The sequence below is a fragment of the Streptomyces sp. NBC_00385 genome (assembly GCF_035917155.1).
In the GTDB taxonomy this organism is placed as follows: Bacteria; Actinomycetota; Actinomycetes; order Streptomycetales; family Streptomycetaceae; genus Streptomyces; species Streptomyces poriferorum.
This window is the reverse complement of the sequence record NZ_CP107951.1, coordinates 744,357-858,085: the sequence shown is the minus strand read 5'-3', so window position 1 is coordinate 858,085 and position 113,729 is coordinate 744,357. Positions and strand designations below refer to the sequence as shown.

Sequence of the window (113,729 nt, the reverse complement as noted above, 5' to 3'; positions counted from 1 at the left end):
GCTCCAGGTCCGCCACCGCACGGTGGGCCGCGTTCGGCTGGGCGTTCCACGTCGCACTGGTGCGCCGCATCTGCCAGGAACGGCGGCGGATCTCCGGATCGGCCATGTACAGGTCGTACGTGACGAGCTTCTCGGCCTCCGGGTCCTTGCGCCAGAGCCCGTTGGGTCCGCGGTAGTCGGGGATGCCGGAGTCCGTGGAGATGCCGGCGCCGCTGAGGATCGCCACGAGTGTCATGCGGGGAGCGTACGCAGGGCCCATCCCACCCGGCGAGGCCATTTCGCGTGCGGCCACCGGTGGCCGCGCCGGGCTCAGCCGACAGGCGTGCCGTCCTCCAGTTCCGCGGTGCCCGCGCCGGACTCCAGCACGTCCAGCGCCGCCCGTACCCGGCCATGGAGCGCGCCGAGCAGGTACTTCCCGAGCTCGGCGGGCTCGACGAGCTTCCACGACAGGAGCTCTTCCTCCTGGACCCGGACCGCCTTCAGCTGCTCCTCGTCCAGCACCCCGCCGTCGTACACGTAGGCCACGATCGGCGGCCGCCCTGTGCCGCGCGTCCAGTCCACCGCGAGCAGCCGGCCCGGCTCCAGGTCGAGGCCGATCTCCTCGGCCGACTCGCGTCGGGCCCCCTGCCGCGGGGTCTCGCCGTCCGCCGATTCGATCGTGCCGCCGGGCAGCGCCCAGCTCTCCCGGTAGTTCGGTTCGACGAGCAGCACCCGGCCCCGCGCGTCACGGAAGAGGCAGGCCGCACCGGCCAGGACCTTCGGGAGACCGGCGATGTACGCGGCGTAATCAGTGGTGGTCACGTCGGCAGCGTAGCGGCCGGGTCCAGGGCACGGACACCCATGGGCAGGGAGGGGGTGGGGCGGATAGGGTCGGGTCGGCGCGACTGCCTGTTCGAAAGCAAAGGGAATCAAGGTGACGGACGGAGCAGTGATGGAGACCGCACGCGTGCTCGTCGCGGCGGACAAGTTCAAGGGCTCGCTCACGGCCGTACAGGTCGCGGAGCGGGTGACGGCCGGGCTGCGGCGCGTCGCCCCCGAGGTGCGGGTCGAGACCCTGCCCGTGGCGGACGGCGGCGACGGCACGGTGGCGGCCGCGGTGGCCGCCGGATTCGAGCGCCGCGAGGCGCGGGTGACCGGGCCGCTGGGCGACCCCGTGACCGCCGCCTACGCGGTGCGCGAAACCACCGCTGTGGTCGAGATGGCCGAGGCCTCGGGCCTCCAGCACCTGCCGGCGGGAGTGTTCGCCCCGCTCACGGCCACCACGTACGGCTCCGGTGAGCTGCTGCTCGCCGCCCTCGAAGCGGGCGCCCGGACCATCGTGTTCGGCGTCGGTGGCAGCGCGACCACGGACGGCGGGGCGGGCATGCTGGCCGCACTCGGCGCCCGGTTCCTGGACGCGGACGGCAAGCCCGTCGGCCCCGGGGGCGGCGGCCTCGCCGGTCTCGCCACGGCCGACCTGTCCGGGCTCGACCCGCGGCTCGGCGAGGTCGACCTGATCCTCGCCAGCGACGTCGACAACCCGCTCACCGGGCCCAAGGGCGCGCCCGAGGTGTACGGCCGCCAGAAGGGCGCGACCGAGGACGACATCGCGGTGCTCGACGCGGCGCTCGCCCACTACGCCTCCGTCCTCGGGCCGGAGCAGGCAGAGCAGCCGGGTGCGGGTGCGGCGGGCGGTATCGGCTACGGGGCGCTCGTCGCCCTCGGTGCGCGGTTCCGGCCCGGGATCGAGGTGATGCTCGACGTCCTCGGCTTCGCCCCCGCGCTGGCCCGGGCGACGCTGGTCATCACCGGCGAGGGCTCACTCGACGAACAGACGCTGCACGGCAAGGCCCCGGCCGGCGTCGCCGCGGCAGCCCGCGCGGCCGGCATCGAGGTCGTCGCGGTCTGCGGACGCCTGGCACTCGCACCGGAGGCCCTGGGCGGCGCGGGCATCCGTCGCGCGTACGCGCTCACGGAGCTGGAACCGGACCCCGCGGTCTGCATGGCCGAGGCGGGGCCGCTCCTGGAGCGGGTGGCGGAGTCCATCGCGCGGGACTTCCTGCGCTGAGGCGCCGGGGCGGGGCCCTCCGGGGGCTCCGCCCCCGGTTACGGGAAGGGGCGGGGAGGGGACGAGGCCCGCCGCAGGCCCCCCAGGCGCGGCGGCCTCACAGCGCCGCCGTACCCGTGCCCAGCCCCAGTCGCACCGCGTCCAGCGCCAGCATCAGTTCCACCAGTTCGCGCGGCTGCGACAACGACCGTGACGTCAGCTCCTCCAGCCGCCGCAACCGGTTCAGCACCGTGTTCCGGTGGCAGCACAGCCGTACCGCCGTGCGCCCGGCCGATCCTCCGCACTCCACCCATGCGTCCAGCGTCGACACCAGCAGCGCCCGGTCCGTCGGATCACGTGCCAGCAGCGCCCCGAACACGTCCGTGGCCAGATAGCTCGCCAGAGCCGGCTGCCCCGCCACCAAGGCCTCGGGGACCCTGCCGTCCAGGCACACGACCGCCTCCCCGCCCTCCCCGCACGTCAGCAGCGCCGCATCGGCCAGCCGGCGGGCCGTGCCCAGCGCGGACAGGCCGTCCACCACCGGACTGACCCCACCTGGGCCGGGGCCCGTGCCGGACAACAGCACGGCGACGGCGGCCGGATCCGCCTCGCCCAGCGCCACCACCGCGATCTCCCGGTCCGGCCGCGACCGCCACAGAAGCCGCATCCCGAGCGCGTCGGCCGGACGGTTCCAGGCGCACCCGCGCTCCGCGACCACCGCCACCGCGTACCGGCCCTGCTCCGGCAGCCCCAGTACCGCACCGGCGAGCGCCGCGAGGTCCTGCCCGGTCTCGTCGTCCAGCAGCGCGTCGAGCAGCGCCCACCCCCGCTCGTCCCCGCGCTGCCGCATGCCCGCTCCGTTCTCCGCACGCCCCGGGGGGCCGATTCCCTGCTCGGGGCCCGGCCCGCTCCGCCGGACCGCCGTCGTGAGGATGACACCGGTCCGGGCCGGGGGCGACAGCACACACCCCGCCTCTGTGCGCGTGCACAACCGGCTGCCTTCCGCACGGGGCACCCGCAGCGTTTCGGCCGGTGACCGTGGACGCACGGCCCGCCCACTGCTGGTCTGTGGCCCCACACAGACACAGGGCAGGGCAGGGCAGGCACAGGCGGACACCGCCGGCCACGACCGGACCGGGACCCCTGCGCACCACGAATCGACACATCGATTCCAAGACAAGGCGGAAGGAGGAGGACGCATGGCAACGCTCGAGATCCGCGCACTGTCCGTGGGCTACGGCCCGGTACGGTCCCTGCGCGACGTCTCCCTCGATGTGCCGGCCGGCGCGATCACCGCCGTACTCGGCGGCAACGGGGCCGGGAAGACCACGCTGCTGCGGGCCATCTCGCGGACCCTCGGCTTCCACCGCGGGACGGGTACGGGAACCGTCCGCTTCGACGGTCGCCCCCTGGACGGGCTGCGGCCCGCCCAGGTGGTGGCCGCCGGAGTGGTCCAGGTACCCGAAGGACGACAGGTGTTCGCCCGCATGACGGTGGCCGACAACCTGAGGGCGGGCGCCCTCGGAGCCCGCGGCGGGCGCAAGGCGTCGGCGGGCGCGCTGACCCGCGTACACGAGCTGTTCCCGGTACTGGCCCAGCGGGCGCACCAGCGCGCCGGGCTGCTGTCGGGCGGCGAACAGCAGATGCTGGCGATGGGGCGGGCCCTGATGGCCCGGCCCCGGCTGCTGCTGCTCGACGAACCCTCGCTCGGACTCGCTCCGTTGATGGCGCAGCGCATCGCCGAGACGGTGCAGGAGATCAACGCCTCGGGCACCTCCGTCCTGCTCGTCGAGCAGAACGCGGCGATCGCCCTGCGGCTCGCCTCCACGGCCTACGTCCTGGAGGTCGGCGAGGTCACCCTGGAAGGGCCGGCCGACGAACTTGCCGCGTCCGACGAGGTACGCCGCCGCTACCTGGGTGTCGTCGACGAGACGGCCGCCGAGGACGCCGACCGGGCCTCCGGGTCCGTACGCAGCCTGAGCAGGTGGTCCGCGTGACCACCACTCGGGAAGCGGCCCCCGTCACCACCGCGCCGGCCGCACTCGCCGTCCGTGACGTCACCGTCCGCTTCGCCGGACTCACCGCACTCGACGGCGTCTCCTTCACCGTGGAACCGGGCAGCGTGCACGCCGTCATCGGCCCCAACGGCGCAGGGAAGTCGACCACCTTCAACGTGCTGTCCGGGGTGTACCGGGCGACATCCGGCAGCGTCCACCTCGGCACGACGGAACTCACCGGACTCGCCCCGCACAAGATCGCCCAACTGGGCGTCGCCCGTACCTTCCAGAACCTGGCGCTGCCCCCGCACGCCACCGTCACCGACAGCCTGCTCCTCGGCCGCCACCGGCTCACCCGCGCCGGGTTCGTCGCCAGCGGACTGCGTCTGCCGTCCGCCGCGCGCGAGGCCCGCCGCCACCTGGAACGAGTCCGCGAGATCGCCGAGTTCATCGGCCTGGAGAAGGAGTTGGACCGGCCGGCCGGGGCGCTCCCGTACGGACAGCAGAAGCTCGTCGAGCTCGGCCGCGCGCTGTGCATGGAGCCGCAGGTCCTCCTCCTGGACGAACCCGTCGCAGGGATGACCGCCGACGAACGGCGCCGCACCGCGGCGGTCGTGGCCGGGGTCCGCGACAGCCTCGGCATCTCGATCGTGCTCGTCGAACACGACATGGGTGTGGTGATGCGGCTCGCGGACGCCGTGACCGTACTCGACTTCGGACGCAGGATCGCGGACGGCACCCCCGCCGAGGTCCAGAACGATCCGGCCGTCGTCCAGGCCTACTTGGGGGCACAGGAATGACCACCTTCATCGAACTCCTCCTCGGCGGCCTCTCCATCGGCTCGGTCTACGCACTGATCGCGCTCGGCTTCGTCGTCATCTTCAAAGCCACCGAGGTCGTCAACTTCGCCCACGCCTCCCTGCTGCTCGCGGGCGGCTACGTGACCGCGGTCCTCCACGACGACATCGGTTTCTGGCCCGCGCTCGCCGTCGGCATCGCGGGCGCCGCCGTCGTCGGAGCGGCGATCGAGTTCCTCGTGATGCGCCGCTACCGGGGCAGCGACCACAGCGTCCTCGCCATCGTCACCATCGGCGTCGACATCCTCCTCACCACTGAACTCACCCGGCGCATGGGCACGGACGTGCTGGCGCTCGGCGACCCGTGGGGCGACGGCGTCGTCACCATCGGCGGCGTCACCCTCGCCGAGACCCGGATCGCCGCGTTCCTCGCCGCCGCTCTGCTCATCACCGCGTTCCTCCTCGCCTTCCGCTTCACCTCCTGGGGCGTGTCGATGCGGGCCGCCGCCGAGAACCCGCAGACCGCGGCCCTGATGGGGATCAAGCTCGGCCGGGTCTCGCTCGCCGCCTGGGCGGTGGCCGGAGCACTCGCCGCGGTGGCCGCGCTCTTCCTCACCGTCTTCCCCACCCCCGGACTGGAACGGGCCACCTCACTGGCCGCACTCAAGGCCTTCCCCGCGGCGATCCTCGGCGGACTCGACTCGACCACCGGGGCCCTCGCCGGAGGCCTCATCGTCGGCGTCACCGAATCACTCGCCACCGGCTACCAGAGCGACCTCTCCTTCCTGGGCCGCGGCATCGGCGACCTCGCCCCCTATCTGGTGATGGTGATCGTGCTGCTCCTGCGGCCCGCGGGACTCTTCGGTACGAAGGAGCTCGCCCGTGTCTGAGACCACGACCACCGAGACCGCCGCGGCCACCCGCCTCACCACCCCGGGGGCCGACCTCGCCGCCCGGCTGCGCCACCCGCGTACCTACCTCTGGGCCATCGGCTCGGTGCTGCTCCTCGCGTTCCCGTTCTACCTGGACCGCTTCTGGCTGCAGGCCGGACTCTTCGCCATGGCCGCGGCCATCGGCGCCATCGGGCTCAACCTCCTCACCGGCGCCACCGGCCAGCTCTCCATGGGACACGCCTTCTTCCTCGCGGTGGGCGCCTACGGCTACTGCGTCCTGGCGGGGGAGAGCAGTACGGAGAACGGGCACGAGCTCTCCGGGCTCGGCCTGCCCAGCTGGCTCGCCGCCGTGCTCGCGGTCCTCCTCGCGGGAGCCGCCGGGGGACTGTTCAGCCCCATCGCGAGCCGGCTGCGCGGCGCCTATCTCGGCATCGCCACGCTGGCCCTGATCTTCATCGGTCAGCATGTGCTGTTCAACGCCGGCTCCCTCACCGGCGGCTTCAACGGCCGCGCCGTCCCGCCTCTTTCGCTCTTCGGCTTCGGCTTCGACGACACCGAGGTCATCGTCGCCGGGGTGCCGTTCCAGTCCTCCGAGAAGCTCTGGTACGCGGCGCTGGTCGCCCTGCTCCTCAGCGGCCTCTTCGCCCGGGGAGTGCTGCGCGGCCGGCCGGGCCGGGCGCTCAACGCCATCCGGGACCACCGCATCGCGGCAGGTGTGATGGGCGTCCCGGTGGCCCGCTACCGGGCGGGCGTGTTCGTCCTGTCCTCGATGTACGCCGGACTGGCGGGCGTCCTGCTCGCGCTGGTCTTCCAGCGGACCGTGCCCGAGTACTTCGGCATGGTCCTGTCCCTCGAATACCTCGCCATGATCGTCATCGGCGGGCTCGGCACCGTGGCGGGAGCGGTCGTCGGGGCCGCGTTCGTCTCGCTGCTGCCGCAACTGCTCACCCACTACAGCGATTCCCTGCCCCTGGTCTCCGCCCCCGGTACGGGCGGTCTGGCTCCGGGCGAGGCATCGCGCTATCTGTACGGCGCCGCGGTGGTCGCGGCTGTTCTGTTCCTGCCCGGCGGCCTGACACGTCTGATGAAGAATTCAGGGGAGAAGAAATGAAACTGCGTGTGCTCGGGGCCGTGTGCGCGGCCCTCACCCTCACCCTCGTGGGCTGCAGCGAGAAGGCCAAGTCCTCCGACGAGGGAACCCAGGACAAGGCCGGTGTGAAGACCGGCCAGGGCGTCACCGACAAGGTGATCTCGCTGGGCGCGCTCACCGACATGACCGGGGTCTACGCCTCGCTCGGCAAGAGCGTCACCCAGGCCCAGCAGCTCTGGGTCAAGCAGACCAACGCCGCGGGCGGAATCTGCGAGCGCAAGGTCGAACTGACCGTGCGCGACCACGGATACGACCCGCAGAAGGCCATCGCCGGCTACACGGAACTGGCGCCCAAGGTGCTGGGCTTCGTCCAGTTCATCGGCTCCCCGTTCGTGGCCGCGGTCGAGCAGCGCATCGACGGGCAGGACAAGGGTCTCGTCCTGCCGCAGGCCTGGTCGGCGAACCTGCTGGGCAGCAAGTACATCCGTGTCATCGGCGCCACGTACGACGTCGAGACGATCAACCTGATCGACTACCTGCTCGCCGAGAAGCGCATCGCCAAGGGCGACAAGATCGGTCATGTCTACTTCGAGGGCGACTACGGCGAGAACGCCCTGGCCGGCTCGAAGTACGCGGCGAAGGAGGCGGGCCTCACCGTCGTCGAGCAGAAGATCAAGCCCACCGACAACGACATGACCGCCCAGGTCGCCGCGCTCAAGCAGGCCGGCGTCAAGGCCGTCATCGTCAGCGCCGGCCCGCGTCAGGCGGCCTCGCTGGTCGGTGTCGCCGCCGCCACCGGCTTCAAGGTCCCGGTCGTCGGCAACAACTCGGCGTTCGCCCCGCAGCTGCTGAAGACCCAGGCCGGTCCCGCCCTGGCGGCCGACTACTACGTCGCCGCCTCCACCCTCCCGATCGGCGACCCGGGCGCCGGCCCGGCGAAGCTCGCCAAGGAGTACGGCGCCGAGTACCCGAAGGACGGCCTCGACAACGGCGTCATCGCGGGATACAACGCGGCGAGCCTGTTCGGTGAGGCGCTGAAGAAGGCCTGCGCCTCGAAGGACCTCACCCGTGACGGCATCGACAAGGCCCTGCTCACCATCACGGACTTCGGCAGCGACTTCGGGATGCCGCACGACTTCTCCGACCCGGCGGCTCCCTCCACCCGGGAGAGCGTGATCATGAAGCCGGACGCCAAGACGCCCGGCGGTCTCAAGGTCGTCAGGCCCGCGGAGGCGGCTGCGGCGGCGAAGTCGTACACGCTGAAGTAGACGGGCGGCAGTACAGGAGCCCCGGGGCGGCACGCGTGACGCGTGCCGCCCCGGGGCATGTCCGGGTCAGCTGGTGTACGCCTCCAGTTCGGAGAGCTGCGCGGCCGGCCAGCCGGTGTTGCCGGTGAACGTCAGCCGCAGATAACGGGCGGACGTACCGGGCAGGGTGACGGTCGCCCGGTTCCCGCTCGACGGATCGAAGGTGTAACCCGCCGAGGACTTGAGCGAGCCGAACGTGTTGTTGTCGGTGCCCCCCGACACGCTCAGGGTCTGCGTACGGGTGGACCAGGCGGCCGCCGGGGGCAGCTTCAGGACCAGCCGCTTGACCGCCTTGGCCGCACCCAGGTCCACGGTGATGGTCTGCGGGAAGGCGTGGTTGCTGCTCTCCCAGTAGCTGTTGGCGTCGCCGTCCACGGCCCGGGACGCGCTGTACACGTCGGCGTGGCCGGAGTCGGTGACCGTGCGGCCCTGGGCGAGGTTCCCCGTCTCGGCGGGCGGATCGGTCGGGTCGGTCGGCGGGTCGGTGGGCGGGTCCGTCGGGCCGCTGCCGCCGCCCGGCACCCCGCCGTTGGTCCACACCGGGGTGGGCCAGGTGCCGGTGCAGGCCGGCGGATCGGCGTACCAGCCGGAGTTCCCGGTGCCCCGGGTGATCTGGAAGCCGCTGCCGACACAGTTGTGGATCGGGTTGGACTGCGCGATGTGCGTGGCCACGACGTTGTTGAAGGTGGCGGTGCCCGGCGACTGGATCTGCAGCGCGTAGGTGCCGGCGCCGTCGATCCTGATGTTGTCGAAGTGCAGCCCGTTCGTCGCACCCTCGATGAGGTGGATCGCGGCGTAGGAGCTGTCCAGCACCTCGGTGTCGGAGATGTTGACCGTGGCGTTGATCGGTTCGTTGAGCCCGCTGAACCAGATCGCGCCCACGCCGAACTGCCAGTTGTAGTCGTTGTTCCCGGTACGGATCAGGGTGTTGCGCGCTGCCGTGGTCGTACCGGATACGGCCGTGCCCTGACCGGAGTTGACGCCCGGGTAGCGGTTGGCGATGTGCAGCCCGCCGCCGTTGGTGATGGTGTCCGACATGACGTTGTCGGAGATGGTGATGTCCTTGCCGCCGTACGTGACGATGTTGTTGGCGAGGATCGGCAGGATCACGGTGTTGAACGTGAACTTGTTCTTCACGTTCGGGACGTTCTCCGCCCACATGGCCAGACCGTCGTCACCGGTGTTGCGGACGAAGGTGTTGGTGACCGTGGAGTTCGTGACGCCGTAGTGGAAGTTCACACCGTCCGCGGTCTGGTCCAGGATGCGGCTGTTCTTGATGGTGAAGTTGTCCATCGGGCCGTCCATCCAGGCGCCGCACTTGGTGTGCTGCATCCAGACGTTGTCGACGGTCGAGTCGGACAGCGCACCGCCGATGGCGTTGACCTGGTCGTTGTCCTCGCGCTCCCGGATGTCGCCGATGATGGCGAAGTCCCTGAGCGTGACGTTGCGGCTGCCGCCCTGCGCGGCGTACTTGCCGTAGACGCCGACGGCCTTGCTGCGGTTCGACGGGTCACGGCCGGTCAGCACCGAGTACCAGGGACCGGCGCCGCGCAGCGTCACCTGGTCCACCACGATGTGGTCGCGGACCTGGAAGGTGCCCTGCGGGATGTACACCTCCTTGCCCTGCGCCTTGCCCGCGTCGACGGCCGCCTGGATCTTGGCGGTCGAGTCGGCGGACCCGGTCGGGTCGGCGCCGAAGTCGGCGACGACGTCGAGGGCGCCCGAGGGCTTGGCGGTGGGCGCGGCCACCTGCTCGAAGTCCGCCAGGTCGATGGTGAACGACGGTGAGGCGGCGGTGGAGGACACCTGCAGCCGGACCTTCGTGCCGGCCGAGAGGGTCGACCCGAACATGGTTCTGGCCTCGTCGTAGAAGTGGTGCGGGTTGGTGTCTCCCGGGTTGTTGTTGAACGGGTAGCCGCCGTAGTACCAGCCGTACTTCGAGGTGACCGGCACCGCCTTGGGCGAGGCGCCGTTCACCCTCACGTCGATCGAGGCGTCCCGGCCCGATCCAGCGGCGTTGTCCGGCAGCGAGTACCGGAAGGACATGGCGTTCGCGGGTGCGGTGAGCGTGAACTCCACGTACTCACCCACCGCGTCCAGCGTCACGGCCTGCCGGCCCGAGGCCTCCGAGGGCAGCGTGCCGTACAGGCGGTTCGGGCCGATCAGGGTGCCGTTGGTGGCGGCGTACTCGGCTTCCTGCTCCTTGAACGGAACGGTCGCCCCGCGACCGGGAACCGCCAGCGGGGAGGGGGCCGGGACTCCCGCCGCGGCGGCCGGTGGAGCGCTGGACAGAACCACGGCGGCGGCGGTGCCGAACGCGGCGATGGCCAGCGCGAGAGAGGCGGATATGGATCGTCTGACCAACTGGCGTCGGGGTGGTGGGGTCACGTCTCAGTCGTCCTTGCGGCTCGTGGGGGCTCTTCGGACGCCCACAGGCTAGGAGCAGTGACGCAAGGAAGTCCACGCTGCTGCGCAAGATTCTGCCTTCGACGCTCAAATTCACGACGGATCGCTGTGAGAATCTGGTGTTCTGGGCGGGTTGGTCGGCCCGACCGGGTCTGCGGGCGGAGGTGTGGCGCTCGGTGTCCGGAAGCGGCGGGGGCGGAGAAGGTGTGCCCTGGCAGGAAAAGTCGGGATCTTGCGCCGGTCGGTTACCGCGGATGTCGCCGCGACCCATTGACAGTGCGGCGGCGTGCTGGCTTCATGCTTGGGAGCGCTCCCACATCTTCTTGTTCTTCGGTCGAAAGGCGAAAACGAATGAAGTCGTTCAGGCGCGGGCGAAAGGGAACCCTGGTGGCCGCGGGGCTGGCCGCCGTCACTCTGTTCGCTTTATCGGGTACGGCTGACGCACAGCCGGCGCGGGTTGCCGGCGGGGTGGCCGCACAGGCCGGGGCGGGGGCTCAAGCGGAACCCCGGGCAGAATCCCGTACACAGGCCGCGACCGGCGCGGACTGGCTGCATACCGACGGCAATCGGATCGTTGACGAGAACGGTCACGAGGTATGGCTGACCGGCGTCAACTGGTTCGGGTTCAATGCCACCGAGCGGGTCTTCCACGGCCTCTGGTCGGCCAATCTGGACACGCTCACACGGCAGATGGCGGAACGCGGCATCAATATCGTCCGGGTGCCGATCTCCACCCAACTGCTCCTCGAATGGAAGAACGGACAGGCGACCGTACCGAGCGCGGTCAATTCCTGGGCGAACCCTGAACTGAAGGACAAGACGAGCCTCCAGGTATTCGACGCCTTTCTCGATGTGGCGGAGAAGTACGGCATCAAGGTCATGCTCGACGTCCACAGTGCCGAGGCGGACAATGCCGGGCACATCCACCCCGTCTGGTGGAAGGGTTCGATCACCACCGAGCAGTTCTACACGGCATGGGAATGGGTGACCGACCGTTACAAGTCCGACGACACACTGGTGGCGATGGACATCAAGAACGAGCCGCACGGCAAGCAGGGCGACAGCCCCCGGGCGAAATGGGACGGCTCCACCGACCAGGACAATTTCAAGTACGCGTGCGAGACGGCGGGAAAGCGGATTCTCGCCGTCAACCCGCACGTCCTGATCCTGTGCGAGGGAATCGAGGTCTACCCGCGGGACGGAACGGACTGGACCTCCACCGACGCGGCGGACTACGACTACAACTGGTGGGGCGGCAACCTGCGCGGCGCGGCGGAACACCCCGTGGACCTCGGCGCCCAGCAGGACCAGCTCGTCTACTCCCCGCACGACTACGGGCCGCTCGTCTTCGCCCAGCCCTGGTTCCAGGGCGAGTGGAGCCGTACGACGCTGGAGCGGGACGTCTGGGACCCGAACTGGCTCTACCTCCACAAGAGCGGCACGGCGCCCCTGCTGATCGGCGAGTGGGGCGGGTTCCTGGACGGCGGGCCCAACCAGAAGTGGATGACCGCCCTGCGTGACGTCATCGTCGAGAACCGGATCAGCCAGACCTTCTGGTGCCTCAACCCGAATTCCGGCGACACCGGCGGTTTGCTCGGCTACGACTGGGCGACCTGGGACGAGGCGAAGTACGCCCTGCTGAAGCCGGCTCTGTGGCAGGAGGACGGCGCCTTCGTGAGCCTGGACCACCAGACCCCGCTCGGCGGCGAGGACAGCACCACCGGCATCAGCCTCACGGACCTGTACGGCTCCGGCTGAGTCGCCGGGCTCCGCGACACCGTGGCAGGCACGCACGAGGGCCCGGATGCTGGGGAGCATCCGGGCCCTCGTGCGTGCTGTGCTGTGCTGTGCGGCCTACGGCAGCTGGGCCGCTCGTGCCTCGCGCCGGTTGTCCCGGAAGCTGTTCACCCGGCGGGCGGTCGCGAAGAGCGGGATGACCGCACCGAGGACCACCTGGAGCGCGCAGCCGGTCTGCAGGAGCAGCTGACCACCGGGGGCGTCGAACGCCCACGCGGCCAGGAGCCCCATCGCGGCCACGATCCAGCCGAGCATCGCCACCGCGAGAACGCCCCGCGGCTTCGGGTACTCGACCCGGCTGACCATGAGCCACGCCACTCCGACGATCGCGAGCAGCGTCGGCACGAACGGCAGCTCCAGGAGCACGATCGAGATGACCGTCAGCGCTCCGAAGGGGCTCGGCATGCCCTGGAACATGCCGTCCTTCAGAGTCACGCAGGAGAATCTCGCAAGCCTGAGCACCACCGCCAGCAGCACCACGATCGCCGCGAGGGCCGAGACCCGCTGGTGTGCGTCGTCCGCGACCATGCCGTACACGAGGACGAAGTACGCCGGGGCGAGCCCGAAGCTGACCAGGTCCGAGAGGTTGTCCAGCTCGGCACCCATCGGCGAGGAGCGCAGCTTGCGCGCCACGAGCCCGTCGAACAGGTCGAAGATCGCCGCCATGAGCATGAGGATCACGGCGGTGGCCGCGGAGTGCCGCGCCATGCCGCTCTCGTCGCTGCCCGTGAGGTGCGGAATGAGGATCCCCGTGGTGGTGAAGTACACCGCCATGAATCCACACGTGGCGTTACCGAGAGTGAGGGTGTCCGCTATCGACAGCCGCATCGAGAGCGGCATGTCCTCGGCGTCGTCCTCCGCCTCGGCCTCCGGCACCCAGCCGGCCTGTGTGTCCGGATCAATCACGGTCAATTCGAGTCACCCCCGCGGTGGTGGCCTGGCCGACCTCGACCGCGACATCGATACCTTCCGGAAGGTAGATGTCGACCCGGGAGCCGAACCGGATCAGGCCGATGCGCTCGCCCTGCTCCACCTTCGTGCCCTGCGGGATGTAGGGGACGATGCGGCGGGCGACCGCACCCGCGATCTGCACCATCTCGATGTCACCGAGCTCGGTGTCGAAGTGCCAGACAACGCGCTCGTTGTTCTCGCTCTCCTTGTTGAACGCCGGGACGAATCCACCGGGGATGTGCTCGACCGATGTCACCGTGCCGGCCAGTGGCGCGCGGTTGACGTGCACGTTCAGCGGGCTCATGAAGATCGCGACGCGGGTGCGTCCGTCCTTCCACGGCATGATGCTCTGCACCACGCCGTCGGCCGGTGAGATGACGCGCCCCTGGGTGATCTCGCGCTCGGGGTCGCGGAAGAACCACAGCATGCCCGCCGCGAGCGCGGTGGTGGGCACGGCCACGGCCGCCCAGCGCCCGGACCTGCGGGCCCGGGTGAGGCTGAGTGCGGCGGTGGCGACGGTCGGCAGGAGCCACGGCGAAGCTCCGCGTGCAAGGCGGACCCCGCCGCGTGGTGCAGAGGTATGGCTGTCGGGCATGGATGACCTTCGTAGCGGATGATGCCGCGCTGGCAACGGGGGACGGCGGCTTTTCCGGCGATGTTATCGGTTGCTGACCGCAACTGGGCAAGCCAGCAGCCGAGTCGGACGTCTGGAAGGCACCGGATGAGGATGACAGGGTGTGATCTTCTTCGCGGCTAAATCACCTCGAATGGGACAATCAACCCTGGAAACGGTACTCCTCGAGGAGTCGGCGCCCGATGATCATTTTCTGGATCTCGGCGGTACCTTCACCGATCAGCAGCATCGGGGCCTCACGGTAGAGGCGCTCGATCTCGTACTCCTTGGAGAAGCCGTAACCGCCGTGGATACGGAAGGCGTCCTCGACGACTTCCTTGCAGTACTCGGAGGCGAGGTACTTCGCCATCCCTGCCTCCAGGTCGTTCCGCTCCCCGGAGTCCTTTTTGCGCGCTGCATTTACCATCATCGCATGCGCGGCCTCGACCTTGGTGGCCATTTCGGCCAGCTTGAACTGGATCGCCTGGTGCTGGGCGATCGGCTTTCCGAAGGTGTGGCGCTGCTGCGCGTAGGAAACACCCAGTTCGAATGCACGCTGTGCGACGCCACAGCCACGCGCAGCCACATTGACGCGGCCGACCTCCACGCCGTCCATCATTTGGTAAAACCCTCGGCCGGTGGTGCCGCCCAGCACGCGATTGGCCGGAATGCGTAGTCCGTCCATGATGAGTTCGGTGGTGTCGACGCCCTTGTAGCCCATCTTGTCGATCTTTCCCGGGATGGTGAGACCGGGCCGGACCTCGCCGAATCCGGGCTCCTTCTCCACCAGGAAGGTCGTCATCGACTTGTGCGGCGGCGTGCCCTCGGGGTGGCCTTCGTCACTCCGGCACAGGACCGCCACGAGCGTGGACGTGCCGCCGTTCGTCAGCCACATCTTCTGACCGTTGAGGACGTACTCGTCGCCGTCCTTGACGCCCTTGGAGCTGATGGCCGAGACGTCCGAGCCCAGCGCCGGCTCGGACATCGAGAAGGCGCCACGGACCTCGCCCAGCGCCATCCGGGGCAGGAAGGTGTCCTTCTGTTCCTGCGTGCCGTGCTGCTTGAGCATGTACGCCACGATGAAGTGCGTGTTGATGATTCCCGACACGCTCATCCAGCCGCGGGCGATTTCCTCCACGCACAGCGCGTATGTGAGAAGCGACTCACCCAGACCCCCGTACTCCTCGGGAATCATCAGCCCGAACAGACCGAGTTCCTTCAGGCCCTCGACGATCTCGGTCGGGTACTCGTCGCGGTGCTCCAGCCGGGTCGCGACCGGAATGATCTCCTTGTCGACGAAATCCCGGACCGTGGAGAGGATTTCCTGCTGGACGTCGTTGAGACCGGCCGTCTGGGCGAGTCGCGTCATGGCTACTTCTCCACGTTCTTCGGCGAAGGCTGCTTCGGCTCGGGGCGGCCGGGCTGTTCGCCGCCCCGCTCCTTGATGTACGTCTCGGTGGGGACCATGACCTTGCGGCGGAACACGCAGACGAGCGTGCCGTCCTGCTTGTAGCCCTTGGTCTCCACGTAAACGATTCCGCGGTCGCTCTTGGACCGTGACGGGGTCTTGTCCAGGACGGTGGTCTCGCCGTAGATCGTGTCGCCGTGGAAGGTCGGTGCCACGTGCTTCAGCGACTCGACCTCGAGGTTGGCGATCGCCTTTCCGGAGACGTCCGGAACCGACATGCCCAGCAACAGCGAGTAGATGTAGTTGCCGACGACAACGTTCTTGCCGAAGTCGGTCGTCTTCTCCGCGTAGTTGCTGTCCATGTGCAGCGGATGGTGATTCATGGTCAGCAGACAGAAGAGGTGGTCGTCGTATTCGGTGACGGTCTTTCCGGGCCAGTGCTTGTGGACGGCACCGACCTCGAATTCCTCGTACGTGCGTCCGAACTGCATGATCAGGCCTCCGGCGCTTCGAACTTGGAGGTGCGCTGCATGCCGGCCGCGCGGCCCTTGCCCGCGATGACCAGGGCCATCTTGCGGCTCGCCTCGTCGATCATCTCGTCGCCGAGCATCGCGGAGCCCTTCTTGCCGCCCTCCTCGGAGGTGCACCAGTCATAGGCGTCGAGGATCAGCTCGGCATGGTCGTAGTCCTCCTGGGAGGGCGAGAACACCTCGTTGGCGGCGTCGACCTGACCGGGGTGCAGCACCCACTTGCCGTCGAAGCCGAGCGCGGCGGCACGGCCGGCGACCTCGCGGTAGGCGTCCACGTCGCGGATCTGGAGGAACGGGCCGTCGATCGCCTGGAGGTCGTGCGTACGGGCCGCCATCAGGATGCGCATCAGGATGTAGTGGTACGCGTCCGCGCCGTAGCCGGGCGGCTGCTGACCCACGACCAGGGTCTTCATGTTGATCGACGCCATGAAGTCGGCCGGGCCGAAGATCAGGGTCTCCAGGCGCGGCGAGGCCGCGGCGATGTCGTCGATGTTGACGAGGCCCTTGGCGTTCTCGATCTGCGCCTCGATGCCGATCTTCCCGACCTCGAAGCCCATCGTCTTCTCGATCTGGGTGAGCAGCAGGTCCAGCGCGACGACCTGCTGGGCGTCCTGGACCTTCGGCAGCATGATGCAGTCGAGGTTCGGGCCCGCGCCCTCGACGACCGTGATGACGTCGCGGTACGTCCAGTGCGTCGTCCAGTCGTTGACCCGCACGACCCGGGTCTTGCCCGTCCAGTCGCCGTTGTTCAGCGCGTCGACGATGTGGTGACGGGCGCCCTCCTTGGCGAGCGGCGCACACGCGTCCTCGAGGTCGAGGAAGACCTGGTCAGCCGGGAGGCCCTGGGCCTTCTCCAGGAACCGCGGGTTCGAGCCGGGCACTGCCAGACAGGAGCGGCGCGGACGCAGACGGTTCACGGGAGACGAGGAGTGCGCGGCGGAGCCGCCCGAAATCGGGGTGGTGGCGGGCGACGGGCTGGGCGTGGTCATGCGGGGACCTCCAGAGGGTCGAGCTTGTTCGCTTTCCGGATCTCGTCGACGATACGGCCGATGATCTCCGTGATACCGAAGTCCTTCGGGGTGAATACGGCGGCGACACCGGCCTTGATCAGGGCCTCGGCGTCGGCGGGGGGAATGATCCCGCCCGCGATCACCGGGATGTCGCCCGCTCCGGTGCGGCGCAGCCGGTTCAGTACGTCCGGCACCAGCTCGGCGTGCGAGCCGGACAGGATCGACAGACCGACGCAGTGCACGTCCTCGGCGACGGCGGCCGAGACGATCTGTTCGGGCGTGAGGCGGATGCCCTGGTAGACGACCTCGAAACCGGCGTCACGGGCGCGCACCGCGATCTGTTCCGCGCCGTTGGAATGTCCGTCGAGGCCCGGCTTGCCGACGAGCAGCCGCAGCCGGCCCGCTCCCAGGTCCCCAGCGGTCCGGGCGACCTTCTCGCGTACGAGAGCCAGCGGGGTGCCCGCCTCCGCCGTCACCGCGACCGGGGCGGAGGACACCCCGGTCGGTGCGCGGAACTCGCCGAAGACGTCGCGCAGGGCCCAGGACCACTCGCCGGTGGTGACGCCCGCGCGGGCGCACTCGACGGTCGCCTCCATCATGTTCTCGGTTCCCGCCGCGGCCTTCTTCAGCGCGGCCAGCGCCTCGGTGGCACGCGGCTCGTCCCGGTTGTCGCGCCACTCGTGGAGCGCGGCTACGACCTTGGCCTCGTTGGCCGGGTCGACCGTCATGATCGCCCCGTCGAGGTCGGCGGTGAGCGGGTTGGGCTCGGTCGTCCCGTAGATGTTGACGCCGACGATCTTCTCCTCGCCGCCCTCGATCCGGGCGCGCCGGGCGGCGTGCGAGGAGACCAGCTCGGACTTGAGGTAGCCGGACTCGACGGCCGCCATGGCGCCGCCCATCTGCTCGATCCGGTCCATCTCGGCGAGCGAGTCCGTGACCAGCTCGTCCACCTTGGCCTCGATGACGTGCGAACCGGCGAAGATGTCCTCGTACTCCAGGAGATCGCTCTCGTGGGCGAGTACCTGCTGGATCCGCAGCGACCACTGCTGGTCCCAGGGCCGGGGGAGCCCCAGCGCCTCGTTCCAGGCGGGCAGCTGGACGGCGCGGGCGCGGGCGTCCTTGGAGAGGGTGACGGCCAGCATCTCCAGCACGATGCGCTGGACGTTGTTCTCCGGCTGCGCCTCGGTCAGACCGAGCGAGTTGACCTGGACGCCGTAGCGGAAGCGGCGCTGCTTGGCATTCGTGATGCCGTAGCGCTCGCGGGTGACGCGGTCCCAGATGCGGCCGAAGGCGCGCATCTTGCACATCTCCTCGATGAAGCGGACGCCCGCGTTCACGAAGAAGGAGATCCGGGCGACCACATCGCCGAACTTCTCCTCGGGCACCTGTCCGGAGGCACGGACCGCGTCGAGCACGGCGATCGCCGTCGACATCGCGTACGCGATCTCCTGGACCGGGGTGGCCCCGGCCTCCTGCAGGTGATAGCTGCAGATGTTGATCGGGTTCCACTTCGGGATGCGGTTGACCGTGTACGTGATCATGTCGGTGGTCAGCCGCAGCGACGGCCCCGGCGGGAAGACGTGCGTCCCGCGCGAGAGGTACTCCTTGACGATGTCGTTCTGCGTGGTGCCCTGGAGCTTCCCGGGATCGGCGCCCTGTTCCTCGGCGACGACCTGGTAGAGCGCCAGCAGCCACATGGCGGTGGCGTTGATCGTCATCGAGGTGTTCATCTGCTCCAGGGGGATGTCCTGGAACAGCCGGCGCATGTCGCCGAGGTGCGAGACGGGCACGCCGACCCGGCCGACCTCGCCGCGGGCGAGGATGTGGTCGGGGTCGTAACCGGTCTGCGTCGGCAGGTCGAAGGCGACCGACAGGCCGGTCTGGCCCTTGGCGAGGTTGCGCCGGTAGAGCTCGTTGGACGCCTCGGCGGTCGAGTGACCGGCGTACGTCCGCATGAGCCAGGGACGGTCCTTCTGACGGCCGCTCATGTCAGATGTTCCGGAATCGGTTGATGGCGTCGATGTGCTGCTCGCGCAGTTCCCCGTTGCGCACGCCCAGGCCCTCGGTGGGCGCCAGCGCCAGGACGCCGACCTTGCCCTGGTGGAGGTTGCGGTGCACGTCGTACGCGGCCTGGCCGGTGTCCTCCAGGGAGTAGACCTTCGACAGCGTCGGGTGGATCTTCCCCTTGGCGACCAGGCGGTTGGCCTCCCAGGCCTCGCGGTAGTTGGCGAAGTGCGAGCCCACGATCTTCTTGAGCGACATCCACAGGTAGCGGTTGTCGTACTCGTGGTTGTAGCCCGAGGTCGAGGCACAGGTGACGATCGTGCCGCCCTTGCGGGTCACGTACACACTCGCGCCGAAGGTCTCGCGGCCCGGGTGCTCGAAGACGATGTCCACGTCCTCGCCGCCGGTCAGTTCACGGATGCGCTTGCCGAAGCGCTTCCACTCGCGCGGGTCCTGGTTGTGCTCGTCCTTCCAGAACCTGTAACCCTCGGCGTTGCGGTCGATGATCGCCTCGGCGCCCATCTTCCGGCAGATCTCCGCCTTCTGGTCGCTGGAGACGACACAGATCGGGTTGGCGCCGCCGGCCAGGGCGAACTGCGTGGCGTAGGAGCCGAGTCCGCCGCTCGCGCCCCAGATGAGGACGTTGTCGCCCTGCTTCATGCCCGCGCCGTTACGGGAGACGAGCTGGCGGTACGCGGTGGAGTTGACCAGTCCGGGTGCCGCCGCCTCCTCCCAGCTGAGGTGGTCCGGCTTAGGCATCAGCTGGTTGGACTTGACAAGTGCGATCTCCGCCAGGCCGCCGAAGTTGGTCTCGAAGCCCCAGATGCGCTGCTCGGGGTCGAGCATCGTGTCGTTGTGGCCGTCCGAGGACTCCAGCTCGACCGAGAGGCAGTGCGCGACGACCTCGTCGCCGGGCTTCCAGGCATTGACGCCGGGGCCGGTGCGCAGGACGACGCCCGCCAGGTCGGAGCCGATGACGTGGTACGGCAGGTCGTGGCGCTTGCTGAGGTCGCTGAGCCTGCCGTACCGCTCCAGGAAGCCGAAGGTCGAGACGGGCTCGAAGATCGACGTCCACACGGAGTTGTAGTTGACCGAGCTGGCCATGACCGCCACCAGGGCCTCGCCCGGACCGAGCTCGGGCACCGGCACGTCCTCGACGTGGAGGGACTTGCGCGGGTCCTTGTCGCGGCTGGCGACGCCGGAGAACATCTCGGCCTCGTCCTTGTGCACGGTCACCGCGCGGTACGACTCGGGAATGGACAGGGCCGCGAAGTCTGCGGCGCTGCTGTCCTGCGATTGGATCGCGTCCAGGATTTCCTTCACGGTGTGCCTCCGGTGGTGCGGCGTTTGAGGGAACGCTTGAGGGTCCTGCGGAGCAGGGGGAGCGGTGTTGCGTGGAGGTGTGCCGTCGGTTCGGCGGGTGGTGCTTCGGCTGCTTGCTCGGTGGAGCAGAAGGGGTTGCCTGTGACGCAGGCGTCCGGGCGCGCAGGCACGTGGCTTGCGGGGACAGCCGGCGTACGTGAGGTCTCAGCACGCCGGCCGCCCGGACGACTTCAACGTATGGCACTCCGTGACAGCTGGCAAGGCACTCGGTGCCAGCAATTTCCCTCAATTGTCATCCGGGTGCCACGCATGAGCAACACGACGGGCGATTTGCCGCCATGTGCCCCACCGTGGGTGGTCAGGAGGCGGGGCGGTAGACGTACGGCGTGGTCGTGCCCAGTGCCGTGAACCCGAGGCGCTGGAGGATCGGGCGGCTGTCCTCGGTCGCGTCGACCTGGAGGTACCGGTAGCCGCGCTCGGCGGCGATCCGGGCCCGGAAGGCGATCAGCGCCCGGTAGACACCCTTGCCGCGCCATGCCTCGACCGTGCCGCCTCCCCACAGCCCGGCGAAGCCCGTGCCCGGGTACAGCTCCATCCGGGCCGAGCTCACCGGCTCGTCGCCCGCCATGGCCAGCACCCCCACGAAGTGGTCCGGGTCCTCCTCCAGCCGGGCCAGCACCTGAAGGCGCAGCCGGGACCAGTCCGTGCCGAACGCCTGCTCATGGGCCCGGGCCATCAGGTCCACATCGGCCTCGTCACGCACCGTGCGCAGCTGGACGCCGTCCGGGAGCCGGACGGTCATGGGCTGGTCCGCCACCGGCGCGACGAGGAGGGTCTCCGGCTCCTCGGGCACGAATCCGGCCGCCAGCAGCCGCGCCCCCAGGTCGGCCGGCCGGTCGTGGGAGTACAGCTTCCACTCGAACTCCCCGTACCCGTGCGCGGTGCAGTGGGCGACCTGCGCCGCGATTGCCGCGTCCGCCCGTGCGGCGTCCAGATCGGGCGAGGACCAGACGACCGCGTTCCAGTCGGTGTCCGTGCCCACTTGGCGTACGAAGCCGTCGCCGTGCTCGACGCGGACACCGGGGCCGTCCGGCCTGGCCCCTTCGCGCCTCTCGCGGTCGAAGACGGCCAGCAGCTCTTCACGGTGTGCGCTCGGTTGATCGTTCATCCGCACACCACAGCACCGGGGCACCGCCCCGGCAACCGGGTTTCGGCGCGCTCCGCTCAGCGCTCCTTGAGGGCCTGCTGGATCGTGCGCATCACTTCGTCCAGCGGCGCGTCCGTCCGTGCCACGGCCACCAGCACCTCGCCCTCGGTGCTCACCGACGCGGCCGGAGGCTTCGCCGGCTCGGTGCCGGCGGTCCGGCCCGCGCCGATCCCCGTCCCGAACGTGTCGCGGACGATGGCGAACGCCTGGTCCAGCTGCGTCTCCACATCACCCTGGCCGTCCGCGCGCAGCCAGCGGCGCAGCACGTGGTTGTGCGCGGTGACCACGGCGGACGCCGCGACCTCCGCGAGCAGCGGATCGTCGTTGCCCGCGAGGTGGTCGCGCTCGTCGAAGTGGCCCAGCAGATAGCGCGTGAACAGCCGCTCGTAGCGGGCCACCGAGGCGATCTCGGCCTGCCGCAGGGTGGGCACCTCGCGGGTCAGTTTGTACCGGGCCACGGAGACCGCGGGCTTCGCCGCGTACATCCGCATGACTTCCTTGATGCCGCGGCAGACCGTGTCGAGCGGGTGCTCGTGCGCGGGGGCGGCGTTCAGGACCGCCTCGGCCCGGACGAGGGTGTCGTCGTGATCCGGGAAGATGGCCTCTTCCTTGGACCGGAAGTGCCGGAAGAAGGTCCGCCGGGCGACGCCCGCGGCGCCCGCGATCTCGTCGACGGTCGTCGCCTCGTACCCCTTCGTGGCGAAGAGCTCCATCGCCGCCGCGGCCAGTTCACGGCGCATTTTGAGCCGTTGGGCGGCGGCGCGGGTGCCTGCGGCACTTTCCGGGACGTCGGGCGCGGCGGACACACGGGGGGACCTGGCGGGCTGGGACATGGTGTGAACGTACTGCATCGGTGCAGGAGAGCGCGCCTGTGGGGGCGGGCCGCCCGATGGTCCGAGCAGCCCGCCCCACCCGGCTCCCGGTCCGGAGGGCCCTGCGACGGGCCCTGCGGACCGGGGCTTGTCAGCGGCGGGCATATTCGCGGAAACCGCGCCCCGTCTTGCGGCCGAGGCAGCCCGCGGCCACCAGATGCTCCAGCAGTGGCGCCGGCGCGAGGCCCGGGTCGCGGAACTCGCTGTGCAGCACCTTCTCGATCGCGAGCGAGACGTCGAGCCCGACCACGTCCAGGAGCTCGAAGGGGCCCATCGGGTAGCCGCCGCCCAGCTTCATCGCGGCGTCGATGTCGTCGAGGGTCGCGTAGTGCTCCTCGACCATCTTGATCGCGTTGTTGAGGTACGGGAACAGCAGCGCGTTCACGATGAACCCGGCCCGGTCCCCGCAGTCCACCGGGTGCTTGCGCACCTTTCCGCAGACCTCACGGACCGTGGCGTGCACCTCGTCCGCGGTGAGCACCGTCCGGACGACCTCGACCAGCTTCATCGCGGGCGCCGGGTTGAAGAAGTGCATCCCGATGACGTCCTCGGGACGCGAGGTGGCCCGGGCGATCGAGACGACGGGCAGTGAGGAGGTGGTGGTCGCGAGCACCGCGCCCGGCCGGCACACCTTGTCCAGCGTGGCGAACAGCTGCTGCTTGACCAGCAGGTCCTCGGCCACGGCCTCGACTGCCAGGTCGACCCCGGAGAAGGAGTCCAGCGACCCCGCCGCGGTGATCCGGGCGAGCGTCTCGTCCCGCGCCCCGGCCGTCAGCCGCCCCTTGGTGACCGACCGCTCCAGCGACTTGGCGATCCGGACCTTGGCGACGTCCGCCTTCTCCTGGCTGCGCGCGGCGAGCACCACGTCGTACCCGGCCTTCGCGAAGACCTCCGCGATCCCCGAAGCCATCGTCCCGGACCCTGCGACGCCGACCGTACGCACCGTACGGCCCGCGCCCGCCCCGGCGTCCTGCGCCGGGGTCAGCGCGTCCGGCACGACGGTCTGGCTGCCCGGCTCCGCGTACGTGTAGAAGCCGCGGCCCGACTTGCGGCCGGTCAGCCCCGCCGCACTCAGCTGGCCCAGGACGGGTGCCGGGGCGTGCAGCCGGTCGTGCGAGGCGGAGTACATGGCCTCCAGGACGGTACGGGCGGTGTCGATGCCGATCAGGTCCAGCAGCGCGAGCGGGCCCATCGGCAGACCGCAGCCCAGCCTCATCGCCGCGTCGATGTCCTCGCGGGAGGCGTAGTTCGCCTCGTACATCGCGGCGGCCTGGTTGAGGTAGCCGAACAGCAGACCGTCGGCGACGAACCCCGGCCGGTCACCGACCGCGACCGGCTCCTTGCCCAGTTCCCGGGCGAGCGCGGTGACGGCTTCCACGGCCGTCGGCGCGGTCAGCACCGAGGAGACCACCTCGACCAGCTTCATCGCCGGCGCCGGATTGAAGAAGTGCAGGCCGAGGACCCGCTCCGGGTGCTGCGACTCCGCGGCGAGACGGGTCACCGACAGGGCGTTGGTGCCGGTGGCGAGGATGGTGGTGGGGGAGACGATCGCGTCGAGCTCGCGGAAGACCTGCTGCTTGATCTCGTACGTCTCCGGCACGACCTCGATGACCAGATCCGCCTCGGCCGCGGCCTGGAGGTCGGAGAAGGTACGGAACCGGGCGAGGGCGTCGCGCCGCTCCTCCTCCGTCATCCGCTCGCGCTGCACGGCGCGGGCGGTGGAGGCTTCCAGGGAGGCGACGGCCCGGCGGGCGGTCGCGTCGTCGATGTCGATGCCGATGACCTCGCGGCCGGCGCCGGCCAGGACCTCGGCGATGCCGGTGCCCATGGTGCCGAGGCCGACGACGGCAATGGTGCTGAACGGGGTGTCCATCACGGGACTCCAGGGATGAGTGACGACTGAGGGACGCACGCGGCGCGCGGCCGATGAGAGGGCCGAAGGGCCCGACCGGCGTGAGGCGTGCGGGAATTGCCTGTCGTGGTGCTCAGGTCCCGGGCGCGAACCGCACGCCGGGACCGGTAAAGGGCGACGGACTCTGTCCCGGAGTCACGTCTCACAAGCTGCCGAACCGACAAACACTCCGGGTGGCTGCGTCACCAGGCCACCGGAGCCGGCGGGGGAGTGTCCCGCTCACATGAGGTTAACCGGCGAGTAACGAGCGCGCCAGTCCTCGGTTGTTGTGGCCCCCCTCACATCCACGGCCGCCGTCGGCACGCTGCGTGTCCACCGATACGCTTACGGTCATGGATGAGGAGTACCGGTCACTGACGCACCGGCTGGCGGACGAGGCGGGGGAGTCGGCGGCCTACCGCAAACTGCTCGCCACCGATGACGACGAGGAACTGGCGCGGGTGCTCATCGAGCGCGAACGCCCGCTCTGGGCGCGCGAGATCGCCGCGTACCGGCTCGGCTGCGGCGGGGACCGCCGTGCTTTCGAGACTCTGGTCCTGCTGCTCAACCATCGCGACCCGGAACGCTGCGTCGGCGCCGCCCATGCCCTGGCCCGCCTCGGTGACCCCCGCACGCCGCGCGCGGCCGCCGCCCTCGCCACCAACTCCCTGCGCACGGCCTATGCCCTGTACCCGGTCCGCCTGCTCGCCGAGCTGAGGGCCCCGGAGTCCGTGCCCGCTCTCATGAGCACCCTGTCCCGGCTGCTGGGGCCGGACGAACCGCACTGGCGGGTGGCGCTCGCCTGCGTCGAGGGCCTCGGGCAGCTCGGCGACGTACAGGCGCGCCCGGTCCTGGAGGCCGCCCTGCCGCACCCGCGTCTCGCGGACGCGGCCGAGGACGCGCTCAGCCGGCTGCCGGCGGGCTGAGGGGGCGTACGTAGCGCACCTCGGGCACCGCGACACCGTCCACGTCGAAGGGCTCCTCGGCGCCGTCGGGGCGAAAGCCCGCACGTTCGTAGAAGCGGCGGGCCGGCGCGTTCTCCTTCAGCACCCAGAGCGCGACATCGGGGTGGCCGGCCGTGGCGGCGCGCGTCAGTACCTCCGCCATCAGGGCCCGGCCCACACCGGTCCCCGTCTGTTCCGGCAGGACGTAGATCGCGTACACCTCGCCGCGGGCGAGCCGCCTGCCGTCCTCGCGGTACGGCCCGTACGCCGCCCAGCCGACGACGCCGAGGCCCGCCCGCTCGGCGACCACGTCGACGACGGGGCCGGCCTCCGTGAAGAAGCCGCGGCGGCGCTCCGCGTCCGCGGCGATGTCCATCGCGTCCAGATGCGCCTGCGGCATCAGGCCGGCGTACGCGCTCTGCCAGCCACGCACCCGGACCCTCGCGACGGCTTCGCAGTCGTCGATGGTCATGTCCCGGATCAGGGTGACGGGGGCGTGCGCGGGCACGGGCCGAGTGGTCATCCGCCCATCCTCGCGCACGCCTCCGAACTGCGGCAACGTCCTTTCTCAGCCCCGGAAGCCGAGCAGTCCGTGCAGCGTTCCGCCGCTCGCGTCCGTACGGGAGGCCGGGCGCGCGGACTTGGCGGTCGCCGGCTCGGGGTCGGGCGTCTTCGCGCAGACCGCGTCCACGTCGCCGCCCTTCCCGCGCGGCACGGTGCCCTTGGCCAGATAGTCCGCCAGATACCGGTCCAGGCAGGCGTTCCCGCTCAGGGTGACGCCGTGGTTGCCGCCGCCCTCCTCGACGACCAGGCTGGAACCCTTGAGCTTGCGGTGCAGGGTGACCCCGCCCTCGTACGGGGTGGCCGCGTCGTCCGTCGCCTGGAAGAGCAGCGCCGGGGGCAGCGCGCGGTTGGAGACCCGCACCGGGTTCAGCGGCTCCACCGGCCAGTCCGCGCACGGGGCGTTGTACCAGGTGTTGCCCCAGGTCATGAACGGGGCCTTGGCGTGGACCCGCCGGCTGTCGCTGCGCCAGACGTTCCAGTCCTTCGGCCACTGCGCGTCCCGGCACTGCACGGCCGAGTAGACCGAGTACCCGTTGTCGCCCTCCGCGTCGACCGCGGCGAAGCGCTCGTACGCCTTCACCAGGGCCTGCTCGTCCTTGTCGTGGACGTAGGCGGCGAACGCCTCGGCCAGATCGGGCCAGTAGCCGTTGTAGTAGCCGCCCGGCAGGTAGGTGTCGTCCAGCTCGCCGGCACCGACCTTCCTGCCCGCGGGGTGCTTCCTCACCGCGTCCCGCATCCGGTACCAGGCCGCCTCGACCCTCGCCGGGTCGCTGCCGAGCCCGTACGTGGCGTCGTACTTGGCCACCCAGGCGGCGAAGGCCTTGTGGCGGGTGTCGAACGCGTAGTCCTGGCTGATGTTGTCGTCGTACCAGACCCCGTCCGGGTCCACGTTCGAGTCGAGGACCAGGCGCCGGACGCGCTCCGGGAACAGCTTGGCGTACACCGAGCCCAGGTAGGTGCCGTACGAGTAGCCGAAGTAGTTGAGCTGCCGGGAGCCGGTCGCGCGCCGGATCACGTCGAGGTCCTTGGCCGCGCTGACCGTGTCCATGAACGGGAGCAGGTCCGGGTACTTCTTCCCGCAGGCGGCCGCGAAGTCGCGGGCGCGGTTGCGGTTGGTCCGCTCGTCCTGGACGGAGTGCGGCACCGGGTCGGGCCGTACCGGGTCGAAGTACTTCGGTACGCAGTCCAGGGCCGGGCGGCTCCTGCCGACTCCGCGCGGGTCGAACCCGATCACGTCGTACTGGGCGGCCACCGCCTTCGGCAGCGAGGCGGCGACGAAACCGGCCATGGACAGACCGCTGCCGCCCGGGCCGCCGGGGTTGACCAGCAGCGGCCCCTGGAAGGTCTTCGCCGTGTGCGGGACCCGGGTCAGGGCGAGGGTCACCTGACGGCCCGACGGCTGGTCATGGTCGAGCGGGGAGCGCACGGTCGCGCACTGGAGTGTCGGGGACGACTGGGTGCCGCAGCCGGTCCACTCGATCGAGGCTGCGCCCCGCGCTTCGCCGACGGCGCTCGCCGGTGCCGGCGCGGCGGTCACCAGACCGGCGACCGTCGCCCCGACGGCGAACAGAATTCCTGAACGGTTCGTCATATGGCCTCCCGTGGTGGGGGAACACGGCTGCGGGTGGCGCAGCCCCCGCCGCATGCTCCCCGTATTCGGGGCCGGAAGGACCTGTTCCGGTGAGAGATGACCCGTTTGCCCCCGTGGGCGCGGCCCCGGTCAGAGCAGGGTCAGCTGGGTGGGCTCGGAGGCGGGCGGCGGGGTCCGCTGCTCGTCGGGCTCGCGGAGGCCGCGCGGCGTTCCGTGGTGGGAGGGGCCGATGCCGTACTCCGTCGCCAGTTCGTGCACGTACCGGGTGATGCGGCGCTGGTACCACGTGGGTGCGTACGCGCCGTCCGCGTACAGCCGCTCGTACCGGCGCACCAGGTGTGGATGGTGGTGGCCGAGCCACTCCATGAACCACTCCCGGGCGCCCGGACGCAGATGGAGGACGAGCGGGGTCACCGACGTTGCGCCGGCGGCGGCGATCGCGCGGACCGTCGCCCGCAGCTGGTCCGGCCGGTCGCCGAGGTACGGGATGACGGGCGCCATCAGAACCCCGCAGCCGATGCCGTGCTCGCTGAGGGTGCGGACGACGTCGAGACGTCGTTCGGGGGAGGGGGTGCCGGGCTCCACGGTCCGCCACAGCTCGGGGTCGGTGAAGCCGACCGAGACCGAGACGCCGACCTCGGTGACCTCGGCGGCCTGCCGCAGCAGCTCCAGGTCGCGCAGGATCAGCGTGCCCTTGGTGAGGATCGAGAAGGGGTTCGCGTGGTCGCGCAGGGCCGTGAGGATGCCGGGCATCAGGGCGTAGCGGCCCTCGGCCCGCTGGTAGCAGTCGACGTTGGTGCCCATCGCGATGTGCGCGCCGTGCCAGCGGGGTGAGGCCAGCTCGCGGCGTACCAGCTCCGGGGCGTTGATCTTGACCACGATCTGCGAGTCGAAGCCAAGCCCGGTGTCGAGGTCCAGATAGCTGTGGGTCTTGCGGGCGAAGCAGTAGACGCAGGCGTGAGTGCAGCCCCGGTAGGGATTGACGGTCCATTCGAACGGCATCCGGGATGCGCCGGGCACCCGGTTCACGATCGAGCGGGCCCGTATTTCGTGGAAGGTGATGCCCCGGAATTCCGGAGTGTCGAACGTGCGGGTCGTCACCGCGTCCGCGGCGAAGAGCGCGCCGGTACCGGTTTTGGTGGTTTCGGCAGGGTTATCGGCCAGATTGTCCCAGCGCATGGACGCCTCCTCGGTAGCACTGCCCCGAGAATAGAACACTTGTTCCCTTGATCGTTTTCTCCCCTTCGTCCCGGACCGGATTTTGAGCGGGGCTGCCGAGGTGGTTGGCTCAGCACACCCCCGAACAACCGAGTGCTGGAGGAACAGCCATGGCGCAGGTCGAGGCCACGACAGAGCGGATCATCGCGGCGGACGCGGAAGCGGTGTTCGACGCGCTGGCCGACTACAAGGACGTCCGCGGCAAGGTGCTGCCGGGCCACTTCAGCGAGTACGAGGTCCGGGAGGGCGGCGACGGCGAGGGCACCCTCGTCCACTGGAAGCTCCAGGCCACCAGCAAGCGAGTGCGCGACTGCCTGCTGGAGGTCACCGAGCCCACCGACGGGCAGCTCGTGGAGAAGGACCGCAACTCCTCGATGGTCACGACCTGGACTGTCACCCCGGCCGGTGAGGGCCGGTCCAAGGCCGTCGTCTCCACCGTGTGGAACGGGGCCGGCGGCATCGGCGGATTCTTCGAGAAGACCTTTGCGCCCAAGGGGCTTGGCCGCATCTACGACGAGCTGCTGCAGAACCTCGCCACCGAGGTGGAGAAGTAGTCTCCGGCGGGTCTGCCCGGCCTCACCGGTTCGGGTGGTTTTTTCTGCGCTTTGGTTGTGCGCCGTAGTGGCTCCCACCGGGGGATAAGCCCCTGAGTGCGCCGTCAGCGCCCCCTCGTCGCGTTTGCCCTCACTTATCGCGCAATGCGAGAAATGGGCGGCGGCAGTGCGACGAGGGGAGCGGCACGTGGTGGGTGGGATCACGCTGGTGAAGGACGAGCCCGGCGGTACGGAGCGCACCGAGACGGTGCCCGCGGCCGTCCCGCCTCCGCCGCCCGCCGCGACGGAGCCCGTTGCCCCGGCGCCCTCCGATGACGGGGCCACGGACCCCCGGCGTATCCGGCTCGTCTTCGTCGGGCTGATGCTCACGCTGCTGCTCGCGGCGCTCGACCAGATGATCGTGGCGACGGCTCTCCCGAAGATCGTCGGTGAGCTGCACGGCCTGGAGAAGATGTCCTGGGCGGTCACCGCCTATCTGCTCGCCTCGACCATCGGTCTCCCGATCTACGGCAAGCTCGGCGACCTCTTCGGACGCAAGAGCGTCTTCCAGTTCGCGATCGTCGTCTTCGTCGTCGGCTCCGCGCTGGCAGGCTGGTCGCGCACCATGGACGAGCTGATCGCCTTCCGTGCCATCCAGGGCGTCGGCGGCGGCGGGCTGATGATCGGCGTGCAGGCGATCATCGCCGACGTCGTACCGCCCCGGGAGCGCGGCCGGTTCATGGGGCTCATCGGTGCGGCCTTCGGACTCGCCTCCGTGGCGGGCCCGTTGCTCGGCGGCTTCTTCACCGACCACGCCTCCTGGCGCTGGTGCTTCTACATCAACGTGCCGTTCGGACTGGTGACGTTCGTCGTCATCACCGTCGTGCTGAAGCTGCCCAAGCCCACCGTCCGGCCCCGGCTCGACATCCTCGGCGCCGTGCTGCTGGCCGCCGCCTCCACCTGCCTCGTCCTGCTGACCAGTTGGGGCGGCACGGAGTACGCCTGGGGGTCGCGCACCATTCTCGGGCTGGCCGCCGGAGCTGCCGGAACGACTCTGCTGTTCCTCGCCGTCGAGCACCGCGCGCCCGAACCGATCATTCCGCTGCGGCTGTTCCGCGACTCGATCTTCAACGTCACCGCCCTGGTCGGCGCGGTCGTCGGGGTGGCGCTGTTCGGCGCCGCCAGCTATCTGCCGACCTTCCTGCAGATGGTCGACGGGGCCACCGCCACGGAGTCCGGGCTCCTCATGCTCCCGATGATGGGCGGCATCGTCGGCGCCTCCGTCGTCTCCGGCCAGCTGATCTCGCGGACCGGCCGCTACCGCGTCTACCCGATCGCGGGCAGCGCCATCTCGGCGGTGGGCATGTGGCTGCTGTCCCGGCTCGAAACCGACACCCCGCGCCTCGAATACAGCATCGCGCAGGCGGTCCTGGGCCTCGGCATCGGACTGATCATGCCGGTGCTGGTGCTGGCCGTGCAGAACTCCGTACGCCCCGCCGACCTCGGCACCGCCACCAGTGCCAACAACTACTTCCGGCAGATCGGCGGCAGCGTCGGAGCCGCCGTGTTCGGCACGCTCTTCGCCGGACGGCTGGCCGACGCGCTCGCCGTGCGGCTGCCCTCCGGGGCCGGTCTGCCCGACCCGGAGTCGATCACGCCGCAGCTGGTCCACGCGATGGAGCCCGCGCTGCGCGACGCCTACATCCAGGCGTACGCCGACGCGATGCCCCGGATCTTCCTCTACCTCGTGCCGGTCCTCGTGCTCGGCCTGTTCTTCGCCTTCTTCCTCAAGGAGAAACCGCTGGTGTCCCACCACAGCCCCGAAACCGCAGCCGAGCCCGCGACCATCCCCTCCGCCCGCACCGACCCCGCCGCGCCCTCCTCCGGCTACCTCTCCGGAGTGCCGGTCTGCGGCAGCGTCCAGCATCCCGACGGTACGAAGGTCCCGCGCGCCGCCCTCACCCTCATCGACGTCCAGGGACAGCAGGTCGGCAGAGGCGCCAGTGGGGACGAGGGGCGGTACGCGCTGAGCGTGCCCGGGGCCGGTTCGTACGTGCTCATCGCCGCCGCGGGCGGCCACCAGCCGCAGGCCGTCAGCGTCACGGTCGGCGAACGGCCGGTGGAGCTGGACGTGGTGCTCGGCGGCGCCGGACGGCTGGCCGGGACCGTCGTGACCGCGGACGGTGTCCCCGTGCGCGACGCGGCCGTCACCCTGACCGACGTACGCGGCGAGGTCGTCGCCTCCACCCGCAGCGGGCGCGAGGGCGGGTACGTGATCACGGAGCTGGTCGCGGGCGAGTACACCCTCGCCGCCTCCGCACCCGCCTTCCGGCCCGCCGCGCTGCCGGTCAGCGTGCAGGCGGCCAGGGAGACCCGGCAGGACATCGAACTGGCCGGCGGCGCCGTGCTGCGCGGGATCGTCCGGGCCAGTGGCGGGCGGCCCGTCGAGGACGCCCGGGTGACGCTCCTCGACGCGGCGGGCAACGTGGTCGACACGCTGACCACCGGCCCCGACGGCTCGTTCCGCTTCGTGGACCTGTCCACGGGTGAGTACACCGTGATCGCCGCAGGTTATCCTCCGGTCGCCACCGTGCTCCAGGTCGCGGGCGGTGGGCGCACCGAACGGGACCTCCAGCTGGGCCACGAGGACTGACGCACGGTGTTCCGTGTGCCGTCCGGATCAATCGGGTACGCGGGGCGCACCACCCCCTCGGGGGTGATTCCGCCGATGACCCGCGACGCCGGTCGCGGGGCCGTACCGTGGACGCACGCATCGCAGAGCCTTGCGGTGGGGAAGGAGCCTTCCGCCCATGGACCTCGGTGTGCCGCCGCAGAGGACACCACAGCCGCACGACGCCGCGGCGGGCCGCGTGCCGCTCGCCGTGGTCGTCGTCGACGCGGACGGCCTGGTCTCGCACTGGTCGACCGGCGCGAGGAGACTCTTCGGGGTCTCCCGGGCGGATGCCGTCGGCTGCCCCGCGGGTGAACTCCTGCCGGTGAACGGGGCGTTACGAGGACGCGGTGACCCGCTGCCGGACAGCGCGTACGCCGATTTCGGCCCCGAGCTCGACAGCTCCCTCAGCGGGACCGTCGTCCACCCGGCGGCGGGCCGGGCCCGCGTGGACGAACCGGACCGCGGCCGCATCGACGTGCTGTGGTGGGCCTATCCGCTGGTCGGACCGGGCCCGGAGCGGCTGCTCGTGCTCGCCGCGGACGCCGAGCCGCTGCGGGGCGACGGGGAGGGCGAGGGGCAGGGCAGCGAGACGGTTGCCCCCGGATTCGCCCTGCACACCGACTTCCCCGGCTACCGGGAACTCTCCTCGCGGCTGCCCGAGATCCTGCCCAGCATGAGCGTGCGGGAGGCCACCAGGATCGTCTCCCAGGTCCTGGAACTGGGCTATCCCGTACTGGAGTTCAGTCGGCACGACCGGATCCCGGTGACCCCCGACTGGGGTGCGCCGCAGCGCGCCGGGCGGCGTACCGCCGAAGGCCCGCAGGCCCGCGCCGGGGATGTGCCCGTCCCGCACACCGCACCACGTCCCGAACTGGACCTCGAGTACGCGGCGGTCCGCGAGCGGCTGGAGTTCCTCAACGAGGTCAGCGGCCGCATCGGCACCTCCCTCGACCTGGAACGGACCATCCGTGAGGTCACCAGCGCCGCCGTCCCCCGCTTCGCCGACTTCGCCGGTACGCATCTGCGCGCCGCGGTCCTGGCCGGCGAGGGCTTTTCCGACGGACCGCCCGACGTCACGACGATCTGGCACCGCGTCTGGGTCGAGCACAACGACGAGCCCGGCCGCTGGGACGACACCGTGCCCGTCGGCGAATCCATCGCCTTCCCCGAGCACACCCCGTTCTTCCGGTGCATGGTCACCGGCGAACCCGTGATCGTGCCCCAGGTCAGCGAGGAGTTGAGCAACCGGATCTCCGGCGAGTTCGAGAAGCGGGACCTGCGGCCCCTCATCACGCACCGCTCGCTGCTCATCGTTCCGCTCAAGGCCCGTGACGTCGTGCTCGGTTTCATGGTGCTGATGCGCCGCCCCGGCCGCGAGCCCTTCGACGACATGGACCGCACCACCGGCGCCGAACTCGCCGCCCGGGCCGGGCTCGTCCTCGACAACGCCCGCATGTACACCTACCAGGAGAACGTCGCCGAGACCCTCCAGGACAGCATGCTGCCGCAGATCGAACCACGGATGGCCGGCTGCGACATCGCCACCCGCTACCTGCCCGGTGCCCGGCTCGGCAGGGTCGGCGGTGACTGGTTCGACTCGGTGAAACTCCCCGGCTCCCGGACCGCCCTCGTCGTCGGCGACGTCATGGGTCATGGCCTCAACTCCGCAGCCATGATGGGGCAGTTGCGGACCGCCGTGCTGACCATGGCCACCATGGAGATGCCTCCCGCCCAGTTGCTGCGCAACCTCGACGACCTGGCGCAGCGGCTCGGTGAGCAGTACCTCGCGACCTGCCTGTACGCGGTCTACGACCCCATCCGTTCCGAGCTGCAGATCGCCAACGCCGGACACATCCCGCCCGTACTGGTGCGGGCGGAGGACGGCCGGGCGGAACTGCTCGACCTGCCGACCGGGGCCCCGATCGGCGTCGGCGGGGTCGCCTTCGAGACCGCCACGGTGCGGGTGCGCCCCGGCGACCGGCTGGTGCTCTGCACCGACGGTCTGGTCGAGGTGCGCGGCCAGGACATCGGTGCGGGGCTGGCCGCTCTCTGCGCCTCCGCCGCCCATCCCGCCGCGTCCATGGACGACGCCTGCGACACGATCATCCGCGCCCTGAACCCCAGCGGTGGCCGCAAGGACGACGTGGCCCTGCTGATGGCCAGGCTCAACGGCATCCCGGACGACGACGTCGCCGCATGGCAACTGGCCCTGGACCCGCGCGAGGTGGCCCGGGCCCGCCGGCTGGTCCGCGGCCGGCTCCTCGACTGGGAGCTGCCGGACGCGGTGGAGGCGGCCGAACTGATGGTCAGCGAGATCGTCACCAACGCCGTCAAGCACGGCCGAACCCATCACATCGGGCTCCGGCTGGTGCGCACCGGCGCTCTGCTCTGCGAGGTCACCGACGACGAGCCCGCCCCGGCCACGCTGCTCGACGCGGCCGCGGACGACGAGTCCGGCCGCGGGCTGGTCCTGGTGAGCAGCCTCGCCCGGGAATGGGGCACGAGCACCACGGCGCGCGGCAAGACCGTCTGGTTCGAGCTGTCCCTCTCCCGCCTCCCGCGCCCCCGGTCGAACGCCTGGTGAAGGACGTCTTCACCGGGGCTGTCGATGTGGTGCGCACCCTTGCCCCGGACGCCGCGGGGCGGTAGTCCGGTGCTGAGCGAAATGGGCTCGGTACGGCCGGACTTGGGAGTGCGCATGGATGTGTCACAGCGATACCGTGAGTCGTGGGAAGGGTTCTGGGCCGCCACCTCGGACGAACCCGGCGAGGCGATCTGGGACGCCGACCCCTCGTTGAGCGCCGCACCGCACAGCGAGCTGCTCCTGCCGTACGCCGATGCCGCACTGCCCGTGGCCGACCTCGGCTGCGGAAACGGCACCCAGACCCGCTACCTCGCCACCCGGTTCGCCCGGGCGATCGGCGTGGACCTCTCTCAGGCGGCGATCGGCCACGCACGGCGGGCGGACCCCGAAGGCGCCGCCGAGTTCGTCCAGCTGGACCTCGTCGACGGTGACGCGGTGCGGGCCCTGCACGAGCGGATCGGCGATACGAACGTGTACATGCGGGCGGTCATCCACCAGAGCGAACCCGAGGCCAGGCCCGCGGTCGCGGCGGCCGTGGCGACGCTGCTGGGGAACCGGGGCCGGGCGTTCGTCGCCGAACTGACCCCGGCCTCCCAGGATGTGCTGCGACAGGCGGCACAGGGGCCGGACGGCCCGCCCAAGAAACTGCGGCGGGTCTTCGACCACGGGCTGAAACCGGCGAGCGCCACCGATGAGGAGGTGCCGCAGGTGTTGCGGGCGGCCGGGCTCATCACCCTGGACAGCGGGGACACGGCACTGCCGCAGACCGAGCACCTGCCGGACGGAACCCGGATCGACCTGCCGGCGCGGTGGTTCGTCCTGGCCGCCCGCTGATCCGTGCGCGCCACCGGCCCCGGACGAGGAGTGCGTCCGGGGCCGGTGGCGTCGTTCACGGCAGCAGCCGCGGCCTCCGTTTCGCCGCGACGTCCTCGACCCAGCCGAGGAGTACCACCGCCGCGCCGACGAGGACCCAGGCGACACCGAACTGGAACCAGGTGCTGTCGAGCGGCAGCCGCCGTTCGACAGCGGGCACGTTCCACATCAGGTCGATCAGCGGCACGCTCGCCATCAGCGCGACCTCGTGCCACAGATAGACGGTCACGGCCCGTGCGTTGAAGACCTTCACCACCCGCGCCGCCACGGCGCGGCGGCCGAGCCAGGCACACACCGGCCGGAACCGGAGGAGCAGCAGGACGAAGCCCGCGGACCACAGGGCCTGGGCGAGCGGGATGTCGTCGAGGTCGTACGACCCGTCGACCCGGTGGCTGAGCGCCCACCAGCCCCCGGCCGCGAGCAGGACCGGCGCCACGGCGACGACCGGGCCGGGGCGCATCCGGTCGAGCACCCCGTCGCGGTGGGCGAATCCCAGCAGCCAGCAGAACAGGAAGACCGACCCGTCACTGAGCGCGCTCCCCAGCCGCCCGTCCGGCCCCCCGCCCAGCGCGGTCAGCACCAGGACGGGGACGAGGGAAAGGGCGAGCACCGGCAGCGGGGCAAGCCGGAAGAGCCGCAGCAGGACCGGTGAGAGCAGGACGAACCAGAGGTAGGTCCGCAGGTACCACAGCACCGCCCAGGCCTGCTCGCCCCAGGCGTCGCCCGGCGGGTCGCCGACCGGCAGCACCCAGTACAGGACGTCGGCGCCCGGCACCCAGCCGTGCAACAGCATCGCCACGCCGAGGACCAGGCCGAACACCCACAGCGGGATCAAGAGCCGGCGCAGCCGCCCCCGGATCACCTGCGGCGCGGGCCGCTCCAGCGAACGCGCCATGAGCGAGCCGGCGAGCGCGAACATCACGCCCATCGACGGGAACGCGAGCCCCAGCCACGGCCACGCGAAGGTGTGGTACGTGACGACACGGACCAGCGCGACAGCCCGCAGCAGGTCGAACCAGCGGTCACGGCCGCCGGCGGGGACGGGTTCCGGGCGGGCGGTCGCCAAGGACGTCCCCCGCCGGTGCACACCCCCCATCAGCGGCTCTCCGTTCCCGACGTGGGTGAGCCGACCACGCCGGTGCGCTTCAGCTTCTGCCAGCGAAGCCGCCCACCGGTCGCCGCGGTGACGCACGAGTGGATGAGCACCAGGTACATCAGCTGCCGGTACGCGAGTTGCTGGAGCGGCATCATGAGCAGATACCGGTACTTCTCCCGGTCGAGGCGGAACGCATAGGCCGCACACAGCAGTTGCACCAGCAGGATCGTGAGCCAGGCCAGCAGGGACGCCCTGAAGTCCACGAACAGCATCGCGTAGAGCGTGAACACGTCGATCAGCGGGGCGAAGAGGGGCGTGATGATCTGGAAGAGGACCACCAGCGGCATCCCGACCCGGCCGAAGCGGCCCGACGGCCCCCGGTCCGTCACGGAGCGCCGGTGCTTCCACAGGGCCTGCATGGTGCCGTAGCTCCAGCGGTAGCGCTGCCGCCACAGCTGACCCAGGGACGCGGGTGCCTCGGTCCACGCGCGGGCGTGCTCGGCGTAGACGACGCGCCAGCCGGCCCGGTGCAGGGCGATCGTGATGTCGGTGTCCTCGGCGAGGGTGTCCTCGCTCATGCCGCCGACGGCCAGCACCGCCCTGCGGCGGAACGCGCCGATCGCACCGGGGATGGTGGGCATGCAGCGCAGCAGGTCGTACATCCTGCGGTCGAGGTTGAAGCCCATCACGTACTCGATGTGCTGCCAGGCACCGATGACCGTGTTGCGGTTGCCGACCTTGGCGTTGCCGGCGACCGCGCCGACGGCCGGGTCGCCGAAGGGCTGAACGAGCCGGTGTACGGTGTCGGGTTCGAACACGGTGTCGCCGTCCATCATCACCACGATGTCGTAACGCGCCTGCCGCACACCGTTGTTGAGAGCGGCCGACTTTCCGGCGTTCTCCTGGCGTACGACCCGGAGGTTGGGCAGTCCCAGGGACTCGGCGATCTCCGGGGTCCCGTCGGTCGACCCGTCGTCGACGAGGATGATCTCGATCGGATGGGTGCTGGACGCCAGTGAGTTGAGTGTGTGGGCGATGCACTCCTTCTCGTTGTACGCGGGCACGATCACGCTCACCGGCCCGGTGACCGCGGGCCCCCAGACGAACCGGCGTCTGTTGCGCCGCCGGTAGTGGCTCCGGGCGAGGACGAGCATCAGCCCGAACCGTCCCAGCACGGCGACCCCGACCACGGTCAGCACCGCGGCGAGGCCGGGCATCGTCCACTCGGCGACCGCGACGGCGGCGAGAAGCGCCCGGCCCTCCCAGAGGATGGTGGCGTCGGCCTTTCGGTGCGCGGCCTGTTCGGGATCGGAGGCGGCGGCCGGCGGATCGACCGCCTGTCCGGCCCGGTCCGCGGTGTCCTGCCCGGACTGCCCGGACTGCCCGGACTGCCCGGACGGTGCCTGCGCCTGCTCGTCCAGTTGCTGGGCGCCGCTGACCGTGGTGAAGGTGTAGCCCTGCGCCTTCATCTTCTTGATGTACCGGGGCAGTGCCTCAAGGGTCTGCTCACGGTTGCCGCCCGAGTCGTGGAAGAGCACGGAGGCGCCCTTGCCGCTCTTCGGAGTGGCCAGGTCGATGATCTTGTCGACGCCCGGCTGCTGCCAGTCCTCGCTGTCGGTGTCGATGAACACGCTGGTGTAGCCGAGGGCACCGAGCTTCTCGTAGACGGGCCAGCTGTAGTCGTCGATGGCGTCGTTCGTCGACGAGTACGGGGCGCGGAACAGTGTCGTGGTGATGCCGGCGGCCCCGGCCAGGGCCAGTTGGGTCTGGGCGAGCTCACGCGTGACGCGGGAGGCGCTCTGATAGGAGAGGTCGACGTGCGTGAAGGTGTGGACGCCCACTTCGTTGCCGCCGGCGACCATGTCGCGCACGAGGTCCGGATAGCGCGAGACCATGGAGCCCACCAGGAAGAACGTGCCCGGGACGTCGTTGTCGTCCAGGACGTCGAGCACCTTGCCGGTCCACTCCGGATCGGGCCCGTCGTCGAAGGTCAGCACGATCGTTTTATCGGGAACGGACTGGGTGCGGGCGGTGCCGCCCGGGAAGCTGAGCAGGGGACCGCCGTCCAGGACGCTGTCCGGCACCTCGTCCGCACTCGCGCCGGAGCGGATCCGCTGGTCGTTGCCGACCTCGGCCCGCAGATAGCCGTCGAGCAGCATCACGGAGACCAGCCCCAGCAGCAGCAACAGGGCGATGACCACCCGGGGCCCCGGTATCGCCGACGGGCGGCTGCGGCTCATCGGGCCGTGCCGGTGCTCGGCGGGGCGTACGCGCTGCTGCCGCCGGGGGGCCCGCCGCCGGGGCCGCCCTGGGCGTTGGGCGTCCCGTCGAAGGGGAGCAGCGTCGAAGGGGACAGGGAGATCCCGCCCATGAAGGAGAGGGCCAGAACGGCGGCGTACCCGACGCAGATGACACCCAGCACCGCGCCGGCCCGGCGCAGCAGCCGGGCGCGCCGGCCGGAGCTGTCCACGAAGACGGGCCCTTCCTGCGCCTTGGGCAGGGAGGTGCGCGTGTGTTTGCGGTGCCGGCCACGCACGGCCGGATCTGTATCGACAGGGGTATCGGAAGGCATTTGCGTATGTTGACCAACGGCCTTGTGTGAAGTCTGGTGCTTTGCTGGCCGGACGCTGTGGATTCGCCCGTCACCTGTCGGTCGGCTGAGAGTGTGCGGGTGGAGTGCCGTGGTGCGGTCGGCCGGATTCCCTTCCAATGGTCAGATGTCAGTTGGTGGTTGACGTATCGATCATGGAGGTGAATGGCGCCCGGCTATGGCTTTGCTGTGAGGGCGGTGCCGGGCAGGTGTGAGAGGTTTCGAGTGTTCCGGTCCCACTGTGTCGCAGCTGCGGGGCACTCTTTGCCGAAAGCAGGTGCAAACACCATGCGTATGTCATCCTTCCGGCCGGCGGCGGCCGGTGCCGGCCTTGCCGCGCTCCTCCTCGCCTGCTCCGCCTGCGCGACCGGTACCGCGGCGGATCAGGGTGCCGCGTCGGCCCCCCGCCCGGCCACCGGCCGGGCGGCCCCGGCGGCCACCGCGTACACCCCCTACGTCAGCGCCGCGACCTCCGCGGGCACGGACACCGCGGGCTCCCCCGACACGTACAACCTCGCCTTCGTGGTCGCCGACGGGGACGCCTGCACCCCGCTCTGGGGCGGCAGCGCGAAGGCCACCGACAGCGCGGTGGTCTCACGCGTCGCGGCGCTCACCGCCTCCGGCGCGGACGTCCGGGTCTCCTTCGGCGGCGCCGCGGGCACCGAAGCGGCGCTCGTCTGCGACAGCGCACAGGAACTCGCCGACCTGTACGGGGAGGTGCTCGACGCGGTCGGCGCGGCCAAGGCGGACTTCGACATCGAGGGCGACGCGCTCACCGACACCGCGTCCGTCACCCGCCGCGACGAGGCCCTGCACCTGCTCCAGCAGGAGCGGGACCTGGACGTCACGTACACCCTGCCGGTCATGCCCGACGGCCTGGAGGCGAGCGGCACGGCCGTCCTCGACGACGCCGTGGCCGAGGACGTCGACGTCTCCGCGGTGAACATCATGGCGATGAACTACAGCTCCTCCCACGACGGCGACATGAGCGACTACGCGGAGCAGGCGGCCTCGGCCGCCCATGACCAGATCGCGGGTGTTCTCGGGCTGTCCGACGCCGAGGCCTGGCGGGCGCTGCACATCACCGTGATGATCGGCGTCAACGACGTGGCCGGGGAGACCTTCACCCTGGCCGACGCGGCATCCCTGCGTTCCTTCGCCCGGCGCCAGGGCGCCGGTGCGCTCTCGCTCTGGGCGACGTTCCGCGACCGGGCGTGCACCGGTGAGGACACGTCGAAGGCGAGCGACAGCTGCAGCGGCGTCGCACAGGAGGACGGGGCGTTCGCCGAGGCGCTGAGCGGCTGACCGGCGCGCCTCAGTGCCCGGTACCCTCCCGTACGAGCGCCATCAGCGCCCGCGCCCCCGGGCTCATCGCCTGAGCGGCGGGAAGCACCACGACGCTCTCGTAGTACGGCTGGTCCGCCCCGTCGAGGGCCACCGCCACCAGGCACGCGGCCTCGGGCTTGCGCGAGAAGTGGTGCGGAACCACCGCGATGCCGAGCCCCTCGCGCACCAGCTCCAGCAGCGTGTGTACGTCGTTGACCTCCAGCGCCACCGTGCGGCGCACCCGCGCGGCAGCGAACGCCTCGTCGGCCGCACGGCGCGGCCCGAAGTCCGGATGGAAGTCGATGAACGCCTCACCGGCCAGCTCGTCCCATCCGGCCCGGTCCGCCGAGGCCAGCCGGTGACCGGGCGCGCACAGCAGGACCATGGGCTCACGGGCCAGCGGGACCAGCTCGCCACGCCACTCCACGGGGGAGACCGTGGCGGCGAAGGCGATGTCGAGCCGGCCGCCGGCCACCCCGTCGACCAGGTTCGTCGTCCCCTCCTGGCGGAGCCGGATCTCCATGTGCGGGTGCTCGCGGTGGAAGGCGGCGAGCACCCGCGGCAGGTTCAGCCCTGCCACGCACTGCTCCACGCCCACCGACAGGGTCCCGCGCAGCAGTCCCCGTACGGCGTCGACGGCGTCCTTCGCGGCCCGCGCGCCCGCCAGGGTGCGTTCCGCCTCCACCAGCAGGGCGCGCCCGGCCTCGGTCAGCCGCACACTGCGGGTCGTCCGGCTGAACAGTGGTGTCCGCAGCTCCTGCTCCAGGGCCCGGACGGAGGCGGACAGGCCGGACTGCGACACGGCGACGCGCTCGGCGGCCCGGGTGAAATGCTGTTCCTGGGCGACGGCGACGAAATGTTCCAGCTGGCGCAACTCCATGATTGAGAAATATAGGTGCTGAATCCCAGCGGAATCTCCTGTTGGACTGCTGGATCGTTGTGCGCGAGCCTGGACCCCGCACGTCGTACCCCGTCGTGAACCGGAACGATCTCTCCCGTGGAGCCCCGCATGTACATCCCGTCCGCCGGCCGCTACCAGGACATGCCGTACCGGCGCACCGGGCGCAGCGGTCTGAAGCTGCCCGCCCTCTCGCTCGGTCTGTGGCACAACTTCGGCGGTGACCGGACACCGGAGTCGCAGGGGCAGATCCTCCGCCGGGCGTTCGACCTCGGCATCACCCACTTCGACCTGGCCAACAACTACGGACCGCCGCCCGGCTCCGCCGAGACCGCGATGGGCCGCTCGCTGGCGACGGACTTCGCCCGGCACCGGGACGAGATCGTCGTGTCCACCAAGGCCGGCTATCTGATGTGGGACGGTCCGTACGGCGAGTGGGGATCGCGCAAGAACCTGCTCTCCTCGCTGGACCAGAGCCTCGGTCGCCTCGGCCTCGACTACGTCGACATCTTCTACTCCCACCGCCCCGACCCCGAGACCCCGCTCGAGGAGACGATGGGGGCGCTCCACTCGGCGGTGCGGCAGGGCAAGGCGCTCTACGTCGGCATCTCCAACTACTCGGCCGAGCAGACGAGGGAGGCCGCCCGGATCCTGAAGGACCTCGGCACCCCGCTGCTCATCCACCAGCCGCGCTACTCGATGCTGGACCGCTGGGTCGAGGACGGACTGCTCACGGCCCTGGACGAGCTGGGGGTCGGCTCCATCGCCTACTCGCCGCTGGAGCAGGGCATCCTCTCGGACCGCTACCTCCGCGGCATCCCGGAGGGCTCGCGGGCGGCGGGCAGCAGCCCGTTCCTCTCGGCCGACTCGGTCACGCCCGAACTGGTCGGCCGTCTCCGTGAACTGGACGAACTGGCCTCCGCGCGAGGCCAGTCGCTGGCCCAGATGGCGCTGGCCTGGGTGCTGCGCGGCGGCCGGGTCACCTCCGCGGTGGTCGGCGCGAGCAGCGTCTCCCAACTGGAGAACAGCGTCGAGGCGATCCGCAACCTGGAGTTCAGCGACAAGGAACTCGCCAGGATCGAGAAGCTGTTGAAGGGCGCGAAGCGCCGCTGAACCACGAAGAGGGCCGGTACCTCCGCTTGCGGGGTGCCGGCCCTTTTGCGCTGCCTGCGTACGGGCGGCCGTCTCAGGCGTCGTCGGCCCGGAGCAGCAGGTGCAGGAGGCCCGGGAAGCGGGTCTCGAACTCCTCGCGGCGCAGGCGGTTGACCCGTTTGGCGCCCATGTCGCGCTGCTCCACCAGGCCCACTCCGCGCAGCACCGAGAAGTGATGGCTGAGCGCGGCCTTGCCGACCGGCACGTCGAAGCTGCCGCAGCTGCGCGTCCAGTCCTCGGAGCCCGCCAGCTCCCGGACCAGCTGGAGACGGACCGGGTCGGCCACCGCGGACAGGGCTTCCAGGACCGAGACCTCCGCGGGGTCCGTGTGTACCGGAGCCGCGCGATGTCCGCTGCCCGCAGGCTGGTTGGGCATGTTCCGCTCCTCGCGTCCGTGACCCTTGCCGAGTGTTCGATGAATATCTTACACTCCGAGTGTTCGCTTTTCGTTGAACACATCTCCCCAGGGGCGGTTCTGTCATGCGTGCGATCGAGTTCAAGGAGTACGGCGGCCCCGAGGTACTGACCCTCGTCGGGACGGTCGCCCCCGAGCCCGGCCCCGGTCAGGTCACCATCGACGTCGCCTACGCGGGCGTCAACTTCGCCGATCTCAAGGCCAGATCCGTGGGATACCGGGTGCCCGAACTGCCCTTCGTCCCGGGCCTGGAGGTCTCGGGCCGGGTGCGGGCGGTCGGTGAGGGGGTCGAGGACCTGAGCCCCGGGCAGGAGGTCGCCGCGTTCCTCGACGGCGGCGGATACGCGGACGTGGTGGCGGCCCCGGCCACCACGGTCTTCCCGCTCCCCGCCGGTGTGGACCTGCGCACGGGTGCCACCCTCCCCACCGTGCTGCCGACCGCGCACGCCCTGCTGCACGAGGTCGGGCGGCTGCGGGCCGGCGAGAGCGTGCTGGTGCAGGGCGCGGCCGGCGGAGTCGGCACGGTGGCCGGGCAACTGGCCCGTTCCGCGGGGGCCGGAGCCGTGTACGGCGTGGTGTCCTCGGCCGCGAAGGCCGCGTACGCCCTCGACCACGGCTACGACGAGGTGTTCCTCGGTGACACCTTCCCGGACGAGGTCCGCCGCGCCACCGGCGGGCGGGGCGTCGACCTGGTGCTCGACCCGGTAGGCGGGGACACGCTGCGCCGCGGCGTCGACGCGCTCGCCGTCTTCGGGCGCCTGGTCTCCTTCGGCAACGCGAGCGGCGCACAGCCGTGGAGCGTCGGACAGGGCGAGCTCTACCCGGGCAGCAGGTCGGTGGCCGGCTTCTCGATCCTGGAGCTCGCCGCGAGCGACCCCGCCACACTGCGCACCGTCGCGGAACGTGCCTTCCGTGCCGTGACAGACGGGCACGTCGACCTTCCCGTGACGGCCGAGTTCACCCTGGCGGAGGCGGCCGGAGCACACCTGCTGATGGAGGGCCGCACATCGACGGGCAAGCTGGTCCTGCGTATCGGCGGCTGAGCGGCCCCGCTCTTCGCCCCACCCCCTGATCACGGACCCCGGAAGGTGCACACGAATGAAGATTCTGGTCGTAGGAGCAGGAGCCACCGGTGGCTACTTCGGAGCCCGGCTCGCCCAGGCGGGCAGGGACGTCACCTTCCTGGTCCGTCCGCGCCGCGCCGCCGTCCTCCGTGAGCGGGGCCTGCGCATCATCGGGCTGGGGGAGGAGGAGACGCTCACACCCCGGCTCGTCACCGCGGACGAACTCGGCGGTCCCTACGACCTGGTGTTGCTCTCGGTCAAGGCCACGGCCCTGGACCGGGCCCTCGACGACATCGCGCCGGCCGTCGGACCCGGGACCGCGATCGTGCCGCTGCTCAACGGAATGGCCCACCTGGCGCAGCTCAACGACCGGTTCGGCGAGAAGTCGGTGCTGGGCGGCGTCGCCAGGGTCATCACCACGCTGAACGCCGAGGGCGACATCGTGCGGCTCGCACCGGTCGCCGGACTGACGATCGGCGAGCAGGGGGGCGGCACGTCGGAGCGGGCCGAGGCGGTCACCACCGTCCTCGGCGTCGCGGGCATCGACACGCGCCGGTCCAGCGACGTCGTCGGGGCGATGTGGGGCAAGTGGGTGTTCATCAGCACCCTGGCCGGTCTTACCTGCCTGATGCGCGGCACCGTGGGCGATGTCCGGGCCGTCCCCGGCGGGCCCGGTTTCGTCACCGCGCTCCTGGCCGAGTGTGCCGCTGTGGCGGCCGCCGCGGGGCACCCGGTGCGGGAGACGGAACTCGACGCCGTGGCCGCGATGCTCACCGCGGAGGGATCGCCCCTCACCGCGTCGCTGTACCGCGACGTGACCCTGGGCGCGCCGACCGAGGCCGAGCAGGTCTTCGGGGACCTCGTGGACCGGGCCCGGAGCCTGTCCGTCGACACGCCGCTGCTCGATCTCGTCACGCTGAACCTGCGCGTCCACGAGCTACGCACCGGCTCCGCGGCCTGAGGTATCCCGGGCCCGCGCACCGGTCACGCGGCCGTCAATGGTGTGGACCTCTGGAGGCGAGGGCCGCTCTGGCCTGCACGTTCTGTGGCGCGTACCGTGTGGCAGCATGAAGATCCTCGTCAGCGCCGACATGGAAGGCGCCACCGGTGTGACCTGGCCGGCGGATGTGCTGCCCGGTACACCCCAGTGGGAGCGGTGCCGCTCCCTGTTCACCTCCGACGTCAACGCGGCCGCCCTCGGCTTCTACGACGGGGGCGCCGACGAGGTGCTCGTCAACGAGGCCCACTGGACCATGCGCAACCTGCTGCTGGAGCAGCTGGACGACCGGGTCCAGATGATCACCGGCCGGCACAAGTCGCTCAGCATGGTGGAGGGCATCCAGCACGGTGACGTCGACGCCGTGGCCTTCATCGGCTACCACACGGGCGCCGGCACGGAGGGCGTCCTGGCCCACACCTTTCTGGCCAACTCCATCACCGGCGTGTGGGTGAACGGGGTCAGGGCCAGCGAGGGACTCCTGAACGCCCATGTGGCCGCGGAGTACGGCGTCCCCGTCGTCCTCGTCACCGGCGACGACCTGACCTGCGTGGACGCGGAGCTGTACGCGCCCGACGCCCGGACGGTCGCCGTCAAGGACTATGTGTCGCGCTACGCCGCGGTCTGCCGCACCCCCGCCCGTACCGCCGCCGACATCCGTGCGGCGGCCAAGGAGGCGGCCGGGCTCGCCGGACGTTACACACCGGTGGACGGCGGCCCGTTCACCGTGGAGCTGGAGTTCGACGCAGAACACCTGGCCGCGGCGGCCACGGTCGTACCCGGCACGGCACCCTCCGGCGAGAGGCGTGTCGCCTACACCAGCGCGACGATGTACGAAGGTATCCGCACGTTCAAGGCGGTGACGACCATCGTATCGTCCGCCGTGGAGGAACAGTATGGCTGAGGCGAGCACCCCCCAGGACGGCGTCGACGAGCTGGCGCTCGGAGAGTCGGTGACGTTCACCTCCGAACTGATCCGCATCGACACCACGAACAGGGGCGGCGGCGACTGCCGCGAACGCCCCGCCGCCGAGTACGTCGCCGAGCGGCTGGCCGCCGCCGGACTCGAACCGGCGATGCTGGAGCGCACCCCCGGCCGCACCAACGTCGTCGCCCGGATCCCGGGCACCGACCCGTCGGCCGAAGCGCTCCTGGTCCACGGCCACCTGGACGTCGTGCCGGCCGAGGCCGACGACTGGACCGTGCACCCCTTCTCGGGCGAGGTGCGCGACGGAGTCGTCTGGGGCCGCGGCGCCATCGACATGAAGAACATGGACGCGATGGTCCTCGCCGTCGTCCGGTACTGGGCCAGGGCCGGCATCCGCCCCCGCCGCGACATCGTGATCGCGTACACCGCGGACGAGGAGGCCAGCGCCGACGACGGCTCGGGCTTCCTCGCCGATCAGCACGCCGCACTCTTCGAAGGGTGTACGGAAGGCATCAGCGAGTCGGGCGCCTTCACCTTCCACGCCGGACCGAACATGCCGCTGTACCCCATCGCCGCGGGCGAACGCGGCACCGGATGGCTCAAGCTCACCGCCCACGGCAAGGCGGGGCACGGCTCCAAGGTCAACCGCGCGAACGCGGTCAGCACGCTCGCCGCGGCAGTCGCCCGGATCGGCGACCACGAATGGCCGGTGCGCCTGACGCCCACGGTCCGCGCCGCGATCACCGAGATCGCCGCCCTGCACGGCATCCACCCCGACCTCGACGCCCCCGGCTTCGACGTGGACGAACTCCTCGGCAAGATCGGACCGGCCGCCGACCTCGTCGCGCCCACCGTCCGCAACAGCTCCAACCCGACGATGCTGGACGCCGGTTACAAGGTCAACGTGATCCCCGGACACGCCACCGCCTACATCGACGGAAGGATGGTCCCGGGCGGCGAGGACGAGTTCCGCACCACGCTGGACCGGCTGACCGGCCCCTCGGTCGACTGGGAGTTCCACCACCGCGAGGTGCCCCTCCAGGCACCGGTCGACTCGCCCACGTTCGCCAAGCTCCGCGCCGCCGTCGAACGGTTCGACCCCGACGGCCACGTCGTGCCGTACTGCATGTCCGGCGGCACCGACGCCAAGCAGTTCTCCCGGCTCGGCATCACCGGCTACGGCTTCTCGCCGCTGAAGCTGCCCGTCGGCTTCGACTACCAGGCCCTCTTCCACGGCGTGGACGAACGTGTCCCCGTCGAGGCGCTGCACTTCGGCGTCCGGGTCCTGGACCACTATCTGCGTACCGCCTGAACCACCCGGGGGAACCGATCATGAAATCCACTGAGGCCTACGGAAGCTGGCCGTCACCGATCGACGCCGCGCTGGCCGCTTCCCGTGACGGCCGGCCCGAGTACGTCGGGACGGTCGGCGACGAGCTGTGGTGGACGGAGCCGCGCCCGGCCGAGGCCGGCCGGCGCGCCCTGGTCCGCCGTTCGGCTGACGGCACCACCGCGGAGCTGCCAGCGCCGTGGAACGCCCGAAGCCGCGTCATCGAGTACGGCGGACGGCCGTGGGACGGCACCGAACGCGCCGAGGGCGGCCCGCTGGTCGTCTTCGTCCACTTCGACGACCAGCGGCTGTACGCCTACGCCCCCGACGGCCCCCGTGACCCCTGGCCGCTGACGCCCGTCTCCGCGACCGGCGGCGGACTGCGCTGGGCCGATCCGAGGCTGCACCCGGACCGGGGACCGGCCGGCGAGGTCTGGTGCGTCCTGGAGGAGTTCACCGGCGAGGCGCCCACCGACCTGCGCCGGGTGATCGCCGCCGTGCCGCTGGACGGATCGGCGGCAGCCGACCGGTCCGCGGTACGCGAACTCTCCGACGACCGGCACCGGTTCGTCACCGGCGCCGAGGTCTCGCCCGACGGGCGGCGCGCGGCCTGGATCGTTTGGGACCACCCGCGGATGCCGTGGGACGGCACCGAGGTGATGCTCGCCGACATCGGCGAGGACGGCACCTTCCACCACGCCCGGAGTTTCGTGGGCGGTCCGGAGGAATCCGTACCGCAGGTCCGCTGGACCACCGACGGACAACTGCTGTTCGCCAGTGACCGCAGCGGGTGGTGGAACCTCTACCGCGCCGACCCGGACAGCGGCACCGTCGACGGACTCTGCGCCCGCGAGGAGGAGTTCGCGGGTCCGTTGTGGAAGATCGGGCTCAACTGGTTCTGCCCGCTGGACAACGGGATGATCGCCGCACTCCACGGCAAGGGATCCACCACCCTCGGCATCCTCGACCCGGAGACGGGCGAGGTCGTCGACATCGCCGGACCCTGGACCGAATGGGCCGAGACCCTCGCCGTGCAGGACACCCGCGTCATCGGTATCGCGGCGAGCCCGCGCAGCGCGTACGAGATCGTGGAACTCGACACCGCGACCGGGCACACCCGGATCATCGGCGCGCCGCACGAGGACGCCCTCGACCCGTCGTACTACCCGGAGCCCGCCGTCCGCACCTTCACCGGCCCCGGCGGCCGGGAGATCCACGCCCAGGTGTACCCGCCGCACAGCCCCGACCGGACCGGCCCGGACGACGAGCTGCCGCCCTTCGTGGTGTGGGCCCACGGCGGCCCGACCGGCCATGCCGCGCTCGTACTCGACCTGGAGATCGCCTACTTCACCTCGCGCGGCATCGGCGTCGCCGAGGTCAACTACGGCGGCTCCACCGGCTACGGCCGGGCCTACCGCAACCGGCTTCGCGGACAGTGGGGCGTCGTCGACGTCGAGGACTGCGCCGCCGTCGCCGGGGCGCTGGCCGCCGAGGGCGCGGCCGACCCGCGGCGGCTCGCCGTCCGCGGCGGAAGTGCCGGGGGCTGGACCAGCGCCGCCTCGCTGACCGGGACGGACGTCTACGCCTGTGGCACGATCATCTACCCCATCCTGGACCTGACCGGCTGGGGCACCGACGAGACGCACGACTTCGAGTCGCAGTACCTGGAGTCGCTGGTCGGTCCGCTCGCCGAGGTCCCCGACCGGTACCGGGACAGGTCTCCGATCAACCGCACCGACGGGCTCACCACCCCCTTCCTGATCCTCCAGGGGGAGGACGACCCGATCTGCCCGCCCGTGCAGTGCGAGCGGTTCCTGGCCACGGTCGAGGGGCGCGGCATCCCGCACGCCTATCTCACCTACCCGGGCGAGGGACACGGATTCCGGCGCGCGGAGACCATGATCAGCGCGCTGGAGGCCGAACTCTCCCTGTACATCCAGACGTTCGGCATCGACCGTACCGACGTGCCGCGGCTGGAGCTGAAGAAGTGACCGCCGACGGCACGGCCCTGGCGCCCCTGACGCGTCCCGCCCGGCTGCGCGCGGGCGCCCGGGTCGCCGTCGTGTCCCCGAGCGGACCGGTGCCCGCCGAACGGCTGGAGGCGGGCCTCGACCTCCTGCGCGGCTGGGGACTGGATCCGCTGGTGATGCCGCATGTGCTCGATGTGCACCGGGAGTTGGAGTACCTCGCCGGCGCGGACGAGGCGCGGGCCCGGGACCTCCAGGACGCCTGGTGCGATCCGTCCGTCGACGCGGTGATCTGCGCCCGCGGCGGGTACGGAGCACACCGCATGGTGGATCTGGTGGACTGGGCGGCGATGCGGGCCGCCGGACCCAAGGTGTTCGTCGGCTACAGCGACATCACCGTGCTCCATGAGGCGTTCGCCCTGCGGACCGGGCTCGCCACGCTGCACGGCCCGATGGTGGGCACCGAGACCTTCCTGAAGGACCCGCGGACCCAGGACTCGCTGCGGTCCACCCTGTTCGAGCCCGAGACGGTCATGACACTGGGGCTCGACGACGCGAGGGCCCTGGTGCCGGGGCGGGCCCGGGGCGTCACGTACGGCGGCTGCGTCAGTCTGCTCGCCGCCGACCTCGCCACCCCGCACGGCCGTACCTCGGCCCGCGGCGGACTGCTGGTCATCGAGGACACCACCGAGGACCCGTACAGCATCGACCGCATCCTCACCCAGCTGCTGCGGGCCGGGGCGCTCGACGGCGTGGCCGGGGTGGTCTGCGGTTCCTGGGCGGGCTGCGGACCGTACGAGCGGGTCCGCGCGGTGCTGGCCGACCGGCTCGGCCCGCTGGGCGTGCCCGTCGTCGAGGAGCTCGGATTCGGGCACGGCTCCACCGGGCTGACGATTCCGCTCGGGGTGCCCGCCGTGCTGGATGCACCGGCGGACGGCGGCCGGGCCACCCTCACGGTCGAGGTGCCGGCGCTGGCCTGAGCGAACGGACACACGGCGAGGGCCCCGGCAGCGCGCCGGGGCCCTCGCCATGTCCGGACACCGTACGCCGGGGCGGCCGGACGGGGCCGGGATGCGAAGAAGCTGAACAACCTTCAGGAAACGCTGTCCTGGCCGTTGACACGGCTATGACCTGTGTCACAGCATGAGCGCGGCCCAATACTTACCGGTCGGTAAGGTGTCCTCGGTGTGGAGGTCCTCGTGTCGCGTGCTGTCTCCGGTTCCCGCTTCCGGTCCCGGTCGAAGTCGTCGAAGTCGCTGTCCCGCAAACCACTCGCCCTCGTCGCCGGGGCCGTGCTCGCCGCACCCCTCGCGCTCGCCGGCACCGCTCAGGCCGCCACGGCCGCCACGGCCGAATACACCGTCACGCCGCTGAAGTTCACCGTCTCCGCGGGCGGCCGCTCCTGCACCGTGGACGCCGACCTCTACCGCCCCGCCGGAGCCGACGCCCTGCACCCGGTGCCCGCCGTCCTCGCCACCAACGGCTTCGGCGGCAGCAAGTCGGACGGCTCGACCGACGGCATCGGCAAGGCGTTCGCCTCGCGCGGCTACGCCGGACTCGTCTACTCCGGCCTGGGCTTCGGCAAGTCCGGCTGCCTCATCACGCTCGACGACCCGCAGGCGGACGGCAGGGCGGCGGCCGCCCTCGTCGACTTCCTCGGCGGGACACGCGCCGCCGACGACGGCACCAAGGCCGACTTCGTCACCCAGGACGGCCCCGGAGACCCCACGGTCGGCATGATCGGCGGCTCGTACGGCGGAGCCATCCAGCTGGCCACCGCGGCCGTCGACCCCCGCGTCGACGCCCTCGTCCCGCTCATCACCTGGAACGACCTCGGCTACGCGCTCGCCCCCAACAACACCGGCGCGGTGCAGGGCGTCTCCTCCGGCACCGCCGGCGTCTTCAAGTGGCAGTGGACCAACGGCTTCTACCTGATGGGGGAGGGGCAGACGATCCTCGCGCCCAGTCTCGACCCGTCCCGCTTCGGCAGCCTGAACTGCCTCCACTTCGCCGCGCAGGCCTGCGACACCATCCGGCTGCTCAACTCCGGCCGCTACCCGGACGACAGGACCGCGGCGATGCTCGCCTACGCGCGCAGCGTCTCGCCGGTCTCGTACCTGAACCGCGTCAAGGCGCCCACTCTGCTGATCCAGGGGCAGGCCGACAGCCTGTTCAACCTGAACGAGGCCACCGCCACGTACCGGACGCTCAAGGCGCAGGGCACCACGGCCAAGATGATCTGGCAGGCCTGGGGTCACAGCGGCGGCCAGACGGAGGGTGAACTCGACCTGGGCCAGGGCAACCTGGAGGGCAGCTACGTCGGCGGGCGCATCCTCGCCTGGTTCGACCGCTACCTCCGCCACGAGACGGCGGCGGACACCGGACCGGAGTTCGCCTACTACCGTGACTGGCGGAGCGGCTACGGGACCGCGGACGCCGTCCCCGGCCTGACGCGCACGATGTACCTCTCCGGCGACGGCAAACTCGTCGACAACCGCGCCAAGGTCGCCCGCGGAAGCCGCCAGTACACCAACTGGCTGATTCCCACGAGCCACTCGGAGAGTTCGCTCGCCGGTCTCATCGGACTGCCCGACCCGAAGCCGTACGACACCAAGGGCACCTACCTCGGCTGGACCAGCGCCCCGCTCGCCTCTGCGGTCGATGTCGTCGGAGCACCGAAGGCCACGCTGAAGGTCGTCTCGCCGAAGACGGAGCGGGTGCAGAACAGCGGTGACGCCGCCGACAAGCTCGTCCTGTTCGCCAAGGTGTACGACGTCGCGCCGGACGGCAGCAGGACGCTGGTGAACCGGCTCGTCTCACCGGTCCGGGTGCCGGACGTGACCCGGCCCTTCACCGTCCAGCTGCCCGGCATCGTCCACCGGTACGAGGCGGGGCACCGGCTGGAATTCGTGATCGCCGCCAGCGACAGCGCGTACTTCGGCAACCGCGGCATCAAGCCCGTCACGGTCGTCAGCGCGCCCGGGGACACCGGAGTGCTGGAGCTGCCGGTGGTGGACGGCGCGGGGGAATGACGCGGTAGTACAGGGCGCGGCCGTCACCCGAATGGCCGTACAGCACCGCCCCCGGGCACCCGGACGGAGTCATCCTGGTGCTCCGGGGGCGGTGGCGCATCAGACCCAGGGAAGGGGCTGCTTCATGAGCCCGAAGGATGTGTCGAGCGGCAGCAAGAGCAGCACGGGTGCGTTCACACCCGCCCGCATTGTCGTCATCATCATCGCGGTCCTGTCCATCGTGTTCATCGCGGAGAACACCGAAGAGGTCGAGGTCCGCCTCATCGTCCCGCTGGTGACCATGCCGCTGTACGTGTGGCTGATCGTGATGTTCCTGGCCGGTATGGCCTGCGGGGCGTACGTCTTCCGCAGGCGCACCAAGTAGCGTCACCCGCCGCCGCCCGGCCGAACCGGGCGGCGGCGGACGATCTAGGCTGGCCCGATGTCCGACACCACCTACCTGGCCCAGGGGCCGCGCACCGCGATCCGCCCCTTCACCCACGCCGATGCGGACGAGTTCACCGCCCGGGCCCGGGAGAGCCGTGAACTGCACCACCCCTGGCTCTTCCCGCCCGCCTCCCCCGACACGTACGCCGCGTACGCGGGGGTGCTCATCGAGGACCCGGCCAGGGCCGGCTTCCTGGTGTGCGAGCGCGACGGCACGGCCGGGAGTCCGCAGGACGGTGCCATCGCCGGGTTCGTCAACATCAACAACATCGTCATGGGCGGATTCCGCTGCGGCGCCCTCGGCTACGGCGGCTTCGCCCACGCGGCCGGTCGCGGCCTGATGAGCGAAGGACTCGGCCTGGTCCTCGGGCACGCCTTCGGACCGCTCGGCCTGCACCGCCTGGAGGCCAACATCCAGCCCGCCAACGCGGGTTCGATCGCCCTGGTACGCAGGGCGGGATTCCGGCTGGAGGGCTTCTCGCCCGACTTCCTGTTCATCGACGGGGCCTGGCGCGACCACGAGCGCTGGGCGATCACGGCGGACATGCGCTGACGCCGGGGACAGGAGCCGTCGGCGCCGCGCGCCTCAGCCCGCCGCCGCGGTCTGCGCGTCGAGCGCGGCGAACAACCAGTCGTGCGCGGTCCCGGGGGTCGGCTCGGGCGGACCGCCGGGCGCGGTGATCACGTCGGCCGTCAGCTCCCAGTAGCGGTCGATCCGCGGGTCGGCGGCGAGCTGACCGGTGAGCAGACGGCGAAAGGCCGGGGTGTCCCGGCCGCCGTACGCGCTCGCGTACGCGTCCACGAAGCTGTCCAGTTCCTCGCCGGCGCGCGGCCCCACACCCCGGCGCAACTGGGTGCCGGCCAGCTCGTACGCCTGCGCGAGGCCCGCGTACAGGACTGCGGGAGCACGGGAACCCCCGGCCTTGTGGGCCGAGGGCTGGGGCTGCTCGGCGCCCGGGCACGGACGGGTCACGAGGGCGTGCAGCCGGGCGAAGGCCAGCACCTGGGCCGGCTCGGGGTCGTCGGGCGGCTGGGGCACCGCCACCTCCAGAAACGCGGCCGTCGCCCGGGCCGGCATCCGCGGCGGCAGCCAGGCACGCCAGAACCGGGCCAGCGAGGCCGTGCTCGGCGGTGTCGTCACCGCCCCGAGCAGACGCAGCCGGTCGGCCCGCTCCCCGGGCGGGCACTCCAGCACCAGCCGCATCCCCGCCTCCCGCCAGCGCAGGGCGGTGAGCTGTGAGCCGAGTGCGCGCAACTGCCCGGCGACGGCGTCCTCCAGCACACCGTCCGCCCCGGCCCCCTCCTCGTCGAGGACGCGGCGCACCTCGCGCACCGGCAGCCCGAGAGTGCGCAGGGAGCGGAGCAGCCGCAGCCGGCCGAGCGCGTCGGGACCGTAGCGGCGATGCCCGCCAGTGCTGCGGGAGGCCTCCGGCAGCAAGCCGTTGTCGGAGTAGAAGCGGACGGCCTTGACGGTGACGCCCGCGCGCTCGGCCAGTTCGCCGATGCTGCACAGGCCGTCGTGCGAGGTGAACACTTGAACCTCCCTCTGAGGGAGCTTCTACGGTACCGGCGAGGGCGGCCGGGAGAGGGGGCCCGGACCGCCGACGACGTATCGCCAAGGAGCGGACCATGACCGAATTCATTCTGGTGCCCGGCATGTTCACCGGCGCACACGTGTGGGAGCAGACCGCCGCACACCTGGTCTCGGCGGGCGCCGGGGTACACACGGTGACCCTGGCCGGGCTCGGCGGCTCGCGCGGCGGCGCGGCGGACGCCATCGACCTGGACACGCACATCGAGGACGTCCTCGCGGTGATCGACTCGGTCGCCGCCGGAGCCCGTCACCAGGACGGGATCGTCCTGGTGGCCCACGGCTACGGCACCTACCCGGTGCTGGGAGCCGCCGACCGGCGCGCGGAGCGCATCGGCCGGATCGTCTGCCTGGACACCGGACCGGGGCAGGACGGAGTGCCGGCTCTGGCCACCGTGCCGGACCCGGCACTGCGCCAGGACCTGGCCGGCCGGGCCGGTGCGGAAGGGACCGGTGAGGACCTGGCTCCTCCGGCCCGCGACGCGTGGCAGCGCTGGGGCAGCACCGCGGGCATCCCCGAAGCGGCGCTGGACCGGCTCACCGCCCTGGCCTCGCCGCAGCCCCTGGGCACCCTGCTCCAGCCGCTGCGGCTGACCGGGGCGGCCGGCGCACTGCCCGTCACCGGCGTGCTGTGCGACGCGAACGGTTCGAGTATCGCGATGGTCCAGCAGCGGGTGGACTTCGGTGACCCGGCTCTCCTGCCGCTGGCCGGTCCTCAGGTGTCGTTCTTCGAACTGCCCACCGGACACTGGCCGATGCTGTCCCTCCCGGCCGAACTGGCCGGCGTCCTGCTGCGGGCCGCCGCAGGCGAAGGACACCACCTCGTTCCGCCCGGCTCCGGCGAACCCCCCGCGCATCTGAGGCCGTTCGTGGTGGACGTGCCGGAACTGCCGCGCGAACGGTCCGGGAACGTCGACCTGTACCTGCCGGACGCCGAGGGCCCCCGGCCGGCGGTGGTGTTCGTGCACGGCGGCCCGGTGCCCGCCGGAGCCGAACCGACCCCGCGGGACTGGCCGCTCCTGCGGGGGTACGCGCGCTACGCGGCCGCAGCGGGGATGGTCGGCGCGACGCTCGACCACCGGCTGCACGACATGGCCGGCTACCCACGCGCCGCCGCGGACGTGGCGGCAGCGGTGGAACGGGTCCGGGCCGATCCCCGGGTGGACGCGGACCGGATCGCGCTCTGGTTCTTCTCGGGCGGCGGCCTGCTCTCGGCGCCCTGGCTGAGCAGGCCCCCGGCCTGGCTGCGCTGCCTCGCGGCCTCCTACCCGGTCCTGGTCCCGATCCCCGCCTGGGGACCGGTGGACAGCGGGTTCCGTCCGGCGGACGCGGTGGCGGGAGCGGGCACCCTGCCGCTCGTGATCACCCGGGTGGGGCGCGAGATGCCGGGGATCGCCGCCACGGTCGAGGAGTTCCTGACCGCGGCCACGAAGTACGGGGCGGACACCGAGGTGATCGACGTGCCGAACGGCCGCCACACCTTCGACGCCCTCGACCGGACGGAGGAGTCGCGCGAGGCGGTGCACCGCGCGATGCGCTCGGTGCGGGGACACCTGTCCGCCTGAGGTACGTCCGTCTGACGGGTTCACGAAAAGGTGCGGCTCCGCCGCGAGCGGGATAGGAAAGGTGGGACTGCCGTCACGGAGCCCGGTCCGACCCCATCGACAGACGGCGGGAAAGGACGCGTGATGTTCCAGGAGCGCAAGGACCGCCGCCACGCCAATCGCGCGTTCGACCACGGCGAGGGCGTGACCCGTTTCCGGATGCGGCAGAAGATGATCTCCATCGGCGACGACTACTGGATCGACGACGAGTCCGGCGACCATCGGTACAAGGTCAACGGCAAGGCACTGCGGGCACGCCGGACCTACCACATCGAGGACCGCGACGGCCGGCGGGTCGCCACGGTGCAGAGCCGGCCGCTGCGGATCAAGGACTCGATGGCGATCGAGGACGCCGACGGCCGGCGCGTGGCCATCGTCAAGAAGGCCGTCATCGGACCGCTGCGCGACCGGTGGCGGATCAAGCAGGAGGACGGCGAGGACCTGCGCGTGGTCGGCAACATCCTCGACCACGAGTACACGATCGAGCGGGACGGCTACAAAGTGGCCGAGGTGTCGAAGAAGTGGTTCCGCGTCCGCGACACCTACGGCCTCGACGTCGGGCCGGACGCCGACCCCGCCACCGTCCTGGCGGCTGCCGTCGCCATCGACGCGATGGCCCACCCCGGGGACTGAGGGGCGCGATGGCCGACCCCGGGGCATGACGGGCGCGGCGGGCCGGACCGTTCCGACGACGGTCCGGCCCGCACGCGCGTTCCCCGGATCAGGGATTCCGGCGCAGCGCCACCACGTCGATCTCCACGAGGATGCCCATCAGCTCGGAGCCGACCGTTGTGCGTACCGGACGCGGATCGCCGAAGTGCTCCCGGTAGACCCGGTCGAAGCCCGCGAAGTCACGGTGCACGTCCTGGAGATGGACCGTCGCCTTCACCACGTCGTCGAGCGTCAGCCCGTCCGTGGCGAGGAGGGCGCCCACGTTCGCGAGGACCTGGCGGGTCTGTTCCTCGATGGTGTCGCCGAGCGCGCCCGTGACCGGGTCCTGCGGGCCGAACCCGGAGGTGAACAGATACGGGCCCGCCGCGATGCCCTGGCTGTACCCGCCGATCGGGGCGGGCGCACCGGCCGTGGTGACGGCGCGGCGGCCGGTGCGGAGGCTGTCGGTCGTCACTTGGTCAGGTCTCCCTCGCGTGCGTTGACCTCGGCGTAGTGGCGGAGCTTCGCCTCGTCGACGGTGACGCCGAGCCCCGGACCGTCCGGCACCCGCAGGCTGCCGTTGTTCAGCGTGAGCGGCTCGATGATGTCGTCCGCGTGCAGGTAGTACATGGAGTCGATGGCACGCGACAGCACCGGGGTGCTGGCGACGACCGCGAGATGCGCGGCCGTCGCGATGCCCAGCTCGCCGCCGCTGTGCAGGTTCATGCCGAGACCGAAGGTCTCGCAGTGCGCGGCCAGTGCCTTCGTCGGAGCGATGCCGCCCCACTTGTAGACGTCACCGTGGATCACGTCGACCGCGTTGAGGCGCATCGCGGGCGCGAAGTCCTCGAAGCGGACCACGCACATGTTGGTGCACAGCGGGATGCGCACCTTCTGGCGGACCTGGCTCATCCCCTCGATCCCGACGCACGGGTCCTCCAGGTACTCCAGGTCCAGCTCCTCCAGCGCGATGCCGGCCCGGATCGAGTCCGGCACCGACCATGCGGCGTTCGGGTCGACCCGCAGGTTCACCTCGGGCAGCGCGGCCCGCACCGCCCGCAGGATCGCGACATCGCCCTGCACGTCCTTGGTGCCCTTGAGCTTCACGGCCGTGAACCCGCCCTCGGCCACCACCCGCTCGGTGTGCTCGGCCAGTGCCCGCGGCAGGTCGCCCGCGGCGGCGCCGGGTGCGTCGGCCCGGGTGATCAGCGCGGTCAGCGGCACCTCGTCGCGGACCGGTCCGCCCAGCAGATCGGTCACCGACTGCCCGGTGGCCTTGCCCATGGCGTCCCAGCAGGCCACGTCGATCGCGGCCAGCGCGGCGTACCCCAGGTAGCCGTAGAAGAACGGCACCATGTGGTGGCGGCGGTGGAAGGACTCCAGGGCGAACGGGCTGGTGCCGATCAGGTCCTCGGCGAGGTCGCGGACGATCGCGGCGACCGGGCGGCCCCACATCGTCTCGCCCCAGCCCTCCACGCCCGTGTCCGTCCTGATGCGCACGACGGTGCGCGTCTCTCCGGTCTTCGTCTCGAACGAGCTGGTGAACGGGTTGACCAGCGGCAGATTGACGACGTGGACGTCGACCTCGGTGATCTTCATGAACGGTTCCTTACGTGTGAGGGGCGGAGGGTCATGCGAGGGGGCGCGACGCGGCGTCGAAGGCGAGGACCGCGCGGGCCAGTCCGCGGGCGCGCCGGTCGAGCAGGCGCTCACCGTGCTCGGCGCCGGCGCCGGCCGCGTCGTCGGTGGCGCCGCCCACCCGCTCCCACTCGCCGTGCCGCTCCACGGTCAGCCCGGGGTAGGGCGGCTTGTCGAACAGGGGAGGCGGCTCGACCGGTGCGTGCCGGGCCCGCTCGGTCCGCACCAGCACCGGCTGCGCGGCGAGCATCAGCGACGTCTCGAACCAGCCGGCGTGCCCGGGCACCAGCTCGGCGTGGGACTCGTCGGGCGAGTCCGGCTCCGGCTCACCCGTGTCGGTGAGCGTCCAGTACGAACAGGCCGCCGCCGTCACATCGGCGCGCAGCGCGAACCGCTTGACCGCGAGGCGCATGATCTCGTCGTTGCCGCCGTGTCCGTTGACGACGAGCACCCGGCGGTAGCCGCAGGCGGCCAGCGAGTCGAGGAGCTCGTCCAGGACCAGGCCGAGGACCGGCGCGGACAGGGTCAGCGCCGCCGCGAACAGATGGTGCGGGCTGTGCCCGTACGGCAGCGTCGGCAGGCGTACGAGACCGGGCACGTCATCGCCCGCGGCGGCCCGCTCGTCGAGCAGGGCCAGGGCCCGGGAGACGACGGCGTCGGCGAGCATCGTGTCCGTGCCCATCGGCAGGTGCTCGGCGTGCTGCTCCTGCGAGCCGATCGGCAGGACGGCGATCGAGCCGGCCGCCGCCGCTGCCCGGGTCTCGCGCCAGGTGGCCTCGGTCAGATTGCGGTGGGTCATGCCGCTGTCTCCCCGGTCCGGGGGCATGACAGAGTCGGCGCATGGCGCATGAACGTATTCCTTTGCGGTTGGTACCCGATCCGCAGCCGGAGGAGCCGGCCGGTCGGGACGTCGGTGTGCTGGGCGCCGCCGAGGTACTGCCCGGACTGGTGCGTGCCGCGCTCCTCACCCGCGCCGGAGCCGTCCGCGAGCGGACGCAGGCCCGCTTCGACGCGGGCAGCGCCGACCCGGCCGTCGTCGACGCGGCGCTGCGGGAGGCGGCCGCCGTGTTCGCCGGGCGGGACCTGCTCGGCGTGGGCGTGGCCGCCGCCGGTGTGGTGGACCCGGCGGCGGGCCGGATCATCGAGGTGAACGACGCCCCGGCGCTGCGCGGCTACCCGGTGGCCGACCGGCTCACGGAGCTGACCGGCGTCCCGGTGCGGGTCGAGCACCGGGCACGGGTTCAGGTGCTCGGCGACCGCTGGTTCGGCGCGGGGCGCGGCCGGCGCTCGTTCGCCTCCGTCGCGACCGGTGAGGTCCTCGGCGTCGGCATCCTGTACGAGGGCGAGGTGCTGGCCCCGGCCGGCGGTCGCAGCGGCGCCCATATGACGGTCACCGCGAGCGGCGAGCTCTGCACCTGCGGCCGGCGCGGCTGCTGGAAGACCGTGGCGACGACCCGCTGGCTGCGCGAGCGCGCCGCCGAGCAGGGGTTCGCTCCCGGGGCGGCCACCCTGGCGGCCCTGACGGCTTCCTCCGCCCCGGCCGCCGCCGGTCTCGTCGCTCGGTACGCGGAGAACCTGGTGCTCGGCCTGGCCACCGTCCAGCAGCTCTTCGCGTGCGGACTGTTCGTCCTGCACGGGGAGGCACTCGACGGCGGTGAGCCGTTCCGGGCCCTGGTCGAGTCCCGGCTGCGCGCCGATGTGCTCGGCGGCGGTGAGGTTCCCACCGTGGTGCTCGGCGAGGCCGCGGACACCGGCGCGCTGCTCGGCGCGGCGGGCCTGGTCCTGTCGGCGCCCCGGTTCTAGGGAGGGCCCTGCCGGGCCCGCGGGTTGCGGTGCGGGGCTCATGCCGGGACGCTCCCCAGGATCCTGCGGCGGGGGTCGGGCACCGGTACGGCGTCCAGGAGCCGCCGCGTGTACGCGTCCTCGGGCGCGGTGAACACCTGGTCGGCGGTGCCGGACTCGACGATGCGGCCCTGGCGCATCACGGCCACCCGGTCGGCGATCTGGCGGACGACGGCCAGGTTGTGCGAGATGAAGAAGTAGGTCAGTCCGAGGCGGTCCTGGAGTTCGGCGAGCAGGTCGAGGACGCGGGCCTGGACGGACACGTCGAGTGCGCTCGTCGGCTCGTCGAGCACGACCAGGCGCGGCTCCAGGGCCAGGGCCCGTGCGATGGAGATGCGCTGGCGCTGACCGCCGGAGAACTCGTGCGGATACCGGTCCAGGATGCTCGCGTCCAGGCCGACGGAGTCGAGGAGCTCGCCGGCCCGGTCGCGCACCTTAGCCCGGCCGCGCCGCCCGCGCGCCCACTCCTCGTGGGTGACGAGCGGCTCCCCGACGATGTCGGCGATCCGCATCCGCGGGTTCATGCTGGAGTACGGGTCCTGGAGCACGACCTGCATCTGCCGGCGCAGCGGCTTCAGCGCGGCGCCGTTCAGCGCCAGCAGGTCCGTGCCGTCGAACCGTACGCGGCCCGCGGTGGGTTCCAGGAGCCGCAGCAGCAGCCGGGTCAGTGTGGTCTTGCCGCAGCCGGACTCGCCGACGAGGGCGAAGGTCTCGCCCTCCCGGACGGTGAGCGACACGTCGTCGACGGCGACGCTCGGCGGGCGGCCGGGGAACTCCTTGCGCAGTCCGTCGATCTCCAGCAGCGGGTTCGTGGTCATGCGACGGGCTCCAGTCGGGGAGTGGCGGCCAGCAGATCGCGGGTGTACGGGGCGGTGGGGCGGGTGAACACCTGATCCACGTCGCCGGTCTCGACGACCTCGCCGTGCCGCATGACGACGACCCGGTCGGCGGTCTCGGCGACGACGCCCAGGTCGTGGGTGATCAGCAGGACGGCCATGCCGTGGCGGCGCTGGAGGCTCACGAGCAGTTCCAGGATCTGCCGCTGCACGGTCACGTCGAGCGCCGTGGTGGGCTCGTCGGCGATGAGGACGCTGGGGCGGGCCACGAGCGCCGAGGCGATCATGACGCGCTGGCGCAGACCGCCGGAGAGTTCGTGCGGGTACTGGCCGTAGCGTCGTTCCGGATCGGGGATGCCGACCTCGTCCAGTGCGGTCAGCGCCGCCCGGCGCGCCTCGGCGCGGGTGTGGTCGCCGTGCAGCCGCAGCACCTCGGACACCTGGTCGCCCACCCGCTGCAAGGGGTCGAGGCTGGTCATCGGGTCCTGGAAGACCATGGAGATCCGGGCCCCGCGGACCTTGCGCAACTCCTTCTCACGCAGGGCGAGCACGTCCGTGCCGTCGAGCAGCACCTGCCCTCCGGCGTACACGCACGGCGGTTCGGGGTTGAGGCGCAGCGCGGACAGCGCGGTGGCCGACTTCCCGCTGCCGGACTCGCCGACGACGGCGAGGGTCTCGCCGGGGTTCACCGCGAAGCTCACCCCGCGCACCGCGTGCACGGTCGAGGAGGCGAGGGCGAAGTCGACGCGCAGGTCGCGGAATTCGAGGACGGGTACGGACGGCGGGGTCTGTGCGGAGTCGGTCATCGGCGGTACGCCTTCGGGTCCGCGACGTCGCGCAGCGCGTCGCCCAGGATGTTGATGGACAGCGAGGTGAGCATGAGCGCGATGCCGGGGAAGACGGCGATCCACCAGGACGTGCCGAGGTAGAGCTGTCCGTCCGAGAGCATCCCGCCCCAGGTCACCGTCTCCTTCGGAACGCCGAGGCCCAGATAGCTCAGCGAGGCCTCGGCCACGATGGCCGACGCGATGTGCAGGGTGCCGATCGTGGCCAGCGGGGCCATGACGTTGGGCAGCAGGTGCCGGCGCATGGTCGCCCGGTCACCGACGCCGATCGCGCGGGCCTCGGTGATGAAGTCGCGGGTGCGCAGCGACAGCACCTCGGAGCGCACCACACGGGCGTACGACACCCAGCCGGTGATGCCGATCACGAGGATGACGTAGCCGAGGCCCGAGCCGACGAAGCCGACGACGGCGAGCGCCAGCAGGATCGCGGGGAAGGCGAGCTGGACATCGGCGACGCGCATGACGACGCGGTCGGTCCAGCCGCCGAGGTAGCCGGAGGCGAGGCCCGCGACGGTGCCGATGACCCCGGCGAGCAGGGCCGCTCCGGCGCCGACGAGCAGCGAGACCCGGGTGCCGTAGATGACCCGGGAGAGCAGGTCGCGGCCGAGCTGGTCGGTGCCGAGGAGGTGGTCCGCGCTGCCGCCGGACTGCCAGGCGGGGGGCCGGAGCCGGCCCAGGAGGTTCTGGGCGCCCGGGTCGGCGGGAGCGATCAGGGGTGCGAACAGGGCGCACACGACGATCAGGAGGAGGAAGAGGAGGGCGACGGCGGCGAGCCGGTTGCGCAGCAGCGAGCGAAGCACGGACGGCGGGGCCGAGGCGGGGGCGGGAGCGGCGGTGGTGGCCGCGGGGGCGGTGGTGGTCGTGGTCATCGGGAGTTCCTCACCCTCGGGTCGAGGAGGCCGTAGGACAGGTCCACCAGCAGGTTCACCACGACGAACGTGGCGGCGAACAGCAGCACGGTGCCCTGTACCAGGGGGAAGTCGCGGTTGGCGATGGCCTGCACGGTCAGCTGACCGACACCCGGCCAGGAGAAGACCTGCTCGGTGAGGATGGCGCCGCCGAGCAGGCTGCCGACCTCCAGGCCGACGACCGTCACCACGGGCAGCGACGCGTTGCGCAGCCCGTGCCGCAGCACCGTGCGCACCGGGCCGAGGCCGCGGGCGCGGGCCGTACGGATGTGGTCGGAGCCGAGCACGTCGATCAGCGAGGAGCGCAGCAGCCGCGCGACGACGGCGACCGAGTAGACGGCCAGCGTGATCGACGGCAGGACCAGATGCGCGAACGTGCCGTATCCGGAGGCGGGGAGCGCGTGCAGACCGACGGCGAACACGAGGATGAGCAGGATGCCCACCCAGAACGCGGGTGTCGACTGGCCGATCAGGACGGCTGTGATGACGCCGCGGTCCGCGGCCTTTCCGCGCCGCATCGCCGCGATCGTGCCGGCGGGCAGGGCGATCACCAGCGTCACCACGAGGGCGCCGGCCGCGAGCAGCAGGGTGGCCGGGATGCGGTCGGCGAGGACCGAGCGGACCGGCTGGTTGTAGAAGAGGGAGTTGCCGAAGTCGAAGCGCGGCAGGCCCCACAGATAGTCCAGATACTGCGTGACGAGCGGCCGGTCCAGGCCCAGGCTGTGCCGGAGCACGTTCTCCTGCTGGGCGGTGGCGTCGGGCGGCAGCATCACCTTCACCGGGTCGCCGGACAGGCGGACCAGGAAGAACGCGACGGTCGCGGTGCACAGCAGCACCAGCAGCGCGGTGCCCAGACGGGCGGCGGCGGGCCGCAGCACGGTCCACGCGCGGCCGGGGCCGGCGACCCGCGCACCGGGCGCGGTCAGGGTCTGGCTCATCACACGGCCACCTTCGCGCTCGCCATGTCCAGCACCCCTGCGGCACCGGGCGTCCAGCTCGGCCGGGTGTTGTGCACGTAGATGTTGTCGATCTGGTAGAGGGGCACGAACGGCGCCTCGTCCTTGATCAGTTGCTGAAGTTCGGAGAAGGCGCGGCGGCGCACGGCCGGATCCACGGACAACTCCTCACGGTCCACGAGCCGGTCGGCGCGCTGGTTGTGCCAGCGGCTCTGCCGTCGGTCGCTGCGCACGTTCGACTGGAGCATGCTCTCGCCGTCCATGGTCCAGACAGTGGACGCGGCCAGGTACATCGGACCGAGTGCACCGTGGTTGGAGGAGGTCAGGCGCTGGGAGTACGTGCCCGGGTCGAGCAGGTTCACCTTGGCGCGGATGCCGGCGCGGGCCAGCAGACCCGAGATCGCCTCGGCGACGTTCGCGTCCAGATTGGAGGCGGTGATCGAGGTGCTGATGCCGTCGGGGTGTCCGGCCTCGGCGAGCAGCGCGCGGGCCTTGGCGAGCGAACGCTCGTACGGCTTCACGGACTTGTCGAAGCCGAACGCGCCGCGCGGGATCATCGCCGGGACCTCGGTGGCGTTGCCGCCGAGCACCGCCTTGATGAGCAGGGGCACGTCGACGGCGTGGTTGAGCGCCTGCCGCACGCGCCGGTCGCGCAACGGCCCCTCGGTCAGGGTGTCGAGCGACAGGTACGAGGTGCGGATGCCGGTGTGATGGTCGATCCGCACGCCCGGGTACCCGGCCAGCTGCTGGGCGGCGTCCGGGGTCATGCCCGCCACGATGTCGACGCCGCCGCTCTGCAGGGCGGCCAGCGCGGACGACGAGTTGGGGGCGGGCACGAAGACGAGTTCGTCGACGTGCGGGCGGCCCTGCCAGTGGTGGTCGTAGGCGGCCAGGCGCAGTTCGTGGTCGCGCTGCCAGCGCCGGAACGTGAACGGGCCGGTACCCACGGGGTGCGCGGCGAAGCCCTCGTCGCCGACCTTCGCCAGGTAGCGCGGGGGTACGACGACGCCGCCGAACAGGGAGAGCTTGGCGGGCAGGATCGGATCGTGGACCGAGGTGTGCACATCCACCGTGTAGCGGTCGGCCACGGTGACGCGCTCGACGTAACGCAGCTCCACGATGGGCGACTTGGTCGCAGGGTCGAGCAGTCGCTCGATGCTGAACCGGACCGCCTCGGCGTCGCACGGCTCGCCGTTGTGGAAGGTGACGCCGCGGCGCAGCTCGAACCGCCACACCTTCGGCCCGACGGCCTTCCAGGACACGGCGATCCGTGGCTGGAGGGAGTTGTCGCGGCCCCGCGTGGTGAGCGTGTCGAACATGTTGATCAGGGCGTTCATCGACGTCATGTCGCCCTGTTTGTGCGGGTCCATCGTCTTGGGGTCCCCGGTCTGGGAGACCCGCAGTACGTTGCCGGCGGAGGCCGCCGACGGGGCTCCGCACCCGGTCAGCAGGGCCGGGGCGGCGAGGGCGGGCACCGCGAGGCCACCCAGGCGCAGGGCCGAACGGCGGGAGTACCCGACACGCGGGCCGCCTCCCCCTTCACATATTCGTTCCATTGGACAACACGCTCGTTCCGGTGAATGGAATGCAGTTCGGGTAAGGTAGGCCACATGGGGAAACCGGTCAACAGTCGTCCGCAGCAGCAGGCTCCCGCCGCAGCGTCCGCCGCCGTGTCCGAAGGCCCGGGTGCGGACGCCGCTCCGCCCGCGCCCGGCCCGGTCGACAAAGCGATGGAAGTGCTGGCGGCCCTCGCCGCCCCGGGTGCGCCGCACCGTCTCGCGGACCTCGCCCGCCGGACGGGACTCGCCAAACCGACCGTGCACCGCCTGCTGCGCGCCCTTGCCGCGTCGGGATACGCCGAAGCGGCCACCGGTGGCAGCTACCGGCCGGGGCCCCGGCTCCTCGGGCTCGCCGCCGGCGCGCTCGCCGACGACGCGGCGCTGCGCCGGGTCGGCCCGGTCCTGGACGAACTCCGCGTACGCACCGGTCTGTTCGCCTCCTACGCGGTGCGTGACGACCGCACCGTCATCCATCTCGACGTGCGCGCGCCGGCGCAGGGACTCGGGCTCGACCTGAGCCCCGGCTCGCGCGAGCACGTGACCGCGGGAGCGGCGGGCCTCGCCCTGCTGGCCGCTCTGCCGGCCGAGGAGCGCGCGCTGCTGTCGGCCGGCCCCGACGGCGCACCCGCCGACGACGCGACCCGTGAGGCCCTGGCCGCGGCAACCCGCGACGGCTACGCGTTCGACGGCAGCGACGCCTGGCTCGACCGGCGCGCGCTCGCCGCTCCGGTGCGCGACGCGACGGGCCACGCGACCGGCGCCCTCGTGCTGACCGGGCTCGCCTTCACGCTCGACGAAGCGGCCGCGCGGCTGTACGGGCCGATGGTGGCCTCCGCCGCCGCCGCGGTGTCGACGAGCCTGGCCGCACACCCCGGCGTACGGCTGGGACTGGTCCCGGAGCGCCCCGCGGGCGGCGGCAGGGGCGCCACCACGCTTGCGCACGGACTCGAAGAGGCGGGGGAGACACGGTGAGCGCCGACGACGCATCGCACGCCGCCGCCCGCCGCGTGCTCCTGGACGGCGGCCGGGCGCGGGGCCTCTACTCGGGCGCCGCCTGGTCGCTGGGCGACGCCGCGGGACCGTACGACCGCGGCTGGACCGGTACCCGCGCGCTCGACGGACCGGCTCTCGACGGCCAGGACCTCTGGGACCTCGCATCGGTGACCAAGCCGATCGTCGGCCTGGTCGTCATGGCCCTCGTGGACCGGGGCGTGCTCGGCCTCGACGACACCGTGGGGCACCACCTCGCCCGCTACTCCGACAGCCCGCATGCCGCCCGCACGGTCGCCCAACTCCTCGACCACACCTCCGGACTGCCGGGCGGTGTCCCGCTCTACCGTGACCACCCCACCCGCGAGTCGCTGCTCACGGCACTCGGTCCGCTGCCGCGCACGGCCGAGCCCGGAACCCATGTCACGTACTCCTCCCAGGGCTTCATCCTGCTCGGCCTCATCGCCGAACAGGCCACGGGCCAGGGCCTGGACGACCTGATGACCGACCTCGTCAGCGCGCCCCTCGGCCTGGCCGACACCGGTTTCCGGCCGGGCCCCGCAGGCCGCGCCCGCGCGGTGGCCACCGAAGCCTGCCCCTGGCGCGGCCGGACCGTCGTCGGAGAGGTGCACGACGAGAACGCGGTGGTGCTCGGCGGCGTCGCCGGGCACGCGGGCCTGTTCGCCACCCTCGCGGACCTGGAGCGGCTCGCGTGCTGTCTGCTCGGGGGCGGCCCGCCGCTTCTGAGGCCGGACACCCTCACCGTCATGACCGCCCCGCGCACGGACCACCTCAACCTGCGCCGCTCACTGGCCTGGCAGGGACAGGACCCCGTCGGATCGCCGGTGGGGGACAGCTTCGGTCAGGCGTCGTACGGGCACACGGGCTTCACCGGCACGAGCCTGTGGATCGACCCGGAGGCCGGCCGCTACGCCATCCTGCTCACGAACCGCGTCCATCCCAGCCGCGAGGAACGCGGATTCGCGGAGCTGCGGCGGGACTTCCACACGATCGGGGCGTGAGCGGACCGCCCGCGATTTCGCATGCCGAGACGCTTGCTGTGATCCGCGACACTCTCCGGGGGCCGCGGATCCGGCATGCGTGATCATGGCGTGAATGAAGACTCGATTCCTCGGCATCGCCGATCTGGCCGAAGTCCCCGCGGTGGCGGTCGTCGTTGACGTCATGCGCGCGTACACCGTGGCCGCCTGGGCTTTCGCCCGGGGGGCGGAGAAGATAGTTCTCGCCGGGTCACTGGACGAAGCCCTGGCGCTCAAGGCGCAACACCCGGACTGGATCGCGCTCAAGGACGGCCCGCCCGCGCCGGGGTTCGACGCCGTCAACTCGCCGGGTCTGCTGAGGTCCGCCGACCTCGGTGGACGGACCGTGGTGCAGAAGACCACCGCGGGGACGGTCGGCGCACTCGCGGTGAAGGACGCCCGGTTGGTGCTGTGCGCCGGCTTCGTCGTGGCGGAGGCAACGGCTCGGCTGCTGCGGGCGCGTGGGAGCGACCGTGTCACGTTCGTCGTCACCGGGGAGGACGGACAGGCCGATGAGGACCTCGCGTGCGCGCAGTACATCGCCGGACGGGCCGACGGGACCGCGACGGACGCTGCCGAGTTCCTCCGCCGCGGTGCCGCCTCACGCGCCGCCACCGAGCTGACGGACGGGGTGCGCCAGGGCGTTCACCCCGATGACGTCGAACTCTGCCTGGAACTCGACCGGTTCCCGTTCGCCATGGTGGCGACCTCGGAGGGCTCGCTCATGGTTCTGCGTCCACACGCGATGCCCCCGCTGACCGGGGAGGACCCGGTCTGACGGCCGGTGCGCGCGGGCCGGGGCATCCGTGGGGTCAGAGCCGGCTGAGGAAGTCGGCCTTCTTCGCCTCGAAATCAGCAGGAGAGATGACACCCGCGTCACGGAGTTCGCCGAGCTGCCGCAGGAGATCCATGATCTCCTGCGCATTCCGAGCCGGGGCCGCCGGAGCCGGGGCGGGCGCCGGGGCCGGGGTCGGTGCGCCCCACGCGGGGGTCGGGGCCTGAGGCGGCGAGCCCCATGCCGGAGCCGGAGCCTGGGGCGCTGCGCCCCACACGGGAGCCGGGGCGGGCGGGTAAGGGGCTGCGTGGCCGGGGACGACCGGTGCGCCCCGGTGCTCCGGGTCCCGCGTGAGCGCGTTGTTGTCCTTGCGGTCGTGAAGGGACATGGCGTGCCCGCACCCTCGGCAGTTGCGCGTGAAGGCCATGCCGGCCTCGCTGAGACCCATGGTCGCAATGCCCGCGGTCCAGCGGCCCGCCTTCCGGGCACCTTCACCGACGGCACTGTTGGTGCATCGCTTGCAGTCGGGGCAGCCGGTCCGTACGCGCGCCATGATGGGTCCTTGTCGCAGCTCGAAGAATTCCAGGCGTCTCGTCCCTCGCCCGTCGAGTCGAAATCGTACAAGTGCGTGCAGATGGTGTGCGATGGAGGTCGGTGAACGAGCGGCAGCCATGCCCTTGTTCATGGCGCGGTCAGGACGGCTGGACCTCGTCGAAGAGGGCGACGGCCTGCGAGGGGTCCGGGCTCACCAGGCGCCTCAGACCGGCCGTCGTGAGGGCAGTCCAGGTGCCGGCCCGCTTCCACATCCGTTCCTCGAAGGCGCGGACGACCCCGTCCAGATCTCCGGTTTCCGGGGCGGTGACGATGGACTCGGCGAGTTCGGCGCCTTCCAGCATCGCGAGGTTCGCGCCCGCACCCAACGGCGGCATCAGGTGGGCGGCGTCGCCCAGGAGCGTCACCCCCTGGACATGGGCCCAGGTGTGGGGCGTGGGAAAGGCGTAGAGGGGGCGGCGGACGAACGTCGTGCCGTGGCGGAGGAGATCGAGGACCGGAGCGGCCCAGCCCTCGAACAGGGCCAGCAGTTTCGATCGCTCCACCTCGGCGTCGGCCGGGTCCGGGCCTTCGTGCCGGCCCGTCTCCTGGCTCGTGTGCCGGTCCGGCTCCCCGCGGAACTGGGCGTACACCTTGACGTGGCCGCCGCTGTTGCGCTGGGCGACCACCGAACGGTTCACGCCGTACACGGCCAGGGAAGCGTCGCCCACCAGCCGGGCGAGGCCGGGGTGGCGGGTGTCGGCGTCGTCGAGGGAGGTTTCGACGTACCGAGACAACATAGGGCTACGGCCCTTCGGAGGGCCAGCCCCGCCCGAGTTCCCGGTGTCGTTGAACGGGCGCTGCCGACCACGCGAGCGTGGTCTTCGCCACCCTGCGCCGGGAGACCCCCGGCACCGTCCCCTGCCCGGCTGATGCGGGCGGCTCCGCGTCGAAGGCCGCGTGGACGCACTTTCCGCCCGGCAGCGGTTCGGTGAAGACCCGGGCTCCCAGGTCCTCGGCGATATGCAGGCCCATGCCGCCCGTGCCGTCGGTCAGATCCGGGGCACGGGGGGCGGGTGGGACGCATGAGTGGTCGGTGACGGCGATGTCCAGGGTGTCCGCGGTGCTGGTCAGCGTCAGGGCGCTGGGGCCGCCGGGGGCGTGCCGGACCGCGTTGGTGACCAGTTCGGACACGATCAGCAGGACATCGTCGTTGCGTTCGGGATCGAGCGCCGGCCGGGTGCGGTGGAGGAAGGCGACAGCCGCCCGGCGGGCATGCGAGGGGGCTTCGGGGCCGGACGGCAGCGCGACGGTCTGCGTGCCGAGTGGTCCCGTCGTGAGGGGCGGGCGTGCGGTCGTTGTGGTCATGACAGTGTCCAGACGGGGACCCGGCGGCCTCTCGGGCGCCGGACGGTGTGGTGCGTGGAGTTGACGGTGAGGGGGCTCGGTTCCGACGGATACGGCCCCAGCTCGTGAGCGGTTCTGCACAAGGGATTCGTAGGCACCGCGGAGATTGTTTGGGGTGAACCGACGTGAATGCGGTGACCGCGTCAGGTGGGGAGTCCGACCGCGCCGAGAGGGTCGGTGGTCGGCTGCGCGGAGCCCCCGGCGGGTTCGACGGACAGGGCCACTGCCGTGGCATCGTCCACCGGCCCGTCCAGCAGGGTCAGCCGACGCCCGGGGTCACCGCTGAGCAGCCCGGCCGGTACGGGTTCCCCGTCCTCGATGAACCAGGCTTCGTACACCTTGCCCGCGGGAAGCCGCGGCAGGCCGGAGACGGCGAGCGTGGCCGCGTCCTCGCTGCGGGAGACGGCCACCGTGGCAGTGCCGCCGCCGCGCAGCTCCTGGGTTTCGAGCCGGACGTCGGGCGCCGTGAGCACGCGCGCCACCTCCTCCTGGTGCTCCTGCGAGCGCCGGGTCGCGGTTCTGGCGTCCTCCGCCTCCCGGTACTGCCAGGTGGCGACGCCGAGGCAGGCCAGCACGGCCGCCACGGAGGCCGCCAGCACGAGGCGGGGCAGCTGTCGCGACGGGGCGGAGGACCGGCCGCCGGCCGTGGACGTGACGGGTACCGGCGCCGGCGCGGCCGGCGGCGTCCGCCGCGGCGCGGCAGCCTCCCGGGCCCGGGCGGGCGCGTCCTGCGGCGTGAGCGCGACCCTGCGCAGGATCTCCTCACGCAGGCCGGCCGGCGGAGTGACCGCTGAGGCCCGCCCCAGCAGCGCGGCTGCGGCCTGGAGCCCGGCGACCTCCTTGCGACAGGCCTCGCAGCCCTCCAGATGCCGCTCGAAGGCCAGCCGTTCGTCCTCGGGGAGTGCGTGCAGGGCGTAGGCGCCGCTCGCCTCGTGCGGATCCTCAGCGTTCACGGCGCCCCTCCCAGGCAGGCGCGCAGCCGGATCAGCCCGTCCCTCAAGCGGGTCTTGACCGTACCCAGAGGTACGGACAGCGACTGCGCCACTTCCCTGTAGGTGAGACCGCCGTAATAGGCGAGAGCCACCGCCTCGCGCTGGATGTCGGTGAGCGCGTGCACGCAGCGGCGTACGCGCTGCCACTCCAGATGGTTCTCCACCTGCTCGGTCACGTCGTCGAAGGGCGGCCCGGGATCCAGCAGCGCCACCTGTCGCTCGCGGTCCGCTCCGGCCTGCGACGCCCGTACCCGGTCCACCGCGCGGCGGTGCGCCAGGGTCATGATCCAGGTCATCGCGCTGCCGCGGCCGGGCTCGAACCGGCCGGACGTACGCCACACCTCGAGCAGCACCTCCTGGACCACCTCCTCCGACTGCGCCGGGTCTCGCAGAACCCGGTGGACCAGGCCCATCACGGGGCCGGCGGTCCGGTCGTAGACAGCGGTGAAGGCCTCCCGGTCACCGTCGGCCGTCCGGAGCATCAGCTGGTCGAGACCGGGCTCGCCCGTCTGCTCAGCGGCTTCCCCTCCGCGATCGGCGGATTGCACCTGGACACCTCGCTGACCTGTCGACACCGGGGAGTGAGACCGTTCCACGGCGATACAAGCACCCCGTGGTGCCCGGGGCGATCCACGCGCATCAAAGCGGTGAATCCATGTGTGTCCGGCGCGCGGTCCGCCGGTGCGGCTGTGCGGTGTCGAGCGGGTCTTCGCCGTACAGGTCCTGCACCCAGTTGTCCTGGTACACGGTGTCGAGATAGCGCTCGCCGAGGTCGGGCGCGATGGCCACCGAGGTGAGGCCGCGGGTCCCGTTCCGCGTCAGCCAGTCGACCGCGCCGCTCACCACGGTGCCGGTGGAGCCGCCGAAGAGGAAGCCGCTCCTGGCCAGGCGACGGCAGGCGCGGATCGTGTCCGCCTCCTCGACCCGCACCACCTCGTCCACGTACGACTCGTTCAGGAGCGGTGGACGCATGCTCATGCCCAGTCCCGGGATCATCCGGCGGCCGGGGCCGCCCCCGAACGCCACGGAGCCGACGGTGTCCACCGCGACCATCCGTACCGGTCGGTGCCAGTTCCGGAAGTACCGTGCGCAGCCCATCAGCGTCCCGGTCGTCCCGGCCCCCACGAACAGGACGTCCAGGTGCGGGAAGGAACGGGCGATCTCCGGGGCCGTCGTCCGGAAGTGCGCCCTCCAGTTGGCCGGGTTGGAGTACTGGCACAGCCATACATACCGGTCGTCGGAGGCGCACAGACGCCGGACGTGGTCCAGCCGCGCGCCGAGCAGACCGCCGCCGGCCTCCTGGCCGGCCACCACATGGACTTCGCCTCCCAGCGCCTCCATCATCAGCCGGGTGGCGAGGTTGCAGCGTGAGTCCGTCACACAGACGAACCGGTAGCCCTTGCTCGCCGCGATCATGCTCAGCGCCACGCCGAGGTTGCCGGAGGAGGACTCCACGAGCACGGAGTCAGCCGTCAGGGAGCCGTCGCGCTCGGCCGCGGCCACCATCTCGGCAGCGGCCTTCAGCTTGATGGAGCCGGCGAAGTTGAAGCCCTCGCACTTGAGGAGCAGCGCCTGCCCGAAGATCCGCTCGATGTCCACATAGAGCTCCTCCTCGTCGAAGGCCTGAGGAACAGTGATGACAGACACGGTGGACTCCTCTTCCGAATCTTTCGATTTTCTGCGGGCGTTGGCGGGCCGGCGCCGGCGCCGGTGCGGCTGAGGTCATCCGTAGCGGCGTCGTTCGTGGAAGAAGTCGTCGACGAGCCGCAGCTCGCCGGAGCGGGCGACCCGGTCGTAGACGAAGCTGCCGACCGCGAGATCGAGCACGCCGAGACCGAAGGGCGAGAAGACCGCAGGACGGTTCGCCGGCACGGCCACCCGCCCCGCCATCACGTCCTCCAGCGTGCCGTGGACGAAGTTCCGGTTGCCCGTGAGCTGTTCGGTCAGGTGGGGGGACGTGGACGCCCTGAGGCAGTGCTCGATGTCGTCCACGATGTTGGTGGAGGCCAGCAGGACCCTGGGGGCCAGATCGCGCAGCGACACGTGCAGCACCACGGGGTTGTGGCCGAACCACGCCGGATCGTCGACATGGGGTTCGCCGGCGACGGTCGCGAAGACCACGAGGTCGCTGGTGCGGATCAGCTCCTCCGGGGCGTGGTGCACCGTGACGGGGGCCGCGCTGCCGGACTGTTCCACGTACAGACGGAATCCGGCGGCGCTCTCCGCGGAGACGTCGTACACGCCGATGTCGTCGAACGTCCAGCCGGAGCCTTCGAGGAACGTATGGATGTACCGGGCGATCAGCCCCGTGCCGAAGAACCCGACGCGGGTGGGACGTGTCCGGTCGCGGCTCAGCCGGTCGGCCGCCGAGACCGCGGACGCGGCCGTCCTCGTGGCACTGATGATCGAGCTCTCCAGGCAGGCGAACGGGTAGCCCGTGCCGGGGTCGTTGAGGATCAGTACGGCCGAGGCGCGAGGGACTCCGGACCGCACGTTCTCCGGAAAGCTGGAGATCCACTTCAGCCCGTCCACCGGGGACTCGCCACCCAGCGAAGCGGGCAGCGCGATCATCCGGGAAGCTGCGCGGTCCGGGAAGCGCAGGAACGAGGACGGCGGGTTCACCGTGCGGCCCGCACCGTGCAGCCGGTAGGCGGCCTCGACCACCTCCACGATCTCCTTCTCCCGCCCCTCCAGGGCGCGTCGGACCTGGCCGCCGGGGATGACCGCGAACGAGGGCAGGGTGACGCCCTCGGCCGTGTCGGACACGGGGGCAGCGGTGCGGTACGTGGTCATAGCGGTCCCACCTCGGTCGTCGGCGAGCAGGTGTCCGGCCGGGCCGGTGAGGCCATGGCGACGACGACGTCGCGCGGCCCCTCGTACGCTTCCCTGCTGTGCGCGGTACGGATGTTGTCGACGAGGAGCAGATCGCCGGCCTCCCACGGCCGGCGCACGGTGTGCTCCTCGTAGACCGAGTTGACGATCCGGTCGACGTCCTCGCCGATGGCCTCGCCGTCGCCGTAGCGCGTGTTGAACGGAAGGCCGTCGGGTCCGTACTCGTCGACCAGGTACTCGCGCACCTCGGGGGCGAGCGTCCACTCGTTGAGGAAGGCGATCTGGTTGAACCAGCAGCGCCGTCCGTCGGCGGGGTGGCGGACCACGGCGCTGCGCCGTTGCTCGGTGCGCAGCCCTCCGTCGGGCTGCCAGGAACAGGTGATGGAGTGGGCGTCGCAGTAACGCTCCACCGCGTCGCGGTCGTCGGTGCCGAACGCCTCGGTCACCGTGGCTCCGATCTCGCCGTTGTAGCTGCGTGCCAGGAGCCATCCCTCCCGTTCGAACCGGTCGGTCAGTCCGCGGGGCAGCGCTTCGAGCACGTCCGCCGCGTCGGCGAGGCCGGTGGCCCCGCCGGTGGTCGGCGCACAGAGGCACGCGAAGAGCAGCAGGCGGGGGAAGCCGAGCGTGTAACTCAGTTCGTGGTGCATGCACATCGGCTGGTTCGGTGGCCACGCGGAGGAGGAGTGGACGCCGGGGGAGTAGCTCTGGCGGGGGGCGAAGGCCTCCCTCTCCGGCACCGGTTCGACGTCCAGTCGCCCCAGGACCGCGGCGACACCCTCGGGGTCGCGCAGGTCCAGCCCGTGGACCAGGACGGCACCGTGCTCGACGAGTGCGGCGTGCAGCTCGTCCCGCGCCCCGGCCGCCCAACGGGCAGGGTCGCGGGACGCCGGTGCCCGCAGGGTCGCGGGCCGGTCCGGTCCCCACTCCGGAGCGGGCGGTGAGACGGTCATCTCCATGGAAGTCATCGTGATCTCCTCGGGGTTGCGATCGGTTCACGGGGTGGAGCGTTCGTCGACGAGTGAGGCCAGGTCGGTGAGTACGGGGTGACGGACCAGGTCCTTGAGCGAGACCTCCCGGTCCAGGGAGACCGCCACCCTGACCGCCGAGAGCGAGGTGCCCCCGCGGTCGAAGAAGTTGTCCCGCCGGCCCACACGGTCCGCCGGGACGCCGAGCACCTCGGCCCAGACCGACGCCACCCGCCGCTCGGTGGGCGTACACGGCGGCTCGCCGCCGTCCCCGTGCGCGGCGGGCCCCGACTCGGCTGCCCGAGCGGTCAGTTCCCGGCGGTCGATCTTCCCGTTGGCGGTCAGCGGCAGGGCCTCCTGCCAGTGGTAGACCGACGGAAGCATGTACGCGGGCAGAGTGGCGGCGAGCAGGTCCCGCAGGGCATCGGGCCGCAGTGGGCGTGCGCCGCTGTAGAAGGCGGTCAGATGCCGTCCCTGCCCGGCCTGTTCGGCGACCACCACGGCGCCGTCGCGCACACCGGGTGCCCGCAGCAGAGCGTTCTCGATCTCGCCGGTCTCGATCCGGAACCCGCGGATCTTGACCTGTGCGTCCCGGCGGCCGAGGAACTCCAGCTGCCCGTCGGGGAGCCAGCGGCCGTAGTCCCCTCCCAGGTGGAGCCGCTCGCCCGGGTGGAACGGATCCGGCAGGAAGACCGCCCGTGTCCGGTCCGGGTCGTTGATGTATCCCCGGCCGACACAGAGCCCGGCGAAAGCTATGGCACCCGGGGCGCCCAGCGGCACCGGGGAGAGGTGTTCGTCGAGGAGATAGACCCGTACGTTGCGGACCGGACGGCCGAGCGGCACACTCTCCGTCTCCGGCACCCGGTCCATGACCGCGTGGTTGGTGTCGTCGGACGTCTCGGTCAGCCCGTAGGCGTTGACCAGCGCGACCCCGGGGACGGTGGCGAACCAGCGCCGGACGAGCCCCTTCTTCAGGGCTTCGCCGGTGACGGACACACAGCGCAGCCGCGGCAGTTCGCGCGGGTGCCGTTCCAGGAAGGCCAGGACGGCGTCGAGGTAGGACGGAACCACCTGCAGGACGCCGGCCCGGCCGTCGGCCAGGGTGTCGACGAACCGCCGGACGTCCAGGATCGCCTCCTGGCCGACCAGCAGCGTGCGTCCACCGGCCAGCAGGGCCGAGAGGAGCTGCCACAGGGAGATGTCGAAGCACTGGGGTGCGGTCTGGGCGACGACGTCGCCCTCCCCGATCCGCAGGTCGTCGATCTTCGCGAAGAGATGGTTGAGCATGCCCGCGTGCTCCACCATCGCGCCCTTCGGCTCGCCGGTGGAGCCGGAGGTGAAGATGACGTACGCGAGATCCTCGGGGCCGACCGGCACACCGGGGTCGGACTCCTCGTGGTTCTCCTCGCAGAGTGTGCCGACGAACGAGGTCCGCACCCCCGGCAGCGAGCCCGTGGCACGATCGAGCGTGGTGGTGCTGCCGGGTTCGGTGAGCACCCGTGCGCAGCCGGCCCGGGTGAGCATCGTGGCGATCCGGGCGGCGGGGAAGTGCGGCTCGACGGGCAGGTAGACGCCGCCGGCCTTGAGGACGGCGAGGACCGCGGTCAGCCAGTCCAGGTTCCGTTCCGTCACCACGGCGACGACGTCCTGCCGGCCGAGGCCCGAGTCCAGCAGGGCGTGGGCCAGCCGGTTGGCGCGACGGTCGAGGTCCCGGTAGGTGCACTGCCTGTCACCGTGAACGGCCGCGACAGCGTCCGGGCGGGTGCGCGCCTGCTGGGCGAAGAGTTCATGAAAGCGCAGGCCGGGGAGTTCGCGGTGCGGTCCGGCGAGCCCGTCGACCTGATGGCGGAGCTCCTCGGGGGACAGCAGGCTCTGCCGCCCGTGCGCCGCGTCGGGACGGGCCGCCATGAGGCTGAGCGCGGTGAGGTGGTAGCCGGCGATTCTGGTGGCGGAGGCCTCGTCGAGCACCTCGGTCGCGTACCGCAGCCGGAGCACGGTCCCGTGGCCGCGGCGGAGGACCGCCACCTGAAGCACCGCGTCCCGTACGGGTTCGCTGCCGCCGGCCGGATCGAACACCACGGCGGGCGCGGTGGCGGGGAGACCCAGTTCCGAGCGGAGTGCGTCGACGGGGAAGCCCTTGTGGGCCAGCAGCTCCGACTCCGTACGGTCGGCGTGCAGCAGCAGCGTCCGCCACGAGCCGCCACCGGTTGTCAGCCGGCACGGCAACGGACCGGAGGCCGCGCCTGCCGCGTACCCGGTGGTGACGGCGGTTTCCCCGGTCAGCACCGAGCAGCCGCCAGATCAGTCCCTTGAACGGAGTCCCGTCGAAGGTCTTGAGGAACAGCTCCGACGGCACCTTCCAGAAGCGCTCACGCCGCCAGAAGCGGACGTCGTAGATCGAGCAGAAGAGCGGGCCCGGCGGGTGGGAGGAGATGACGGCGCGTTCCACGAGGACGAAGTAGGCGGCGCTGACGAGCAGGACCAGGACGTTGCCCAGTGCGACGGCCGCGGCGCCGACCGAGGTGTAGAGCTCGGCGGACGCCGAGACGACCAGGGTCACCAGGAACGCGAAGCCCCACCTGACCAGCAGATACAGCCCCATGGTGGCGGCGTTGTGCCGGTTCTTGGCGGTCAGGCCGGTACGCAGCTCCTCACCGGTCTTCATGAGGTCGAAGCTGCTGTCCCGCTGGACCGACCGGGGTATCTCGAAGCTGGGCGAGCCCAGGAGGCCGACGTCCTCGCGGATCCTTCCGTCCACGGGGACCATGACCTTGGTCGCCAGCAGGCAGTTGGCGCCCGTCCGGCCCCCGGCGGGGTACGCGATCCGGTTGCCCAGGAAGTTCCGCGGACCGATGGCGGTGCGCGAGACGCGGAAGGATGTGCTGGAGAACTCGGCGTTGTTGACCGAGAGTCCGTCGGCGACCATCGTGCCGGTACCGACCGTACTCAGGTAGGGCGTCTCGTGCTTCACCTCGGTCCCGAAGTTCGACCCCGTCTGCTCCACCCGGGAGAGGTCGTACCCGAGCAGACGAAGGTAGGGGACCACGGCGGAGCTGTCGCCGAACAGGCGGGTGAGGAAGGGCCGGTTGGTCAGAAGGGTGATCGCGCGGTGTACCCCGTAGTGGAAGCCGTAGAGCGGATAGACCCTGCCCGGCACCAGGGCGCGGGCGAGCAGCCGGGGGACGACGGCGAGTGCGAGGAAGCCGAGCGGCATGATCACGAAGAGGAGCACGAAGGAGAGGGCCAGGGCATCGCGGTAGAACACCCATGTCGTGAGGATCGAGGGTCCCGGCTCCAGCACCGCGGAGAGCTGCGGGGCCTCGGCGAGCAGGATCCCGAGGCCTCCGACGGCCAGCGGCAGGTACACCAGCAGCGCGCTCAGCAACTGCGTGGCGCTGTGGACCGACCTGCGTACGGAGCCGCAGGACGCGGGTTCCACCACCGGGTACTCCCCGTCGGCGCACCGGGCCGGTGAGCCGTGCCAGTGCTCACCGGCGGGTATCGTCTGCCCGCTGTGGAGGGCGGACGCATGGGCGAGCCGGGCGCCGTCGCCCAGCGCCGTACCGATGTCGAGCACCGAGGCCTCGGCGACGAGCACGTTCTTCCCGAGCGTGACGGTCCCGGTCTCGATGAGACCGTCACGGGCGCGATAGCCCGTGAAGAAGCAGTCCTTGCGGATGACGGAGAAGTCACCGATGGACAGCAGATCGGTACAGAGCGGCACATGGCGGGAGAAGACCGCGACGCCCGACCCGATCCGCGCGCCCAGCGCCCTGAGGTAGAGCGTGTAGAGCGGCGATCCGACGAAGAGGACGAGCGGATTCGAGCGGACGAGTGTCCTGACGACCCAGAGACGGAAGTACGCCAGGCTCCAGATGCGGATCCGCCGATCCTTCCAGCGCCCCACGAGGACCCATTTGGCGAGGATCGGTGCGAGGGACAGCCCCAGGAACACCATGCCGCCGAAGACGACCGCGCGCAGATACACGTCGAGCACGCCGGACCCGGCGGATATCCACTCGTAGCCCCGGACACCGGTGAACGCGACGAGGCAGGAGTAGACGAGGAACGTCAGCAACTGCAACGCCCCGCACAGGACGAATCGCGGACTGCCCGAAGGGGCAGCCGGCGCGGGGGTGGACGGAGCGAGTACCGGACGCGGCGGCTCGGCGTCCGTGAGCGCGAGGGCCAGGCCCCGGACGGTGCTGTGCGCGTAGACGTCCCGCATGGACACCGGCGGCAGGCCGGCCTGCTTCCGTACCCGCGCGCAGAAATGGGCCATCACCAGCGAGTCGGCACCCAGGTCCTTGAAGAAGTGACTGTCGGCCGCCACATGATCGAGTCGCATGACCTCGGCCAGCACCGCGGCGAACGCCGCTTCGGTGCGGGCGACCGGTTCGGGGGAGGGGTCGTGCCGGGCAGGGGCGTCCCCGGAAGGCGGGGACAAGGCGGTGACCTGCGCTCCGGGCATGGGGAACTCCCTCGGGAGGGGCGCGTACCACGTCGAACGCGACTCGAGGGAGCCGTACGTGAACGCTCTCTACCAGGCATTCGAGGCCACCGGTACGAAGGTTTGCCCTCATATCCACAATTTTCAGATGGTTCGCCCGAGAGTCGTGTGGCTCGTCCGGCCCGAAGCCGAACGGCGCGGTGCCCGTCGGGGCACCGCGCCGGAACGTGCGGGTACGCGGGACGCCGGGGTCAGCCGACGCTGCAGCTGCCGACCGACGGGGACGGGCTGCTGGGTCCGCTGACGGTGAAGCCGAACGACGTCGACTGCCCCGCGCCCAGGGTGCGGTTGTAACCGGCCGGGGTCACGGTCAGAACGTTCCCGTTCCGGCTGGAGGTCCCGTTCCAGAGCGAGGTGACCGTCTGGCCGCCGGCCAGCGTCACCGGCACCTTCCAGTCGGTGACGCCGCTGCTGCCCGCCTTGATGGTCACCTCACCGTTGAAGCCGTCGCTCCACGAACTGGTGGTGCGGTACGTGGCGGTGCAGGCACCCGTGCCCGCAGGAGGCGTGGTTTCCCCGCCCGGAGGCGGAGTGGTGGGCGTGGTCCCGCCACCACCCAGGCTGACACTGGAGCTGCCGGTGCTCTGGTAGCCCTCCGTGGCCATGATCATGTAGTAGTTGAACGCGCCCATCGGCATCCCGGCCGCCTGCCAGGCGTCGAAGTGCGCACCGGTGTTGATCGTGCCGCTGCTGCGCTTGCTCTGCCGGACGCTCCAGTACTGCTGGAAGGTCTTGGTGCCTTCCACGGAGGGCTGGTTGGTCCGGGTGGACTCGTAGATGTCGTACGTACCGCCGCCGTCGGTGACCGTGCCGCGCCTCGTGCCGGCCGAACCGGGGTTGTACGGACCGAAGTTCTCCACGATGTAGTACTCGACCAGCGGGTTGGCGGTCCACCCGTACAGCGCGAGGTAACCGTTGCTGCCCGGGTTGAACGAGCCGGAGTAGGTGACGGCCCGACGGCTGCCGTTGCTCCAGCCGAGTCCGCCGACCCAGTTGTTCGCGTTGCTCCACTGGCTGCTGTACGAGCCGGCCGTGTCCGACAGCGTCATGCTGACGGAGCCCGGGGTGTCGGTCCAGAAGGAGTAGTAGTAGCCGTTGTGCGTTCCGGTCGCGTTGCTGGTGAGCACGGTTGCGGCGCGCGCCGTGCCGGGCAGGAGCAGCCCTGCCGTCCCGGCCGCCACCAGCGCCCCGGCACTGCCGAGGACGAGTTTCCTGCGGCTGACATGCCGTGGGTCGGAGTGGTGGGAGGTGTCGCTCATACGGTGTTTCCTCCTCGCGATTAGCGCGGTCTGTGACCAAAAGACACGCCGAGCACACGTCGGCGTTCATCGATGAGGTGACACAGCCCGGCCGCGCGCATCCCTTGCACGGCCGGGGGCGACACAACAGTCGGGCCTGGCAAGGGAGTTGTCAACGGTTTCCGTAATGTTTCCGAAACACCGATGGCGTCATGGAACACACTTGTGCACGTCAGCGTGGGTGTGAATGAAAAGAGGAGGGGGGTAGGTCGCGATGTCGCCGTGAAGGCGACTTCGAAGTGTGAGCGCTCTCGAAACTTTCGGTCCCTGTTTCGGTGGAGCGAGTCGGGGTGCGAGGCGGGGGTGGGGCGCTGCGGCGCCGACCCAATTCCGTGTTGTGTACACGCCGTCCGATCCCGGCGGTCACCGCCGCGATGTCATCGGACCCGGCATCACGGGCCCCGTGGGCTGGTTCATGGGCTGCCGGGATGCCGTGCGGTTGCCGGCAGCGGGATGCGCAGGGCGGAGCGGCCGCCTCGCCAGGCCTCCAGCAGCAGCGCACCCAGTCTGTCCTCAAGCAGACCGGTGGCCTGGACGCCGAAGGCCACGTCGGTGTCCAGGCCTGGCTCGGCCGTCAGGAGCGGGTCGATCACCTCCAGGCGGACGACCTGCTCGTGCACCGCGTCTGCCTCGACGTGCTCGTCGTAGAAACGCGCGGCCGCCGGCCCGGCACCTGTGCGCCGCATCGCCTCTGCGAGCCGCCGGGATCCGGGAGATGACGTCACCTCCACGGCGGCGAAGTGCCCCACGAGAGCGCCACGCAACGCCCGGTGCAGACCGAACAGCGACATCACGTTGACCGTGCACAGACCCTGCGCGGGGGCGGCGTCGAGGTAGTGACCGTACGTGTGGTCCAGGCCGAGGTCGTCCATCAGGTCCGCGAAGAGCCGGGCGTGGATGTCTTCGGCGCGTCCGGCGCCGAACTCGTCGTACTCCACCGCCACCATGGCGGCCTTCGCACGGCCGTGCAGCCGGGGGATGACCCAGGCGTGCGGGTCGGCTTCCTTGAGGTGGTAGAGGGAGCGGAGCGCCGAGTACTCCCGGACCTGCCAGAGAAGGCCCTCGTTCTGCAGGAAGCCGCTCACTCCGGTGCCGTCGTCGACGGCCGGTTCGATGAGGATCGTGTCCAGTGCGGCACGCGCGTCGGCTTTCCCGGGCACATCCGTGCGCAGGGCGGTCAGGAAGCGGCTCTCCAGGGCGCCACGCAGCCGCAACAGGTCAGGGTCCCACTCACGGTCGTCACCGACCCCGTCGAATCCCTGATAGTGCAGCTCGTAGAGGACATAGAGCGCGAGCTGGAGATCGTCCCCATAGGGATCGGCCCCGGATACGGCCTGCGGATCCACCAGAGGTGCGTGTCCGTCCCGCAAGGCCGACACGACGGCGCGGGAGAGCACTCCGCGCGAGATGGGCAGCGCCGGTCCGACGTCGCGCGATTCGGAGTAGAGCGCGCTGGTCATGCTGTCGCACCTGATTCCGGGTCGGTGGCCCCGTCGGTCCGGGTCCTGGCAGGCGGGGTTGCGCGGCTGCGGTGGCTGGTGTCGCACCAGGGATAGCGGCGGCTGCGACGGCAGGTGCACACCGCCACCATGAAGCGCTCGGAGGTGACGGCCACGCCGTCATGTCCGGCGACGGTGACGGGTCCCTCCACCAGGAGCGGTCCGCCGGGTACGAGACGGACACGGCGGGAGTCAGATGCGTCGCGCACGGATGACCACCAGTTCCTCTTTGTCCTGTCCCGTGTCGTCCATCAGCCCCTGATCACGGAGCCACGGCAGTCGGGAGCGCAGGACGGGGCCCAGGGGAATGAGCTCACGGTCGATGACCTCCGCGTGGAGACGCGCCCGCGCGAGGACATCGATCGTGGTCTGGGCGCCGCACATTTTCGAATGGACCAGGAGCAGTGTTCCGCCGGGGCGCAGGACGGCTGCGGCAGTCGCACAGACCCGATCGACGACGGCGCGGCCGTCCGGACCGCCGTCCCACGCACGGGCTCTGCCCCGCAACGGGGGCCGTGCGGCCGGCGAGGGAACGTACGGGGGGTTACTGATCACCATGTCGTACCGTCCCGCGTCGAGAGCGGACAGATCGCGATACCTGACGGTGACCCGGCTGCGGTGGAGGGCGGCGTTCAGCCTGGCGCACAGCACCGCCCTGTGCGAGATGTCGACGGCGGTGACGCGTGCGCCCAACCGGGCGGCGTGAACTGCCAGGGCCCCGCTGCCGGTCCCCAGCTCCAGGACATGCGTTCCGGTGCTGATGTTCTCCCGGGTGAGAGCCCGCATGAGGAGGTGCGTGTCGCGTTGCGGAGTGTAGACGCCCGGCAGGGTCAGCACGCGCCGTGGCATGCCCAGAGGTGATCCGGCCATGGCCGCCTCTCGCCGTCGTAGTGGCGGCGACCGGTCGCCGCATGTCCAGGATGGGCCGCGCGCGGGACGGGCGCCATTCAGGCGGTCATGGACTGTGCCGGGCACGCCTTGTACCGCAGGATCCGCAGCGGTGGGGCCTTCCAGGCGGATGGTCCGGTGCAGGGGAATGCACGCGTCGCCGCGGGGGGCGCGTCGCGCGGCGAACCGCTCACGGAGGTGCTCCGCCGCGACATCGAGGACCAGGGGGTGCTCGGCGGCGGCGCCCAGCGCGGGTTGAGCCGGCAGAAGCGGGGTCCTTCGCCACTGGGGCCGACGCAGGAGACATGGCTGCCGCACCCGGTGTGAACTGCGGTTTTCTGGGAAACCGGCTTGGGGAGACAGGACCGACGCCGGACCCGGAACACAGGAGAACCCTGGTGGTGTACGAGGAAGACCGCGCGCAGCAAATGAGGGACGACCTCGAAGCCGCCATCGGTCACTACATGGTGGCGGTCGCCGGCAGGCTTCTCGACGAAGGCCTCCCCGTCTCCTCCATTTCCTCGTACGGAGACTATGACGACCCCAGCCAGGACGCGTTCGGGGCGGACGTGGAAGGAAGCGTGGAGTTCACCCGTGCCTTCCGGAGAAAGGTGTTCGGGGAGGGCCGGGACGCAGGGCTTCTTTGGTGCGGCGTTTCGGGCTGGTGCTTCTTCTCCATCCCCGAGGGAGCCGGCCGGACGCTGATGGAGTCTGCTCGATGGATGGGAGGCGGGTTGACGCCCGAACCCCGCCGGGTGGCCGCGTTCCTTTCCGAGGTCCAGTTGGATGCCGAATTTTCGGGAAGTGACGAGCGGCCCTTCTATCGAGCTCCGCACGCGCAGCCGCAATCACTTCTTCGGCGGCTCGCCGTCTTCGACGCCGCCAGTGGAGGTACGGAATCATGGGGTTACGACAGCCGATTCGCCCGCTTGCAGGTCGATTCCTGCCAAAAGCGTGTGGTGAGCGCCCTGACCGCCGGGCAGCAAGAAGTCGTCGAGGTTGCGCTGCGTAGCGGTGAGCTCCGGGCATTGCTGGAAATTCTGGAGTACGTCGAGGGGACGGCGCCGCGGGACGACGCACGGGAGATGGCGCGGAGGCTGTGCTCGGACCTGTCCTTGAGGGCGCGGGACGGGCGAGAGAGCCATGACGAGCATCGAGAGGCATTCACGTACGCGGAAGAGCAACGTTAGCTGCCAGTGCCACGAGAATGGTTGGCGATGGCCCTGATGACCGTGAACACCCTGCACGGGTCAGGCGATACGCCTTCACGTCACGCTCCGATGGATCCGCTCAAGATGCGCGGCCGACGGGAGTGACGAGACTGGGCTTATGGCAGAACAACGTCGCACACACGGGGGTTCGAAGACGGCGGCCTCCTCCCGCGCCCGACGACCGGCGCGAGGACCGGAGTATGCGGCTCGTGCTGCCGGCAAGAGCTTGGAGGGGCTGATCGGCCATCCCACGGAGGGGGTTTCCGCCGTGCGGCGCGAGGACGACGGCTGGTGCGTGGTGGTGGACGTTCTTGAAGTGCCACGGATCCCCGACACCACAAGCCTCCTCGCCTCGTACGAGGTGCAGCTCGACCACGACGGCGAACTCCTGCAATACCGCAGGGTCCGGCGATACCGACGTGGTGCAGCCGACGAGTGACCCGCGTTTCGCCCTCTGTTGGAAGGACTCTCGATGCCCGCAACCACCTACTCGGACGAGGTAGTGGCCTGCCCGCCCCGCGCCGGGACGTTGTACGACGTGCTGGAGCTCATTCTTGACCGTGGCATGGTCATCGACGTATTCATCCGGGTTTCGCTGGTCGGCATCGAGATCCTGAAGATCGACGCGCGCATCGTTGTCGCGAGTGTGGATACGTACCTCCGCTTCGCGGAGGCGTGCAACCGGCTGGACCTTGAACGTGATTCCGGCAGCACCACCGTTCCCGAGCTTCTCGGCGGCGGTGTGGCGAAGTCCGTGGGGAAACGCAAGGTGCGTCACGCGGCCGAGTCCGTCGGCGACACCGTACGCAAAGCAGTAGGTGGTGGCGACGACTCGTCCGAGGACGAGGACGAGCCGCAGGAGCGGCCGAAGAAGCGACGTGCGCCTGCCCGCAGCAGTGAGAGCCGACGACGGCGCGTGGAGGCATGAGCGTGAGCGCGACGACCGACGGTGTGTATGTCTACGCGATCCTGCGGGCCGCGACGCAGCTTCCGAAGGAAGCGGTCGGCGTCGGATCGCCGCCCGCGGTCCTCAGGGGCGTCAACCAGGGTCCGCTCGTGGCGGTCGTCAGCGACGCGCCGCCGCAGCTCCGTGCCCGACGGCGCGATTTGCTGGCGCACCAGAACCTTCTGATGCGCCTCGCTGACGATGGTCCGGTGCTCCCCATGCGGTTCGGCATGGTCGCGGCTGACGAACAGGCGGTGCTCGCGCAACTGGCCGCCGGCGAATCCGAGTATGCCGCCACCCTGGACCGACTCGCGGGCCGCATCGAGATCAACGTCAAGGTTCTTCCCGCGCAGAATGCGCTGGAGGCGCTTGTCGCCGAGGACCAAAGCGTGCGCCAACTCCGTGCGGCAGCTCGGAAGAACCCGGGCTACGAGGCCAGCCTCCGGCTGGGCGAGGCCATCTCCGGTGCTCTCACCAGGCGGGCAGCCGCCGCAGGGCAGCGGGTCCTTCGCGAACTCGCGCCTGCTGCCAGGGCGGCCGTCCAGGGACCCGAGGTCCCGGGCTGCGTACTGAACGAGTCCTTTCTCGTCGACCGTGCCGAGAGCGCAGCCTTCCTCTTGCGGGCCCAGAGCCTCGGGGCGGATTTCCGGGAGCATGCGGAGATCCGGTCCGCCGGCCCGCTTCCCTGCTACAGCTTCGTTTCGGCGGAGGCACGATCTGTGCTGGTGGGCGGGAACTGACATGGGGCTGATCACCGGTTTGCTCACGCTCCCGATCGCGCCGGTGCGTGGCGTGATCTGGGTGGCGGAGAAGCTCAATGACGCGGCCGAGCGCGAGCTGCACGATCCCGCCGTGTTGCGTGCGCAGTTGGCGGTACTCAATCAGGAACTGGAATCCGGAGAGATCAGCCTGGAGGAGTTCGAACGCGAAGAGGAACGCTTGCTGGACCGGCTGGACGCCGTACGGATCGGCCCGGCACAGAGTGATCGAAGGTGACGTGCTCATGGAAGACCAGACGAAGTTGACCCTCGCGGTCGCAGTAGTCGGCGGCTACGTGCTGGGTCGGACGAAGAAGGGGCGACTGGCTCTCAGTGTCGCCACGTATCTCGCAGGCCGACGCTTCGGTCTGGAGCCCCGCCAACTGGCCGCAGAGGGTATGCGTCGACTCGGCGAGGTCCCCCAGGTCGCTGAACTCCAGGAGCAGCTCAGGGGCGAGGTTCTCGACGCGGGCCGTAAGGCCATGACCGCTGCGGCCAATCGAAGCATGAGCACGTTGGCCGGCTCGATCAGTGAGCGCACGGCTCGTCTCCTCGAACCGCCGGAGGACGAGGGCGACGAGGGCCAGTACGAGTACGAGGACGAAGAGGAACCCGTGGAAGAGGACGGGGGGTACGAGGACGAGGAGTACGAGGACGAGGAGTACGAGGAGGAGCCGGAGGAGGGCGATGAAGAGGATGAGCAGCCAGTAGAGGAAGAAGAGGAAGAAGAGGAAGAAGAAGAACCCGAGGAGGAGCAGCCGAGAAGGCGCGCGCCGCGCCGGACGTCGTCGGGCACGGCGAAGCAGACCGCCCCGGCCAAGAAGGAGACCGCAGCCAAGAAGACGGCCCCGGCCAAGAAGGCGGCCGCAAAGAAGTCCGGCGGCTCGGCGAAGAAGGCTGCATCCAAGAAGACCGCCCCGGCGAAGAAGACTGCAGCCAAGAAGGCGGCCCCGGCGAAGAAGGCGGCCGCAAAGAAGTCCGGCGGCTCGGCGAAGAAGGCTGCAGCCCAGAAGACCGCCCCGGCGAAGAAGGCGGCGGCCAAGAAGACGGCAGCAGGCAAGTCATCGTCCAAGCGAGCCGCATCCAAGCGCTCCAGCGGTCGGAGGTAGCGAGTCATGGCCAGGACGGAAAATGCAGAGCCTGAGTCGGAAGAGACCGAAGAGGCCGAAGAATCAGGAATGGACAAACTCCGCGGTGAGCTGTCCAGCTTTCTCAGCACGCAGGTGGAGAAGCTCGCGGAGAAGGCAGGGGACAAGCTGACCGATGTCACCGCTCAGCTGAACGATGTCGCGGACAACGGCGGCTCATTGCCGGCCATCGGCTCTCGCATCCTCCAGGGCGACTCGCCGGTGAAGGCGTTCGTCTCGGAGAAGGCCAAAGGTGTCAAGGACAACGTCGTGGAGAAGGCCAAGGAGGCCTTTGGCGGCGGCCAGGGTAAACGTAAGGCGAGCGGCGGAAAGGTCATGAACATCATCGAGGTTCTCGATGTGGGAGTGCCCCTCCGCACCGCTTACGACCACTGGACCCAGTACGACCAGTTCAGCAGTTTCGCCAAGGGCGTGCGCGATGTCTCGATGGACGAGGAGATGTCGAGCGACTGGAAGGTCAAGGTGGGCCCCTCCTCCCGGAGCTTCAAGGCAACGGTCCAGGAGCAGATCCCTGACGAACGCATTGTCTGGACATCCGAGGGTGCCAAGGGGACGACGCGAGGTGCGGTGAGCTTCCACGAACTGGCACCGTCCCTCACACGCATCGTCCTGGTCATCGAGTACTACCCGTCCGGCTTTTTCGAGAAGACGGGAAACCTCTGGCGCGTGCAAGGACGACGGATCCGGCTCGACTTCAAGCACTTCCAGCGGTACGTCACACTCACGGAAGAGGAACCGGAAGCGTGGCGTGGCGAGATCCGCGACGGAGAAGTAGTCGTATCGCACGAAGAGGCCATGGAAGAGGAAGAAGCAGAGAACGAGGAAGAAGGCGGCAACGAGGAAGACCCTGAGGGGGACGAATACGAGGAAGAGGAGGACGACGGCGAGGATGAGGAGCCGCTGACGGACGAGGAATACGAGGAGGAGCCTGAAGAGGAAGAAGGGGAGGAAGAGGAAGAAGAAGAGGAAGAGCCGGAGGACGAGGAAGAGGCACCGCGCAGAAGGCGGTCCACGTCCGCAAAGCAGCGATCACGGAGAGCGCGAAGTGACTGATCTCGACTTCCGGCAGGACGCTTCCTATCCTGCAGCCGGGCCGCAGAACACCAACCTGGCGGACATCCTCGAGCGCGTCCTCGACAAGGGAATCGTGATCGCCGGGGACATCAAGATCGACCTTCTCGACATCGAGCTGCTCACCATTCGCCTTCGGCTCTTCGTTGCTTCCGTGGACACGGCGAAGAAGGCCGGGATCGACTGGTGGGAGACCGATCCGGCGCTCAGTTCTCACGCGGCGAGGGACGCCCTGAAGGACGAGAACCGAGAGCTGCGGGCGCGGCTTGAGGCACTTGAATCGCGCTCCGAAGAGACATCGCCGGACTTGCGATGAGCCAGGGAGAGGAAGAACAGGGGCTCATGACGGAGCGCAGCACAGGAACACCGGACACGAACGCCGTCTACGTGTTCGCGGTCTGCCGCACGGAGGGGGACCCCGACGTGGAACGTCTCACCGGGGTCACGCAGGACGAACCGGTGCGCTCCCTTCGCATCGGCTCGCTCACAGCGATCGTGCAGACCGTTCGAGCGGCTGACTTCACGGACGAGGTCTGGCAGAAACGGCTGACCGACGAGGCTGAACTCGAACGATACGCGCGTGCCCACCACGAGGTCGTCTCGGAAGTCGCCGCGCGGTTCCCCACGATTCCCTTGCCGCTGGCCACGTTGTACAACGGAGACGAGAGGGCCGCACGCGCACTCGCGAGTGAGTCGACACGGTTTCGCACAGCACTGAAGCGTATCGCGCATCATGCCGAATGGGGGATCAAGGTCTACGCGCCCGTCTCGCCGAGCGCGGGCGACGGTCCCTCGCAGGAGCGCACAGCTACGGCGGCGGACCGGACGCGCCCGGCCCCTGGAGCGGGCAGGGCCTATCTGGAGCGTAAGCGCAACCTGCAGTCGCAGCGAGAGCAGCGGCAGGCGGATGCCTTGCGGGTAGCAGATGCCGTGGACGCGGACGTGAGCCGCCTCGCCGCGGAGTCCCGCCGGCTCCGGCCGCACGGCAGCGGAGCCGTTGATGACCGTCGTGTCCAGGTCCTGAACGCGACCTATCTGGTAGCGGGGCATCGTGCCGCCGAACTGGACCTGCTGGTCGCCGGATTGCGAGAACGCACCGGGGCGCACATCGAGGTCTCCGGGCCCTGGGTCCCCTACTCCTTCGTGGGCGAGGTGTAGTCCGTGACGCATGAAGCAGTTCCGTGGGACGGGCCCGGCGGCCTGAGCGGCCCGATCGGCGTGCCACTGGTCGATCTGCTGGACCGTGTCCTGGCGACCGGGGTGGTCGTGAGTGGAGACCTCGTCATCGCCATCGCCGACGTACCACTCGTACGTGTCTCACTCCATGCACTGCTGTCGTCGGTGAACGAGCGTGTTCCCGCCCCCTGGGCAGACAGCGGGCCGCTGTGACGACCTCACGAGTGGACCTGGACTCCGAGAAGATGGGGCGCGATCTGGTCACCCTGGTGCTCACGGTGGTCGAACTGCTCCGGCAGCTGATGGAACGGCAAGCCCTGCGGCGCATCGACGAAGGCGACCTGACCGACGATCAGACCGATGAGATCGGCACGACGCTGATGATGCTCGATCAGCGCATGGGAGAGCTCTGCGAGCAGCACGGTGTACGGCTGGAAGACCTCAATCTCGACCTCGGGCCCCTGGGCTCCCTGCTGCCCCGGAACTGAGGGCGGGAGGCAAGGGAGCGGACACGAATACGCTGCCCTTGTCGGTACTCGAATGGCGTACGCCCGGATCCTGGAGCACCGTGGAAGGGGGCAAGGGCGGTGGAAAAGGTCCGCCGCTTCCGGTTGGCCCCTCCCGGAACTCTCGCTGCGAGGTACTCATGGCGACGAACGGCAGTGAAAACGGAACGACACTCGGATCGAACGAATCGGCGGGCGGTACGAAGGGGACGACGGTCATCGCGGATACCGTCGTATCGACGATCGCGGGGATAGCGGTACGTGAGACCGAGGGAGTCCACGCCCTCGGCGGCGGCGCTTCCCGGGCCATGGGAGCGATGAAGGACAAGGTGTCCCGCTCCAACGCCCCGGGCCGCGGAGTGAAGGTCGAGGTGGGCGAGAAGCAGGCCGCCGTCGATGTCGACATCGTGGTCGAGTACGGAACGCTCATTCTGGACACGGCGAGGAAGATCCGCATTCATGTCACCGATGCGGTGGAGACGATGACCGGGCTGGAAGTCGTCGAGATCAACATCAAGGTGCTCGACGTGCACGTGCCGGGGGACGACGACAGCGACGAGGACGAGGAAAAGGACGCTCCTGCGAGGTCGCGCCGCGTTCAGTGAGGCCGATGTCCTGGCAGCGGCAGGTCACGGGGCAGGAGCCGGACCGCTCGGCGCCGCCGGCCTCGTGCAGCGCACCAGGGGCGCGTCCGGCTGTCGGCCGGACCGCCGCCGGGAGCAACGGTGCTCTCGCGGGTCACCGACCGGGAGACGTCATCGGCGGACCTTCCGGTCCGGGTGCGCGGAGGCACGGGGAGCGTCGGCCCGGGGTCGGTGTGCCCCTTTCGGTCCGGCTTCGTACAGGTGGTCGCGCGGATGGCGTGGCTCGCGTGTGTCAGGCGGCATGGGCACAGGAGACGTGGGGACTCCTTCGGGAAGTCCTCCGGTCAGAGGTGCCGCAGATGTCGCCGGCCCGCCGTCACCCCGCCCCCGCCCCCCGCCGCCCCTTGAAGTTGATCTTCATGGTGTCCATGTCCGTCGCGGTGGACCGCAGTTCGCCGTGCCCGTAACCGGCCTTCCGCAGCGCCGTCTCCGCCCGGTCCTCGGCGATCGCCGAGGCCATCTCCTCGCCGTCCTCGGCGTCCGACACCACCACGTACCGGAAGCTGAAGTGCTTGAGCACGCGGTCGTAGGTCAGCGAACCCTCCTCGCTGAACTGCATCGCGGCCAGGCCGTGCTGCTCCACCTCGGCCAGCAGGCGCTCGCGGGCCTCGTCCGTGAGCCCTTCCCACGTGCCGCGCACGATCACCCGGTACGTGTGCTGCGTGCCCATCGTTTCCCGCCGTTCCTGTCGCATTCCGCAAATCGATTGAGGTGACAGCCTACGGCGCGAAGGATGGGGCGCATGCGGAATATCGTGGTGCTCGACGCCCCCTCCAACCTGGGCCTTCGCCCACCCGCCCCCGGCACCGTCCCCGGCTGCTACAAGCTCGCCGGTGCCCTGCGCGAGCAGCGGATCGTGCAGCGGCTCGGCGCGTCAGAGGGCGGGGTCGTCGTACCGCCCCGCTACGACCGCGGGGCGTGGCAGGAGGGCGACGGGGTGTTCAACGCCGCCGCGATCGCCCGGTACACCCGCACCCTCGCCGACCGCGTCGAGCAGCATGTGCGTGCCGCTGACTTCTGCCTCGTCCTGGGCGGGGACTGCTCCATCCAGCTGGGCGCCTCGCTCGCCCTGCGCCGGATCGGGCGGTACGGACTGGTGTCGGTCGACGGGTCCGCCGACTTCCGGCATGCGGGCAACGGCGACGGGATCGGCGCCGCCGCCGGCGAGGAGCTGGCCATCGCCACCGGGCGCGGGCAGGACGACCTCGCCGGACTGGAGGGGCTGCGGCCCTACCTCAGGGACGAGGACGTGCGGATCCTGGGCATCCGCGACTACGACGAGGATCGCACCGAGCTCGCCGAGTTGAAGATCCCGGTGGCGACCGTCGGGGAGATCCGCGAGCAGGGTGCCGCCGCACTGGCGGGCGGCATCGTGCGGAGCCTGGAGAGCCCGGAACTCGACGGGTACTGGGTGCACCTGGACGCCGACGTCCTCGACCCCTCGGTCATGCCAGCGGTCGACAGCCCGGACGACGGCGGGCTGCTCCCCGGCGAACTCGGCCCCCTGCTCCGGACGCTGGTCGCCTCGCCCCGCTGCGTCGGCCTCAACGTCACGGTCTACGACCCCGATCTCGACCCCGACGGCACGGCCGGCGCGCTGCTCAGCGACCTGGTGGTCGCGGCTTTTGCCGAAGTCTGACGGCCGATCCCCTGGTCCGGGCGGCGTCCAGCGTGTTCCATGGTCATCGGGGGGCGCCCGGACCTGCGGCGGCCCGCGCGAGGGAGCGAGGTTGCCGTGGCCACCACCGTACGACGCACCGTACTTACCCTGCCCGCAGCGGCGACGGGGCCGGAGAATCCGCTGCCCGCGCTGCGGCCCCTGGACGAGATGCATGTCGTCGACGACCGGGACCGGGCGGCACTGCCCCGGGACATGGCGCGCCAGATCGGCCACGAACCCCTCGCCACCGTCCTTCCCGTCCGGATCCTCGACGGCTACGGACGCGAGCGCACGCCCACGGACCTCGAAGCGATCGTCATCGAGAACGACCGGTTGCGGGCCACCGTGCTCCCCGGGCTCGGCGGGCGTATCCACTCCCTCGTCCACAAGGCGGACGGCCGCGACCTCGTCTACGCCAACCCCGTTCTGCAGCCCGCCGACTTCGCGCTCAACGGCGCCTGGTTCTCCGGCGGCATCGAGTGGAACATCGGCGCGACGGGTCACACCACCCTGTCCTGCGCCCCGGTGCACGCCGCCCGGGTCCCGGCACCGGACGGCGGTGAGATGGTCCGGCTCTGGGAGTGGGAGCGGCTCCGCGACCTGCCGTTCCAGGTCGATCTCTGGCTGCCGGAGGACTCCGACTTCCTCCACGTCGGCGTCCGGATACGCAACCCGCACGAACACCCCGCGCCCGTCTACTGGTGGTCCAACATCGCCGTCCCGGAGGGCGAACACACCCGGGTGCTGGCGCCCGCCGACGAGGCCTGGCACTTCGGGTACGAGCGGACGCTGACCCGGGTCCCGATGCCCGAGACCGGGGGCGTCGACCGGACCTACCCGCTGCGCGGCGACTTCCCGGCGGACTACTTCTACGAGGTGCCCGACGGCGCCCGCCGCTGGATCGCCTCCCTGGACGAGCACGGCCGCGGCCTCGTCCAGACCTCCACCGATCTGCTGCGCGGCCGCAAGCTCTTCCTCTGGGGCAGCGGGCCCGGTGGCCGCCGCTGGCAGGAGTGGCTCACCGAACCCGGCACCACCGGTTACGCGGAGATCCAGGCCGGGCTGGCCCGGACCCAGCTGGAGCACGTGCCGCTGGAGCCCGGCGGGGAGTTCAGCTGGCTGGAGTCGTACGGGCCGCTGGCCGCCGACCCCGCCGCCGTGCACGGCGGCGACTGGGCGGCTGCCCGGGCCGAGGCCGAGCAGCGCCTCGCCGAGGCACTGCCGCGCGGCGCCGTGGACGCCGCGTACGAGGCGTGGCGGCGCTGTGCCGACACCGAGCCGGGCGAGATCCTCGCCACGGGCTCGGGCTGGGGCGCCCTCGAAGTACGCCGCGCCGGATACAAGCTGCCCGGCACCCCGTTCACGCACTCGACGCTCGGCGAACAGCAGGAGCCCTGGCTCCAGCTCCTGGAGCAGGGCGCCTTCCCCGAACCGGGCCGCGTCGCCCCGCCCGGGCCCAGCCTCGTCTCCCCGCACTGGCGCGACATGCTGGAGACGGCCTCCGCCGAACCGCTCACCGAATACCACCTCGGCGTCGCCCAGTGGCATGCCGACGACCGCGCCCAGGCGGTGCGCAGCTGGGAGCGCGGACTGGCGCTCGCCCCGTCCCGCTGGCCGCTGCTGCGCTGCCTCGCCGTCGCCGCCCAGGAGAGCGGCCAGCGGGACAGGGCGGCCGACCACTACACGGAGGCCTTCGACGACCTGTGCGCGGAGCGGCGCGACGACGGCGAGGTATGGACGGCGGCCACGGCGGCCCTCGGCCGGGAGGCGATCGAGGCGTTGCTGGCCGCGGGCCGCACCGCCGGTGCCCGCGCCGTCTGGACCGGCCTGCTCCCTGACATCCGTCTCCGGGGCCGCTTCCGCCTCCTGGAGGCGCGCCTGCTGCTCGCCGAGGGCGACCGGGTGGCGGCCCGTGCCCTGTTCGACGAGGGCTTCGAGGTCGCCGATCTGCGCGAGGGTGCGGAGATCCTGGACGAGGTCTGGGCCGAACTCACCGAACTCACCGGAGAACCGCTGCCGGACGCGTACAACTACCGGATGCGGCCCCGGGGCTGATGCCGGGGGAGTCTCAGCCGGCCGGCCGGTTGCGGTCGACGTACTCGAAGACCGAACCGTCCGGGTGCACCGCGATCAGGTTGCGGCCGACCGGGGTGGGCACCGGGCCCGCGATGACGCGGGCGCCGACCCGGGTCAGGGAGGCGTGGGCCTCGTCGACGTCCTTCACGGCGATCGTCGCGGTCACCTTGCGCAGGATCTCCAGTTCGGACTCGGGGCCGCTCATCAGCAGAAAGCAGCCGATGGCGGCGACGGACACCCCGCCGCGTTCGAAGCGCAGCGCCGGACTGGCCGTGAGGCCCTCGTAGAAGGCCACCGCGGCCTCCAGGTCGTCGACGCAGATACGCAGCGTGGTTCCCAGGATTTCCATGCCGAACAGGGTAGTTGGCCGGTCAGCGGTGTGTGATCGATTCGGCGGAGGGGAGCGGGGCGACCCGGGGGCCGGCGTTGGGGTCCGGCCCCGGGCGGTGGGGGTCAGGCCCGGCAGAGGATCTCGCCGTGCGGGACCATGAACCAGCCGTCGCCCTGCTCGCCCCAGGTGCGCCAGGCCTCGGAGATCGCGGTGAGATCCTCGGCAGTGGCGTGGCCGCCCTCGACCGTCAGCTTCGCGTAGACCGAGCCGACCGTGCGGTCCGCCCACAGGCCGCTCCACCAGTCCCGGCTCTCCGGGGTGGCGAAGCACCAGGAGGCGGCCGTCGGGGTGATGTCGGTGAAGCCCGCCTCGCGCGCCCAGGAGAGCAGCCGGCGGCCCGCGTCCGGCTCGCCGCCGTTGGCCCGTGCCACCCGGCGGTACAGCTCCAGCCACCCGTCCATCACCGGCGACTCGGGGAACCAGCTCATGGCCGCGTAGTCGCTGTCGCGGGCTGCGACGACGCCACCGGGCCGGCAGACCCGTCGCATCTCGCGCAGCGCCTGCACCGGGTCGCCGACGTGCTGGAGCACCTGGTGGGCGTGGACCACGTCGAACGAGTCGTCGGGGAAGTCCAGGGCGTGCACATCGGCTACGGCGAACTCGACGTTTTCCAGTCCGCGTTCGGATGCGGCGTCGGCCGCCTGGGCGAGGATCTCCGGGGTGGTGTCCACCGCGGTCACCCGGCCCGGGGCGACCAGTGCGGCCAGGTCCGCGGTGATGGTGCCGGGTCCGCACCCGACGTCCAGCACGCTCATGCCGGAGCGGAGTTCACCGATGAGGTAGGCCGCGGAGTTGGCGGCGGTGCGCCAGCGGTGCGAGCGCAGCACCGACTCGTGGTGGCCGTGGGTGTAGACGGCGGTCTCCTTCGGCATGACCGTGCATCCTCTCTCGAAAGCGAACCGCGAAACGCGGGCCGCAAAGCGCTGATCGGTACGGTCACCGTATGCCCTGATGCCGAATGATGAGATGGGCATCTTGCTATATGGACATGGTGTGGGAGGGTGATCGACGCGAAGGGGCGGCCGACTCGGCGTCGGCCGCCCCTCGCTCACCCGGATCGGGCCGGTCTCACACCGGTCTGGGGCAGTAGACCGTCAGCGCCTCCGGCAGCTTGTCGATCATCAAGTCACCCGTGCTGTGCGCCACTTCGCCGTCGTACGCGTACGGGGTTCCGGGCTTCAGCCCGGAGATGCGGATGCGCCGGCGCCGTTCCGCCGCATGGATGGGGGAGCGGGTCAGTGGCCCGGCGACGGCAGCCGCCAGCAGCCTCAGCCCGGGGGTCCGGCCACCGTGCACGACGCGTACGTCCAGCAGCCCGTCCGCGAGATTGTGCCGTCGGCCGGGCGCCGGGCCGACCCGCTGGAACAGGCCGTTGCCGACGAACAGCAGCCACAGGGGCCGTCTCCTGCCCTGCAGTTCGGCCTCCAGCGGACGCTGGCCGCGCAGCGCCTCGAACGCCGCGACGACACCGGCCGGCCAGCCGCCGATCCGCGGGGCCCAGCGCTCGCGGGTCCGTACCAGTTCCGGATAGACGCCCAGGCTGAAGGCGTTGAGGAAGTAGCCGTGGGCGCCTCCGGGCCCGTCCGGTCCGGGCCGGAACCTGCCCAGGTCCACCCGGACCGCGCTTCCCGAACCGAGGGCCGCGCACACGTCGGCCACGGTCTCGATGCCCAGGTCGTACGCGAAGTGGTTCAGCGTCCCGCCGGGGAAGACGGCGAGCGGCAGCCCGTGCACGGCGGCCACCGCCGCCGCCAGGTTGACCGTACCGTCGCCCCCGCACACCCCCAGAGCCCGGCCGAGGCCGGCCGCCTTCTCCAGTTCGGCCGAGAGCTCCGAGGGCGGGCACTCCACCACTTCCGCCTGCGGCAGGGCGTCCCGCACCAGCGACGCCGTGGCCGTGGCGGTCCCCGACTCCTGGTTGACGACGACGACCAGGTCCCGGCCGTCCGGCAGGACGGGCGCGTCGGCGGGCGGCCTGCCCGGTGCGGGCAGCTGACCCCGGGTCGGCACGAGGCCGCGCAAAGCGAACGCCGCCCCTATCCCGAGTGCGGCACCGGCCAGCACATCGCTCGGGTAGTGCACGCCGGTGTAGACGCGGGAGGCGGCCACCGACAGCGCGACGGGCGCGACGACCGCACCCCACCCCTTGGACTCCAGCGCCACTCCGGTGGCGAACGCGGCAGCCGAAGCGGCGTGCCCCGAAGGGAAGGACGTGGTGACGGGCTGGCGCTTCAGCTGCCGTATCACCGGAACGGCGTCCAGTATCGGCCGCTCACGGCGCACCGCCCCCTTGCCGACCGTGTTGATCGCGGCCGAGGCCACCGCCAGCGACGCGATCCCCCGCAGCGCGGCCCGCCGGGCCCGGGCGCTGCCGCCGAACGCGGCGATGCCGGCCGCCGCGCCGAACCACAGCAGCCCGTGATTCGCGCTGCGGCTGAGCCGCGGCAGCACGGGACCGGCGGCCGGCCAGTGCCGCCCCGCCAGGTTCTGGAACACGGCCAGGTCGCTCCGGTGGAGGGCGCCCCGCAGCCCGGCGGGCCGCGGCAGAGGTGAAGGGAAGCTCGGTGAAGACATGGAACAGCGAATACCCTGCGCGCCCCCGCCGAACCGGCAGGCGCGCCCGAAGCATGCGCGCGGGCGCCTGCGCGGCGGCGCCACCCGTCGGTCATTCGCCCCCATACCGGGATGAAAGTGCCTTATCCGCTGTCGGTCCAGGTGCCGCACATCACCTCGTCATTGCCCCGGCAAGTGCGCCACGCTTAGCCTGTGTTCGTGATGCCGGTCATTGGCCGGAATGTCGAACACGAGAGGGTGGTGCACGACCATGGGGCGACTCGTCCCCGCGGTGACCCGGGCGCTGGACGTACTCGAACTCTTCCTCCACGGCGACGGTACGCTCTCCGCGCCCGAGGTGACCCGCAAGCTCCAGCTTCCGCGCACCACCGTCCATGAGCTGCTGACCACGCTCGCGGCCCGCTCGTACCTGGTCACCATCCCCGACCAGCCCGGCCGCTACCGGCTCGGCGTCCGCACCTACCAGCTGGGCAGCCGGTACGCCGAACAGCTCGACCTCGCGGCCGAGGGGCAGCAGGTGGCCCGGCAGGTCGCGGAGACCTGCGGCGAGACCGTCCATGTGGCGATCCTGGAGGGCACCGACGTCATCTACATCGCCAAGGTGGACTCCACCCACGCGGTCCGCATGGTGTCGGCCGCCGGCCGCAAGCTGCCCGCCCACTGCACGTCGGTCGGCAAGATGCTCCTCGCGGCCCTTCCCGAACGGGAGCTCGACGCCCGCCTCGAAGGGCTCGAACTCACCGGGATGACCCCCGACAGCATCACCGACGAAGGGACCCTGCGGGCGGCGCTCGCCTCCGTACGGGAACGGGGCATCGCGGTCGAGCACCGGGAGTCCAACCCCGATGTGAGCTGCGTCGCCGCGCCCGTACGGGACCGGTCCGGCCGGGTCGTCGCCGCGCTCTCCGTCTCCGTCCCCATGATCCGCTGGAGCGAGGAGCGCGAGGCCGAACTGGCCGCGCTCGCCGCCGAGGGCGCGGAGGCGCTCTCCGGCCGGCTCGGACACCACCGGAGGGAGAAGTGAGCCGCCCGCGCCTCGATGTCGCCGTACGGGAGCACGCCGCACTCGGGGAGGGCCCGACCTGGGACCCGGTCGCCGAGCGGCTGATCTGGGTCGACATCCTCTCCGCCCGCATCCACACCTACGACCCCGCGGACGGCCGGCGGACCGTCATGGCCACCGAACAGCACGTCGGCGCGGCCAAGCCACGGGCCGGCGGCGGCCTCGTCGTCAATCTGCGCGACGGAATCGGGCTCTACGACGCGGACGGCGCCTTCCGCTGGCTCGTCCACGACGCCGAACCGGGACGGCGCGGGAACGACGCCGCGGTGGCGCCGGACGGGGCGCTCTGGGCGGGCACCATGCGCTACGACGAGTCCGAGACCGGCGGCAGCCTCACCCGGGTCGCCCCCGACGGCACGGCCACCCGGGTGCTGCCCCTGGTGGCGTGCAGCAACGGCACCGGATGGAGCCCGGACGGCCGGCTGATGTACTACATCGACACGCCGACCCGCCGGATCGACGTCTTCGACGTGGACGGCCACCAGGTCACCGGACGCCGCGCGTTCGCGACCGTGGAGGAGGGCGCGGGCTACCCCGACGGCCTGACGGTGGACGCGGAGGGGGCCGTCTGGGTCGCGCTGTGGGACGGCGCCGCGCTGCGCCGCTACACGGCCGACGGCAGGCTGGACCGCGTCGTCGCACTTCCGGTGCGACGTCCCACGGCCTGCGCCTTCGGCGGCCGGGACCTGCGCGACCTCTACATCTCCACCGCCCGCACCGGCCTCGACGCACCGCACCCGCTCGCGGGGTCGCTGCTGGTCCTGCCGGACGTGGGCCGGGGCCTGCCCGGCACGGCCTTCGCGGGCTGAGGCCCGGGCGCCGGTGGAGCCGGGCGGGTCCGGGATCACGGACCCGCCCGGCGGTGCGTCACCGGGCCGGGAAGCGGCGCAGGGTGCCCGGTAGCCGGGAGCCCAGCGGCGACATGTTCCCGTCGGCGCCGTGCCGGGCCAGCAGATCCAGGACCAGCCGGCCGCGCCGGACCCGCTCGCGGGCCGTCTCCAGGGCGACATCCCGCAGATGGGCGCCGTACGGATAGATCCCGGGCGCCTTGGACAGGCCGAACTTGAGGTAGAGGGGGGCGCCGCGCCTGATCAGCTCGGCCGCCTCGTACATCCGCACATATCCGCCGAGGTCGTCCGGGGCCTCGATGTACAGGTCCATCGGAGCCGCCGAAGCGCGCCGGATCTCGGTGAAGTGAGCGAGCGTCAGATCGGACGGGATGTTCACCGAGTCGGCCCCCAGCTGCTCGTACACGGCGAACGACGCGGGATTCACCGGGCCGACCAGGGCGGACACCTTGAACGTCGTGTCGGCGGGCAGCACGCCCTGCTCACGCAGCCGGTGCAGCGTCCACAGGACTCCCTCGTCCGCCACCAGCAGGCACTTCACGCCGAGTTCGCAGGCGCGCAGCGCGTCCTCGACACAGCCGGCCAGGGCGTCGTGGCCACGGGCGCGCAGCCCGGCCCCGCCCGAATCGGTGCGGAACGAGGCGCCGGTGTCCCAGCTGCCGCGCGGACCCGTGAACAGGCAGAGCTCGATGGAGCGTTCGGCGCAGCCCTCGACCATGTCGGTGATCTCGGTGTCACTGAGCATCCAGACGCCGCTGCCCTGGCTGATCCGGTGCACGGGGACATCGAGCCGCGCGCTCTCCTTCAGTACGACGGACAGCGCTTCGGGGCCCTCCACGGACGGGATCTCGGTCCGCCATGTGCCGCCGTCGGGAAAGGAGTGCGGGGACGCGTCGGCGGGGGAGGCGGCGGGGGCGCCGAGCCCGAGTCCGCTCAGCGCGGGCTCGCCCGGGCGCCGGGCGCCGGTGCGGGGTCCGGACGGGGCAGGGGATACGGAGGTCATGAGCGACCTTTCGTGTTCGGTGGGTCGGACGAGGTTCGGGGAGAAGAGCGACGGGCGGGAAGGACCCGCGGGCCCGGCGTGATCCGGACGGGACAGCCCTCAGGGGCGCATCAGCACCTTGCCCGTCCCCGCGCCGCCGCCCCCGACCAGCGCCACGGCCTCCGCGAACCGCTCCAGCGGGAACTCGTGCGTGATCAGGGCCGCCGGATCGAGCAGCCCCGCGGTGAACGCCCGCACCGCGTACGACCAGGAAGCGGAGGACGCCCCGAACACGCTGCGCACCGTGAGCTGGCTCAGCGACAGGTGCACGGGGTCGATGCCGACGGCCCCCGGCGCGAACATCCCCGTGAGCACGACCCGGCCCCCGCGCCGCGCGAGCAGGCAGGCGTCGGCGGCGGTGGTCGACGCCCCGGCCGTCTCCACCACCAGGTCGTACCGGCCGTGCACCTCCGCGGCCTCCTTCGGCGCCAGGGCCTCGCTCGCCCCGAAGCGCAGCGCCTGGCGGGCCCGTTCGTCCCGCGGATCGATCACCGTGAGCTCGCCGGGAGACACCGCGGCGAGCAGCTGGACCGCGAGCAGCCCGAGCGTTCCCGCACCGACGACGGCGATCCGCTCACCCGGCTCCGGGGATCCGGCCCGAACGGCGGCGGCGACCACGGCCGCGGGCTCCAGGAGCGCCGCCGCGCGCAGGTCCGCGTCGTCGGCCAGCGGGTGCAACAGCCGTGCGGGCAGCACGACATGGTCGGCGAACGCGCCGGGCCGGGTGAAGCCCGTCTCGTCGTACCCCGAGGTGCACAGCGAGGTCTCACCGCTGCGGCACCGCTCGCAGCTGCCGCAGGAACGGAACCCCTCGGCGACCGTACGCCGGCCGGCCAGGGCGGGGTCGACGCCGGCGCCCACCGCCTCGACGGTGCCCGACCACTCATGGCCGGGCACCACGGGGTAGCGCACGTACTGCGGGTCGCGATGACCGTCGTACACCTCGCGGTCGCTCATGCAGATCCCGGCCGCGGCCACCCGCACCCGGACCTCGCCGGGGCCGGGCTCCACGACCGGTCCGTCCGTCAGCCGGTGCTCGCCCGGCCGGTCGATCGTGAGTGCCCGGGAGCGGGCGGGTGTGTCGCTCACTTGGGCTGCCTCTTCTCCCAGCCGTCGGCCCACAGGTCGAAGCGGGCCTGCTGCTGCGGGAATTCGGCGGCCGCGTCGACATCGAGCTCCACTCCGAGCCCGGGGGCGTCGGAGAGCTCGAAGCAGCCGGTCTCCGGGTCGACCTGCGGGGCGCCGCGTACGACCTTCTTGATGTCGGCGTCCGCGAAGTCGTTGAAGTGTTCGAGGATCTTGAAGTTGGGGGTGCAGCCCGCGACCTGGAGGCTGGCAGCCGTCAGCACCGAACCGCCGACGTTGTGCGGGGCGATCAGTGTGTAGTGGGTCTCCGCCGTCGCGGCGAGCTTCCGGGTCTCCAGGATGCCGCCGATGTGGCCGACGTCCGGCTGGATGATGTCGACGGCCTGCGACTCGAAGAGCTCGCGGAACTCGATGCGGTCGTGGATGCGCTCGCCCGTGGCGATCGGCAGGTCGACCTTGCCCGCCACCTTGGCGAGCGCCTTCAGGTTCTCCGGCGGGACCGGCTCCTCCAGCCAGGCCGGCCGGAACGGGGCCATCTCGTGGGCGATTCGCACCGCTGTCGAGGGGCTGAAGCGGCCGTGCATCTCCAGCATCAGCTCGGTGTCCGGGCCGATGGCGTCCCGGACCGCTTCGATGAGCGACACGGAGTACCGGGTCTCCTCCTGGCCCAGCTCGAAGTGGCCCGTCCCGAACGGGTCGATCTTCAGCGCCCGGTAGCCGCGCGCGACGACCGCCGAGGCGGCCTTGTGATAGGCCTCCGGGGTCCGCTCGGTGGTGTACCAGCCGTTGGCGTACGCCTTGACCCGGTCGGTGACCTTTCCGCCGAGCAACTGCCAGACGGGAACACCGAGCGCCTTCCCCTTGATGTCCCAGCAGGCCATCTCGACGACCGCGATGCCGGACATGACGATCTCACCGGCCCGCCCGTAGTCGCCGTACTTCATCCGGCGTACGAGGTCCTCGACGGCGAACGGGTCCGAACCGGAGATGTGGTTGGCCTCCGCCTCGCGCAGATAGCCGATGAGCGCGTCGGTGCGGCCGAGCATCCGGGTCTCACCCACACCGGTGAGGCCCTCGTCGGTATGGACCTGCACATAGGTGAGGTTGCGCCAGGGTGTTCCGACCACATGTGTGCTGATTCCGGTGATACGCACGGGAGTTGCCCCTCGACTTGTTCGATATTTCGGCACTCGTTCGAAATCCTGGCGTGACCGTAATAACGGGGCGGGGCGAGTGTCAATGGGGCCGTCGTGTCGCGGTGCGGTTCCCGGGCCGCCGGGCGGCCTCGCCGAGGCCGTGCTACGACCGTCCGGACGGCTTCGCGGTAGCGCAGGCGCCCCGCTCCATTCCCTCGTATAAAGGGGCGGACACGGCCCGGTCGACGGGCACGGTGACCGAGCGGCGGCGAAGGAGGCCCGGATGGGCCGGGAGCGGACCGGACGTCAGGGGCGCGGCGGGCCAGGGGTCCGCGAGGACCGCGGGCCCGTACGGTACGGACCGCCCGCTCCGGACCCCGGCCTGCCCGTGCTGCCCGCGCTGGCCGAGGTGCTGGCGGCCGCGGCGGGCCGCGGCGCACCCGAACCGGCCGGCGGCTCGGCCGCCCTGCGCGAGGCGGCCCGCGCCTACTGGGACCGGCGCGGACTGCACGGTGGCCCCGAGCACATCGCCGCCGCGCCGGGCACCTCCCCGCTGGTGCTCGCCCTGATCGCCGCACACGGCGGCGACGTACTGGTGCCGCGACCCTGCCCCGCCTCCTGGATCCCGCAGGCCCGGCTGCTGGGCAGGCCCGCCTACCAGGTCCCGACCCCCGCCGAATGCGGCGGCGTGCCCGACCCGTACGCCCTCCTGGAGACCGTACGAAGGGTGCGCGCCGAGGGAGGCAGGCCGCGGCTGCTGCTGATCTCGGTGGTGGACGACCCCACCGCCACGGTCGCCCCGCCGGAACTGGTGCGCGAGGCGTGCGAGGCGGCCGTCGCCGAGGGGCTGCACATCGTCAGCGACGAGACGTGGCGCGACACCCTGCACCGGCCGCACGACACGGTCCTGCTCAGCCCGGCCGAGATGTGCCCCGACGACGTCACGGTCGTCTCCGACCTGGCGGGCGCACTGACCCCGTCGGCCTGGCCGGTGGCCGTCGCCCGGTTCCCGGACACCGCGCGGTCCGCGGTGCGCCACGCCCGTACGCTCGACATCCTCACCGCACTCGGCGCCCTCGTCGCGGGCCCGGTGGCGGCCGCCGCCGCCCACGCGCTGCACGAACCGGACGCCGTCACCGAACGAGTCCGCCGCGCCGCGGCCCTCCAGGCCCGGGTCGCCGCGGCCGCCCACCACGCGGTCCTCGCCTCCGGCGCACTGGCCAGACCCCCGCAGGCGGGCCGTCACCTGTACGCGGACCTCGGCCCGCTGCGCTCCCGGCTCGCCGCCCGCGGGGTCACGGACTCGCTGGAACTGGAGGAGTACCTGACGGGCCGCCTCGGTGCCCCGGCCCCCGGCGGCCACCGCTTCGGCGACGAACTGGGCGCCCTGCGGGTGCGGCTGGGCACCGGATCGCTGCTCGGCGCCACAGCTCGGCAGCAGACGGAGTCCCTCACCGCGGCCGAACCCCTCGAATTGCCGCATGTCGCGGCAGCGCTGAGCATGTTCCGGGCAGCCCTCGACGAACTCCGCTGACACGCTGCGCCGACGCTCTCCGAGACGGGAGTCCCTCCATGACGGAACAGACAGAGCGCTCCCTCGCCCGGGAGCCGCGCATGGTGTCCTGCGGAGAGGTCGTGACCCCGCGCCCCCTCGGAGAGCCGCGGTCCTGGCCCAGCAGCTTCGCCGACCGGCTCACCGCGCCCCTCCCCGGTCTGACGGGCATGTCCCGGCTGGCCCGCGAACACTCCATCCGGCCCAACGCCGAGGGACTGCGTGGCATCCACCGGCTGCCGTACGCCCCCGGGCCGCTCCCCGCCACCCCCGCCGGAACCACCTGCGTCACCTGGGCCGGGCACGCCAGCTGGATCATCCGCACCGGTGGGCTGACCGTGCTCGCCGACCCCGTCTGGTCCCGCCGCATCCTCGGCACCCCGGCCAGGATCACCCCCGTCGGCGTCCCCTGGGACGACCTGCCGACGATCGACGCCGTCGTGATCAGCCACAACCACTACGACCATCTCGACGCACCGACCCTGCGCCGGCTGCCCCGGCACACCCCGCTGTTCGTCCCGGCCGGACTGGGCCACTGGTGCCGCCGCCGAGGCTTCGCCTGCGTCACCGAGCTCGACTGGTGGGAGTCGGCGGAACTGGACGGCGTCCGCTTCGACTTCGTGCCCTCGCACCACTGGTCCAGGCGCACCCTCACCGACACCTGCCGCTCGCTGTGGGGCGGCTGGGTCGTCGAGGACACCACCGGGCCCGGCCGCGGACAGCGGATCTACTTCGCCGGCGACAGCGGATACGGCCACTGGTTCGCCGAGATCGGCCGCCGCCACCCCGGCATCGACCTGGCCCTGCTGCCCATCGGGGCGTACGAGCCGCGCTGGTGGCTCGCCGATGTGCACGCCGACCCGGAGGAGGCCGTGCAGGCGTACGAGGATCTCGGCGCCCGCGCCATGGCGCCCATGCACTGGGCGACCTTCCTGCTCTCCGCGGAGCCCGTACTCGAACCGCTCACCCGGCTGCGCACCGCCTGGCGACGGGCCGGCCACCCGCGAGAGCGGCTCTGGGACCTGCCCATCGGCGGCTCGCGCATCCTCGACACCACGCGCGAACCACGGACCCTCAGCGGCTGACCCGCACGCCGGCTGTCACCGGCCGGACCGGCGGCCACGCAGCCGGTGCCACAGCGCCGGCGCCCCGCTGATCAGCAGCGTCAGGCCCACCGCCGCCACGACGCCCTGCCACGGCTCCGGGAACAGCGAACCGCCGAGAATCCCGATCAGCTGATACGTGGCCGCCCAGGCCAGACACGCCGGCACATCGCCCCGGGCGAACCGCCGCAGCGGCATCCGGCCCAGCAGACACGCCAGCATCACCGGGATCCGCCCCGCAGGCACCAGCCGGGACAGCACCAGCACCATCGCGCCGTGCTCGTCCAGCTTCCGCTGCGCCTGCGCGAGCCGCTCCGGCGCGGCCCGGTCGCTGATCGCCCGCAGCCACTTGGAGCCGTTCTTCGACCGGACCCCGCGCTGCCCCAGCCAGTACAGGCAGATGTCCCCGAGGAACGCCGCGGACGACGCCACCGCGAACACGATCAGCAGCGAGAACGGCGACGACTGATGGAAGGCCACCACGGCCGCCGAGCTCACCAGCGCACCCGTCGGCACCACCGGCACCAGGGCGCCCAGCGCCACCAGCAGGAACAGCGAGGGATAGCCGACCGCCTGCTGCGTCGACTCCGGGGGCAGCGTCGCCGTCTGTCTGATGAAGTCGAGTATCACCCGGCGGCTCCCGGCCGCACGTGCTCGCCGTGTTCCAGCCGGTGCACCGCCACCTCGGGCGCGCGCATCGCCGCCTGCCGGACGAACTCGTCACCCGGCGAGTGGAACTCGTGGGGCCGGACCCCGTCCATCCCGATCGGCCAGTACGTGCCGTAGTGCACCGGCACCGCGGCCCGCGGCGCGATCCGGACCAGCGCCTCGGCGGCGCGCGTCGCGTCGAGGTGACTGTGGCCCAGATACGGCCCCCAGCCGCCGACCGGCAGCAGGGCCACGTCCACCGGACCGACCGCGTCCGCCATGTCGTCGAAGAGCCCGGTGTCCCCGGCGAAGTACGTCCGGGCCTCGCCCTCGACGACGTATCCGAGCGCGGGGGAGCGGTGCGGGCCGACCGGGAGGCGCCGCCCGTCGTGCAGGGCCGGCACCGCCCTGACCCGCACCGCACCGACCCGTACCTCGTCGCCCGCAGCCACCTCGGTGATCCGCAGCCCGCGCATCCTGCGCAGCACCCGGAGCCCCGGCACCGCCCGGACCGCCCCCAGCGGGACGATCAGACGGGCGCCCGGGGTGATACGGGCCAGGGACGGCAGATGCAGATGGTCGGAGTGCAGATGCGAGATCAGCACGACATCGGCGACGGCGGCCACCGGTCCAGGCAGCTCACCGCGCCGCCGCCGCAGATGCGCGAAGCGCCGTACGAAAAGGGGGTCCGTCAGGACCCGCACCCCGGAGTCCTCGATCGTGCACGTGGCATGACCCCACCAGGTGATCTCCACCGGCACCTGCCGCCTCCTGCTCGTCGGACCTGCGACGAGCCTACGGGGCGGACGCCACCCACAGCGGCCCCCGGCGCACCCCGGCCACCTCCGGGCGCCCCCGCCCCGCCCTGACGTGCGCCTTCTGGAACGGGAATCCGGCCGGTAGGGTCGCAGAACGCCTAGCACGGGGGACAGCCAATGGGGGACGTACGCGTGGCGGCCATCGCCAGTCTCACGCCACTGGAGGAACTCGACAGCGATCCGTTCCTCGTGGACACCCGCAGCCAGCACGCCATGTGCGCCCGATGGGCCGCCGACCAGGGCTACGTGGTCACCCGGCAGCTGCGCTTCTACGGACTGCGCCCCGACCACCACGGGCTCTGGGCCGACGTCGAGGGCGGCGAGGTCGAACTCTTCGTCGCCCCCACCGACCGGGTGCTCGCCCGGGCCGTCGCCTCGGTCCCGCAGTTCGCCGCCGAGTGCGAGCGGCGCGGCGTACGCCTGGAGATCGCCGGTCTCGACGAACCGCAGTACAGCGCCCGTACGAAGGCCAGTGTGCACCGCAGGCTCTCCATGCCGACCGCCGGCTACGACGGCTGCTAGGGCCTGTCGTCAGACTGCCGTCGTCGCCCGAAGGGCGGCAGCGCGGCGTCAGCTGCGTGCTCTCGGCGTGCCGGCTCCAGGTCCCTGTACTGGACGTACCGGGGCCTGGGGCCGGTGCGGCGAGAGTGCGTGCATGGCGTCGCGCGGCAGACGGCAGTTTGACGACCGGCCCTAGGGCCGGTCGGCCCCAGTGCCCGGGGCCATCGCGCCACGGCTCGCCGCGCCCGCTGTGAAAGGCTGGGGCGGGGCCCGGAACGGCAGGGCCCGGACGTGAGGTGGCAGCGGCGTGGGTGACGGGCGATGGCGGACAGCCGGAAGCGCCCTGATGCGAGTGATCGTGGTGTGGGGGGTCTCGACGGTCACCCTTCTGGCACTCGCCGGGATTCTGCCGGACTTCCAGCTCCAGTCGGACGACGGCGACAGCGTGACCAAGACCGCGTTCACCGCGGCGTGGGGCGCGGGCGCGTTCGGTCTGCTGTCGGCACTGGTCTGGCCGGTGCTCGTACGGGCCCTGCTCATCGTGCCGGCCTTCGTCCTCGGCATGCTGGTCTTCTTCCTCAACGGCTCGCTGCTCCTGATCGCGCTGTGGCTCATCCCGGACGGGCGGGGCGCCGCCGCCCCGGAGACGGCCGTCGTCGTCGCGGCCGTCATGTCCGCCGTCGCCTCCGCGACCTCCACGGCACTCGCCGTCCATGACGACAACGCCTACCGCCGCCGGCTCTCGCGCCTGGCCCAGCGCCGCCGCCGCCGCAGCGGCACGGGCGGTGCGGGCGGCGAAGGACCGCCCGGCACGGTGTTCATCCAGCTCGACGGCGTCGGCCACGACGTCCTCGCGCAGGCCGCCGCCGACGGCGTCATGCCGACCGTCGCGCACTGGCTGGCCGACACCGAAGGCCACCGGCTCACCCCGTGGCGCACCGACTGGTCCAGCCAGACCGGTGCCAGCCAGCTCGGCATCCTGCACGGCAGCAACCACGACGTCCCCGCCTTCCGCTGGTACGAGAAGGAGACCGGCGACGTCATGGTCTCCAGCAGACCGGCGAGCGCCCTCGAACTCCAGCGCCGTGCCATCGTGCGTACCCACGACGGCGGACTGCTCACCGTGGACGGTGCCAGCCGCGGGAACCTCTTCAGCGGCGGCGCCGACCAGCTCGCCCTCGTCCTGTCCATGGCCGCCCGGCGGGGCAAGGGCCGACGCTCACGGGCCGGCTACTTCGCGTACTTCTCGGACCCCGCCAACGCCGTCCGTACGGCGCTCTCCTTCGTCGCCGAGGTCGGACGCGAGATCGGCCAGTCGACCCGGGCCAGGATCCGTAAGGAGGCGCCCCGGATCAAGCGCGGCGGGCTCTACCCCTTCATCCGGGCCTTCGCGACCGTCGTCGAACGCGACGTGGTGGTCTCCGCAGTCATAGGGGACATGTTCGGCGGACGGACCGCCGTCTACGCCGACCTCGTCGCGTACGACGAGGTGGCCCACCACTCGGGGCCGCGCAGCCGGGACGCCGAGAAGGTCCTCGCCCGGCTGGACCGCTCGCTCGCCCTGATCGTCAAGGTCGCCGAACACACGCCGCGCGACTACCGCGTCGTGCTCCTGTCCGACCACGGACAGAGCCCGGGGGAGACCTTCGCCGGGGTGTACGGGCTGACGCTCAAGGACCTGGTGCGGGCGGGCAGCGGGCTGCCGGTCCCCCGCAGGGCCCAGCGCACACGGAGCGGCTCCGAGGCGCGTGACGCGGTCAGGACCGCGCTCCACCGGCCGGTCGCCGGCGGCGAGGAGAAGCAGCCGACGAAAGCCTCCGACCCGGTCGTCCTGGCCTCCGGCAACCTCGGCCTGATCTCCTTCCCCGACATCGACGGCCGCGCCTCGCAGGAACAGCTCGACCGCCGCCACCCCGCGCTGCTCGGCACGCTCGCCAACCACCCCGGCATCGGCTTCCTGCTCGTACACAGCGAGCACGACGGATCGGTGGTCCTCGGGCGGGACGGCACACGGATCCCCGTGGCGGAGCTGAAGGACGGACAGGGCCCGCTGGCGCCCTTCGGTCCCGGCGCGGCCGACGCGATCCGGCGCACCGACACGTTCCCGCACGTCGCCGATGTGATGGTCAACTCGATGTACGACCCCGGGACCGGCACGGTGCACGCCTTCGAGGAACAGATCGGCTCCCACGGCGGGCTCGGTGGCGAGCAGTCCCGGCCGTTCCTGCTGTGGCCGCGCGAGATGACGGACCCGCTGGAGGCGGTCGCCGCCGAGGGCGGTCGACGGGCGGCCGAGCTGGTCGGTGCGGAAGCCGTGCACCGGGTCCTGCGGCGCTGGCTGCGCGAGGTCTCGGGGCCGCAGGTGCCGGTGCGGACGACCGACGCCGTACGCGGCGCCGACGGGGACGACGCGGGCACGGGCGCGGGAGTCTGACCGCACCCTGGCTCCGGTCAGGCCGACTGCCGCCGGACCAGCGTCGGATGGAAGATCACCGAAGGGGCCGGCGTACCCGGCTTGCCGATCTGCTTGAGCAGCAGCCGGGCCATCTCCGCGGACATCTCCTCCACCGGCTGCCGCACCGTCGTCAGCGGCGGATCGCAGGCCAGGGCGGCACTGCTGTCGTCGAACCCGACGAGCGCGACATCCGTGGGAACGTCCTTGCCGGCCCGCAGCAGCACCGGAATGGCGCCCAGAGCCATCAGGTCCGACGCGATGAACACCGCGTCCAGGTCCGGCCGGTCCGTGAGCAGCCGCCGCATCGCCGCCGCGCCGCCCGCATGCGTGAAGTCGCCCTCGGCGGCCGCCACGTCCCGGATGCCGTGGGCGGCGAGCGCGTCCAGGAAACCGCTGAGCCGCGCCTGACCGGCCGGCATGTCCTGCGGGCCCGACACGGTGCCGATCCGGTGACGGCCCAGCGAGGCCAGGTGATCGGCCGCCAGCTGGGCCCCGGCCCGCTGGTCCGCCTCGACGTAGGTGATCGGCGTCGGTCTGCGGGGCTGCCCGGCGAGTACGGCGGGCAGCCGCGTGTCGTGCAGCAGCCCCGGGAGCGGATCCTCGGCGTGCGACGAGATCAGGACCACCCCGTCGACATGGCCGTGGCGGAGATAGGACAGCAACTGGTCGCGGGACTCCTGGTCGTCGGCCAGCATCAGGACCAGCTGGATGCCCGCCGGACGCAGGACCTCCAGCAGTCCGCTGACCACCCGCCCGAAGTACGGGTCGGAGAACATCCGGCCGACGAAGGGCTCGGACACGGTGCGCCGCTCCCGTTCCGACACGACGAGCGCGATCGAGTCGGTGCGCCGGGTCACCAGGGAGCGGGCCGCACGGTTGGGCACGTACCCGGTGGTGCCCACCGCCTCCTCGACCATCCGCCGCAGCGCCGGATCCACGGTGGTCGCCCCGTTGATCACCCGGGACACCGTCGCCCGCGACACCCCGGCCACCAGTGCGACGTCCTCCAGCGTGGCGGGACGGTCGGGCAGGGGCACGTCGGCAGTCATGCAGTCTTTATACCGGGTGGTACGAGCGGCGCGGAAACGGCCGTGGAAGCCTTGGGTGTACGGCGGCCGGGGCGTCACCCGGTGCGTGACGACAGGCCTGCGAGCCGGTCGAGTTCGGGCCGGCGGGCCGACACCAGGGCGGCGGCGAGCCGCCTGGCGTCCGGGCGGGTGCCGGCTTTCGTCTCGGAGCGCGACACCTGCGCGGACTGGCGCAGATGGTCGCCGATCTGGGCCACGAGAAAGCGGTCGAAGGCCCCGCCCTCGGTGGTGCGGGCCCGTGCGAGATCGTGCTCCGTCACCATCCCCGGCATGTCGTGTCCCTCGTGCACATTGGTGTCCGGCAGTCCCATCCGGGCCAGCAGGGGCCGCAGCCGCGCGAGTTCGCCGTTCTGCGCCGTGCGCAGGGTGGCCGCCCAGCTCCGTATGCGGGGATCGACGGCCCGGTTCGCGGCAAGCGTCAGCAGCGCGACGGCCTGCTCGTTCATCGGTGTCATCAGCTGGACCCAGGCGGCATCCGTCGGATCGGCCGGGACCGAGAGCGGGGGAGCGGACGCGGTGGCGCTCGGCCGGGTGGGCGGCCGCTCGGCGTCCGCAGGGGCCGCACAGCCGGCCAGGAGGAGCAGCAGCGACAGTGCTGCGGTGGTGCGGGCCGCCTTCATCACGAGGTCCTCGGGGAAGGGCCCGCCCCGGGACGCGCTGTCCCGGGACGGGCGTCGGACGGGTGCCGTTCGGTCAGGGGGTGCCGTCGGCACCGCACTTCACGATGGCGTTGATGCAGTCGCGGACGCGCTGCGCCATCTCGGCCTCGGGCCACACGTTGAAGAAGTCGCCGTGCATCGTGTAGCCCCGGCCGGACGCCAGTCGCAACCGGGCCGGGTCACCGTTGACGGGGTACCGCAGCACCTGGCGGAGCTTGGGAACCGGCACCGGGTGGGTCGACGGGCAGTCACCGCCGACGGGGTACGCCATGTGGCTCTTGTGGTCGGCCGAGTCGAGGTCCCGGCCGTTCCAGCACTGCGGGAAGTCCAGATAGGACTCCAGCATCGCGCCCGCCGGACAGTTCACGAAGTCGTGGGACGGGTTGACCTCGCCGTGGTGCAGGCACGACCAGCGCGAGATCGTGTTGTCGTCGGGACCGGTCGCCTTCGCGTTCCCCGCGACGATGCGCAGACCGCGGGGGAAGGGCTGGATCCGCTGGATGACGTCGTCCCGGACCCCTTCGCCCAGGTAGTAGAAGGTCGTGCCGGTGGGTTCGACCTCCTTGTCGCCGTCGTACAGGGTCGGCACCCAGTAGGACGACAGGTCCGTGTCGGGGGCGCAACTGGTCCTGGCCTTCTCCAGGGAGGCGAGGTCGGAGTTGCCGTTCGTCGAGTCGTTGCCGAAGAAGCTGTGCATGTGCGAGGCCCCGGGCAGACCCGGGAAGACGATCGGGTCGTCGGGGGCCCGGTGGGTGTACGGGCACTCGGCGAGGAACTCGGCCACCCGTACGACGTCAGCAGCCGCCTTGGGAGAGGCCGGGGCCTCGGCCGCCGTGGTGGGCCCGGCGGACGCGTTGCCGTTGGTGGCCTGGAGGAAGGACAGGGCGAGCGCGGCGGCGACGAGCGCCGCGGTGCGGTACCGCCGGGGTGTTCTGCGGTGGGTGTCTTCGCCGGTGCGTCGATGAGGGAAGAAGAGCACGGCACTCCTGTTCGGGGGAAGTGGGGTTCCTTGACGATGCGAGAGAGCGCTCTCTCGGAGGAACGTAGAAGCGTGTCTCGGGCATGTCAATAGAAGGCGCGGACCTGCAATTCCCTTCCCCTTGAACCTAGTTGACGGGCCTCTGACCTGGGAGAGCGCTCTCTGAGGTGAGGTATCGACGGATGGCACCGCATAGGGGACGGACGGTGCTCCGAGGCCGCCCCGGAGCGGGCCACGGAGGCCATGACCAGGGCGTTGTCAGTGGTGGACGGCAAGATGGGGGCCATGACGAACTCAGCTGTTGTGCTCGCCGATACCGCCGCCTACGCCGCCGCGGTCGAAGAAGCGTCGCAGGCCGCCGCCGCGTACTACGCCACGGGCGAGAGCGCGCTCGACGACGATGCGTACGACCGGCTGGCGCGAGGGATCGCCGCGTACGAACAGGACCACCCGCAGGAGGTGCTGGCCCAGTCGCCGACCGGCAAGGTGGCCGGTGGTGTGGCGGTCGGGGACGTGCCGCACACGGTCCCGATGCTCTCCCTGGACAACGTCTTCTCGGCCGAGCAGTTCGCCACCTGGACCGCGTCGCTGGAGCGCCGGATCGGCAGGCCGGTCACCGCCTGGAGCGTCGAGCCGAAGCTCGACGGGCTCGCGGTCGCGGCCCGTTACCGCACCGGCCGGCTGGAGCAGCTGATCACCCGTGGCGACGGCACCGCCGGCGAGGACGTGTCGCACGCGATCGGCACTGTCGCCGGACTGCCCCGGCAGCTCGCCGAGCCGGTCACGATCGAGATGCGCGGCGAGATCCTGATGACGGCCGAGCAGTTCGAGCAGGCCAACACGCTCCGCACGGAACACGGCGGCGCGCCCTTCGCCAACGCGCGCAACGGGGCGGCGGGCACCCTGCGCGCCAAGGACCGTCCCTACACGGTGGAGATGACGTTCTTCGCGTACGGCGCACTGGCGCTGCCCGACTCGGGGGAGCTCACCGCCACGCTGGCCGAACTGCCCCACACCGACACCCTCGGATATGTCGCGGGGCTCGGTGTGCACACCGCGGCGGACACCGCGGTCGCGCCGCTCACCGTCGCCACCGTCGGGGACGTCCAGGCACGGGTCGAGGAAGTGGCCTCGCTGCGGGCTTCGTTGCCCTTCGGTATCGACGGCATCGTCATCAAGGCGGACCTCGCCGCCGACCGGCGCGACGCCGGATCCGGCACCCGGGCACCGCGCTGGGCCATCGCGTACAAGCTGCCGGCCGTCGAGAAGGTCACCCGCCTGCTCGGCGTCGAGTGGAACGTGGGCCGTACCGGCATCATCGCCCCGCGCGCCGTGCTGGAGCCGGTCGAGATCGACGGATCGACCGTCAGCTACGCCACCCTGCACAACCCGGCCGACATCACCCGCCGTGATCTGCGGATCGGCGACCATGTGATGGTCTACAAGGCGGGCGACATCATTCCCCGCATCGAGGCCCCCGTCGCCCACCTGCGGACCGGTGACGAGCAGCCGGTCGTCTTCCCGGAGGCGTGCCCGCAGTGCGGTTCCGAGATCGACACCAGCGAGCAGCGCTGGCGCTGCGTCCGGGGCCGCGACTGCCGTCTGGTGGCCTCCATCTCGTACGCGGCGGGGCGCGACCAGCTCGACATCGAGGGCCTCGGCGCGACCCGGGTGGTCCAGCTCGTCGACGCCGGGCTGGTCGCCGACTTCGCCGACCTGTTCACCCTGGAGCGCGACCAACTGCTCGCCCTGGAACGGATGGGCGAGACCAGCACCGACAACCTCCTGGCCGCGATCGACGCGGCACGCGCCCAGCCGCTCTCCCGGGTGTTCTGCGCACTCGGTGTGCGGGGCACCGGGCGCTCCATGTCCCGGCGGATCGCGCGCTACTTCGCGGACATGGACCGGATCAGAGCCGCCGACGCCGAGACGCTCCAGCGGGTCGACGGCATCGGCAAGGAGAAGGCCACCGGCGTCGTCGCGGAACTGGTGGAGCTGGCCCCGCTGATCGAGAAGCTGGTCGCCGCCGGGGTCACCATGACCGAGCCGGGCGCGACCCCGCCGCCGGAGCCGGGCGAGGAGGGCGAGGCGGAGGAGGGTGGCAGCGCG

105 protein-coding genes and 3 pseudogenes (2 of these 108 cut by a window edge) are annotated in these 113,729 nt (G+C 71.3%); 51 read left to right on the top strand and 57 right to left on the bottom strand.

From position 1 onward, the window contains the following. On the bottom strand, positions 1–235 hold the 5' portion of the coding sequence (locus OG959_RS03785; protein ID WP_326656575.1) for an SIR2 family NAD-dependent protein deacylase. The gene continues 485 nt to the left of window position 1, outside the view; the window shows 235 of its 720 coding nt (coding positions 1–235); it begins with the start codon at positions 233–235; its stop codon lies beyond the left edge, outside the window. 74 nt (positions 236–309) lie between these two features. Beyond that, a complete protein-coding gene (locus OG959_RS03780; protein WP_326656573.1) occupies positions 310–801 on the bottom strand; it encodes an NUDIX hydrolase in 492 nt (163 codons plus the stop codon). Between the two features lie 130 nt (positions 802–931). On the opposite strand from OG959_RS03780, the gene OG959_RS03775 reads away from it, so the two are divergent. After that, the gene (locus tag OG959_RS03775) at positions 932–2,047 is read left to right on the top strand and encodes a glycerate kinase (protein ID WP_326666193.1); all 1,116 of its coding nucleotides are present in this window, start codon (positions 932–934) and stop codon (positions 2,045–2,047) included. 97 nt (positions 2,048–2,144) lie between these two features. Here OG959_RS03775 and OG959_RS03770 read toward each other — a convergent pair whose 3' ends face one another. Beyond that, on the bottom strand, positions 2,145–2,876 hold the full coding sequence (locus tag OG959_RS03770; RefSeq protein ID WP_326656572.1) for a PucR family transcriptional regulator: 732 nt from the start codon (positions 2,874–2,876) through the stop codon (positions 2,145–2,147). A gap of 349 nt (positions 2,877–3,225) precedes the next feature. Here OG959_RS03770 and OG959_RS03765 point away from each other — a divergent pair, with 349 nt between their 5' ends. From OG959_RS03765 to OG959_RS03745, 5 genes are read left to right on the top strand one after another with little or no spacing between them, the layout of a single operon-like run. Continuing rightward, positions 3,226–4,023 (top strand): ABC transporter ATP-binding protein, encoded by a 798-nt coding sequence (locus OG959_RS03765; protein ID WP_219574083.1) that lies wholly within the window; start codon positions 3,226–3,228, stop codon positions 4,021–4,023. Further along, positions 4,020–4,823, top strand: a complete 804-nt coding sequence (locus OG959_RS03760) for an ABC transporter ATP-binding protein (RefSeq protein ID WP_442805535.1) — start codon at positions 4,020–4,022, stop codon at positions 4,821–4,823. The genes OG959_RS03765 and OG959_RS03760 overlap by 4 nt, the downstream gene beginning before the upstream one ends. Continuing rightward, positions 4,820–5,710, top strand: coding sequence for a branched-chain amino acid ABC transporter permease (locus OG959_RS03755; protein WP_326656568.1), 891 nt, complete (start codon positions 4,820–4,822; stop codon positions 5,708–5,710). The genes OG959_RS03760 and OG959_RS03755 overlap by 4 nt, the downstream gene beginning before the upstream one ends. Beyond that, positions 5,703–6,824, top strand: coding sequence for a branched-chain amino acid ABC transporter permease (locus tag OG959_RS03750; RefSeq protein ID WP_442805534.1), 1,122 nt, complete (start codon positions 5,703–5,705; stop codon positions 6,822–6,824). The genes OG959_RS03755 and OG959_RS03750 overlap by 8 nt, the downstream gene beginning before the upstream one ends. Then, positions 6,821–8,071 (top strand): ABC transporter substrate-binding protein, encoded by a 1,251-nt coding sequence (locus OG959_RS03745; protein ID WP_326656567.1) that lies wholly within the window; start codon positions 6,821–6,823, stop codon positions 8,069–8,071. Before OG959_RS03750 ends, OG959_RS03745 begins: the two co-directional genes overlap by 4 nt. Positions 8,072–8,137: 66 nt before the next feature. Here the strand turns inward: OG959_RS03745 and OG959_RS03740 are convergent, their stop codons facing one another. Then, positions 8,138–10,498, bottom strand: a complete 2,361-nt coding sequence (locus OG959_RS03740; protein ID WP_326656566.1) for a discoidin domain-containing protein — start codon at positions 10,496–10,498, stop codon at positions 8,138–8,140. A gap of 369 nt (positions 10,499–10,867) precedes the next feature. Between OG959_RS03740 and OG959_RS03735 the strand changes: the two genes are divergently transcribed. Further along, positions 10,868–12,274: a glycoside hydrolase family 5 protein gene (locus OG959_RS03735; protein ID WP_326656565.1), complete on the top strand. Its 1,407-nt coding sequence runs from the start codon at positions 10,868–10,870 to the stop codon at positions 12,272–12,274. A gap of 96 nt (positions 12,275–12,370) precedes the next feature. Here the strand turns inward: OG959_RS03735 and pssA are convergent, their stop codons facing one another. The 10 genes from pssA to OG959_RS03685 form a co-directional block, all read right to left on the bottom strand. Then, positions 12,371–13,189, bottom strand: coding sequence for a CDP-diacylglycerol--serine O-phosphatidyltransferase (gene pssA, locus OG959_RS03730; protein ID WP_187285435.1), 819 nt, complete (start codon positions 13,187–13,189; stop codon positions 12,371–12,373). 22 nt (positions 13,190–13,211) lie between these two features. Then, positions 13,212–13,859, bottom strand: a complete 648-nt coding sequence (locus OG959_RS03725; RefSeq protein ID WP_326656564.1) for a phosphatidylserine decarboxylase — start codon at positions 13,857–13,859, stop codon at positions 13,212–13,214. 181 nt (positions 13,860–14,040) lie between these two features. After that, a complete protein-coding gene (locus OG959_RS03720) occupies positions 14,041–15,246 on the bottom strand; it encodes an acyl-CoA dehydrogenase family protein (protein WP_326656563.1) in 1,206 nt (401 codons plus the stop codon). A gap of 2 nt (positions 15,247–15,248) precedes the next feature. Continuing rightward, on the bottom strand, positions 15,249–15,776 hold the full coding sequence (locus OG959_RS03715; RefSeq protein ID WP_326656562.1) for a MaoC family dehydratase: 528 nt from the start codon (positions 15,774–15,776) through the stop codon (positions 15,249–15,251). Positions 15,777–15,778: 2 nt separating this feature from the next. After that, the gene (locus OG959_RS03710; RefSeq protein ID WP_442805533.1) at positions 15,779–16,804 is read right to left on the bottom strand and encodes an HpcH/HpaI aldolase/citrate lyase family protein; all 1,026 of its coding nucleotides are present in this window, start codon (positions 16,802–16,804) and stop codon (positions 15,779–15,781) included. Beyond that, entirely contained in the window at positions 16,801–18,813 is a 2,013-nt protein-coding gene (locus OG959_RS03705) for a protein meaA (protein WP_326656561.1), read from the bottom strand. Before OG959_RS03705 ends, OG959_RS03710 begins: the two co-directional genes overlap by 4 nt. Position 18,814: 1 nt before the next feature. Continuing rightward, positions 18,815–20,152 carry a crotonyl-CoA carboxylase/reductase gene (ccrA, locus tag OG959_RS03700; RefSeq protein WP_326656560.1) on the bottom strand — a complete coding sequence of 446 codons (1,338 nt, stop codon included), beginning with the start codon at positions 20,150–20,152 and terminating at the stop codon, positions 18,815–18,817. Positions 20,153–20,510: 358 nt separating this feature from the next. Then, entirely contained in the window at positions 20,511–21,320 is an 810-nt protein-coding gene (locus OG959_RS03695) for a GNAT family N-acetyltransferase (RefSeq protein ID WP_326656559.1), read from the bottom strand. Positions 21,321–21,376: 56 nt separating this feature from the next. After that, entirely contained in the window at positions 21,377–22,192 is an 816-nt protein-coding gene (locus OG959_RS03690) for a TetR family transcriptional regulator (RefSeq protein ID WP_326656558.1), read from the bottom strand. Between the two features lie 130 nt (positions 22,193–22,322). Continuing rightward, positions 22,323–24,104, bottom strand: coding sequence for a 3-hydroxyacyl-CoA dehydrogenase family protein (locus tag OG959_RS03685; RefSeq protein WP_326656556.1), 1,782 nt, complete (start codon positions 24,102–24,104; stop codon positions 22,323–22,325). Between the two features lie 371 nt (positions 24,105–24,475). On the opposite strand from OG959_RS03685, the gene OG959_RS03680 reads away from it, so the two are divergent. After that, a complete protein-coding gene (locus OG959_RS03680; protein WP_326656554.1) occupies positions 24,476–25,048 on the top strand; it encodes an adenylosuccinate lyase in 573 nt (190 codons plus the stop codon). Here OG959_RS03680 and OG959_RS03675 read toward each other — a convergent pair. The 3 genes from OG959_RS03675 to OG959_RS03665 form a co-directional block, all read right to left on the bottom strand. Next, positions 25,026–25,589, bottom strand: coding sequence for a GNAT family N-acetyltransferase (locus tag OG959_RS03675; protein ID WP_326656553.1), 564 nt, complete (start codon positions 25,587–25,589; stop codon positions 25,026–25,028). The genes OG959_RS03680 and OG959_RS03675 overlap by 23 nt on opposite strands. Positions 25,590–25,634: 45 nt before the next feature. Further along, complete coding sequence (locus OG959_RS03670) at positions 25,635–27,221, bottom strand: alpha/beta hydrolase (protein WP_326656552.1); 1,587 nt, start codon at positions 27,219–27,221, stop codon at positions 25,635–25,637. A 129-nt stretch (positions 27,222–27,350) separates the two neighbouring features. Then, entirely contained in the window at positions 27,351–28,400 is a 1,050-nt protein-coding gene (locus OG959_RS03665; protein WP_326656551.1) for an Rv2578c family radical SAM protein, read from the bottom strand. A 149-nt stretch (positions 28,401–28,549) separates the two neighbouring features. On the opposite strand from OG959_RS03665, the gene OG959_RS03660 reads away from it, so the two are divergent. The 4 genes from OG959_RS03660 to OG959_RS03645 all read left to right on the top strand — a co-directional run bounded on the left by OG959_RS03660 (position 28,550) and on the right by OG959_RS03645 (position 35,064). Beyond that, positions 28,550–28,993 (top strand): SRPBCC family protein, encoded by a 444-nt coding sequence (locus tag OG959_RS03660; RefSeq protein ID WP_326656550.1) that lies wholly within the window; start codon positions 28,550–28,552, stop codon positions 28,991–28,993. Positions 28,994–29,180: 187 nt separating this feature from the next. Then, positions 29,181–31,625, top strand: coding sequence for an MFS transporter (locus OG959_RS03655; RefSeq protein ID WP_326656549.1), 2,445 nt, complete (start codon positions 29,181–29,183; stop codon positions 31,623–31,625). A 157-nt stretch (positions 31,626–31,782) separates the two neighbouring features. Continuing rightward, positions 31,783–34,230 (top strand): ATP-binding SpoIIE family protein phosphatase, encoded by a 2,448-nt coding sequence (locus OG959_RS03650; RefSeq protein WP_326656548.1) that lies wholly within the window; start codon positions 31,783–31,785, stop codon positions 34,228–34,230. A 114-nt stretch (positions 34,231–34,344) separates the two neighbouring features. Then, complete coding sequence (locus OG959_RS03645) at positions 34,345–35,064, top strand: class I SAM-dependent methyltransferase (protein ID WP_326656547.1); 720 nt, start codon at positions 34,345–34,347, stop codon at positions 35,062–35,064. A gap of 55 nt (positions 35,065–35,119) precedes the next feature. Here the strand turns inward: OG959_RS03645 and OG959_RS03640 are convergent, their stop codons facing one another. From OG959_RS03640 to OG959_RS03630, 3 genes are read right to left on the bottom strand one after another with little or no spacing between them, the layout of a single operon-like run. Beyond that, complete coding sequence (locus tag OG959_RS03640) at positions 35,120–36,199, bottom strand: acyltransferase family protein (protein ID WP_326656546.1); 1,080 nt, start codon at positions 36,197–36,199, stop codon at positions 35,120–35,122. Further along, positions 36,199–38,439, bottom strand: coding sequence for a bifunctional polysaccharide deacetylase/glycosyltransferase family 2 protein (locus OG959_RS03635; RefSeq protein WP_326656545.1), 2,241 nt, complete (start codon positions 38,437–38,439; stop codon positions 36,199–36,201). Before OG959_RS03635 ends, OG959_RS03640 begins: the two co-directional genes overlap by 1 nt. Then, positions 38,436–38,771 carry a hypothetical protein gene (locus OG959_RS03630; protein WP_326656544.1) on the bottom strand — a complete coding sequence of 112 codons (336 nt, stop codon included), beginning with the start codon at positions 38,769–38,771 and terminating at the stop codon, positions 38,436–38,438. Before OG959_RS03630 ends, OG959_RS03635 begins: the two co-directional genes overlap by 4 nt. Positions 38,772–39,083: 312 nt before the next feature. Between OG959_RS03630 and OG959_RS03625 the strand changes: the two genes are divergently transcribed. Next, complete coding sequence (locus tag OG959_RS03625) at positions 39,084–40,094, top strand: chitinase (protein ID WP_326666187.1); 1,011 nt, start codon at positions 39,084–39,086, stop codon at positions 40,092–40,094. A 10-nt stretch (positions 40,095–40,104) separates the two neighbouring features. On the opposite strand, the gene OG959_RS03620 is transcribed toward OG959_RS03625, so the two are convergent. Then, complete coding sequence (locus OG959_RS03620; protein ID WP_326656543.1) at positions 40,105–40,995, bottom strand: LysR family transcriptional regulator; 891 nt, start codon at positions 40,993–40,995, stop codon at positions 40,105–40,107. 129 nt (positions 40,996–41,124) lie between these two features. On the opposite strand from OG959_RS03620, the gene OG959_RS03615 reads away from it, so the two are divergent. Continuing rightward, positions 41,125–42,126 carry an aldo/keto reductase gene (locus OG959_RS03615; protein ID WP_326656542.1) on the top strand — a complete coding sequence of 334 codons (1,002 nt, stop codon included), beginning with the start codon at positions 41,125–41,127 and terminating at the stop codon, positions 42,124–42,126. A gap of 73 nt (positions 42,127–42,199) precedes the next feature. On the opposite strand, the gene OG959_RS03610 is transcribed toward OG959_RS03615, so the two are convergent. Beyond that, positions 42,200–42,541 (bottom strand): ArsR/SmtB family transcription factor, encoded by a 342-nt coding sequence (locus OG959_RS03610; protein WP_326656541.1) that lies wholly within the window; start codon positions 42,539–42,541, stop codon positions 42,200–42,202. A gap of 104 nt (positions 42,542–42,645) precedes the next feature. On the opposite strand from OG959_RS03610, the gene OG959_RS03605 reads away from it, so the two are divergent. The 9 genes from OG959_RS03605 to OG959_RS03565 all read left to right on the top strand — a co-directional run bounded on the left by OG959_RS03605 (position 42,646) and on the right by OG959_RS03565 (position 52,877). Then, a complete protein-coding gene (locus OG959_RS03605; protein WP_326656540.1) occupies positions 42,646–43,623 on the top strand; it encodes a quinone oxidoreductase family protein in 978 nt (325 codons plus the stop codon). 55 nt (positions 43,624–43,678) lie between these two features. Continuing rightward, on the top strand, positions 43,679–44,605 hold the full coding sequence (locus tag OG959_RS03600; protein WP_326656539.1) for a ketopantoate reductase family protein: 927 nt from the start codon (positions 43,679–43,681) through the stop codon (positions 44,603–44,605). Between the two features lie 106 nt (positions 44,606–44,711). Beyond that, positions 44,712–45,545 (top strand): M55 family metallopeptidase, encoded by an 834-nt coding sequence (locus OG959_RS03595; RefSeq protein ID WP_148021846.1) that lies wholly within the window; start codon positions 44,712–44,714, stop codon positions 45,543–45,545. Further along, positions 45,538–46,881, top strand: coding sequence for a M20/M25/M40 family metallo-hydrolase (locus OG959_RS03590; RefSeq protein WP_326656537.1), 1,344 nt, complete (start codon positions 45,538–45,540; stop codon positions 46,879–46,881). The genes OG959_RS03595 and OG959_RS03590 overlap by 8 nt, the downstream gene beginning before the upstream one ends. Positions 46,882–46,901: 20 nt before the next feature. Then, positions 46,902–48,890, top strand: a complete 1,989-nt coding sequence (locus OG959_RS03585) for a prolyl oligopeptidase family serine peptidase (protein WP_326656535.1) — start codon at positions 46,902–46,904, stop codon at positions 48,888–48,890. Then, a complete protein-coding gene (locus tag OG959_RS03580; protein WP_326656533.1) occupies positions 48,887–49,846 on the top strand; it encodes a S66 peptidase family protein in 960 nt (319 codons plus the stop codon). Before OG959_RS03585 ends, OG959_RS03580 begins: the two co-directional genes overlap by 4 nt. 276 nt (positions 49,847–50,122) lie before the next feature. Further along, positions 50,123–51,898 (top strand): CocE/NonD family hydrolase, encoded by a 1,776-nt coding sequence (locus tag OG959_RS03575; protein WP_326666186.1) that lies wholly within the window; start codon positions 50,123–50,125, stop codon positions 51,896–51,898. A 124-nt stretch (positions 51,899–52,022) separates the two neighbouring features. Then, the gene (locus OG959_RS03570; protein ID WP_326656531.1) at positions 52,023–52,262 is read left to right on the top strand and encodes a LapA family protein; all 240 of its coding nucleotides are present in this window, start codon (positions 52,023–52,025) and stop codon (positions 52,260–52,262) included. Positions 52,263–52,319: 57 nt separating this feature from the next. Further along, a complete protein-coding gene (locus OG959_RS03565; RefSeq protein WP_326656530.1) occupies positions 52,320–52,877 on the top strand; it encodes a GNAT family N-acetyltransferase in 558 nt (185 codons plus the stop codon). Between the two features lie 33 nt (positions 52,878–52,910). Here the strand turns inward: OG959_RS03565 and OG959_RS03560 are convergent, their stop codons facing one another. Then, on the bottom strand, positions 52,911–53,858 hold the full coding sequence (locus OG959_RS03560) for a helix-turn-helix domain-containing protein (RefSeq protein ID WP_326656529.1): 948 nt from the start codon (positions 53,856–53,858) through the stop codon (positions 52,911–52,913). 95 nt (positions 53,859–53,953) lie between these two features. On the opposite strand from OG959_RS03560, the gene OG959_RS03555 reads away from it, so the two are divergent. Both OG959_RS03555 and OG959_RS03550 read left to right on the top strand, forming a co-directional pair. Beyond that, entirely contained in the window at positions 53,954–55,480 is a 1,527-nt protein-coding gene (locus tag OG959_RS03555) for an alpha/beta hydrolase (protein WP_326656527.1), read from the top strand. 123 nt (positions 55,481–55,603) lie between these two features. After that, positions 55,604–56,152, top strand: coding sequence for an LURP-one-related/scramblase family protein (locus OG959_RS03550; protein WP_326656526.1), 549 nt, complete (start codon positions 55,604–55,606; stop codon positions 56,150–56,152). A gap of 88 nt (positions 56,153–56,240) precedes the next feature. On the opposite strand, the gene OG959_RS03545 is transcribed toward OG959_RS03550, so the two are convergent. The 3 genes from OG959_RS03545 to OG959_RS03535 are packed head-to-tail and all read right to left on the bottom strand — an operon-like array spanning position 56,241 to position 58,607. Further along, positions 56,241–56,645: a RidA family protein gene (locus tag OG959_RS03545; protein WP_326656525.1), complete on the bottom strand. Its 405-nt coding sequence runs from the start codon at positions 56,643–56,645 to the stop codon at positions 56,241–56,243. After that, positions 56,642–57,769, bottom strand: a complete 1,128-nt coding sequence (locus OG959_RS03540) for a mandelate racemase/muconate lactonizing enzyme family protein (RefSeq protein ID WP_326656524.1) — start codon at positions 57,767–57,769, stop codon at positions 56,642–56,644. The genes OG959_RS03545 and OG959_RS03540 overlap by 4 nt, the downstream gene beginning before the upstream one ends. 31 nt (positions 57,770–57,800) lie before the next feature. Next, positions 57,801–58,607 carry a creatininase family protein gene (locus tag OG959_RS03535; RefSeq protein WP_326656522.1) on the bottom strand — a complete coding sequence of 269 codons (807 nt, stop codon included), beginning with the start codon at positions 58,605–58,607 and terminating at the stop codon, positions 57,801–57,803. 41 nt (positions 58,608–58,648) lie between these two features. Between OG959_RS03535 and OG959_RS03530 the strand changes: the two genes are divergently transcribed. Next, positions 58,649–59,611: an ROK family protein gene (locus OG959_RS03530; RefSeq protein WP_326656521.1), complete on the top strand. Its 963-nt coding sequence runs from the start codon at positions 58,649–58,651 to the stop codon at positions 59,609–59,611. A gap of 38 nt (positions 59,612–59,649) precedes the next feature. Here the strand turns inward: OG959_RS03530 and OG959_RS03525 are convergent, their stop codons facing one another. Genes OG959_RS03525 through OG959_RS03505 form a run of 5 tightly spaced genes read right to left on the bottom strand, consistent with a single transcriptional unit; the run spans position 59,650 to position 64,751 of the window. Continuing rightward, positions 59,650–60,468 carry an ATP-binding cassette domain-containing protein gene (locus OG959_RS03525; RefSeq protein ID WP_326656520.1) on the bottom strand — a complete coding sequence of 273 codons (819 nt, stop codon included), beginning with the start codon at positions 60,466–60,468 and terminating at the stop codon, positions 59,650–59,652. Continuing rightward, the gene (locus OG959_RS03520; RefSeq protein WP_326656519.1) at positions 60,465–61,292 is read right to left on the bottom strand and encodes an ABC transporter ATP-binding protein; all 828 of its coding nucleotides are present in this window, start codon (positions 61,290–61,292) and stop codon (positions 60,465–60,467) included. Before OG959_RS03520 ends, OG959_RS03525 begins: the two co-directional genes overlap by 4 nt. After that, positions 61,289–62,200 carry an ABC transporter permease gene (locus OG959_RS03515; protein ID WP_326656518.1) on the bottom strand — a complete coding sequence of 304 codons (912 nt, stop codon included), beginning with the start codon at positions 62,198–62,200 and terminating at the stop codon, positions 61,289–61,291. Before OG959_RS03515 ends, OG959_RS03520 begins: the two co-directional genes overlap by 4 nt. Continuing rightward, positions 62,197–63,177: an ABC transporter permease gene (locus OG959_RS03510; RefSeq protein WP_326656516.1), complete on the bottom strand. Its 981-nt coding sequence runs from the start codon at positions 63,175–63,177 to the stop codon at positions 62,197–62,199. Before OG959_RS03510 ends, OG959_RS03515 begins: the two co-directional genes overlap by 4 nt. Continuing rightward, positions 63,177–64,751: an ABC transporter substrate-binding protein gene (locus OG959_RS03505; RefSeq protein ID WP_326656514.1), complete on the bottom strand. Its 1,575-nt coding sequence runs from the start codon at positions 64,749–64,751 to the stop codon at positions 63,177–63,179. The genes OG959_RS03510 and OG959_RS03505 overlap by 1 nt, the downstream gene beginning before the upstream one ends. 54 nt (positions 64,752–64,805) lie before the next feature. Between OG959_RS03505 and OG959_RS03500 the strand changes: the two genes are divergently transcribed. The 3 genes from OG959_RS03500 (at position 64,806) to OG959_RS03490 (ending at position 67,562) form a co-directional block, all read left to right on the top strand. After that, positions 64,806–65,726, top strand: coding sequence for an IclR family transcriptional regulator (locus OG959_RS03500; protein WP_326656513.1), 921 nt, complete (start codon positions 64,806–64,808; stop codon positions 65,724–65,726). Further along, the gene (locus OG959_RS03495; RefSeq protein ID WP_326656511.1) at positions 65,723–66,766 is read left to right on the top strand and encodes a serine hydrolase domain-containing protein; all 1,044 of its coding nucleotides are present in this window, start codon (positions 65,723–65,725) and stop codon (positions 66,764–66,766) included. The genes OG959_RS03500 and OG959_RS03495 overlap by 4 nt, the downstream gene beginning before the upstream one ends. A gap of 94 nt (positions 66,767–66,860) precedes the next feature. Then, positions 66,861–67,562: a 2-phosphosulfolactate phosphatase gene (locus OG959_RS03490; RefSeq protein ID WP_326656510.1), complete on the top strand. Its 702-nt coding sequence runs from the start codon at positions 66,861–66,863 to the stop codon at positions 67,560–67,562. Between the two features lie 34 nt (positions 67,563–67,596). Here the strand turns inward: OG959_RS03490 and OG959_RS03485 are convergent, their stop codons facing one another. The 14 genes and pseudogenes from OG959_RS03485 to OG959_RS03420 all read right to left on the bottom strand — a co-directional run bounded on the left by OG959_RS03485 (position 67,597) and on the right by OG959_RS03420 (position 82,463). Further along, complete coding sequence (locus tag OG959_RS03485) at positions 67,597–67,695, bottom strand: SHOCT domain-containing protein (protein ID WP_222724148.1); 99 nt, start codon at positions 67,693–67,695, stop codon at positions 67,597–67,599. A gap of 556 nt (positions 67,696–68,251) precedes the next feature. Continuing rightward, positions 68,252–69,022, bottom strand: a pseudogene (locus OG959_RS03480) (FAD-dependent oxidoreductase); the annotation flags it as partial. 40 nt (positions 69,023–69,062) lie between these two features. After that, positions 69,063–69,458, bottom strand: a pseudogene (locus OG959_RS03475) (ATP-binding protein); the annotation flags it as partial. A 182-nt stretch (positions 69,459–69,640) separates the two neighbouring features. Then, positions 69,641–70,450 (bottom strand): anti-sigma factor, encoded by an 810-nt coding sequence (locus OG959_RS03470; RefSeq protein ID WP_326656507.1) that lies wholly within the window; start codon positions 70,448–70,450, stop codon positions 69,641–69,643. Beyond that, positions 70,447–71,037, bottom strand: coding sequence for a sigma-70 family RNA polymerase sigma factor (locus OG959_RS03465; RefSeq protein ID WP_326656505.1), 591 nt, complete (start codon positions 71,035–71,037; stop codon positions 70,447–70,449). Before OG959_RS03465 ends, OG959_RS03470 begins: the two co-directional genes overlap by 4 nt. A gap of 91 nt (positions 71,038–71,128) precedes the next feature. Next, positions 71,129–72,136, bottom strand: a complete 1,008-nt coding sequence (gene sbnA / locus OG959_RS03460) for a 2,3-diaminopropionate biosynthesis protein SbnA (protein ID WP_326656503.1) — start codon at positions 72,134–72,136, stop codon at positions 71,129–71,131. A gap of 75 nt (positions 72,137–72,211) precedes the next feature. After that, positions 72,212–73,282, bottom strand: coding sequence for a 2,3-diaminopropionate biosynthesis protein SbnB (sbnB, locus tag OG959_RS03455; RefSeq protein ID WP_326656501.1), 1,071 nt, complete (start codon positions 73,280–73,282; stop codon positions 72,212–72,214). Then, the gene (locus OG959_RS03450) at positions 73,279–74,277 is read right to left on the bottom strand and encodes a TauD/TfdA family dioxygenase (RefSeq protein ID WP_442805724.1); all 999 of its coding nucleotides are present in this window, start codon (positions 74,275–74,277) and stop codon (positions 73,279–73,281) included. The genes sbnB and OG959_RS03450 overlap by 4 nt, the downstream gene beginning before the upstream one ends. 36 nt (positions 74,278–74,313) lie before the next feature. After that, positions 74,314–76,254, bottom strand: a complete 1,941-nt coding sequence (locus OG959_RS03445) for a non-ribosomal peptide synthetase (RefSeq protein ID WP_326656497.1) — start codon at positions 76,252–76,254, stop codon at positions 74,314–74,316. Between the two features lie 358 nt (positions 76,255–76,612). Then, positions 76,613–78,757: pseudogene (locus OG959_RS03440) on the bottom strand (Pls/PosA family non-ribosomal peptide synthetase); the annotation flags it as partial. 230 nt (positions 78,758–78,987) lie between these two features. Continuing rightward, positions 78,988–80,055, bottom strand: a complete 1,068-nt coding sequence (locus OG959_RS03435) for a glycoside hydrolase family 11 protein (protein WP_326656495.1) — start codon at positions 80,053–80,055, stop codon at positions 78,988–78,990. A 452-nt stretch (positions 80,056–80,507) separates the two neighbouring features. After that, complete coding sequence (locus tag OG959_RS03430) at positions 80,508–81,554, bottom strand: iron-containing redox enzyme family protein (RefSeq protein WP_326656493.1); 1,047 nt, start codon at positions 81,552–81,554, stop codon at positions 80,508–80,510. Further along, positions 81,551–81,802, bottom strand: a complete 252-nt coding sequence (locus tag OG959_RS03425; protein ID WP_326656491.1) for a CDGSH iron-sulfur domain-containing protein — start codon at positions 81,800–81,802, stop codon at positions 81,551–81,553. Before OG959_RS03425 ends, OG959_RS03430 begins: the two co-directional genes overlap by 4 nt. Continuing rightward, positions 81,786–82,463, bottom strand: a complete 678-nt coding sequence (locus OG959_RS03420) for a HemK2/MTQ2 family protein methyltransferase (RefSeq protein WP_326656490.1) — start codon at positions 82,461–82,463, stop codon at positions 81,786–81,788. Before OG959_RS03420 ends, OG959_RS03425 begins: the two co-directional genes overlap by 17 nt. A 156-nt stretch (positions 82,464–82,619) precedes the next feature. On the opposite strand from OG959_RS03420, the gene OG959_RS03415 reads away from it, so the two are divergent. From OG959_RS03415 to OG959_RS03355, 13 genes are all read left to right on the top strand, one after another. Further along, a complete protein-coding gene (locus tag OG959_RS03415; protein ID WP_326656489.1) occupies positions 82,620–82,808 on the top strand; it encodes a hypothetical protein in 189 nt (62 codons plus the stop codon). 71 nt (positions 82,809–82,879) lie between these two features. Next, on the top strand, positions 82,880–83,671 hold the full coding sequence (locus OG959_RS03410; RefSeq protein WP_326656487.1) for a hypothetical protein: 792 nt from the start codon (positions 82,880–82,882) through the stop codon (positions 83,669–83,671). A 139-nt stretch (positions 83,672–83,810) separates the two neighbouring features. Next, positions 83,811–84,131: a gas vesicle protein GvpO gene (locus OG959_RS03405; protein WP_326656486.1), complete on the top strand. Its 321-nt coding sequence runs from the start codon at positions 83,811–83,813 to the stop codon at positions 84,129–84,131. Between the two features lie 33 nt (positions 84,132–84,164). Further along, positions 84,165–84,620, top strand: a complete 456-nt coding sequence (locus OG959_RS03400) for a gas vesicle structural protein GvpA (RefSeq protein ID WP_326656484.1) — start codon at positions 84,165–84,167, stop codon at positions 84,618–84,620. Beyond that, the gene (locus tag OG959_RS03395; protein WP_442805532.1) at positions 84,617–85,378 is read left to right on the top strand and encodes a GvpL/GvpF family gas vesicle protein; all 762 of its coding nucleotides are present in this window, start codon (positions 84,617–84,619) and stop codon (positions 85,376–85,378) included. Before OG959_RS03400 ends, OG959_RS03395 begins: the two co-directional genes overlap by 4 nt. Position 85,379: 1 nt before the next feature. Further along, a complete protein-coding gene (locus OG959_RS03390; RefSeq protein WP_326656482.1) occupies positions 85,380–85,634 on the top strand; it encodes a gas vesicle protein GvpG in 255 nt (84 codons plus the stop codon). Between the two features lie 7 nt (positions 85,635–85,641). Further along, a complete protein-coding gene (locus tag OG959_RS03385; RefSeq protein ID WP_326656480.1) occupies positions 85,642–86,505 on the top strand; it encodes a histone protein in 864 nt (287 codons plus the stop codon). 6 nt (positions 86,506–86,511) lie between these two features. Beyond that, on the top strand, positions 86,512–87,597 hold the full coding sequence (locus OG959_RS03380; protein WP_326656479.1) for an SRPBCC family protein: 1,086 nt from the start codon (positions 86,512–86,514) through the stop codon (positions 87,595–87,597). After that, complete coding sequence (locus tag OG959_RS03375; RefSeq protein ID WP_326656478.1) at positions 87,590–87,931, top strand: gas vesicle protein; 342 nt, start codon at positions 87,590–87,592, stop codon at positions 87,929–87,931. The genes OG959_RS03380 and OG959_RS03375 overlap by 8 nt, the downstream gene beginning before the upstream one ends. Positions 87,932–87,957: 26 nt before the next feature. Beyond that, a complete protein-coding gene (locus tag OG959_RS03370) occupies positions 87,958–88,773 on the top strand; it encodes a GvpL/GvpF family gas vesicle protein (RefSeq protein WP_326656477.1) in 816 nt (271 codons plus the stop codon). Between the two features lie 3 nt (positions 88,774–88,776). Next, the gene (locus OG959_RS03365; RefSeq protein WP_219571957.1) at positions 88,777–89,004 is read left to right on the top strand and encodes a gas vesicle protein; all 228 of its coding nucleotides are present in this window, start codon (positions 88,777–88,779) and stop codon (positions 89,002–89,004) included. Then, positions 89,001–89,279, top strand: a complete 279-nt coding sequence (locus OG959_RS03360; protein WP_326656474.1) for a gas vesicle protein K — start codon at positions 89,001–89,003, stop codon at positions 89,277–89,279. Before OG959_RS03365 ends, OG959_RS03360 begins: the two co-directional genes overlap by 4 nt. Before the next feature lie 158 nt (positions 89,280–89,437). Continuing rightward, a complete protein-coding gene (locus OG959_RS03355; RefSeq protein WP_326656472.1) occupies positions 89,438–89,902 on the top strand; it encodes an Asp23/Gls24 family envelope stress response protein in 465 nt (154 codons plus the stop codon). 355 nt (positions 89,903–90,257) lie between these two features. On the opposite strand, the gene OG959_RS03350 is transcribed toward OG959_RS03355, so the two are convergent. Continuing rightward, on the bottom strand, positions 90,258–90,611 hold the full coding sequence (locus tag OG959_RS03350; RefSeq protein ID WP_326656470.1) for a DUF6204 family protein: 354 nt from the start codon (positions 90,609–90,611) through the stop codon (positions 90,258–90,260). A gap of 72 nt (positions 90,612–90,683) precedes the next feature. On the opposite strand from OG959_RS03350, the gene OG959_RS03345 reads away from it, so the two are divergent. Together OG959_RS03345 and OG959_RS03340 are read left to right on the top strand one after the other, a co-directional pair. Further along, complete coding sequence (locus OG959_RS03345; protein ID WP_326656468.1) at positions 90,684–91,580, top strand: arginase family protein; 897 nt, start codon at positions 90,684–90,686, stop codon at positions 91,578–91,580. Between the two features lie 96 nt (positions 91,581–91,676). Further along, complete coding sequence (locus tag OG959_RS03340; RefSeq protein ID WP_326656467.1) at positions 91,677–93,656, top strand: DUF5107 domain-containing protein; 1,980 nt, start codon at positions 91,677–91,679, stop codon at positions 93,654–93,656. Between the two features lie 13 nt (positions 93,657–93,669). Here OG959_RS03340 and OG959_RS03335 read toward each other — a convergent pair whose 3' ends face one another. The 3 genes from OG959_RS03335 to OG959_RS03325 form a co-directional block, all read right to left on the bottom strand. Then, complete coding sequence (locus OG959_RS03335) at positions 93,670–94,026, bottom strand: VOC family protein (RefSeq protein ID WP_326656466.1); 357 nt, start codon at positions 94,024–94,026, stop codon at positions 93,670–93,672. 104 nt (positions 94,027–94,130) lie between these two features. Next, complete coding sequence (locus tag OG959_RS03330; protein WP_326656465.1) at positions 94,131–94,940, bottom strand: class I SAM-dependent methyltransferase; 810 nt, start codon at positions 94,938–94,940, stop codon at positions 94,131–94,133. A 196-nt stretch (positions 94,941–95,136) separates the two neighbouring features. Further along, entirely contained in the window at positions 95,137–96,642 is a 1,506-nt protein-coding gene (locus tag OG959_RS03325; protein WP_326656464.1) for a bifunctional phosphatase PAP2/diacylglycerol kinase family protein, read from the bottom strand. A 250-nt stretch (positions 96,643–96,892) separates the two neighbouring features. On the opposite strand from OG959_RS03325, the gene OG959_RS03320 reads away from it, so the two are divergent. Together OG959_RS03320 and OG959_RS03315 are read left to right on the top strand one after the other, a co-directional pair. Then, positions 96,893–97,666: an IclR family transcriptional regulator gene (locus OG959_RS03320; protein WP_326656463.1), complete on the top strand. Its 774-nt coding sequence runs from the start codon at positions 96,893–96,895 to the stop codon at positions 97,664–97,666. After that, on the top strand, positions 97,663–98,514 hold the full coding sequence (locus tag OG959_RS03315) for an SMP-30/gluconolactonase/LRE family protein (RefSeq protein WP_326656462.1): 852 nt from the start codon (positions 97,663–97,665) through the stop codon (positions 98,512–98,514). The genes OG959_RS03320 and OG959_RS03315 overlap by 4 nt, the downstream gene beginning before the upstream one ends. 58 nt (positions 98,515–98,572) lie before the next feature. On the opposite strand, the gene OG959_RS03310 is transcribed toward OG959_RS03315, so the two are convergent. From OG959_RS03310 to OG959_RS03300, 3 genes are all read right to left on the bottom strand, one after another. Beyond that, positions 98,573–99,556 (bottom strand): hypothetical protein, encoded by a 984-nt coding sequence (locus OG959_RS03310; RefSeq protein ID WP_326656460.1) that lies wholly within the window; start codon positions 99,554–99,556, stop codon positions 98,573–98,575. 99 nt (positions 99,557–99,655) lie between these two features. Further along, entirely contained in the window at positions 99,656–100,684 is a 1,029-nt protein-coding gene (locus OG959_RS03305; RefSeq protein ID WP_326656459.1) for a zinc-dependent alcohol dehydrogenase, read from the bottom strand. Continuing rightward, the gene (locus tag OG959_RS03300; RefSeq protein ID WP_306105927.1) at positions 100,681–101,835 is read right to left on the bottom strand and encodes a mandelate racemase/muconate lactonizing enzyme family protein; all 1,155 of its coding nucleotides are present in this window, start codon (positions 101,833–101,835) and stop codon (positions 100,681–100,683) included. The genes OG959_RS03305 and OG959_RS03300 overlap by 4 nt, the downstream gene beginning before the upstream one ends. Before the next feature lie 265 nt (positions 101,836–102,100). On the opposite strand from OG959_RS03300, the gene OG959_RS03295 reads away from it, so the two are divergent. Both OG959_RS03295 and OG959_RS03290 read left to right on the top strand, forming a co-directional pair. After that, complete coding sequence (locus OG959_RS03295) at positions 102,101–103,351, top strand: aminotransferase class I/II-fold pyridoxal phosphate-dependent enzyme (protein ID WP_326656458.1); 1,251 nt, start codon at positions 102,101–102,103, stop codon at positions 103,349–103,351. A 38-nt stretch (positions 103,352–103,389) separates the two neighbouring features. Continuing rightward, positions 103,390–104,454, top strand: coding sequence for an MBL fold metallo-hydrolase (locus tag OG959_RS03290; protein WP_326656457.1), 1,065 nt, complete (start codon positions 103,390–103,392; stop codon positions 104,452–104,454). Positions 104,455–104,469: 15 nt separating this feature from the next. Here the strand turns inward: OG959_RS03290 and OG959_RS03285 are convergent, their stop codons facing one another. Then, positions 104,470–105,099, bottom strand: a complete 630-nt coding sequence (locus OG959_RS03285; protein WP_326666185.1) for a DedA family protein — start codon at positions 105,097–105,099, stop codon at positions 104,470–104,472. Next, positions 105,099–105,881, bottom strand: a complete 783-nt coding sequence (locus OG959_RS03280) for an MBL fold metallo-hydrolase (RefSeq protein WP_326656456.1) — start codon at positions 105,879–105,881, stop codon at positions 105,099–105,101. Before OG959_RS03280 ends, OG959_RS03285 begins: the two co-directional genes overlap by 1 nt. 174 nt (positions 105,882–106,055) lie before the next feature. Here OG959_RS03280 and OG959_RS03275 point away from each other — a divergent pair, with 174 nt between their 5' ends. Next, entirely contained in the window at positions 106,056–106,460 is a 405-nt protein-coding gene (locus OG959_RS03275) for a hypothetical protein (protein WP_326656455.1), read from the top strand. Between the two features lie 286 nt (positions 106,461–106,746). Further along, positions 106,747–108,873: a phage holin family protein gene (locus OG959_RS03270; protein WP_326656454.1), complete on the top strand. Its 2,127-nt coding sequence runs from the start codon at positions 106,747–106,749 to the stop codon at positions 108,871–108,873. A gap of 17 nt (positions 108,874–108,890) precedes the next feature. On the opposite strand, the gene OG959_RS03265 is transcribed toward OG959_RS03270, so the two are convergent. The 3 genes from OG959_RS03265 to OG959_RS03255 all read right to left on the bottom strand — a co-directional run bounded on the left by OG959_RS03265 (position 108,891) and on the right by OG959_RS03255 (position 111,620). Continuing rightward, positions 108,891–109,943, bottom strand: a complete 1,053-nt coding sequence (locus tag OG959_RS03265) for a LacI family DNA-binding transcriptional regulator (protein ID WP_326656452.1) — start codon at positions 109,941–109,943, stop codon at positions 108,891–108,893. Between the two features lie 74 nt (positions 109,944–110,017). Beyond that, positions 110,018–110,602, bottom strand: coding sequence for a DUF305 domain-containing protein (locus OG959_RS03260; protein ID WP_326656451.1), 585 nt, complete (start codon positions 110,600–110,602; stop codon positions 110,018–110,020). A 73-nt stretch (positions 110,603–110,675) separates the two neighbouring features. Next, complete coding sequence (locus OG959_RS03255) at positions 110,676–111,620, bottom strand: DUF1996 domain-containing protein (RefSeq protein ID WP_326656450.1); 945 nt, start codon at positions 111,618–111,620, stop codon at positions 110,676–110,678. A 276-nt stretch (positions 111,621–111,896) separates the two neighbouring features. Between OG959_RS03255 and ligA the strand changes: the two genes are divergently transcribed. Continuing rightward, positions 111,897–113,729, top strand: the 5' portion of a protein-coding gene (gene ligA, locus OG959_RS03250; protein ID WP_326666184.1) for an NAD-dependent DNA ligase LigA. Its footprint extends 267 nt past the window's final position; only the first 1,833 of its 2,100 coding nucleotides appear in the window; its start codon is at positions 111,897–111,899; the stop codon falls past the right edge of the window.

Bases quoted from the DNA above. Each gene is read 5' to 3' on its own strand.
- OG959_RS03775 (WP_326666193.1), top strand. From the start codon at position 932: ATGGAGACCGCACGCGTGCTCGTCGCGGCGGACAAGTTCAAGGGCTCG.
- OG959_RS03770 (WP_326656572.1), bottom strand. From the start codon at position 2,876: ATGCGGCAGCGCGGGGACGAGCGGGGGTGGGCGCTGCTCGACGCGCTG.
- OG959_RS03765 (WP_219574083.1), top strand. From the start codon at position 3,226: ATGGCAACGCTCGAGATCCGCGCACTGTCCGTGGGCTACGGCCCGGTA.
- OG959_RS03755 (WP_326656568.1), top strand. From the start codon at position 4,820: ATGACCACCTTCATCGAACTCCTCCTCGGCGGCCTCTCCATCGGCTCG.
- OG959_RS03745 (WP_326656567.1), top strand. From the start codon at position 6,821: ATGAAACTGCGTGTGCTCGGGGCCGTGTGCGCGGCCCTCACCCTCACC.
- OG959_RS03735 (WP_326656565.1), top strand. From the start codon at position 10,868: ATGAAGTCGTTCAGGCGCGGGCGAAAGGGAACCCTGGTGGCCGCGGGG.
- OG959_RS03725 (WP_326656564.1), bottom strand. From the start codon at position 13,859: ATGCCCGACAGCCATACCTCTGCACCACGCGGCGGGGTCCGCCTTGCA.
- OG959_RS03720 (WP_326656563.1), bottom strand. From the start codon at position 15,246: ATGACGCGACTCGCCCAGACGGCCGGTCTCAACGACGTCCAGCAGGAA.
- OG959_RS03715 (WP_326656562.1), bottom strand. From the start codon at position 15,776: ATGCAGTTCGGACGCACGTACGAGGAATTCGAGGTCGGTGCCGTCCAC.
- OG959_RS03710 (WP_442805533.1), bottom strand. From the start codon at position 16,804: ATGACCACGCCCAGCCCGTCGCCCGCCACCACCCCGATTTCGGGCGGC.
- OG959_RS03705 (WP_326656561.1), bottom strand. From the start codon at position 18,813: ATGAGCGGCCGTCAGAAGGACCGTCCCTGGCTCATGCGGACGTACGCC.
- OG959_RS03695 (WP_326656559.1), bottom strand. From the start codon at position 21,320: ATGAACGATCAACCGAGCGCACACCGTGAAGAGCTGCTGGCCGTCTTC.
- OG959_RS03690 (WP_326656558.1), bottom strand. From the start codon at position 22,192: ATGTCCCAGCCCGCCAGGTCCCCCCGTGTGTCCGCCGCGCCCGACGTC.
- OG959_RS03685 (WP_326656556.1), bottom strand. From the start codon at position 24,104: ATGGACACCCCGTTCAGCACCATTGCCGTCGTCGGCCTCGGCACCATG.
- OG959_RS03680 (WP_326656554.1), top strand. From the start codon at position 24,476: ATGGATGAGGAGTACCGGTCACTGACGCACCGGCTGGCGGACGAGGCG.
- OG959_RS03675 (WP_326656553.1), bottom strand. From the start codon at position 25,589: ATGACCACTCGGCCCGTGCCCGCGCACGCCCCCGTCACCCTGATCCGG.
- OG959_RS03670 (WP_326656552.1), bottom strand. From the start codon at position 27,221: ATGACGAACCGTTCAGGAATTCTGTTCGCCGTCGGGGCGACGGTCGCC.
- OG959_RS03665 (WP_326656551.1), bottom strand. From the start codon at position 28,400: ATGCGCTGGGACAATCTGGCCGATAACCCTGCCGAAACCACCAAAACC.
- OG959_RS03660 (WP_326656550.1), top strand. From the start codon at position 28,550: ATGGCGCAGGTCGAGGCCACGACAGAGCGGATCATCGCGGCGGACGCG.
- OG959_RS03650 (WP_326656548.1), top strand. From the start codon at position 31,783: ATGGACCTCGGTGTGCCGCCGCAGAGGACACCACAGCCGCACGACGCC.
- OG959_RS03645 (WP_326656547.1), top strand. From the start codon at position 34,345: ATGGATGTGTCACAGCGATACCGTGAGTCGTGGGAAGGGTTCTGGGCC.
- OG959_RS03640 (WP_326656546.1), bottom strand. From the start codon at position 36,199: ATGGGGGGTGTGCACCGGCGGGGGACGTCCTTGGCGACCGCCCGCCCG.
- OG959_RS03635 (WP_326656545.1), bottom strand. From the start codon at position 38,439: ATGAGCCGCAGCCGCCCGTCGGCGATACCGGGGCCCCGGGTGGTCATC.
- OG959_RS03630 (WP_326656544.1), bottom strand. From the start codon at position 38,771: ATGCCTTCCGATACCCCTGTCGATACAGATCCGGCCGTGCGTGGCCGG.
- OG959_RS03625 (WP_326666187.1), top strand. From the start codon at position 39,084: ATGTCATCCTTCCGGCCGGCGGCGGCCGGTGCCGGCCTTGCCGCGCTC.
- OG959_RS03620 (WP_326656543.1), bottom strand. From the start codon at position 40,995: ATGGAGTTGCGCCAGCTGGAACATTTCGTCGCCGTCGCCCAGGAACAG.
- OG959_RS03615 (WP_326656542.1), top strand. From the start codon at position 41,125: ATGTACATCCCGTCCGCCGGCCGCTACCAGGACATGCCGTACCGGCGC.
- OG959_RS03610 (WP_326656541.1), bottom strand. From the start codon at position 42,541: ATGCCCAACCAGCCTGCGGGCAGCGGACATCGCGCGGCTCCGGTACAC.
- OG959_RS03605 (WP_326656540.1), top strand. From the start codon at position 42,646: ATGCGTGCGATCGAGTTCAAGGAGTACGGCGGCCCCGAGGTACTGACC.
- OG959_RS03600 (WP_326656539.1), top strand. From the start codon at position 43,679: ATGAAGATTCTGGTCGTAGGAGCAGGAGCCACCGGTGGCTACTTCGGA.
- OG959_RS03595 (WP_148021846.1), top strand. From the start codon at position 44,712: ATGAAGATCCTCGTCAGCGCCGACATGGAAGGCGCCACCGGTGTGACC.
- OG959_RS03590 (WP_326656537.1), top strand. From the start codon at position 45,538: ATGGCTGAGGCGAGCACCCCCCAGGACGGCGTCGACGAGCTGGCGCTC.
- OG959_RS03585 (WP_326656535.1), top strand. From the start codon at position 46,902: ATGAAATCCACTGAGGCCTACGGAAGCTGGCCGTCACCGATCGACGCC.
- OG959_RS03570 (WP_326656531.1), top strand. From the start codon at position 52,023: ATGAGCCCGAAGGATGTGTCGAGCGGCAGCAAGAGCAGCACGGGTGCG.
- OG959_RS03565 (WP_326656530.1), top strand. From the start codon at position 52,320: ATGTCCGACACCACCTACCTGGCCCAGGGGCCGCGCACCGCGATCCGC.
- OG959_RS03555 (WP_326656527.1), top strand. From the start codon at position 53,954: ATGACCGAATTCATTCTGGTGCCCGGCATGTTCACCGGCGCACACGTG.
- OG959_RS03550 (WP_326656526.1), top strand. From the start codon at position 55,604: ATGTTCCAGGAGCGCAAGGACCGCCGCCACGCCAATCGCGCGTTCGAC.
- OG959_RS03540 (WP_326656524.1), bottom strand. From the start codon at position 57,769: ATGAAGATCACCGAGGTCGACGTCCACGTCGTCAATCTGCCGCTGGTC.
- OG959_RS03535 (WP_326656522.1), bottom strand. From the start codon at position 58,607: ATGACCCACCGCAATCTGACCGAGGCCACCTGGCGCGAGACCCGGGCA.
- OG959_RS03530 (WP_326656521.1), top strand. From the start codon at position 58,649: ATGGCGCATGAACGTATTCCTTTGCGGTTGGTACCCGATCCGCAGCCG.
- OG959_RS03525 (WP_326656520.1), bottom strand. From the start codon at position 60,468: ATGACCACGAACCCGCTGCTGGAGATCGACGGACTGCGCAAGGAGTTC.
- OG959_RS03520 (WP_326656519.1), bottom strand. From the start codon at position 61,292: ATGACCGACTCCGCACAGACCCCGCCGTCCGTACCCGTCCTCGAATTC.
- OG959_RS03515 (WP_326656518.1), bottom strand. From the start codon at position 62,200: ATGACCACGACCACCACCGCCCCCGCGGCCACCACCGCCGCTCCCGCC.
- OG959_RS03510 (WP_326656516.1), bottom strand. From the start codon at position 63,177: ATGAGCCAGACCCTGACCGCGCCCGGTGCGCGGGTCGCCGGCCCCGGC.
- OG959_RS03505 (WP_326656514.1), bottom strand. From the start codon at position 64,751: ATGGAACGAATATGTGAAGGGGGAGGCGGCCCGCGTGTCGGGTACTCC.
- OG959_RS03500 (WP_326656513.1), top strand. From the start codon at position 64,806: ATGGGGAAACCGGTCAACAGTCGTCCGCAGCAGCAGGCTCCCGCCGCA.
- OG959_RS03490 (WP_326656510.1), top strand. From the start codon at position 66,861: ATGAAGACTCGATTCCTCGGCATCGCCGATCTGGCCGAAGTCCCCGCG.
- OG959_RS03485 (WP_222724148.1), bottom strand. From the start codon at position 67,695: ATGGATCTCCTGCGGCAGCTCGGCGAACTCCGTGACGCGGGTGTCATC.
- sbnB (WP_326656501.1), bottom strand. From the start codon at position 73,282: ATGACCACGTACCGCACCGCTGCCCCCGTGTCCGACACGGCCGAGGGC.
- OG959_RS03450 (WP_442805724.1), bottom strand. From the start codon at position 74,277: ATGGAGATGACCGTCTCACCGCCCGCTCCGGAGTGGGGACCGGACCGG.
- OG959_RS03435 (WP_326656495.1), bottom strand. From the start codon at position 80,055: ATGAGCGACACCTCCCACCACTCCGACCCACGGCATGTCAGCCGCAGG.
- OG959_RS03430 (WP_326656493.1), bottom strand. From the start codon at position 81,554: ATGACCAGCGCGCTCTACTCCGAATCGCGCGACGTCGGACCGGCGCTG.
- OG959_RS03420 (WP_326656490.1), bottom strand. From the start codon at position 82,463: ATGGCCGGATCACCTCTGGGCATGCCACGGCGCGTGCTGACCCTGCCG.
- OG959_RS03405 (WP_326656486.1), top strand. From the start codon at position 83,811: ATGGCAGAACAACGTCGCACACACGGGGGTTCGAAGACGGCGGCCTCC.
- OG959_RS03400 (WP_326656484.1), top strand. From the start codon at position 84,165: ATGCCCGCAACCACCTACTCGGACGAGGTAGTGGCCTGCCCGCCCCGC.
- OG959_RS03395 (WP_442805532.1), top strand. From the start codon at position 84,617: ATGAGCGTGAGCGCGACGACCGACGGTGTGTATGTCTACGCGATCCTG.
- OG959_RS03390 (WP_326656482.1), top strand. From the start codon at position 85,380: ATGGGGCTGATCACCGGTTTGCTCACGCTCCCGATCGCGCCGGTGCGT.
- OG959_RS03385 (WP_326656480.1), top strand. From the start codon at position 85,642: ATGGAAGACCAGACGAAGTTGACCCTCGCGGTCGCAGTAGTCGGCGGC.
- OG959_RS03380 (WP_326656479.1), top strand. From the start codon at position 86,512: ATGGCCAGGACGGAAAATGCAGAGCCTGAGTCGGAAGAGACCGAAGAG.
- OG959_RS03370 (WP_326656477.1), top strand. From the start codon at position 87,958: ATGACGGAGCGCAGCACAGGAACACCGGACACGAACGCCGTCTACGTG.
- OG959_RS03355 (WP_326656472.1), top strand. From the start codon at position 89,438: ATGGCGACGAACGGCAGTGAAAACGGAACGACACTCGGATCGAACGAA.
- OG959_RS03350 (WP_326656470.1), bottom strand. From the start codon at position 90,611: ATGGGCACGCAGCACACGTACCGGGTGATCGTGCGCGGCACGTGGGAA.
- OG959_RS03345 (WP_326656468.1), top strand. From the start codon at position 90,684: ATGCGGAATATCGTGGTGCTCGACGCCCCCTCCAACCTGGGCCTTCGC.
- OG959_RS03335 (WP_326656466.1), bottom strand. From the start codon at position 94,026: ATGGAAATCCTGGGAACCACGCTGCGTATCTGCGTCGACGACCTGGAG.
- OG959_RS03330 (WP_326656465.1), bottom strand. From the start codon at position 94,940: ATGCCGAAGGAGACCGCCGTCTACACCCACGGCCACCACGAGTCGGTG.
- OG959_RS03325 (WP_326656464.1), bottom strand. From the start codon at position 96,642: ATGTCTTCACCGAGCTTCCCTTCACCTCTGCCGCGGCCCGCCGGGCTG.
- OG959_RS03320 (WP_326656463.1), top strand. From the start codon at position 96,893: ATGGGGCGACTCGTCCCCGCGGTGACCCGGGCGCTGGACGTACTCGAA.
- OG959_RS03310 (WP_326656460.1), bottom strand. From the start codon at position 99,556: ATGACCTCCGTATCCCCTGCCCCGTCCGGACCCCGCACCGGCGCCCGG.
- OG959_RS03295 (WP_326656458.1), top strand. From the start codon at position 102,101: ATGGGCCGGGAGCGGACCGGACGTCAGGGGCGCGGCGGGCCAGGGGTC.
- OG959_RS03290 (WP_326656457.1), top strand. From the start codon at position 103,390: ATGACGGAACAGACAGAGCGCTCCCTCGCCCGGGAGCCGCGCATGGTG.
- OG959_RS03275 (WP_326656455.1), top strand. From the start codon at position 106,056: ATGGGGGACGTACGCGTGGCGGCCATCGCCAGTCTCACGCCACTGGAG.
- OG959_RS03265 (WP_326656452.1), bottom strand. From the start codon at position 109,943: ATGACTGCCGACGTGCCCCTGCCCGACCGTCCCGCCACGCTGGAGGAC.
- OG959_RS03260 (WP_326656451.1), bottom strand. From the start codon at position 110,602: ATGAAGGCGGCCCGCACCACCGCAGCACTGTCGCTGCTGCTCCTCCTG.